Origin of the sequence: Haloarcula mannanilytica, from assembly GCF_005406125.1 — an archaeon.
In the GTDB taxonomy this organism is placed as follows: domain Archaea; phylum Halobacteriota; class Halobacteria; order Halobacteriales; family Haloarculaceae; genus Haloarcula; species Haloarcula mannanilytica.
This window is the reverse complement of sequence record NZ_BIXZ01000002.1, coordinates 333,026-441,515: the sequence shown is the minus strand read 5'-3', so window position 1 is coordinate 441,515 and position 108,490 is coordinate 333,026. Positions and strand designations below refer to the sequence as shown.

120 protein-coding genes and 3 tRNA genes (2 of these 123 cut by a window edge) are annotated in these 108,490 nt (G+C 65.1%); 61 read left to right on the top strand and 62 right to left on the bottom strand.

Annotated elements, in window-relative coordinates; translation table 11 throughout:
* The 4 genes from Harman_RS09405 to Harman_RS09390 all read left to right on the top strand — a co-directional run.
* Positions 1 to 1,912, top strand: partial view of a transglutaminase family protein gene (locus tag Harman_RS09405; protein WP_137683534.1) — the 3' portion only. 323 nt of this gene lie to the left of the window's left edge; the window shows 1,912 of its 2,235 coding nt (coding positions 324-2,235); the start codon falls outside the window, past its left edge; the stop codon is at positions 1,910 to 1,912.
* Between the two features lie 44 nt (positions 1,913 to 1,956).
* Positions 1,957 to 2,250 (top strand): stress response translation initiation inhibitor YciH, encoded by a 294-nt coding sequence (gene yciH / locus Harman_RS09400; RefSeq protein WP_004516073.1) that lies wholly within the window; start codon positions 1,957 to 1,959, stop codon positions 2,248 to 2,250.
* Between the two features lie 227 nt (positions 2,251 to 2,477).
* Positions 2,478 to 4,772, top strand: coding sequence for a peptidase (locus tag Harman_RS09395; protein WP_137683533.1), 2,295 nt, complete (start codon positions 2,478 to 2,480; stop codon positions 4,770 to 4,772).
* Positions 4,773 to 4,812: 40 nt separating this feature from the next.
* Positions 4,813 to 5,694: an EamA family transporter gene (locus tag Harman_RS09390; protein ID WP_137683532.1), complete on the top strand. Its 882-nt coding sequence runs from the start codon at positions 4,813 to 4,815 to the stop codon at positions 5,692 to 5,694.
* A 4-nt stretch (positions 5,695 to 5,698) separates the two neighbouring features.
* On the opposite strand, the gene Harman_RS21500 is transcribed toward Harman_RS09390, so the two are convergent.
* Positions 5,699 to 5,863, bottom strand: a complete 165-nt coding sequence (locus Harman_RS21500) for a DUF7331 family protein (protein WP_200830867.1) — start codon at positions 5,861 to 5,863, stop codon at positions 5,699 to 5,701.
* Between the two features lie 149 nt (positions 5,864 to 6,012).
* On the opposite strand from Harman_RS21500, the gene thiD reads away from it, so the two are divergent.
* Positions 6,013 to 7,374, top strand: coding sequence for a bifunctional hydroxymethylpyrimidine kinase/phosphomethylpyrimidine kinase (gene thiD / locus Harman_RS09385; protein WP_200830866.1), 1,362 nt, complete (start codon positions 6,013 to 6,015; stop codon positions 7,372 to 7,374).
* A 33-nt stretch (positions 7,375 to 7,407) separates the two neighbouring features.
* Here thiD and Harman_RS09380 read toward each other — a convergent pair whose 3' ends face one another.
* The 5 genes from Harman_RS09380 to Harman_RS09360 form a co-directional block, all read right to left on the bottom strand.
* Positions 7,408 to 8,088 carry a metal-dependent hydrolase gene (locus Harman_RS09380; protein ID WP_235007181.1) on the bottom strand — a complete coding sequence of 227 codons (681 nt, stop codon included), beginning with the start codon at positions 8,086 to 8,088 and terminating at the stop codon, positions 7,408 to 7,410.
* 128 nt (positions 8,089 to 8,216) lie between these two features.
* Positions 8,217 to 8,942, bottom strand: a complete 726-nt coding sequence (locus tag Harman_RS09375; protein WP_137683530.1) for a TVP38/TMEM64 family protein — start codon at positions 8,940 to 8,942, stop codon at positions 8,217 to 8,219.
* A 2-nt stretch (positions 8,943 to 8,944) separates the two neighbouring features.
* Positions 8,945 to 9,649 (bottom strand): CehA/McbA family metallohydrolase, encoded by a 705-nt coding sequence (locus Harman_RS09370; RefSeq protein ID WP_137683529.1) that lies wholly within the window; start codon positions 9,647 to 9,649, stop codon positions 8,945 to 8,947.
* Positions 9,646 to 10,344, bottom strand: coding sequence for a CDP-alcohol phosphatidyltransferase family protein (locus Harman_RS09365; protein WP_137683528.1), 699 nt, complete (start codon positions 10,342 to 10,344; stop codon positions 9,646 to 9,648). Before Harman_RS09365 ends, Harman_RS09370 begins: the two co-directional genes overlap by 4 nt.
* A 111-nt stretch (positions 10,345 to 10,455) precedes the next feature.
* On the bottom strand, positions 10,456 to 11,022 hold the full coding sequence (locus tag Harman_RS09360) for a GNAT family N-acetyltransferase (protein WP_137683527.1): 567 nt from the start codon (positions 11,020 to 11,022) through the stop codon (positions 10,456 to 10,458).
* Between the two features lie 253 nt (positions 11,023 to 11,275).
* Between Harman_RS09360 and Harman_RS09355 the strand changes: the two genes are divergently transcribed.
* A complete protein-coding gene (locus tag Harman_RS09355) occupies positions 11,276 to 11,911 on the top strand; it encodes a DsbA family oxidoreductase (RefSeq protein WP_137683526.1) in 636 nt (211 codons plus the stop codon).
* Positions 11,912 to 11,948: 37 nt separating this feature from the next.
* Here Harman_RS09355 and ddh read toward each other — a convergent pair whose 3' ends face one another.
* Together ddh and Harman_RS21230 are read right to left on the bottom strand one after the other, a co-directional pair.
* A complete protein-coding gene (ddh, locus tag Harman_RS09350; protein WP_137683525.1) occupies positions 11,949 to 12,875 on the bottom strand; it encodes a D-2-hydroxyacid dehydrogenase in 927 nt (308 codons plus the stop codon).
* A 63-nt stretch (positions 12,876 to 12,938) separates the two neighbouring features.
* On the bottom strand, positions 12,939 to 13,115 hold the full coding sequence (locus Harman_RS21230; RefSeq protein WP_160140680.1) for a hypothetical protein: 177 nt from the start codon (positions 13,113 to 13,115) through the stop codon (positions 12,939 to 12,941).
* Between the two features lie 166 nt (positions 13,116 to 13,281).
* On the opposite strand from Harman_RS21230, the gene Harman_RS09345 reads away from it, so the two are divergent.
* Together Harman_RS09345 and Harman_RS09340 are read left to right on the top strand one after the other, a co-directional pair.
* Complete coding sequence (locus Harman_RS09345; protein WP_137683524.1) at positions 13,282 to 14,376, top strand: sulfite exporter TauE/SafE family protein; 1,095 nt, start codon at positions 13,282 to 13,284, stop codon at positions 14,374 to 14,376.
* A 4-nt stretch (positions 14,377 to 14,380) separates the two neighbouring features.
* Positions 14,381 to 14,818 carry a universal stress protein gene (locus Harman_RS09340; RefSeq protein WP_137683523.1) on the top strand — a complete coding sequence of 146 codons (438 nt, stop codon included), beginning with the start codon at positions 14,381 to 14,383 and terminating at the stop codon, positions 14,816 to 14,818.
* A 16-nt stretch (positions 14,819 to 14,834) separates the two neighbouring features.
* Here the strand turns inward: Harman_RS09340 and Harman_RS09335 are convergent, their stop codons facing one another.
* From Harman_RS09335 to Harman_RS09320, 4 genes are all read right to left on the bottom strand, one after another.
* Entirely contained in the window at positions 14,835 to 15,353 is a 519-nt protein-coding gene (locus Harman_RS09335; protein ID WP_137683522.1) for an HPP family protein, read from the bottom strand.
* Positions 15,354 to 15,447: 94 nt separating this feature from the next.
* Positions 15,448 to 16,215 carry a hypothetical protein gene (locus Harman_RS09330; protein WP_137683521.1) on the bottom strand — a complete coding sequence of 256 codons (768 nt, stop codon included), beginning with the start codon at positions 16,213 to 16,215 and terminating at the stop codon, positions 15,448 to 15,450.
* A gap of 70 nt (positions 16,216 to 16,285) precedes the next feature.
* Positions 16,286 to 16,624: a thioredoxin family protein gene (locus Harman_RS09325; RefSeq protein WP_137683520.1), complete on the bottom strand. Its 339-nt coding sequence runs from the start codon at positions 16,622 to 16,624 to the stop codon at positions 16,286 to 16,288.
* Between the two features lie 75 nt (positions 16,625 to 16,699).
* The gene (locus tag Harman_RS09320; RefSeq protein ID WP_137683519.1) at positions 16,700 to 17,260 is read right to left on the bottom strand and encodes a sugar O-acetyltransferase; all 561 of its coding nucleotides are present in this window, start codon (positions 17,258 to 17,260) and stop codon (positions 16,700 to 16,702) included.
* Between the two features lie 334 nt (positions 17,261 to 17,594).
* Here Harman_RS09320 and Harman_RS09315 point away from each other — a divergent pair, with 334 nt between their 5' ends.
* Together Harman_RS09315 and Harman_RS09310 are read left to right on the top strand one after the other, a co-directional pair.
* Positions 17,595 to 19,571 (top strand): DUF460 domain-containing protein, encoded by a 1,977-nt coding sequence (locus Harman_RS09315; RefSeq protein WP_137683518.1) that lies wholly within the window; start codon positions 17,595 to 17,597, stop codon positions 19,569 to 19,571.
* Between the two features lie 82 nt (positions 19,572 to 19,653).
* The gene (locus tag Harman_RS09310) at positions 19,654 to 20,688 is read left to right on the top strand and encodes a sensor histidine kinase (RefSeq protein ID WP_137683517.1); all 1,035 of its coding nucleotides are present in this window, start codon (positions 19,654 to 19,656) and stop codon (positions 20,686 to 20,688) included.
* 3 nt (positions 20,689 to 20,691) lie between these two features.
* Here Harman_RS09310 and Harman_RS09305 read toward each other — a convergent pair whose 3' ends face one another.
* Positions 20,692 to 20,928, bottom strand: coding sequence for a DUF7470 family protein (locus Harman_RS09305; RefSeq protein ID WP_137683516.1), 237 nt, complete (start codon positions 20,926 to 20,928; stop codon positions 20,692 to 20,694).
* Positions 20,929 to 20,966: 38 nt separating this feature from the next.
* Positions 20,967 to 21,377 (bottom strand): SCP2 sterol-binding domain-containing protein, encoded by a 411-nt coding sequence (locus Harman_RS09300; protein WP_137683515.1) that lies wholly within the window; start codon positions 21,375 to 21,377, stop codon positions 20,967 to 20,969.
* Between the two features lie 283 nt (positions 21,378 to 21,660).
* Here Harman_RS09300 and Harman_RS09295 point away from each other — a divergent pair, with 283 nt between their 5' ends.
* The 6 genes from Harman_RS09295 (at position 21,661) to Harman_RS09270 (ending at position 26,831) form a co-directional block, all read left to right on the top strand.
* Positions 21,661 to 22,497, top strand: coding sequence for a proline dehydrogenase family protein (locus Harman_RS09295; RefSeq protein WP_137683514.1), 837 nt, complete (start codon positions 21,661 to 21,663; stop codon positions 22,495 to 22,497).
* A 63-nt stretch (positions 22,498 to 22,560) separates the two neighbouring features.
* Positions 22,561 to 24,132 carry an aldehyde dehydrogenase family protein gene (locus Harman_RS09290; RefSeq protein ID WP_137683513.1) on the top strand — a complete coding sequence of 524 codons (1,572 nt, stop codon included), beginning with the start codon at positions 22,561 to 22,563 and terminating at the stop codon, positions 24,130 to 24,132.
* A 239-nt stretch (positions 24,133 to 24,371) separates the two neighbouring features.
* Positions 24,372 to 24,659 carry a translation initiation factor eIF-1A gene (gene eif1A / locus Harman_RS09285; RefSeq protein WP_004516096.1) on the top strand — a complete coding sequence of 96 codons (288 nt, stop codon included), beginning with the start codon at positions 24,372 to 24,374 and terminating at the stop codon, positions 24,657 to 24,659.
* Positions 24,660 to 24,700: 41 nt separating this feature from the next.
* On the top strand, positions 24,701 to 25,636 hold the full coding sequence (gene rio1 / locus Harman_RS09280; RefSeq protein ID WP_137683512.1) for a serine/threonine-protein kinase Rio1: 936 nt from the start codon (positions 24,701 to 24,703) through the stop codon (positions 25,634 to 25,636).
* An 82-nt stretch (positions 25,637 to 25,718) separates the two neighbouring features.
* Complete coding sequence (locus Harman_RS09275; protein ID WP_004516100.1) at positions 25,719 to 26,267, top strand: KH domain-containing protein; 549 nt, start codon at positions 25,719 to 25,721, stop codon at positions 26,265 to 26,267.
* Positions 26,268 to 26,387: 120 nt separating this feature from the next.
* The gene (locus tag Harman_RS09270; RefSeq protein WP_137683511.1) at positions 26,388 to 26,831 is read left to right on the top strand and encodes an acyl-CoA thioesterase; all 444 of its coding nucleotides are present in this window, start codon (positions 26,388 to 26,390) and stop codon (positions 26,829 to 26,831) included.
* 214 nt (positions 26,832 to 27,045) lie between these two features.
* Here Harman_RS09270 and Harman_RS09265 read toward each other — a convergent pair whose 3' ends face one another.
* The 4 genes from Harman_RS09265 to Harman_RS09250 all read right to left on the bottom strand — a co-directional run bounded on the left by Harman_RS09265 (position 27,046) and on the right by Harman_RS09250 (position 28,935).
* Complete coding sequence (locus tag Harman_RS09265) at positions 27,046 to 27,405, bottom strand: HalOD1 output domain-containing protein (RefSeq protein ID WP_137683510.1); 360 nt, start codon at positions 27,403 to 27,405, stop codon at positions 27,046 to 27,048.
* Positions 27,398 to 27,838: a DUF7344 domain-containing protein gene (locus Harman_RS09260; protein WP_137683509.1), complete on the bottom strand. Its 441-nt coding sequence runs from the start codon at positions 27,836 to 27,838 to the stop codon at positions 27,398 to 27,400. The genes Harman_RS09265 and Harman_RS09260 overlap by 8 nt, the downstream gene beginning before the upstream one ends.
* A gap of 301 nt (positions 27,839 to 28,139) precedes the next feature.
* Positions 28,140 to 28,211 (bottom strand) — tRNA-Thr (locus tag Harman_RS09255).
* Positions 28,212 to 28,278: 67 nt separating this feature from the next.
* Positions 28,279 to 28,935, bottom strand: a complete 657-nt coding sequence (locus Harman_RS09250) for a DUF7114 family protein (RefSeq protein WP_137683508.1) — start codon at positions 28,933 to 28,935, stop codon at positions 28,279 to 28,281.
* A gap of 60 nt (positions 28,936 to 28,995) precedes the next feature.
* Here Harman_RS09250 and Harman_RS09245 point away from each other — a divergent pair, with 60 nt between their 5' ends.
* Positions 28,996 to 29,670 (top strand): enoyl-CoA hydratase/isomerase family protein, encoded by a 675-nt coding sequence (locus tag Harman_RS09245; RefSeq protein WP_137683507.1) that lies wholly within the window; start codon positions 28,996 to 28,998, stop codon positions 29,668 to 29,670.
* Positions 29,671 to 29,708: 38 nt separating this feature from the next.
* Complete coding sequence (locus tag Harman_RS09240; protein ID WP_137683506.1) at positions 29,709 to 30,434, top strand: DUF3105 domain-containing protein; 726 nt, start codon at positions 29,709 to 29,711, stop codon at positions 30,432 to 30,434.
* 25 nt (positions 30,435 to 30,459) lie between these two features.
* On the opposite strand, the gene Harman_RS09235 is transcribed toward Harman_RS09240, so the two are convergent.
* Entirely contained in the window at positions 30,460 to 31,293 is an 834-nt protein-coding gene (locus Harman_RS09235) for an NAD+ synthase (RefSeq protein WP_137683505.1), read from the bottom strand.
* A gap of 219 nt (positions 31,294 to 31,512) precedes the next feature.
* Here Harman_RS09235 and Harman_RS09230 point away from each other — a divergent pair.
* From Harman_RS09230 to Harman_RS09210, 5 genes are all read left to right on the top strand, one after another.
* Positions 31,513 to 31,583, top strand: a tRNA-Gly gene (locus Harman_RS09230).
* 626 nt (positions 31,584 to 32,209) lie between these two features.
* A complete protein-coding gene (locus tag Harman_RS09225; protein WP_137683504.1) occupies positions 32,210 to 33,217 on the top strand; it encodes an AAA family ATPase in 1,008 nt (335 codons plus the stop codon).
* Between the two features lie 194 nt (positions 33,218 to 33,411).
* Entirely contained in the window at positions 33,412 to 33,720 is a 309-nt protein-coding gene (locus Harman_RS09220; RefSeq protein WP_004516108.1) for a 30S ribosomal protein S24e, read from the top strand.
* Positions 33,721 to 33,855 carry a 30S ribosomal protein S27ae gene (locus Harman_RS09215; protein ID WP_004516109.1) on the top strand — a complete coding sequence of 45 codons (135 nt, stop codon included), beginning with the start codon at positions 33,721 to 33,723 and terminating at the stop codon, positions 33,853 to 33,855.
* A gap of 9 nt (positions 33,856 to 33,864) precedes the next feature.
* Positions 33,865 to 35,526, top strand: coding sequence for a bifunctional N(6)-L-threonylcarbamoyladenine synthase/serine/threonine protein kinase (locus Harman_RS09210; protein ID WP_137683503.1), 1,662 nt, complete (start codon positions 33,865 to 33,867; stop codon positions 35,524 to 35,526).
* A gap of 5 nt (positions 35,527 to 35,531) precedes the next feature.
* On the opposite strand, the gene Harman_RS09205 is transcribed toward Harman_RS09210, so the two are convergent.
* Positions 35,532 to 37,166: a potassium channel family protein gene (locus Harman_RS09205; RefSeq protein WP_137683502.1), complete on the bottom strand. Its 1,635-nt coding sequence runs from the start codon at positions 37,164 to 37,166 to the stop codon at positions 35,532 to 35,534.
* A gap of 286 nt (positions 37,167 to 37,452) precedes the next feature.
* Between Harman_RS09205 and ilvA the strand changes: the two genes are divergently transcribed.
* The 4 genes from ilvA (at position 37,453) to Harman_RS09185 (ending at position 39,568) form a co-directional block, all read left to right on the top strand.
* The gene (gene ilvA / locus Harman_RS09200) at positions 37,453 to 38,664 is read left to right on the top strand and encodes a threonine ammonia-lyase (RefSeq protein WP_137683501.1); all 1,212 of its coding nucleotides are present in this window, start codon (positions 37,453 to 37,455) and stop codon (positions 38,662 to 38,664) included.
* 280 nt (positions 38,665 to 38,944) lie between these two features.
* A complete protein-coding gene (locus Harman_RS09195) occupies positions 38,945 to 39,157 on the top strand; it encodes a DUF1328 family protein (protein WP_137683500.1) in 213 nt (70 codons plus the stop codon).
* Positions 39,158 to 39,253: 96 nt separating this feature from the next.
* Positions 39,254 to 39,457 (top strand): hypothetical protein, encoded by a 204-nt coding sequence (locus Harman_RS09190; RefSeq protein WP_137683499.1) that lies wholly within the window; start codon positions 39,254 to 39,256, stop codon positions 39,455 to 39,457.
* Between the two features lie 29 nt (positions 39,458 to 39,486).
* Positions 39,487 to 39,568 (top strand) — tRNA-Ser (locus Harman_RS09185).
* Positions 39,569 to 39,810: 242 nt separating this feature from the next.
* Here Harman_RS09185 and Harman_RS09180 read toward each other — a convergent pair.
* Positions 39,811 to 40,182 carry a VOC family protein gene (locus Harman_RS09180; protein WP_137683498.1) on the bottom strand — a complete coding sequence of 124 codons (372 nt, stop codon included), beginning with the start codon at positions 40,180 to 40,182 and terminating at the stop codon, positions 39,811 to 39,813.
* 59 nt (positions 40,183 to 40,241) lie between these two features.
* Positions 40,242 to 41,120, bottom strand: a complete 879-nt coding sequence (locus Harman_RS09175) for a PhzF family phenazine biosynthesis protein (protein WP_137683497.1) — start codon at positions 41,118 to 41,120, stop codon at positions 40,242 to 40,244.
* Positions 41,121 to 41,228: 108 nt separating this feature from the next.
* On the opposite strand from Harman_RS09175, the gene Harman_RS09170 reads away from it, so the two are divergent.
* The gene (locus Harman_RS09170; RefSeq protein WP_394347815.1) at positions 41,229 to 41,840 is read left to right on the top strand and encodes a DJ-1/PfpI family protein; all 612 of its coding nucleotides are present in this window, start codon (positions 41,229 to 41,231) and stop codon (positions 41,838 to 41,840) included.
* A 15-nt stretch (positions 41,841 to 41,855) separates the two neighbouring features.
* Here the strand turns inward: Harman_RS09170 and Harman_RS09165 are convergent, their stop codons facing one another.
* The gene (locus Harman_RS09165; RefSeq protein WP_137683496.1) at positions 41,856 to 42,929 is read right to left on the bottom strand and encodes a Gfo/Idh/MocA family protein; all 1,074 of its coding nucleotides are present in this window, start codon (positions 42,927 to 42,929) and stop codon (positions 41,856 to 41,858) included.
* 42 nt (positions 42,930 to 42,971) lie between these two features.
* Positions 42,972 to 43,901: a ribonuclease Z gene (gene rnz, locus Harman_RS09160; RefSeq protein WP_137683495.1), complete on the bottom strand. Its 930-nt coding sequence runs from the start codon at positions 43,899 to 43,901 to the stop codon at positions 42,972 to 42,974.
* A gap of 383 nt (positions 43,902 to 44,284) precedes the next feature.
* Here rnz and Harman_RS09155 point away from each other — a divergent pair, with 383 nt between their 5' ends.
* The 3 genes from Harman_RS09155 (at position 44,285) to Harman_RS09145 (ending at position 47,177) form a co-directional block, all read left to right on the top strand.
* Positions 44,285 to 45,604 (top strand): hypothetical protein, encoded by a 1,320-nt coding sequence (locus Harman_RS09155; RefSeq protein WP_137683494.1) that lies wholly within the window; start codon positions 44,285 to 44,287, stop codon positions 45,602 to 45,604.
* Positions 45,605 to 45,661: 57 nt separating this feature from the next.
* Positions 45,662 to 46,327, top strand: coding sequence for a potassium channel family protein (locus tag Harman_RS09150; RefSeq protein ID WP_137683493.1), 666 nt, complete (start codon positions 45,662 to 45,664; stop codon positions 46,325 to 46,327).
* 373 nt (positions 46,328 to 46,700) lie between these two features.
* On the top strand, positions 46,701 to 47,177 hold the full coding sequence (locus tag Harman_RS09145) for a PIN domain-containing protein (RefSeq protein WP_137683492.1): 477 nt from the start codon (positions 46,701 to 46,703) through the stop codon (positions 47,175 to 47,177).
* Positions 47,178 to 47,203: 26 nt separating this feature from the next.
* On the opposite strand, the gene Harman_RS09140 is transcribed toward Harman_RS09145, so the two are convergent.
* The 5 genes from Harman_RS09140 to citZ form a co-directional block, all read right to left on the bottom strand.
* Positions 47,204 to 48,907 carry a methyl-accepting chemotaxis protein gene (locus tag Harman_RS09140; RefSeq protein ID WP_137683491.1) on the bottom strand — a complete coding sequence of 568 codons (1,704 nt, stop codon included), beginning with the start codon at positions 48,905 to 48,907 and terminating at the stop codon, positions 47,204 to 47,206.
* A gap of 132 nt (positions 48,908 to 49,039) precedes the next feature.
* Positions 49,040 to 49,837: an SDR family NAD(P)-dependent oxidoreductase gene (locus tag Harman_RS09135; protein ID WP_137683490.1), complete on the bottom strand. Its 798-nt coding sequence runs from the start codon at positions 49,835 to 49,837 to the stop codon at positions 49,040 to 49,042.
* 99 nt (positions 49,838 to 49,936) lie between these two features.
* A complete protein-coding gene (locus Harman_RS09130) occupies positions 49,937 to 50,593 on the bottom strand; it encodes a non-canonical purine NTP pyrophosphatase (protein ID WP_137683489.1) in 657 nt (218 codons plus the stop codon).
* Between the two features lie 128 nt (positions 50,594 to 50,721).
* Positions 50,722 to 50,997 carry a DUF5808 domain-containing protein gene (locus Harman_RS09125; RefSeq protein WP_137683488.1) on the bottom strand — a complete coding sequence of 92 codons (276 nt, stop codon included), beginning with the start codon at positions 50,995 to 50,997 and terminating at the stop codon, positions 50,722 to 50,724.
* Between the two features lie 405 nt (positions 50,998 to 51,402).
* Entirely contained in the window at positions 51,403 to 52,548 is a 1,146-nt protein-coding gene (gene citZ, locus Harman_RS09120) for a citrate synthase (RefSeq protein ID WP_137683487.1), read from the bottom strand.
* 233 nt (positions 52,549 to 52,781) lie between these two features.
* On the opposite strand from citZ, the gene Harman_RS09115 reads away from it, so the two are divergent.
* A complete protein-coding gene (locus Harman_RS09115; RefSeq protein ID WP_137683486.1) occupies positions 52,782 to 54,002 on the top strand; it encodes a potassium channel family protein in 1,221 nt (406 codons plus the stop codon).
* A 13-nt stretch (positions 54,003 to 54,015) separates the two neighbouring features.
* On the opposite strand, the gene Harman_RS09110 is transcribed toward Harman_RS09115, so the two are convergent.
* Positions 54,016 to 54,267: a DUF7536 family protein gene (locus Harman_RS09110; protein WP_449271439.1), complete on the bottom strand. Its 252-nt coding sequence runs from the start codon at positions 54,265 to 54,267 to the stop codon at positions 54,016 to 54,018.
* Between the two features lie 99 nt (positions 54,268 to 54,366).
* Between Harman_RS09110 and Harman_RS09105 the strand changes: the two genes are divergently transcribed.
* Both Harman_RS09105 and Harman_RS09100 read left to right on the top strand, forming a co-directional pair.
* Complete coding sequence (locus tag Harman_RS09105; RefSeq protein WP_137683485.1) at positions 54,367 to 55,323, top strand: succinylglutamate desuccinylase/aspartoacylase family protein; 957 nt, start codon at positions 54,367 to 54,369, stop codon at positions 55,321 to 55,323.
* A gap of 198 nt (positions 55,324 to 55,521) precedes the next feature.
* Positions 55,522 to 56,580: a pyridoxal-phosphate dependent enzyme gene (locus tag Harman_RS09100; protein ID WP_137683484.1), complete on the top strand. Its 1,059-nt coding sequence runs from the start codon at positions 55,522 to 55,524 to the stop codon at positions 56,578 to 56,580.
* Position 56,581: 1 nt separating this feature from the next.
* Here Harman_RS09100 and Harman_RS09095 read toward each other — a convergent pair whose 3' ends face one another.
* The 3 genes from Harman_RS09095 to Harman_RS09085 form a co-directional block, all read right to left on the bottom strand.
* Positions 56,582 to 56,785, bottom strand: coding sequence for a hypothetical protein (locus Harman_RS09095; RefSeq protein WP_137683483.1), 204 nt, complete (start codon positions 56,783 to 56,785; stop codon positions 56,582 to 56,584).
* Between the two features lie 56 nt (positions 56,786 to 56,841).
* Positions 56,842 to 57,048, bottom strand: coding sequence for a hypothetical protein (locus Harman_RS09090; RefSeq protein ID WP_137683482.1), 207 nt, complete (start codon positions 57,046 to 57,048; stop codon positions 56,842 to 56,844).
* A 170-nt stretch (positions 57,049 to 57,218) separates the two neighbouring features.
* A complete protein-coding gene (locus Harman_RS09085; protein WP_137683481.1) occupies positions 57,219 to 58,484 on the bottom strand; it encodes a tRNA(Ile)(2)-agmatinylcytidine synthase in 1,266 nt (421 codons plus the stop codon).
* Positions 58,485 to 58,613: 129 nt separating this feature from the next.
* On the opposite strand from Harman_RS09085, the gene Harman_RS09080 reads away from it, so the two are divergent.
* Positions 58,614 to 59,582 (top strand): transcriptional regulator, encoded by a 969-nt coding sequence (locus tag Harman_RS09080; protein WP_137683480.1) that lies wholly within the window; start codon positions 58,614 to 58,616, stop codon positions 59,580 to 59,582.
* A 195-nt stretch (positions 59,583 to 59,777) separates the two neighbouring features.
* Here the strand turns inward: Harman_RS09080 and Harman_RS09075 are convergent, their stop codons facing one another.
* Positions 59,778 to 60,026 (bottom strand): glutathione S-transferase N-terminal domain-containing protein, encoded by a 249-nt coding sequence (locus Harman_RS09075; RefSeq protein WP_137683479.1) that lies wholly within the window; start codon positions 60,024 to 60,026, stop codon positions 59,778 to 59,780.
* 84 nt (positions 60,027 to 60,110) lie between these two features.
* A complete protein-coding gene (gene pyrE / locus Harman_RS09070; protein WP_137683478.1) occupies positions 60,111 to 60,662 on the bottom strand; it encodes an orotate phosphoribosyltransferase in 552 nt (183 codons plus the stop codon).
* Between the two features lie 86 nt (positions 60,663 to 60,748).
* On the opposite strand from pyrE, the gene glmM (Harman_RS09065) reads away from it, so the two are divergent.
* On the top strand, positions 60,749 to 62,128 hold the full coding sequence (gene glmM, locus Harman_RS09065) for a phosphoglucosamine mutase (protein WP_137683477.1): 1,380 nt from the start codon (positions 60,749 to 60,751) through the stop codon (positions 62,126 to 62,128).
* Here the strand turns inward: glmM (Harman_RS09065) and Harman_RS09060 are convergent.
* The 7 genes from Harman_RS09060 to Harman_RS09030 all read right to left on the bottom strand — a co-directional run bounded on the left by Harman_RS09060 (position 62,113) and on the right by Harman_RS09030 (position 69,072).
* Positions 62,113 to 63,264 (bottom strand): DUF7118 family protein, encoded by a 1,152-nt coding sequence (locus Harman_RS09060; protein WP_137683476.1) that lies wholly within the window; start codon positions 63,262 to 63,264, stop codon positions 62,113 to 62,115. The two genes, glmM (Harman_RS09065) and Harman_RS09060, sit on opposite strands and share 16 nt — an antisense overlap.
* Positions 63,264 to 63,626, bottom strand: a complete 363-nt coding sequence (gene hisI, locus Harman_RS09055; protein ID WP_008307361.1) for a phosphoribosyl-AMP cyclohydrolase — start codon at positions 63,624 to 63,626, stop codon at positions 63,264 to 63,266. Before hisI ends, Harman_RS09060 begins: the two co-directional genes overlap by 1 nt.
* A gap of 56 nt (positions 63,627 to 63,682) precedes the next feature.
* Entirely contained in the window at positions 63,683 to 65,086 is a 1,404-nt protein-coding gene (locus Harman_RS09050; RefSeq protein ID WP_137683475.1) for a hypothetical protein, read from the bottom strand.
* Between the two features lie 146 nt (positions 65,087 to 65,232).
* Positions 65,233 to 66,255 (bottom strand): A24 family peptidase, encoded by a 1,023-nt coding sequence (locus tag Harman_RS09045; protein WP_137683760.1) that lies wholly within the window; start codon positions 66,253 to 66,255, stop codon positions 65,233 to 65,235.
* Between the two features lie 102 nt (positions 66,256 to 66,357).
* A complete protein-coding gene (gene fer1 / locus Harman_RS09040) occupies positions 66,358 to 66,747 on the bottom strand; it encodes a ferredoxin Fer1 (RefSeq protein ID WP_137683474.1) in 390 nt (129 codons plus the stop codon).
* Positions 66,748 to 66,873: 126 nt separating this feature from the next.
* Positions 66,874 to 68,082, bottom strand: coding sequence for an inorganic phosphate transporter (locus tag Harman_RS09035; RefSeq protein WP_137683473.1), 1,209 nt, complete (start codon positions 68,080 to 68,082; stop codon positions 66,874 to 66,876).
* 69 nt (positions 68,083 to 68,151) lie between these two features.
* Positions 68,152 to 69,072: a hypothetical protein gene (locus tag Harman_RS09030; protein WP_137683472.1), complete on the bottom strand. Its 921-nt coding sequence runs from the start codon at positions 69,070 to 69,072 to the stop codon at positions 68,152 to 68,154.
* A gap of 110 nt (positions 69,073 to 69,182) precedes the next feature.
* Between Harman_RS09030 and hisA the strand changes: the two genes are divergently transcribed.
* Positions 69,183 to 69,917 (top strand): 1-(5-phosphoribosyl)-5-[(5-phosphoribosylamino)methylideneamino]imidazole-4-carboxamide isomerase, encoded by a 735-nt coding sequence (gene hisA, locus Harman_RS09025; RefSeq protein WP_137683471.1) that lies wholly within the window; start codon positions 69,183 to 69,185, stop codon positions 69,915 to 69,917.
* Here the strand turns inward: hisA and Harman_RS09020 are convergent.
* The 3 genes from Harman_RS09020 to hemB form a co-directional block, all read right to left on the bottom strand.
* Positions 69,914 to 73,633 carry a glycoside hydrolase family 97 catalytic domain-containing protein gene (locus tag Harman_RS09020; protein ID WP_137683470.1) on the bottom strand — a complete coding sequence of 1,240 codons (3,720 nt, stop codon included), beginning with the start codon at positions 73,631 to 73,633 and terminating at the stop codon, positions 69,914 to 69,916. The genes hisA and Harman_RS09020 overlap by 4 nt on opposite strands.
* 171 nt (positions 73,634 to 73,804) lie before the next feature.
* A complete protein-coding gene (locus Harman_RS09015) occupies positions 73,805 to 74,197 on the bottom strand; it encodes a nuclear transport factor 2 family protein (protein WP_137683469.1) in 393 nt (130 codons plus the stop codon).
* A gap of 103 nt (positions 74,198 to 74,300) precedes the next feature.
* Positions 74,301 to 75,281, bottom strand: coding sequence for a porphobilinogen synthase (gene hemB, locus Harman_RS09010; RefSeq protein ID WP_137683468.1), 981 nt, complete (start codon positions 75,279 to 75,281; stop codon positions 74,301 to 74,303).
* A 147-nt stretch (positions 75,282 to 75,428) separates the two neighbouring features.
* On the opposite strand from hemB, the gene Harman_RS21225 reads away from it, so the two are divergent.
* Positions 75,429 to 76,118, top strand: a complete 690-nt coding sequence (locus Harman_RS21225; protein ID WP_160140679.1) for a hypothetical protein — start codon at positions 75,429 to 75,431, stop codon at positions 76,116 to 76,118.
* Between the two features lie 6 nt (positions 76,119 to 76,124).
* Here Harman_RS21225 and Harman_RS09000 read toward each other — a convergent pair whose 3' ends face one another.
* From Harman_RS09000 to Harman_RS08990, 3 genes are all read right to left on the bottom strand, one after another.
* Positions 76,125 to 76,862 (bottom strand): competence/damage-inducible protein A, encoded by a 738-nt coding sequence (locus Harman_RS09000; RefSeq protein WP_137683467.1) that lies wholly within the window; start codon positions 76,860 to 76,862, stop codon positions 76,125 to 76,127.
* A gap of 369 nt (positions 76,863 to 77,231) precedes the next feature.
* Entirely contained in the window at positions 77,232 to 77,435 is a 204-nt protein-coding gene (locus tag Harman_RS08995; protein ID WP_137683466.1) for a hypothetical protein, read from the bottom strand.
* 46 nt (positions 77,436 to 77,481) lie between these two features.
* Entirely contained in the window at positions 77,482 to 79,617 is a 2,136-nt protein-coding gene (locus Harman_RS08990; protein ID WP_137683465.1) for a (Fe-S)-binding protein, read from the bottom strand.
* 143 nt (positions 79,618 to 79,760) lie between these two features.
* Between Harman_RS08990 and Harman_RS08985 the strand changes: the two genes are divergently transcribed.
* Both Harman_RS08985 and Harman_RS08980 read left to right on the top strand, forming a co-directional pair.
* On the top strand, positions 79,761 to 80,381 hold the full coding sequence (locus Harman_RS08985) for a conditioned medium-induced protein 4 (RefSeq protein ID WP_137683464.1): 621 nt from the start codon (positions 79,761 to 79,763) through the stop codon (positions 80,379 to 80,381).
* 140 nt (positions 80,382 to 80,521) lie between these two features.
* On the top strand, positions 80,522 to 81,721 hold the full coding sequence (locus tag Harman_RS08980) for an inorganic phosphate transporter (protein WP_137683463.1): 1,200 nt from the start codon (positions 80,522 to 80,524) through the stop codon (positions 81,719 to 81,721).
* Between the two features lie 5 nt (positions 81,722 to 81,726).
* Here the strand turns inward: Harman_RS08980 and Harman_RS08975 are convergent, their stop codons facing one another.
* Positions 81,727 to 81,942, bottom strand: a complete 216-nt coding sequence (locus Harman_RS08975) for a hypothetical protein (protein WP_137683462.1) — start codon at positions 81,940 to 81,942, stop codon at positions 81,727 to 81,729.
* Between the two features lie 176 nt (positions 81,943 to 82,118).
* On the opposite strand from Harman_RS08975, the gene Harman_RS08970 reads away from it, so the two are divergent.
* Positions 82,119 to 82,802, top strand: coding sequence for a hypothetical protein (locus tag Harman_RS08970; RefSeq protein WP_137683461.1), 684 nt, complete (start codon positions 82,119 to 82,121; stop codon positions 82,800 to 82,802).
* Positions 82,799 to 83,398, top strand: coding sequence for a DUF6517 family protein (locus Harman_RS08965; protein ID WP_137683460.1), 600 nt, complete (start codon positions 82,799 to 82,801; stop codon positions 83,396 to 83,398). Before Harman_RS08970 ends, Harman_RS08965 begins: the two co-directional genes overlap by 4 nt.
* 41 nt (positions 83,399 to 83,439) lie before the next feature.
* Here Harman_RS08965 and Harman_RS08960 read toward each other — a convergent pair whose 3' ends face one another.
* The 3 genes from Harman_RS08960 to Harman_RS08950 all read right to left on the bottom strand — a co-directional run bounded on the left by Harman_RS08960 (position 83,440) and on the right by Harman_RS08950 (position 86,780).
* On the bottom strand, positions 83,440 to 85,335 hold the full coding sequence (locus Harman_RS08960; protein ID WP_137683459.1) for a carbon starvation CstA family protein: 1,896 nt from the start codon (positions 85,333 to 85,335) through the stop codon (positions 83,440 to 83,442).
* 174 nt (positions 85,336 to 85,509) lie between these two features.
* Positions 85,510 to 86,484: an ArsA family ATPase gene (locus Harman_RS08955; RefSeq protein WP_137683458.1), complete on the bottom strand. Its 975-nt coding sequence runs from the start codon at positions 86,482 to 86,484 to the stop codon at positions 85,510 to 85,512.
* A complete protein-coding gene (locus tag Harman_RS08950; protein WP_004959670.1) occupies positions 86,484 to 86,780 on the bottom strand; it encodes a hypothetical protein in 297 nt (98 codons plus the stop codon). Before Harman_RS08950 ends, Harman_RS08955 begins: the two co-directional genes overlap by 1 nt.
* A gap of 170 nt (positions 86,781 to 86,950) precedes the next feature.
* On the opposite strand from Harman_RS08950, the gene Harman_RS08945 reads away from it, so the two are divergent.
* Complete coding sequence (locus Harman_RS08945) at positions 86,951 to 88,225, top strand: CobW family GTP-binding protein (protein ID WP_137683457.1); 1,275 nt, start codon at positions 86,951 to 86,953, stop codon at positions 88,223 to 88,225.
* On the opposite strand, the gene Harman_RS08940 is transcribed toward Harman_RS08945, so the two are convergent.
* The 3 genes from Harman_RS08940 to Harman_RS08930 form a co-directional block, all read right to left on the bottom strand.
* Entirely contained in the window at positions 88,222 to 88,428 is a 207-nt protein-coding gene (locus Harman_RS08940; protein ID WP_137683456.1) for a hypothetical protein, read from the bottom strand. The two genes, Harman_RS08945 and Harman_RS08940, sit on opposite strands and share 4 nt — an antisense overlap.
* Positions 88,429 to 88,527: 99 nt before the next feature.
* On the bottom strand, positions 88,528 to 88,941 hold the full coding sequence (locus Harman_RS08935; protein ID WP_137683455.1) for an SRPBCC family protein: 414 nt from the start codon (positions 88,939 to 88,941) through the stop codon (positions 88,528 to 88,530).
* Between the two features lie 29 nt (positions 88,942 to 88,970).
* Complete coding sequence (locus tag Harman_RS08930) at positions 88,971 to 89,285, bottom strand: hypothetical protein (RefSeq protein ID WP_137683454.1); 315 nt, start codon at positions 89,283 to 89,285, stop codon at positions 88,971 to 88,973.
* A gap of 59 nt (positions 89,286 to 89,344) precedes the next feature.
* Here Harman_RS08930 and Harman_RS08925 point away from each other — a divergent pair, with 59 nt between their 5' ends.
* Positions 89,345 to 89,557, top strand: coding sequence for a hypothetical protein (locus Harman_RS08925; RefSeq protein WP_004517684.1), 213 nt, complete (start codon positions 89,345 to 89,347; stop codon positions 89,555 to 89,557).
* Between the two features lie 30 nt (positions 89,558 to 89,587).
* Here Harman_RS08925 and Harman_RS08920 read toward each other — a convergent pair whose 3' ends face one another.
* Positions 89,588 to 89,959: a cupin domain-containing protein gene (locus Harman_RS08920; protein ID WP_137683453.1), complete on the bottom strand. Its 372-nt coding sequence runs from the start codon at positions 89,957 to 89,959 to the stop codon at positions 89,588 to 89,590.
* 48 nt (positions 89,960 to 90,007) lie between these two features.
* On the bottom strand, positions 90,008 to 91,393 hold the full coding sequence (locus Harman_RS08915) for a hemolysin family protein (RefSeq protein ID WP_137683452.1): 1,386 nt from the start codon (positions 91,391 to 91,393) through the stop codon (positions 90,008 to 90,010).
* Between the two features lie 98 nt (positions 91,394 to 91,491).
* On the opposite strand from Harman_RS08915, the gene Harman_RS08910 reads away from it, so the two are divergent.
* Genes Harman_RS08910 through Harman_RS08900 form a run of 3 tightly spaced genes read left to right on the top strand, consistent with a single transcriptional unit; the run spans position 91,492 to position 92,863 of the window.
* Positions 91,492 to 91,767, top strand: a complete 276-nt coding sequence (locus Harman_RS08910; RefSeq protein ID WP_137683451.1) for a glutathione S-transferase N-terminal domain-containing protein — start codon at positions 91,492 to 91,494, stop codon at positions 91,765 to 91,767.
* The gene (locus Harman_RS08905; RefSeq protein ID WP_137683450.1) at positions 91,767 to 92,276 is read left to right on the top strand and encodes a redoxin domain-containing protein; all 510 of its coding nucleotides are present in this window, start codon (positions 91,767 to 91,769) and stop codon (positions 92,274 to 92,276) included. The genes Harman_RS08910 and Harman_RS08905 overlap by 1 nt, the downstream gene beginning before the upstream one ends.
* Before the next feature lie 2 nt (positions 92,277 to 92,278).
* Positions 92,279 to 92,863 carry an L-threonylcarbamoyladenylate synthase gene (locus Harman_RS08900; RefSeq protein WP_137683449.1) on the top strand — a complete coding sequence of 195 codons (585 nt, stop codon included), beginning with the start codon at positions 92,279 to 92,281 and terminating at the stop codon, positions 92,861 to 92,863.
* Positions 92,864 to 92,893: 30 nt separating this feature from the next.
* On the opposite strand, the gene Harman_RS08895 is transcribed toward Harman_RS08900, so the two are convergent.
* Positions 92,894 to 93,556 carry a CRISPR-associated protein Cas4 gene (locus Harman_RS08895; protein WP_137683448.1) on the bottom strand — a complete coding sequence of 221 codons (663 nt, stop codon included), beginning with the start codon at positions 93,554 to 93,556 and terminating at the stop codon, positions 92,894 to 92,896.
* Positions 93,557 to 93,693: 137 nt separating this feature from the next.
* On the opposite strand from Harman_RS08895, the gene Harman_RS08890 reads away from it, so the two are divergent.
* Positions 93,694 to 93,975, top strand: a complete 282-nt coding sequence (locus Harman_RS08890; protein ID WP_137683447.1) for a hypothetical protein — start codon at positions 93,694 to 93,696, stop codon at positions 93,973 to 93,975.
* A gap of 137 nt (positions 93,976 to 94,112) precedes the next feature.
* Here the strand turns inward: Harman_RS08890 and Harman_RS08885 are convergent, their stop codons facing one another.
* Positions 94,113 to 94,811 (bottom strand): DUF5828 family protein, encoded by a 699-nt coding sequence (locus tag Harman_RS08885; protein WP_137683446.1) that lies wholly within the window; start codon positions 94,809 to 94,811, stop codon positions 94,113 to 94,115.
* 268 nt (positions 94,812 to 95,079) lie between these two features.
* Between Harman_RS08885 and Harman_RS08880 the strand changes: the two genes are divergently transcribed.
* The 8 genes from Harman_RS08880 to Harman_RS22250 all read left to right on the top strand — a co-directional run bounded on the left by Harman_RS08880 (position 95,080) and on the right by Harman_RS22250 (position 102,799).
* Positions 95,080 to 95,772 (top strand): type 1 glutamine amidotransferase domain-containing protein, encoded by a 693-nt coding sequence (locus tag Harman_RS08880; RefSeq protein ID WP_137683445.1) that lies wholly within the window; start codon positions 95,080 to 95,082, stop codon positions 95,770 to 95,772.
* Between the two features lie 200 nt (positions 95,773 to 95,972).
* The gene (locus tag Harman_RS08875; protein ID WP_137683444.1) at positions 95,973 to 97,037 is read left to right on the top strand and encodes a TAXI family TRAP transporter solute-binding subunit; all 1,065 of its coding nucleotides are present in this window, start codon (positions 95,973 to 95,975) and stop codon (positions 97,035 to 97,037) included.
* 59 nt (positions 97,038 to 97,096) lie between these two features.
* The gene (locus Harman_RS08870; protein ID WP_137683443.1) at positions 97,097 to 97,585 is read left to right on the top strand and encodes a DUF1850 domain-containing protein; all 489 of its coding nucleotides are present in this window, start codon (positions 97,097 to 97,099) and stop codon (positions 97,583 to 97,585) included.
* Positions 97,582 to 100,293, top strand: coding sequence for a TRAP transporter permease (locus tag Harman_RS08865; RefSeq protein ID WP_137683442.1), 2,712 nt, complete (start codon positions 97,582 to 97,584; stop codon positions 100,291 to 100,293). The genes Harman_RS08870 and Harman_RS08865 overlap by 4 nt, the downstream gene beginning before the upstream one ends.
* A gap of 40 nt (positions 100,294 to 100,333) precedes the next feature.
* Positions 100,334 to 101,011 carry a uracil phosphoribosyltransferase gene (gene upp / locus Harman_RS08860; protein WP_137683441.1) on the top strand — a complete coding sequence of 226 codons (678 nt, stop codon included), beginning with the start codon at positions 100,334 to 100,336 and terminating at the stop codon, positions 101,009 to 101,011.
* A gap of 297 nt (positions 101,012 to 101,308) precedes the next feature.
* Positions 101,309 to 101,746 (top strand): DUF2391 domain-containing protein, encoded by a 438-nt coding sequence (locus Harman_RS08855; protein WP_137683440.1) that lies wholly within the window; start codon positions 101,309 to 101,311, stop codon positions 101,744 to 101,746.
* 46 nt (positions 101,747 to 101,792) lie between these two features.
* Positions 101,793 to 102,377, top strand: a complete 585-nt coding sequence (locus tag Harman_RS08850) for a DUF7090 family protein (protein ID WP_137683439.1) — start codon at positions 101,793 to 101,795, stop codon at positions 102,375 to 102,377.
* 263 nt (positions 102,378 to 102,640) lie between these two features.
* Positions 102,641 to 102,799, top strand: coding sequence for a DUF7563 family protein (locus Harman_RS22250; RefSeq protein ID WP_044952319.1), 159 nt, complete (start codon positions 102,641 to 102,643; stop codon positions 102,797 to 102,799).
* Positions 102,800 to 102,901: 102 nt separating this feature from the next.
* On the opposite strand, the gene glmM (Harman_RS08845) is transcribed toward Harman_RS22250, so the two are convergent.
* Positions 102,902 to 104,218, bottom strand: coding sequence for a phosphoglucosamine mutase (gene glmM, locus Harman_RS08845; RefSeq protein ID WP_137683438.1), 1,317 nt, complete (start codon positions 104,216 to 104,218; stop codon positions 102,902 to 102,904).
* Positions 104,219 to 104,301: 83 nt separating this feature from the next.
* Complete coding sequence (locus tag Harman_RS08840) at positions 104,302 to 104,478, bottom strand: hypothetical protein (RefSeq protein ID WP_394347814.1); 177 nt, start codon at positions 104,476 to 104,478, stop codon at positions 104,302 to 104,304.
* Between the two features lie 58 nt (positions 104,479 to 104,536).
* Here Harman_RS08840 and rpiA point away from each other — a divergent pair, with 58 nt between their 5' ends.
* On the top strand, positions 104,537 to 105,223 hold the full coding sequence (gene rpiA, locus Harman_RS08835; RefSeq protein WP_137683436.1) for a ribose-5-phosphate isomerase RpiA: 687 nt from the start codon (positions 104,537 to 104,539) through the stop codon (positions 105,221 to 105,223).
* A 46-nt stretch (positions 105,224 to 105,269) separates the two neighbouring features.
* Here the strand turns inward: rpiA and Harman_RS08830 are convergent, their stop codons facing one another.
* A complete protein-coding gene (locus tag Harman_RS08830) occupies positions 105,270 to 105,437 on the bottom strand; it encodes a DUF1931 domain-containing protein (protein ID WP_137683435.1) in 168 nt (55 codons plus the stop codon).
* Positions 105,438 to 105,725: 288 nt separating this feature from the next.
* Here Harman_RS08830 and larB point away from each other — a divergent pair, with 288 nt between their 5' ends.
* From larB to Harman_RS08815, 4 genes are all read left to right on the top strand, one after another.
* Positions 105,726 to 106,487 (top strand): nickel pincer cofactor biosynthesis protein LarB, encoded by a 762-nt coding sequence (gene larB, locus Harman_RS08825; protein WP_137683434.1) that lies wholly within the window; start codon positions 105,726 to 105,728, stop codon positions 106,485 to 106,487.
* A gap of 105 nt (positions 106,488 to 106,592) precedes the next feature.
* Positions 106,593 to 106,742: a DUF7563 family protein gene (locus tag Harman_RS22245; protein ID WP_449271438.1), complete on the top strand. Its 150-nt coding sequence runs from the start codon at positions 106,593 to 106,595 to the stop codon at positions 106,740 to 106,742.
* A 27-nt stretch (positions 106,743 to 106,769) separates the two neighbouring features.
* Positions 106,770 to 107,054 carry a GIY-YIG nuclease family protein gene (locus Harman_RS08820; RefSeq protein WP_137683433.1) on the top strand — a complete coding sequence of 95 codons (285 nt, stop codon included), beginning with the start codon at positions 106,770 to 106,772 and terminating at the stop codon, positions 107,052 to 107,054.
* Between the two features lie 252 nt (positions 107,055 to 107,306).
* On the top strand, positions 107,307 to 108,490 hold the 5' portion of the coding sequence (locus Harman_RS08815) for a phosphoglucomutase/phosphomannomutase family protein (protein ID WP_137683432.1). It continues 214 nt past the right edge of the window; 1,184 of the gene's 1,398 nt are visible here — the first part of the coding sequence; the start codon lies at positions 107,307 to 107,309; the stop codon falls past the right edge of the window.

Here is a 108,490-nt window from a genome sequence, read left to right as displayed (position 1 = left end):
GACCGGGCGGTCGCTGCTTCAGATCGCCCAAGTCAGGCTGTGGGTGCTGTCGTTCGCGCCGGCCCCGGTGTTTCTGACCTGGTATTTCGCCCTGCGGCGCTGGTACGTGACGGCGACGGTGGCGGCCGGCACAGCGCTGTCGTTTTTCGCCCTGACGACCGATTCCGGCGTGGTGACGACGCTGCTCGGGGTGGTCGGCATCGCGGCGACCATCGGCTTCGGGACGCTCGATACGCTGTCGGCGAACGAGCCCGAGGACCTGACGAAACGGCCCGACGCGATGACCGGCAGCGGCGAGGCGGGACCAGCGGACGACGACAGCGAGGGCATCGACACCGGTCGGCGCGCCGTCCTCGAACAGCTGGCGGCGATAATCGTCGTCCCGGCGGCGCTGTCACAGGTGCCGCTCACCCGCGACAGCTCGCTGTCATACGACGACGGCTCGGACGGCCAGACCGTCGAGGGGAGCCTCTTCGACGCCGGAGAGACCATTTCAGTGCTCGGGAGCATCTCGTTGACCCCCGAGATACGCTACACGGTCGAAAGCGAGGAGCCGCGCTACTGGCGGGTCGCCTCCTACGACCGCTACACCGGCGACGGCTGGGTGCGGACGGGCAACCCCCGCCCGTACGAAAACCGGCGTCTCGACAGCCCGCCGGGAGAAACCCGGACGCTCCGACAGGCGTTCCAGGCCGAATCGACCATCGGCACCGTCCCGGCCGCCTGGAAACCCGTCCGCTACTCGGGGGACCCGTCGGTGTCGGTCGCCAGCGAGGGCGGATTCCAGCCGGACGGGACGCTATCGGCGGGTGATAGTTACGAGGTTAGGAGCGAACTGCTCGTGGCGACGCCGGACGGGGTGCGCGAGGCCGGCACCGACTACGACGACCTGGCCGTCGATCTGTACACCCAGCTCCCCGACAGCACGCCGAACCGCGTCGCGGAGCGAACGGCCATCCTCACCGCGAACGCGGAGAACCCCTACGAAACGGCACTGGTCGTCGAGCGGTGGCTCCAGGAGAACAAGGGCTACTCGCTTTCGGTCGACCGACCGGATTTCAACGTCGCTGACGCCTTCCTCTTCGAGATGGACGAGGGGTACTGCGTCTACTTCGCGACGACGATGGTGACGATGCTCCGGACGCAGAACATCCCGGCGCGGATGACCGTCGGCTACACGTCCGGCCAGCGCATCGAGGAGAACCGGTGGGTGGTTCGCGGGCTCAACTCCCACGCCTGGGTCGAGGTGTACTTCCCCGGCCATGGCTGGGTCCAGTTCGATCCGACGCCGTCCGGGCCACGCGAGGAGATCAGACAGCAGCGGATCGAGGACGCGAGTTCGGACGGGTCGGCCCCCACCGTCGGCGACGGCGTCCCGGTGGAGCAGTACACGCCGGCACCGACGCCGACGCCCGCGCCGCTGACCGAGAACGGCACCGAAACCGAATCAACGGCGACACCGACGCCGACCGAAACCGACACAGCAACCGGAACAACAGGGGGCCGGGGCACGGGCGAGGGTGGCGATATCGGCCCGGGACTGCCGGACCTCCCGTCGCGCGAGGAGCTGGCGCTCGGGGTCGTGGCGCTGCTCGGTATCGCGGCGGGCGCTCGCCGCTCGGGCGTCAGCGAGCGGGCCTACCGGGCGGTGTGGCTGCGCTATCAGCGCCGCGTGGACCCCGAAACCGATGTCGAGCGGGCGTTTCAGCGGGCCATGTACGTTCTTTCGGCGGAACACCGGAGCCGCGAAAGCGGCGAGACAGTGCGGGCATATCTCGACGATATCGGGGCCGACAACCGGGTCTGCCGTCTGGCAACGCTGCGGGAACGGCTCCGGTACGGGGGCGAAATCGACGAGGCGATGGCCGACGAGGCCGTCGAAATCGCCGACGGAATCGTTTCCGACCGGTAGGCCCCGACAGTGTTTAATAGGTCGTGTTCGTAGGCGCGATTGTAATGTCGGAAGTCTGCTCGACGTGCGGGCTGCCTGAGGAGCTCTGCGTCTGTGAGGACGTTGCTAAGGAGTCCCAGGAGATTAATATCCGCATCGACGAGCGCCGTTACGGGAAGGAGGTAACGATTATCGAGGGATTCGACCCGAAAGACGTCGACATGGACTCACTGTCCTCAGACCTCAAATCGAAGTTCGCCTGCGGTGGCACAGTCGAGGACGGGCAGATAGAGCTCCAGGGCAATCACACGGGCCGCGTCGAGGATTTCCTCCGCGACAAGGGTTTCAACGTCGCCTGAACTCCTGACTGCCAACGGTTCTCGTGAGAGCGGCGTGGCAAGCGGCTGCTGTGTCCGGCTCGCTGCGTGCCGCTTTCGAGAGAGCCCGCGTTGCCCGATCCCAAACCAGCGTTTTTGCCGTTGTGAGAAATTCCGAGTGTCTCCGGCCGAGATTCGTGTTGTTCCGTGGTAGCAACCATCACGATTGGCGGTCAACTATTTCAACCATGCGGCGGTAACTGTTCGCAATGCCCGTTTTACCCCGGTGGGTGGTGGCCGTGGGACTCGCGGCGCTTCTCCTCGGTGGGGGACTCACATTCCCGGTGGCGGCGGGAGCACCCCACGGAGGTGGCGGCGAGGCGGTAACGACCGGATCGGACGGCACGGACTGCGCGCGGGCGGACGTGATGACCCAGCGGGAGAGCCCACCGACAGTCGAAGCGAACCAAGTAGAGTCGGCGACTGCCACATCCGACGATCCGGCTATCCGGACAGGAAGCGCCGACACAGACCGACGCCGGCCACGGGAACGGGGCGGTGATACGTCCGGTGCGGGCACCGTACCAGCGGCTAGCATGGAGCGGAGGGCAGCCACGTCAGGTGCGACACAAGCCGCCGAGGGCGATGTCATTCGGCAGACACAGACCTACGAACGCGTGCCGGCGGAACCGGGCGAGGTGGCAGTGACACTGGCCTACGAGATCCCGGATCGGGTCGTCGATCTCGAAGCACACGTCCCGGCAGAGGCGACGGTAACCGGGACAGACGGGTTCGAGCGTGTCAACGCGTCCGTCTACGAGTGGGACGAGACAGCGGACCCGGCGACGATACGCTACCGTATCAACCCGAACCGGACGATCGACAAGAGCGGGCCGGAGGGCGCTGAGGGCCGGTACATCAGCGTCGATACGGGCGAGTGGGCACTGCTCACCCGGTCACAGACGCCGACACGCTGGAGCTACATTGGGCAGGACGCAGTCGGGTTCAACCGGACGGTCGAGACTGCGGGACCCGGAGCGGCAGGCGAGGAAGTCGTGTACCTCGGCGAGGTAGCGACCTTCGAGGAGACGGCACACAACCAGACGTTCACGCTGGTCGTCCCGGAGCGGGCGACGATGACGACCTCGCCGATTGCGGTCCTGGACTCCATGACGAACGCCTCGAACGCGCTCCGCGTGGGCGACCGTGACGAGCAGGTGTTCGTCGTCGCAGCTCCGTCCAGGGCCGTCGACTGGGGCGTTGAGGGGTACCAGATCGGCGACGCGGACATGTGGGTCCAGTCCCGGCAGACACTTGACAACGCCAACAACGTCTGGCTCCACGAGTACGTCCACAGCCGGCAGGGCTACAAGGCGACGCGGGAGACGCGGTGGACGATCGAAGGGTTGGCGACGTACTACGCCGCCGTCCTGACGCTGGAGCAGGACCGGATCGGATTCGAGGCGTTCCAGAACCAGCTCGCGGCGGGCGAACAGCCGATCTACAGCAGCGTGGCGCTGGCGGATCCATCGAGTTGGACGAACACCGCGAACTACAGGAAAGGGGCACTGGTCGCCGGCCGAACCGATATCCACATCCGCGCGGCCACCGACCGCAACCGGACGCTCCAGACCGTGTTCCAGTCGCTGAACGGCTATCGCGAGCCGGTCACGCAGGCGGAGTTCCTCACGGAAGTCGAGGCCGCCGGCGGGGCGACCGTTCGAAACACGGCCACAACGGAGACGGAAACGACCGCGACAGTGACGATGTGGAACGAAAGCAGACACCGGCGGCTGTTCGGCGCCATCCCCGCCAGAATCGGCTACAGCCTCCCGCCAATCGAGCGAAGCGACGCCTACCGCGTGGACAGCGTCTACCGGTCGAACGCATCGGTCGGTGGGAGCAGTCCGATTCGACTGGCGACCAACGAGACGCTCGCGATTGACACCGTCGTCGAGAACGCCGGCGGTGAAACGGGGGCGTACAACGTGACGCTCGCGGTCAACGGAACCGTCGTCGCGGCGAAACAGGGCCAGATCGAAGCGGGGGCACGGACCGATGTCGCGTTGGGGCACACGTTCGTCGACCCCGGCCGGTACGTGGTCGGCGTGGACGGCGACACCGTCACTGTGGTCGTATCGGAGCCGGCAGCGGCCAGGGTGACCGACATCGAAGCCAGCCCGCGCGAGCTCAGACAGGGAGGCAGGGTCGCCGTGACCGCCACCGTCGCCAACGACAACGACATCCCCGGAGCGACGACAGTGGAGTTCCGCCGCGACGATGTCGTGTTCGCCCAGGAGCAGGTGCGTCTCCCGCCACAGACGACAACGACGGTCACACGGACAGTCACCCTCGATGATCCCGGGCCGGTGTCGCTATCGGCGGGCGACGGAACGACAGCGACGACGGCCGACGTGACTGTCTCGACCGAGCCGACCCCGACGCCCACAGAGACGACAGCGGGGACACGGACCACGGGCGGAGAGGGCGACGGCTTCACCGCCCTCGCGGCCAGCCTCGCAGTACTGCTTGCGGCCCTAGTCGCCAGACGGCGGACACAGTGATGCGAAGACGAAAGGAACAGTTATTGGGGTCGGCCAGCGGTTGTCAACCGTGAACGTCGGAATCGCGTACGCCGTCCTGTCCGCGCTGGTGTTCGGGGTGTACCTGTTCGTCATGAAGCGGTGGTTCACCGAATACCCGTCGCCGGTGTTCCTGTTGCTCACATACAGCCTGGTTCCCGTCGTGTACTTCCCGATCGTCTTCCTCAGCAGCGAACCCTTCCTTCCGGCGGGGAATCGCATCAACGTCCTCGCAGCCGTTCTCGCCGTGACGGGGGTGACAGCGATAGGGCTGCTCACCCTCTTTCGGGCGATTCGGGTCGGCGAGGTCTCCTACGTCTCGCCCATCAGCAAAATCGTCCCCGTGTTCGTGTTGCCGCTGGAAGTCGGCCTGCTGGGCCAGCACCTCTCGCCGCTGCAGGTCGGGGGCGTCGTCGTCGCGACCGCGGCCGTCTACGTCGCCAATTGGCAGGGGACGGCGTTACTGGCCCCGCTTAAACGGGCATGGCAGTCCCGGCCCGCCCAGCTGGCGCTGCTGTCGGCCGCGGCGTTCGGGTTCGTCGACGTGGGCAAGCGAGTGCTGATGCAGGAGCTGTCCATCGAACCGACGACGTACATCCCGGTGATGGCCGTCGGTATCGCCGCGTTGATGGCTCCGCTCGCACTCCGGTACCAGGTCCCGCCGGGGTGGCGCGGGGACCTCCCGAAGTTCGTCGTCGCGGCGATGTTCGTCGCCTACGCGAACCACATCGTGCTGTTGTCCTTCCAGTTGCTCCCGGCGAGTATCGTCTCGCCCATCGTCAACGGGCAGGCTATCGTCGCTGTCATTCTGGGCGCTGTCATCCTCGATGAAGCACATTTTCGCGCTCGCCTGGCCGCTGCCGGGCTCGCTATCGTCGGAGTCGCGATGATATCGGTCGGATAAAAAATCAGGCCGAATTTCGCTCCGAGGAGCAGCCCACCTGTACCGCATAGCTCGACTGGAGCCACGCGGTCGGGTTCTCGGTGTCATAGACGACGACATCGCCGCCGCCGGTAGTGAAGCTGCCGTACTGCTCGTCGGAATCGGTAGTATCGCGCGACGCTGGTTCCATTGTGGTACGGGGTCACATCCGGCATAGCGATACATAAGCGTTTCTCAAATGTGATATAGTGTATTATTAGCATACTAGGATTCTGCCGGTCAATATAATCCAGCTGAGAGATCAGCACCGATTTGTGGCCGCCGGTAGAGCCATCGAGTATGACACGAGCGGACGCCCCAGTGACGCCGCCAGTCGTGCTGACCATCGCCGGCAGCGACTCCGGCGGCGGGGCCGGCATCCAGGCCGATCTCAAGACGATCGAGGCCTGTGGCGGCTTCGGGACCAGCGCGATCACGAGCGTCACGGCACAGAACACCACGGGCGTACAGGGTCAGCACCTGCTTCCGGTTGAGGAAATCGAAGCCCAGATCGAGGCGGTCATCGAGGACTTCGACGTGGCCGCGGTCAAGACGGGGATGCTCGCAACGAGCGAGGTCATCGAGTTGGTCGTCGACCACGCGGCCGACCTGCCGAACCTCGTCGTCGACCCGGTAATGGTAGCGGCATCGGGCGACCGCCTGCTGGCCCCCGAAGCGGAGGACGCCTACAAGTCCCTCATCGCCGAAGCGTCGGTCGTCACGCCCAACGCCGACGAGGCCGCCGTCCTGACCGGGCGCGATATCGACGACCCCGAGGCCGCGGAGCGAGCGGGACAGGACCTCGTCGAGATGGGGGCCGACAGCGCGCTCGTCAAGGGCGGCCACGTCCCGGGCGACGATGTCGTCGACACTCTCGTGACCGACGACGGCGTGACGACGTTCCGCCACGCCCGCATCGACACCGAGGCCACCCACGGCTCCGGCTGTACGCTCTCCTCGGCTATCGCGACACAGCTGGCCCACGGCGACGACCTGTCGACGGCGGTCGGAAGCGGTATCGACCTGCTTGCGAGCGCGGTCCGGTACAACGTCGATGTTGGCGAGGGACCCGGCGCGGTCCACCACCTCGTCCAGACGCGCAACGACGCCGCGCGAGGGTCGACAAGCGAGGCCGTCGAGCGGGTTGTGTCGGCGCTCGTCGATGCGGACGTATCGCCGCTAGTCCCCGACCGAGGGATGACCGTCGCCAGCGCGACGCCCTACGCGGAGACGCCGGACGCGGTCGCCGCCGTCGAGGGCCGTATCGACCGCACGATGGACGGCGTGCGGCCGAACCGCGGTGTCCGATTCGGCGTGTCGACGACGGTGGCGCGCGCCCTGTTGGCCGCCCGAGAACACGCCCCGGAACTCCGGTTCGCAGTCGACTGCCGGCTAACTAATGCCATCGAGGGCGCGCTGTCGTCGCTGGACGGCCCCGCCGCTGTGTACGACCCCAGCGAGCGGCCGGGTTCGGTGTCCGACGACGACACGGCACAGTGGGGCGTCACCCGAGCGTTGGAGACCAGCGATGAGACGCCCATCGCCGTCGTCGGCCGCGAAGGTGTGGGTATCGACGGGCGTGTGCTGCTGTTCGCAGCGGATGCTGCCGACCTCATCCAGCGCGTCGAGAGTGTCCAGGGAGCGGTCAAAAACGACGGGTAGCGGCTGAGACAGCCCGCTTGGAGCGGCATCGAACTATCGGAACCGGATAGTGAGTGTCGATCCGCCGTGTTCGGATTCCGTGACGGACACGGTCGGGACCCACACCGGGAGAAGCGACCGGGCAGTCGCTGCGATTGTCGTCAAGTGCTTGCGCGCAGCGGTGTACAGCCCGGTGACGGTAAGCAGAGCGACGAGGGCGCTATCGGCCCAGACGCCCGTCGCGGGCGAGAGCACAGCGACCGCGACACAGGCCGCCGCGAGCAGGAAGTCCTCCGGTGCCCCGGAGTAGCGGACGTACCGGCGGGGCCGGTGCCACCGACCGAGGGCGTGGTTGTACACCGCGATGTCCGTCGTCGGGTTCCAGGGCTCGGCCTCGGGGCTGCCGGCGAACACGTCCGAAAGCGAGTGGACCGCTGCCGCGGCGACAGCGACGCCGGCGAGGACCAGCGGTGTCGACCCCGCAGCGAACCCAGCGCTCAGCACTCCGGCCGCCAGGACCGGGAAGTACACCGGGAAATGGAGCGTCTTCCGGTGGCTGGCGAGCATGTCGAAATCGGGTGCGAGGCCGCCGACAAACGCGGCCGCGAGCACCAGCGGCGGAGCGGCGTACTCCGAAAGCGCGGGGACGGCCAGCGCGGCGATGGCGACCGTCATGAACGCGTGTGTCGTCGCCATCATAGTCGTACTGACGGCTACCTTCGTCTCAGTAGACATAAATACTGCGTCAGACAGCGCTGTTCGGACGACCACGCGCCGACACACCGATCGAGGTGCGGGAGAAGATAGTGGCAGTACAGGATGTGGCCGCTTGCGGTTGGTGAAACAGACCGAAAAACCGGGTCTCACTCGCTCGGTCCGAAGCTGCCAAGCGCGGACATCACTCGGTCCCGCAAGACGAAGATGGCGAGCGAGAACACCGCCAGCGCAGTCACGACGGCAAGAAACGTGCCGATGTGGCCGCCGGCCAGTCGTTCGCCGGCGTACGACGCCGCGAGGAACGACGGCGCTCGGCCGACAGCAACCAACGCGAGGAAGGTCCGCAGCCGCAGGTCCGAGATGCCGGCGACGAAACAGAGCAGGTCGTCGGGAAACGTCGGGAGCAAAAAGAGGACGAACAGCCCGACCAGGCCGTTCCGGGCGAGGAACTGGTCCCACCGCGCGAGCGTCTCCGGCCGCGTCACCCGTTCCACGTACGGCCGGCCGTAGCGGCGGGCGAGTGTGAACGCTGCTGCACTCCCCAGACAGACGCCGAGCAGGCTGTACGCCGTTCCGGCCCGGACCCCGAAGAGGTAGCCCCCGACACCGCCGAGAAGCTGGCCCGGAATCGGGGCGAGGAGTACCTGAAGCGTCTGCAGGGCGACGAACGTGTGGGGAGCGAACGCGCCGAAAGCCGCGAGCTGCCGCCGCAGCCACACCGGGTCGAACAGGCGTGGTGCGGCCGTATGAAGGCCAACAGCCAGGGCAGCGAACAGCCCGAGTAACGTCAGCGACCGCACTATGGCGTCACGCCGTGCTGCTTTCGACCTGAAGAACCGCGTCGGGTCGCCGTCGGGTGGGTTCGGCGTCACAGTCAGAACAGTGTCAGCGTCTTCCGGGTGGCGTTCTCGACGACCTTCGAGATGTAGCGCGACCGCGACGGTGACTGCCGGACGGCAGCCGTTCGCCCGGCCCGCATCGCCGCGAGTACTGTGTCGGTCGTCAGCGGCTCGCCGGGTCGGAGGTCGACTGCCGTCGCCGCGCGGCCGATGCCGCCTGGGCGGTGGGCGTCGCTTCCGCCAAAGGCCGGATAGCCCGCCGTTCGTGCGAACCGCGTCGCCTGCCTGTTCCGGATGTTGGTCAGTGCGTGTGCGTTGTACACCTCGATGCCGTCGACGCCGTCGATAGCCGTGCGGCTGGCCCCGTGGCGCGAGCGTTGGAACGGATGCGGAACGACGGCCACGCCGCCGCGGTCCTGAATAGTACGGGCGGTATCGACGAGCGGTCTGTCCGGTTCGGGAGCCGCGTCCACCCCGAGCGCGAGCAAGTGCCCGTCAGCAGTCGAGACCTCACAGCCGACGACGACCAGCAGGTCCTCGGCCAGGTCGGCGGCGATCTTTGCGCCCTCGACCGTGTCGTGATCGGTGACGACGACGGCGTCAAGCCCCTCGGCCTTCGCACGCGAAAGAAGGGTTTCGGGCATGGTACACCCGTCGTAGGAGGCAGCCGTGTGGAGGTGCGTATCGGTGTGGACCGTCCGGCCGGTCGGCTCACCCGGCGACTCCGACCGACCGGTCATACGTATCCGAGTTCCAGCGCCAGCGCCAGGCCACCCGCCACCAGCGCGACGACAGCAGCCAGCGCGTGGCTGAGGTCCGTCTTGTACGCCTTGTAGTCAGACACCATTAGCGGACAGGCCAGCCCCACAAGTACCCCGGCGACCCATCCGTTCCACAGCCCCACAAACGTCGCGAGGAAGTAGTTCGAGACAACAAGCAGGTTCGTGTGAACGACCGTCGTACCGTGATAGTAACTGTCGCCACCGTCGGAGCCGAATCCCTCGTTCGTGTGTCGAATCAGTCTGAGTCCCCCGAACGCGAAGAGGAGAAAGCCGACGACGAGACTCGCAAACGGCGACGGTGCAAGTGAGACGTGATACAGGAGCGCCGCGGGGAGCAGATACGCGAAGATATCGATAAACGAGTCGATCTGCCGGCCAAACGGGGACGAGGTACCCGTGTGCCGCGCGTACCAGCCATCTACTTTATCGAGGAAGAACGCGGCGAACATCACCAGAATACCCCAGTTGGGTTCACCCCGAGAAAACAGTAGCGCGCTCCCCCAGCCGACGAACAGGGCCGCGAGGCTGATGTAGTCGGCACCGGTGAGTCGGCCCACGATATCCGTCCGGTCGACCGTATCAGCGACCCGTCGGTCGGCGAGGTCCACGCGGTTCCAGACGCCCCGTATCGCTTCTCGCAGTGGCTCGGTCATCGACCCGTCTGGATCGTCGCCCGTTCAAAGTATAAATCTTGCCTGAGAATTATTTACTTAGTAGTATTCTATATAGCTATGTTCGGCTATCCAGCAGTCTGGAGACCGGAATCACAGGTCTCGGACTGACCGCCACGAGAGCGGGCCGACGGCAGCGTAGCGCCTCGCACGGGTCGCACGGAATCCGAGTCGCTCGAACAGCGCCCGCGACGGACGGTTGTCGAGTGCCACCAGCGCCGTCGCTTCGGCCGCCCCATCGTCGGCCACGTGTCGACACGCCGCGGCGACCATCGCCGTTGCGACCCCGCGGTTCCGGCAATCCGGGTCCACGAACACGCGCCTGATGTACGCGCCGTCGAACGACAACCGCCGGTCCAACGGCGCGATGTGATGGGTCGCCCCGACAGAACAGAACAGGTAGCCCACTGGTTCGCCGTCCACGACGGCGGCGAAAACGTCCTCGCCCGCAACGAGGTCGTCTGCCGGCGGGTCCAGCGACGCGACCCGGGCCGGGTCACAGCGTTCGATGGATACCGGGGAGTCAGTCGAAGCGGGTATCTGTTCCGCGAGCGACCGGGTGTACTCGTACATCCACGTCGCCGTGACGCCCGCCCGGGCGAGGGTGTCGTAGACGGTCCGACCGTATCGATTGCGCGTCAGCCGCCACAGTCGGGTCATAGCGTCCCTCCGGGCTGTGTGTTCGCCGTACAGGCTCCGCAGTAGTGTCTCTCGATAGCAGTTCCGGCCATCCGACCACCGTCGTCGTTCGAGGCGTCCACGTCGGTATCGATGGACCGCGCCGTGGCATAATTCGTTGCTATGATATCTATATAGATCTGGGACAGTCTCAGCAGTGATCCCTGGGCGGGTGTGCACGGACCCGGCACAGACGGTGGCTGCGTTTAACCGCGAGCAACGCATATCCGGGCGTATGAGTGAAACACAATCGAACGAGCAGATCACAGTCTTCTCGGACTACGTTTGCCCGTTCTGCTATCTCGGACGCGAATCGCTCACGCAGTACCAGTCGACACGCGAGGACGAACTGGAAATCGACTGGCAGCCCTTCGACCTCCGGAGCGGGAAGCGCAACCCCGACGGCTCCATCGACCACTCCGTCGACGACGGCAAGGACGAGGACTACTACGAGCAGGCCAAAGAGGGCGTGCGCCGGCTCCAGAAGAAGTACGGCGTCGAGATGGACCTTGACATCGCCACCGACATCGACTCGCTGCCCGCCCAGATCGCCTCCTACTACGTCAAAGAGCAGTACGACTACGAGACGTGGCTGGCCTTCGACGTGGCTATCTTCGACGCCCTGTGGCAGGACGGGGAGAACATCGGTGACGAGGATCTGCTGGTCGATCTGGCTACCGATGCGGGCGTCGACGGCGACGAAATCCGGTCGGCGCTTGCAGACGACACCCTCCGGTCAGAGGTCCGCGAGAAGTTCACGGCGGCCCAGCGCCAGGGCATCACTGGCGTCCCGACGTTCGCCTACGACGGGCACGCCGCCCGCGGCGCAGTTCCGCCAGAGCAACTCGAACGGCTGGTCGAAAGCACCTGAGCGGCGAACGAAGCTACACCGTCCGAGCGGACGGCCATCACGCGACGCGGTTCCGCAGTGATTCACCGCGGTCGATCCGTGCCAGATTCTCCTGAACGAGGGCCGCGATATCCTCGTGATACCGGTTCGTGAACGCGGCGACGTGTGGCGTCACGATGGCCGAGTCGTGGTCCCAGAGCGGATGGGTCTCGGGTAGCGGCTCCTCCCAGTGGGCATCGAGGGCCGCACCCGCAATTGTTCCGTCGTCGAGCGCAGCCAGCAGCGCCTCTTCGACGACGACAGGTCCCCGGGCGACGTTGACGAGATAGCTGTCAGTCCGCATCTCGTCGAGGAGCGCGGCGTCGACCATGCCGTCGGTCTCCTCAGTGAGCGGACAACACAGTACGACGAAACGGGCATCAGCCACGGCGGCGTCCAGTTCGTCGGGCGTGTACACGCGCTCGACGTTCTCGGCGGGGTCGCCGGAGCGGCGAACGCCGACGACCGCCATCCCCAGCGCGTCGGCCCGGTCGGCGACGCCCTGGCCGATGGTTCCCAGGCCGACCACACACATCTGCTCGCCGGTGAGCGTGAACGGCGCGTCGTAGGGTTCCTGCGTCCAGTCGCCGTCGCGCTGTCGGTCCCGGTAGACGTGGAGGCGGCGCGCAAACGCCGTCAGGAAGCCGACGACGGTTTCCGGGACGGTGTCACCGTGGATGCCAGTGCTGTTGGTCAGTGCCGTCCCGGTTGCCTCGTAGGCCTCAACGTCGAACTCGTCGTAGCCCGCCCGGATGCCGTGGACCCAGGCGGCGTCCAGAAACGCGTCCCGCGGGGAGAACGTGACGACGCAGTCGCCGGTGTCGAAGGACGCGTCGTCGCCGACGGCTTCGACGGGCACGCCGAATCCCTCCAGTGCGGCGACCATCGATTCCAGCGGACAGGCCTTCGCGACCGACTCGTGGACAGCGATTCTGGCGATATCCATACCTATCGCTGTCGGAGTGGCTGTATATTGTTTTCTCGGAACGTGACTGAGGTATCGAACCGATTAGTCCCGGCGGCTGTCGAGTGCGTCGACCCGCATCTCGACGTAGCGACGGGACCACCGCTTCGAGAACCGTCGCAAGGCTCCAAAGAGTCCAGTTGTGTCCGCAGTGTCGGCAGGAGCGTCTTCATCATAACTCGACCGGCCGCCAGACTCCATTGGTCCCTCTGGAAAACTCATAACGTTGTATGTTACCACGGGGTGTGAAATAAATATTAGGGATATTAGGACAGTCGACCAGTCTTGCGTTTTTGCGTTCTGTAGCGAAAGTTTGTAATTATTTTTAATATGGATGCAGACAACAAGGGATTTAAGCAATAGTTCACAATTCTGCGTTCACGCGTCAATGACCACGTCGTCACCGTCCAGTCGACTCCAGAAGGGGTTTCTCAAGTACCAGCACGTCTTCGTGTTTCTGGCACCGCTGCTGTTCGTCGTCGGTGTGTACACTATCGCACCGACACCAACGGACACGGGAGCTGGCTACTGGTTCGAGTACTGGTGGCTCTGTATCGCCTTCGTCATCGGAGCGACCATCGTCAACACGGTCGGTATCAGCGGGTCAGCGCTGTTCGTCCCGTTTCTCATCTTCATTTTCCCGCTGCTCGCTGGGGAGACGCTGACTCCGGAGACACTGGTGAAGGTCGGGCTTATCAGCGAATCGTTCGGCCTCTCCAGTTCGGCACTCGCGTTCATCCAGTACGGGCTCGTCGATCGACGGCTGGCGCTGAGTCTCGTCCTCGGAAGCGTGCCGTTTGTTATCGCCGGCGCGTTGCTTTCGTTCGTCATCCCGGAACCGCTGTTTCACGCGTTGCTCGGGATCGCCCTGCTGGCGGCATCGTATCTGCTTTTCAAGGCCGATCTCGGCCACGAGGACCCGGGCGAAGCAGACGACAGTGACCCCAATGTGTCAGCGGACGGTGGCGATGCGACGCTTCCTGACGACGCCAACAAGCTCGGACCGGCCGGCGTCGAAACGGCCGATAACGGCACCGTTACACGTGTCGACCGCGACGGCAACGACTACGACTACACGCGCGGCGGCTATCTCGAACGCTTCGCGAACTACGGCATCGGCGGCATCTTCCAGGGGCTGGCCGGCTTCGGCGTCGGCGAACTGGGCATCATCTCGATGCTCCGGACCGAGGTCCCCGTCCGGGTCGCCATCGGCACAAACCACATCGTCGTGGCGCTGACGGCTGTCCTCGCCTCGCTGGTCCACGTCTTCGGCGGCGGCCTCGTTCCAGGCGCACACTCCATCGACCTCGCGTCGACGCCGTGGAATATGGTCGTCTGGACCGTCCCCGCGACCGTCACCGGCGGCCAAATCGCGCCGTACGTCTCGACCGCACTGGACACCGGCACCATCAAGAAATTTGTCGGCGGGCTGTTCGCAGTCATCGCCGCCGCGCTGTTCCTGATGGCAACGGGTGGTTTCTAAGACGATGTACGACACTGTTCTCCTACCGACCGACGGCAGCGACGGTATCGAGGCGGCGGCGAGACACGCCGGAACGATTGCAGGCAGGTTCGACGCGACGGTCCACGTACTCTCGGTCGTCGACACCCGCAACCGGTTCGAGAGTCCGTCAAGCGGCCTTTCGGCTGACGCGTGGGTTGAGGCAGAGCGCGAGCGTGCTGGGGCAGCAATCGAAACGACTGTCGCCGAGTTGCCCGACGACGTTTCGGTCGAAACCACACGGCGAGAGGGCGTCCCGAAGACCGAAATCGTCGATGCGGTCACGGAGATTCCAGCGGACCTCGTCGTGATGGGGACCCACGGACGGACGGGACTGGACCACTATCTCATCGGGAGCGTCGCTGAGACTGTCGTTCGCGAATCACCGGTGCCGGTGCTGACCGTCCAACTACCGGACGAGTGAGCCACAGTAGATACCGTTAGCCATCGACGACTCCCGGTCGGGTCGAACCGATAGCTCGGTGATACGCAGACAGCACGAATGCGTGGAACGCGACGAGGATACCCACGCCGACCACGATGGTTGCGACCTGCAGTGGCGTCGAGAGCAGCCCCAGCGAGACGATGAGCGTCGTCGCACAGGCGGGCGCGTGCACTGTGTCGGTGGCGATCATCCCCCAACTCGTGGCGATGATCGAGAGCGTCGCGCTCGCGACGAGACGGAGGCCGTCCATCGAGAACGCGGCCGGGTCCGCGACCAGCGAGACGCCGCTTGCGAGCAGGGTGTACGCGACCAGCCCCGCAACGCCGCCGATGAGATGGCTCACGACGACGCTGCCCAGCACCGTCCGGTCACGGTCACGCTGGAACGCGAGGATGAACGCCGAGGGGCCGAGACTCGGGAAGATGAACGGCTGGCCGCTCGCCCACGCGAGTACCCCGAGGACGACAAACAGCACGCCGGCGTAGATGCTCGTCCCGACTCGATGCCGTCGCATTGCTCGCGGTAGGAGACTGGACGGACAAGACAGTCACGATACAGCAGAAGGACGTTGTGGTCCCGAACGGGGACGACGGAGTCGGGCGCTCCGCTCAGACCGTCGTCGTCGACGTGTCGGCCTCGCTCGGGGCCGACGGCGGCGTCCCGTCAGCCGACCGGAGTTGCTCGAACGCGACTGCAATGACTGCGGTGCTGTACAGCGACACCAGGGGTTGGATGACGACGGTCGGCAACTGCGCGGCCGACGGCGGAAGCGCCAGCGCCCCGACAAGTCCGATCACACCGCCGAGGAACCCCGCGGCAGCGACGACGATGAACAGCAGACCAAACAGTGCCAGCCGGTCGCCCTCGGTAAGCCGATAGCTCTCCTTGAGCGCCGCGATAAAGTTCCGGTCCTCGACGATGACGTACGGCATCATGAAGATGAACGCGACGTACGCGAAGATGCCGGGGATGAACAGCAGGAGCGACCCGATGAACACGAGCAGGCCGTAGACGATGCCACCGACGAGCACGTTCACCATCGCAAGCGGGACGTTCCGCGTGAACGCACCCGCGGGGAAGCTATCGCGCGCTCCGGCGACGAACGTCCGGAAGCTGACGATAGTGAGATACAGCGAGACCACGATGCCAACGGCGACACCGGCACCGGCGATGGACAGCGAGATATCGAGGGTGAGCGGCAGGGCCGCGGCGATTTCCCCGTACCCCAACCTGGTGTAGGTCGTCGCCAGAATCGTGTTTAACAGCGCCTGAAAGCTGATCATCAGGGCGAAAAACACCGCGAGTAGTATCGCACCGGTACGACTGAACAGCCGGTACCCCGCCTCTTCGAGGGCGGAGCCGATTTGGAGGGCCATCAACGGACCGTTTCGACAACCGGTGTGATAACACTTTCTCAGTATGACAATTCAACCCGGGAGGACGAGCTTATACCGACGGGTCCTCGACGAACTGTATCAACTCCTCGGCCGGCACGAAGCCATCAGCGCGGCGGTCGAGCAATTCCCCGTCGGCAAACAGCAGGAACGTCGGAACGCTCCGGACCTCGAACGCTTCGACGGCGTCGAGATCGGTCTTCGGATTAAACACGACCACTGCGGCGTCGGTGGCTTTCGCGGCGATGTCGAGTATCGGCTCCATCGACTTGCAGATGGTACAGCCGGTCGTCCGGACCATCACCAGCACGCGGTCGGCCCTCGCCAGCACGTCGTCGAGTTCCGCCCGCGTCTCGACCGTTCGAACGCTGTTTTCGGTTGTGGTGTTCATACAGTCAGTACGTGCCCCGGAGCGAAGAACCCCGCGACGGGCGCGATCCTTTGCCGTGACTGGGACGCCGGACCGTCAGTCCTCGATCTCCCGCACGACCGACGCGGGGTTCCCCTGGACGACGACGCCTGCGGGAACGTCGTCGGTGACGACCGCGCCGGAGCCGATAACGGCGTCGTCGCCGATGGTGACGCCCGGATTGATAACGGCTTGGCCCCCGATCCAGACGTTATCTCCGACGGTCACGGGTTTCCCGTACTCGACGCCGCTGCGTCGTTCGTCCGGGTCCAGCGGATGGGTCGCGGTGTAGACGTGGACGCCCGGCCCGAGCAGGCAGTCGTCGCCGATGGTGACCCGACAGACATCCAGCACGACGCAGTCGAAGTTCGCGTAGAAGCCATCGCCGACGTGAATGTTGTCGCCGTAGTCACACCGGAACGGCGGTTCGACGTGACAGTCCGCGCCGACAGTGCCGAACAGCTCCTCGGTGAGCGACCGTCTGGTGTCGGTCTCCCCTGGCTCGGTCTTGTTGTACTTTCGGGTGAGTTCGTTCGCCCGCTCGCGGGCGGCGACGAGTTCGGGGTCGCCCGGGTCGTAGGGCTCTCCTGCGACCATCTTCTCCCTTTCAGAGGGCATCCCGACCGCCCTCCGGAGTGGCGCTCGTGGCGCAGCGAGGTGTACTCATAGTGGGCTGTGGGAGCGCCCCGGTAAGAGATGTTGGGTCGGTAATCCCGAACCAGAAAGCCAGTTGAACAATCTATGTTGGGCGGGACCGAAAGGGGCCGCCCCATCAACGAACCCCGACGACGCAAGCACCGCAGGGAGTGCAACGACCGAGGAGCGAAGCGAGGCGCGGGAGTTGATGGGTCGGGGGCTTTCTGGCTGTTCGAAGTCGCCATAGCGTAACCAAGCCAGTCCCACCTTGCTAGCCCGGAACGGATTTATAATCGCGCGTCGCCTACCGTATTCCGTGAACCGCACGGCAGCGCTCGACGCGGTCGTCTTTGGAGTCGACATCCAGAGCGGCGACGTGCGCGGCGACGCGCCCTCGTACGCGCTGGTGGTCTTCGACGGGGAATCGGTCGAGCGGGATGTGGTCTCGCGGCGAAAGCTCCGCCGGCGCATCGAGGACGAAAAGCCGGCCATCGTCGCGACGGACAACATGTACGAACTCGCCGAGGACAAGGACGCCCTGATTCACGTGCTCGGCTCGCTTCCAGACGAGACGAAACTGGTGCAGGTGACCGGCGACGAGCAGCCGGAGCCGCTGTCGCGGGTCGCCAAGCGCCACGGCGTTCCCTACGGCAAGGACCCGATGGAAGAAGCCGAGGCCGCGGCCCGGTTGGCCGCCGCCAACGTCGGCCAGGAGGTGTCCGCGTTCACCGACACGACGGAGGTGAAGGTCTCACGGGGCCGGTCGACGGGCAAGGGCGGCTGGTCCGAGGACCGCTACACGCGGCGTATCCACGGCGCGGTCCGAAAGCGGGCACGCGAAATCGAGTCCGAACTCGACGCCGCCGGCTTAGAGTACGAGCGAGACGTGACCGAGAAGTACGGCGGCTTCTCCAACGCCGTGTTTCAGGTCTCGGCGCGACCGCAGGATATCCCCGTATCGCGGGCGCGCTCGGGCGACACGCGGGTCGAAATCGAGCGTGAGCGACGGGACGGCATCGAGTTCAAGCCGCTGGTGAAGCGCCGGGACCACGTCGTCGTCGGCGTCGACCCTGGGACGACGACGGCCGTCGCCATCGTCTCCCTCGACGGGACCGTGTTAGACGTGTACTCCTCACGCACCGACGACGCTGCCGCGACGACGGAGTGGATCATCGAGCGCGGGCGGCCGGTCGTCGTCGCCGCCGACGTGACGCCGATGCCCGAGACCGTCGAGAAGCTCCGGCGCTCCTTTAGCGCCGCGGGCTGGGAACCGGACACTGACCTCCCGGTCGACGAAAAGAAACACCGGACCCGGGAGGAAGCCTACGACAACGACCACGAACGGGACGCGATGGCTGCCGCCCTCTACGCCTTCGACCACCACGCCGACCAGTTCGAGCGTGTCGCAGGCAAGGTCCCGCCGCAGTACGACGTGGGACCGGTCATCGACCGCGTCGTCGCCGGCGAGGAGAGCGTCGAGACGGTGCTTCGGGACCTCGAAGACGACGACGGTGAGGACGAGGACGCCACGGCCCACGAGCCGAGGGAACTCACCGACGACGAGAAGGAAATCAAGCGGCTGAACGCCCGCATCGAGCGCCTTGAGTCACACGTCGACGACCTCAAAGAGACCATCCAGCGCAAGGACGACCAGCTTTCCGAGAAGGACAAACAGCTGGAGAAGGCCCGCAGCGAGGGCCGGCGTGAAGTCCGGAAGGACCGCGAGGTGACGCGGCTCCAGCGGCGCAACGAGGCCCTCGAACGGAAGGTCGAGGAGGAGGAGGAGAAACGTGAGGCGCTGGCCGACAAGCTCGACCGGCTGAAGGCGCTGTGGAAGCTCGACCACTCGAACTTCGCCGACGTGTCCGAGAAACAGGAGGGGCTGACGCCGGTCAAGGTAGTCGAGCAGTTCACCAGAGACGCCATCGCCGACGCGGATGAACGCTTTGGCCTCGTCGAGGACGACATCGTCATGTTCCGGGACGCATCGGGCGCGGGCCGGTCGACCGCCCAGCAGTTGGCCGACATCGATCCCAAAATCGTCCTCCGGAACGGCAACCTCTCGGATGTGGCCGACCAGGTCCTATTCGAGAACGACATCCCCGTCGCGCCGGCGGAGATGGTCACCGTCCAGGAAGTGGACGAACTGGCCGTCGCCCGCGAAGGCGAAATCGAGGCGGCAATCGAGGACTGGGAGGAGCGGGCCGCCGACCGCCGGAAGGAACAGAACGCCGAGATGGTCGACCAGATTATCAGTGAACACCGCGCCGACCGGCCGACGAGCGAACACTAGCGGCGGCCGGCGGACGGCGACCTGTCAGCGTCGGCGACGGTCCGAACTGAGTAGTTATATTCCTCGGCGGCGTTTCAGCAGCATGGAAGACCGGTGCCGTGTCCTGTCGGCCGCAATCGAGACGCTCGACGATGTCTTCTACGTCTACGACGCAAACGGCGAGCTCGCGTACTGGAACGCCCGATTGAACGAGCTGTTCGACCTGACCGACGACGAGCTCGCGGGGATGGCTCCGACCGAGTTCTTCGTTGAGGACGACCGCGCGGCCGTCGAGGCGGCCATCGCCGAGGTGTTCGACCAGGGCTGGACGACCGTCGAGGCGCGGGCCGAGACGACGGAGGGCGTGGTGCGGTTCGAACTCACCGGCCGGCTTCTCACGGCGGCGGACGGGACGATACAGGGGTTCAGCGGCGTCGGCCGTGACGTGACCGAGCGTCGGGAACAGGCGTGGCACCTCCAGCGCCAGAACGACCGGCTCACGGAGTTTGCCGACCTGCTGGCACACGACCTCCGGACGCCGCTTGCCGTCACGAGCGGACACCTCGAACTGGCCGCCCAGGAGACCGCATCGGAGCACATCGAAGCCGCCAGAGACGGACTAAAGCGGTTAGAATCGATTATCGACGACTTGCGGACCGCGACCAGAGAGGGGACACTGGCGACCGAGAAAACGACGGTCAATCTCGCCGACGTGGCGACAGTTGCATGGAGCCACGTCGAGACCGACAGGGCAGTGCTGGACCAGCCGCCGTCGATACTGGTCCAGGGCGACGAGAACCGGCTGCTGCGGCTGTTCGAGAACGTCTTCGCAAATGCCGTGACACACGGTCCCGCCGCCGACGAAGAGAGCGAAGACGGCGACCGACCACATCTGACGGTTCGCGTCGAAGCGACGCCCGAGGGGTTCGCAATCGAGGACGACGGTCGGGGCATCGATCCCGATATCCGGGAGTGGGTGTTCGATCCGGGCGCGTCCCAGACGGCTGACGGGACCGGCTTCGGGCTCTATATCACGCGCGCAATCGCCGAGGCGCACGGCTGGGCGGTGCGTATCACAGCGGCCAAAAGCGGCGGGGCGCGGTTCGAGTTCGATGTCGGCGCAGACACGGCCTGTTAGCGGTCAGGGCATTCCGCCGCCACCGCCACCCATTCCACCGCCGCCCATCCCGCCCATCCCGCCGCCGAGTCCGAACGCGCCGAGAAGCGTCGTGACGAGACCGTAGACGACCAGTCCGAGGCCGCCGACAACCAGGGCGATGCCGGCGGCGACGATAGGTGCCTGCCACGCGACCAGACCGATGCCGGCGAGCAACACGACGATGCCGGCGATACCAACCGCACCGAGTTTGTCGAGCATACCCGTGTAGGCCAAGCGGGCGGACAAAAGCCCGTCGGTCAGTGCTCGAACTCGGTGTCGACGTTCTGTGCCGCCGCGACCATCTCGGCGATGGTGTCCTGGCGGCGGAGCAGCCGCATCGTGTCGCCCTCGACATCGAAGGTGCCGTCCATCGCTGCGGCGGAGATGTCGAGGTCGCCCTGCAACATTGTGACCCACTGGCTGTAGGGGCCACGGAACGCGAAGTCGTATTCAGGGTCTGTGGCCGTCCCGGCGGCGGTACAGACGCCGTCTTCGATGACGACCGAGAACTGTATCGGCGCACCGGCGTAAGCGTCGTCGGCGCGGATCTCGAAACAGAACGCGGCGGTGAAGCCGTCGGCGGTGTCAGCGAACGCGTCCCGTTCGTTGATCCGGTCGCGCCACGCAGCGGCCCAGTCGTCGGCCTCGGTCGGGAGCATCACCGTCATTGGCAGGCGATATGCGAGGGGGGCTTTTCTGTGTTGTCCTCCGGCACTACGCCCGCGCTCGGCCGACGACCACAACGGCGGCGTTGACATCGTCCAGCGCAATCTCCGTCCCGCACTGGTTTCGCCGCCTGAACGCGGACAGCGAGCCCCGGAGGCAGTCCACCATCCCGATGGTGTAGGTTCAAAGCTGGCGTCCCCCGTGTCTCGCTTGGTTTCAAGTAAATCTTGAGTGACCTTTTAGGCAGAGATCCGTTTAGACTCATACAGCGGCGTCGATTCGATAATGATACCACCGATAGCGAACAATTTCGTCGCCGGAGAGACCGCGCCGGGAGCACTCGACCACGTCGCCTCGCTCAACGAGGACGGCATCAAGGGCATCCTGAATCTGTTAGGCGAACACTACGACGAGCGCCAGCCGGCCGACGAGGACGCCGACGAGTACATCGAACTGATCGAGGAGCTCGACAGAAGCGGCCTGGACTGCTGTATCTCGGTCAAACCCTCTCAGATCGGCCTCGATGTCGGCGACGACGTGTTCGTCGAGAATCTCGAACGCATCGTCGCGGCGGGCGACGAACGCGGCGTCTTCGTCTGGGTCGACATGGAGGACCATACGACGACTGACGTGACCCTCGACGCGTACGAGCGGGTCGTCACGGAACACGAGGGCGGCGTCGGCGTCTGTACGCAGGCCAACCTCACGCGCACGCCGAACGACCTGGAACGGCTCGCCCCGCTTCCCGGCAAGGTCCGACTGGTCAAGGGGGCTTACTCCGAACCCAGGGAGATCTCCTACAAGAAGAAAGAGCGCGTCAACGAGGCCTACCGGGGCTGTCTCGAACTGATGTTCTCGGAGTTCAAAGGCGGTATCGCCGTCGGCAGCCACGATCCGGCGATGATAGACTACGCGAAGAAGCTCCACGACGAGTACGGCACCGACTACGAGGTGCAGATGTTGATGGGTGTCCGCGACGACGCCCAGCGCGAGCTCGCCGCGGAAGGCGTCCCGATGTGGCAGTACATCCCCTACGGCGACAAGTGGTTCTCGTACTTCTACCGCCGCGTCCGCGAACGCAAGGAGAACGCGCTGTTTGCCGCTCGGGCGGTCCTGACATAATAGGTCCAGGGTGCGACCATGGGCGGGGGAATCTATTGGTATGGCTAGCGTACAGTACCGAATATGAGTGCAGACGACTCACGGCGACACTACATCGACGGCGACTGGACGACAGGCACCGGCGACGAAACGTTCACGAGCGAGAACCCCGCAACCGGCGAGGCACTCGCCTCGTTCCATCGCGGGACCGAGGACGACGTAGACCGCGCGCTGGCCGCGGCCGAAGACGCCTACGACGAGTGGCGCTCGCTGTCGTACATCGACCGCGCCGAGTACCTCTGGGACATCTACCACGAACTGCGCGACCGCCACGAGGAACTCGGCGAAATCGTCACCATGGAGTGTGGCAAGGAGATAAGCGAGGGGCTGGCCGACGTGACCGAGGCCTGGCACATGGTCGAGTGGGCCGCCGGCAACGCCCGCCATCCCCACGGCGATGTAGTTCCCTCGGAAATTGCCAGCAAGGACGCCTACATGCGACGCAAGCCCAAGGGTGTCGTCGGCTGTATCACGCCGTGGAACTTCCCGGTGGCCATCCCGTTCTGGCATCTCGCAGTCACGCTGGTCGAGGGCAACACCGTCGTCTGGAAGCCCGCCGAGCAGACCCCGTGGTGTGCCCATATCATCGCCGAGATGTTCGAGGACTCGGGCATCCCCGACGGCGTGTTCAACCTCGTGCAGGGCTACGGCGACGCCGGCAACGCCATCGTCGAGGACGACCGCGTCGAGACGGTCCTCTTTACCGGCAGCGCCGAAGTGGGCCACCAGATTGCCTCCAAGGTCGGCGGCGAGCCCGGCAAGATCGCCGCCTGCGAGATGGGCGGGAAAAACGCTGTCGTCATCACCGAAGAGGCAGACCTCGACATCGCGGTCCACTCGGCTGTGATGTCCAGCTTCAAGACGACCGGCCAGCGCTGTGTCTCCTCGGAGCGGCTCATCGTCCACGAGGACGTGTACGACGAGTTCAAGGAGCGGTTTGTCGACGTGGCCGAAGACATCGCCGTCGGCGACCCGCTGGCGGAAGACACCTTCATGGGGCCGCTCATCGAGAGCGATCAGGTCGAGAAATTCAACCGCTACAACGACCTCGCCCGCGAGGAGGGGGCGAACGTGCTCGTCGACCGCGCCGATCTCGGTGCCGAGGAGATTCCCGACGGCCACGAGGACAGCGCGGCTGAGGCCGCGGACAGTGAGCGAAGCGGGAGCTTCGAGAACGGTCACTGGGTCGGCCCGTTCGTCTACGAGATCGACTACGACGAGGACCTGCGCTGTATCAACGAGGAAGTGTTCGGCCCCCACGTCGCACTACTGGAGTACTCCGGTGACTTCGACCGGGCGCTGGAGATGCACAACAGCGTCGACTACGGCCTCGCCGGCGCGATCATCTCCGAGGACTACCGACAGATCAATCAGTTCCGCGACGAGGCCGAAATCGGCCTCGCCTACGGGAATCTCCCGTGTATCGGCGCAGAGGTCCATCTGCCCTTCGGCGGCGTCAAGAAGTCCGGCAACGGCCTCCCGAGCGGCCGCGAAGTCATCGAGGCCGTCACCGAACGCACCGCCTGGACGCTGAACAACTCCAAGGACATCGAGATGGCACAGGGCCTCTCGGCCGACATCATAACCGACGAGTAAAGCCGAAGCCACGCCCGTCGGCTCCGTCTGCCCGGGCTGTCGCGGCGAGACGACAACGGCGAACGGCATCGAGACCTGCACCGACTGCGCGTGGGTCGGCTGTCTCGGCGCTGACTGACGGCCACGACCTCGGTTTCGGTAGGTCCCAGCATCTGTCCCACCCCATGTCAGGGGCCACGGACCCCGTTCTCGGTCCAGCTTTTCCAAACCTTAAACCTCTCCCCGTCGAAGTATCGGATATGAGCGACAACGACAGCAGAAAGAACCTGCGGATGCCAGAAGAGGACGAGGTGTTCGCCGTCGTCATGGACATGCTTGGCGCGAACCGCGTCAAGGTACGCTGTATGGACGGCGTCGAACGCACAGCCCGGATTCCAGGCAAGATGCAAAAGCGAATCTGGATACGCGAGGACGACGTTGTGCTGGTCGAGCCCTGGGACTGGCAAGACGAGAAGGCCGACATCACGTGGCGCTATGAGAAACAGGACGCCGACCAACTACGCGAGGAGGGACACATCCAGGAGTAGCCTGATATGTACGTGGCCGCGGGCTCGACGGAGGCACAAGCGTGACCGAGGGGCAGTTCGGCCTGCTCGATACGGACGATGTCGACTCGCCGGGCGACGAGTGGGAAGAGGTCGACGTTTCCGACACGGAGGCCGACAAAATCGCCCGCAAGCGGGACCGCGAGTTCAGCGAGTTCCGCGAGCGCATCAAGGACGCAGACCAGTTCAAAGTCGAGGCCAGCGTCTTCGACGACGCCACCTACGGCGCGCTGTACAAGCTCGTCCAGGACGGCCACATCGACGCCTTTGGTGGCCCGATCTCGACCGGCAAGGAGGCAAACGTCTACACGGCGCTGTCGGGCGACAAAGAGGTCGCCGTCAAGGTGTACCGCATCAACGCCTCCGATTTCAAGGACATGCGCGGGTATCTCGACGGCGACCCCCGCTTCGAGGGCATCGGTTCGGACAAAAAGAAGGTCGTCACCGCGTGGGTCCGCAAGGAATCATCGAATCTCAAACGTGCCCGCCGGGCCGGCGTCCGGACGCCGGAACCCATCGCTGTCGAGCGGAACGTCCTCGTGATGGAGTATCTCGGAACGGAGGACGGCCGCAGCAAGCGCCTCAGCGAGGTCCACATCGAGAACCCCGAGACCGCCTACGAGGTCGTCAAGGAGTACACCCGCCGGCTGTACGACGCCGGCCTCGTCCACGGTGACCTCTCGGAGTACAACATCGTCTTCCACGAGGGGCAGTTATACATCATCGACCTCGGACAGGCAGTGACTATTCACCACCCCAACGCCGAGGAGTTCCTCGAACGGGACTGTCGCAACGTCGCGAACTTCTTCGCCAGACAGGGCGTTGACGCGACGCCCGAGGCCCTGCTCGCGTACGTCAAGGAGTACGCGACGCCCAAAGACAAAGACGACACCGCGCCGGGCAGCGACGACGACGCCGTGCCACAGGGAACGCCGGCCGACCGCCGCGACGACGAGTAACGACGGAGTCACCGCCACATTTGTCAGTTACGCGACTGCCGAAGTTTTAAACAGGCAGAACCTCCTACGAGGTAGTATACTTATGCAACACGTGAAGATTCCGCAGGACCGTATCGGTGTGTTGATCGGCGAAGGCGGTGAGACCATGCGCGAAATCGAGGAGCGCGCAGAGGTCCGGCTGGACATCGACTCCGAGGACGGCACGGTGAAAGTCGAGTCCGTCGGTGACCCCGTGACGGCGCTGAAAGGCCCCGACATCGTGAAGGCCATCGGCCGCGGGTTCGCGCCCGACGACGCGCTGGCGCTGCTGGACGACGACATGATGATGTTCGAACTCATCGACATCGAGGCCGCCTCCCGCAACAAGAACGACTTCCGCCGCCAGAAGGGCCGCCTCATCGGCGAGGGCGGCCGAACGCGGGAACTCATGCAGGAACTCTCCGGCGCGGCCGTCGTCATCTACGGCTCGACGCTTGGCATCATCGGCGGCCCCGAGCAGGTCGACGCCGTGCGAGAGGCCGCCGAGATGATTCTGGACGGTGCGCCGCATGGCTCCGTCTACTCGTTCCTCGAACGCAAGCACAACGAGATGAAGCACAAAGGCCTCGAATACCACCAGTTCACCGGGTAACATCGGTAGAGACGCCGTCGTCCGGCGAGGCTATCACGGCGACGGCGGGGTGCGTGACCGAGTGGGCCGCCGCCAGCGACCCACCACACCGTTTTCCCGGGACACGTTCTACGGAGAGCCATGCCGAGCATCGCCGACACGCACATCGTCAACCGCGAGCGCGTCCAGCCGACTCACGCGAACAACTACCAGAGCGCCCACGGCGGCATCGTCATGAAGTGGATGGACGAAATCGGCGCGATGTCGGCCATGCGGGCCGCCCGGGCGTCCTGCGTGACCGCCCAGATGTCCCGCGTCGACTTCGAGCGCCCAATCCCCATCGGCGACACCGCGCTCATCGAGTCCTACGCCTACGCTACGGGCCGGACCAGTGTCCGGGTTCGCATCGAAGTCGCCCGCGAGGACCCACACACCGGCGACACCGAGGAGACGACCAGCGCCTACGCGACCTTCGTCGCAATCGAGGACGGGGAGCCGACGCCGGTCCCCGAACTGACGGCCGACAGCGAGGAATCCCAGCGGCTGCGCGAGACCGCACTCGCCGAGGAACCGGACCGAGAGTAGTTGCCCCGAGCCGAGAGCACCGGCCACAGCGGCCACTCGGCGTCGGAAGGGCTCTCGCGTCGAAAAGCCCGAGGCCAGGGCAGAGGCCAGCCGAGAAACCACGGCGCACGGCGGACCGGCTGTCCGGACTCTCTTCGGCGTGCTATCGGTCGAGAAGGAGACTGAGGGCATGTGTGGCCGGCGTGTGAGAACGGCGTAGCGCCGGAGTATGCGTCTACGGTCGGTCCGGTTCGGTCGGTTCGTACACCTGCACCCAGCCGTCGCTCCGGACTTTCACGAGGTACTCGGTGTACCGGAACTCGACGGACCCGACGCCGTGGTGGGAGTCCCCGCGTCCGTCCGGTCGGAAGAACGCATCTTCTATCGCCGGAACGTCCACAGACTCGTACAGCGGACGCCCGCGCAACTCGTTTGGCGACACCTCCTGGGCGTCTGCGATTGCGTACACGATTGCGGTCGTCAGTTCCCCCGTTCCGCCGGGTTCGTAGTAACGTTGTGCTGCCTGCGACCAGTGCGTATCGGCACTGCTGAAGTCATCTCCGCCCACGCTTCCGTCGTCACTCCGTTTACTCATTCATATCACTCCGTGCGTGCACTTCTTGATTCACGTCGAGACTGGCACCCATCCCTTCGAGCGCGGTCAAGACCTGCTCGGCGTGTTCGGCGGTCTCAATCCGCTCGGTCGCTTCGTCGAACGTAATCACGCCTTCGTCGGCCAACTTCGGGATGTGGGCGTGGTACAGCGAGATGTATACCTCTTGGCGCTGGTCCCTGGTTACGGCGTGTTCCGGGACATCGTGTTCCCACGCGGCGATTTTCGTCGCCAGATCGGTCAGCGACCACTCCGCGTCTTCGAGCAAGGTGTAACACAGGTAGCGCCGTCGGGGGTGTCCCAGTGCCTCGTACACCGGGTCGAGTTCCAGAACCTCCGGCGGCGGCAGTTGTGCTTCAGGTGACGCGGACGCGTCGGACGATACGTCCTCGTCCGGGTCGGATTCGTCAGCCATAGTATAGAATGGCGACCGGAGGGGAAAACTATTTTCACGGCCGAATCGGCGAAAGCACGGTTCAGGTGCCGAACACAGTTGCGTCGCGTTCTCGCTTCCCGTGTCGTGAACGGTAGCGCTCCCGACCGTCACGGTTCTGAGAACGGGAACGAAGCGTGAAAAACGCCGAAAGTCTAGGCCGGAATTTGAACCAGAGGAAGACTCGCGTCGCTCGTCTTCCAGGGATTCAAATTCCGCTCCCGTGACACACGCTCACTAGATTGCGCGGAGATGAAACTCCGCGCGGTTTGTTCGCGTGAGAAGCCTAGGCCGGAATTTGAATCCGGGGTCTCGTCCTTACCAAGGACGCGCTTTACCGCTAAGCTACCCAGGCACGCAACAGTGTGTATCCGGCAATTGTCTAAAGTCGTTTCGATTCGGGACCGGTGTGCCGAGTAGTATCAGTGGTCGGCGGCGGCTTCGGTCCCGTCGCCGGTGGGCTGTTCGGCACCCACGCGGGCCCGGAGCGCATCGGCCACGTCCTCGCCGAGCAAGTCGGCGTTCGACGGCAGGCCGTCGACGGCCAAGTCAGTCGCGTACTCACGGAGCGTCGGTGTGGGTCGGATGCCGGCAGCAGTGACACCGGCGACCACGGCGAGTTCCATGATATCGGTTTCGAGCGCAGTGTCGAGGCTCTCGTCGTCGGTCGTCCGGCGGACCGTCTGATCGTGACCGAACGAACGGACGACGGAGACGGCGGCGTCGGCGGCTTCGGTCCTGGCGAGCAGGTAGAAGCCACGGGAGACGAGGATATCGGCGATGAGGATGTCCAGGTCGGCCGTGTCGCGGTCGCCGTTGACCCAGGGGTCATCGTGGGCTAACTGGCGAGTGAGCGAGAGTCCCTCGTAGATGAGTTGGACGCCGGCAGCCCGGTCAGCGACGCCGTCGGCCAGGTCGACCGGCGGATCGCTGGTTGCCCCTGCGCTGACGAGCGTCAGGACGCCGGGCGCCAGTGACGCGTCGTCGAGGTGGGCATCGATACGCCCGTGGAGCCGGTCGGGCTCGACATCGTCGACTGCCGCCAACGCTGCTCGGCGAACCGCCGCCACTTCCTCCATTATGAGGGTCTAGCGACGGGAAGGGCAAAGACCTTTGGAAACCGCAGAGTCACAGCAGACATGGTACAGACCACGAGCGGCGATGGTATCCGGACATTGACGCTCGACCGACCCGACCAGCGCAACGCGCTCACGAGCAACGCGCTGCGAGACCTCGAAGCGGCGGTCGAGTCGGCGACCGAGCCAGTGCTGTACCTCCACGGTGCCGGCCCGGCGTTCTGTGCCGGCGCGGACCTCGATGAAGTCAAGGCTCTCGATTCAGAGAGTGCCGAGTCGTTCGCGGCGCTGGGCCAGCGGGTGGCCCGGGCGCTGGAATCCTACGACGGGGCGGTCGTCGCTGGTATCGACGGGGCGGCGCGGGGCGGCGGCGTCGAACTGGCGCTGGCCTGCGATATCCGGGTGGCGACGCCCGACGCGACGCTGGCCGAAACAGGTGTCAAGCTGGGCCTGTTCGGTGCGTGGGGCGGGACGGCGCGGCTCCCAGACATCGTCGGGACCGGCGAGGCTCTGGATATCGCGCTGTCGGGTCGGACGCTGGACGCCGAGACGGCGCTTCGGATGGGGCTGGTCTCGCGGATTACCACGGAGCCGCGAGCCGTCACCGAAGAACTGGCGGCCGTCGATGCGGACGCGCTCCGGGTACTGAAAGAACGGATACGGGACGACGCCAACAGGGAAACACAGGAACACCGTGAACAGCAGGCCTTTGCCGGTCTCAACGCGGACGACGGGTAGGAAAGAGTACAAGACCACCCCTCGCTTACGGGCTGGCAATGGCTGACTGTGAGTACTGCGGGGAATCGTTCGACGGCGAGGGCGCGTATCTCGATCACCTCGCCGATGCCCACGACGGTGAACTGGGCGCTATCGACAGACGGCGGGTCAATGAACATACCGGGAGTGACGACGACGGCGACCTTCCAGTGGGACCGATCATCATCGGCGTCGTCATCGTACTCGCAATCGGACTGGCAGCGTATGCGACCCAACTGAGCGGGGGTGGGGGAGAGGGCGTCGAGGCCGACGGTATCGAGGCGTCTTCGCTTGCTAGCTCGGGGGACAGTGAGCTACTGGCGGATGTCCAACAGTTCCCGAACCGAGGGACAAGCCACGTCCAGCAGGGAACGGACATCGACTACGAGCGAGTCCCGCCGCTGTCGGGGACACACTACGCGTCGACGACTGACGCCGGGTTCTACGAGGAAACCCCCGCGCTCGGCTCGCTCGTCCACACGCTCGAACACGGTGCAGTCATCATCTACTACGATCCCGACACGATCTCGCCCGAGGCCAGAGAAAGCCTTCGGGAGTTCGCCAGCGTCCACACCGGGACTTGGCAGAGTGTCGTCGTCGCACCGAACCCCAACGACGACCCCAGAGCCCCCTACGTGGTGACGGCGTGGCAGCACGAGCTGACGATGGATAGCTACGACGCCGAAACCGTCCACGCGTTCCTCTCGGAGTATCTGGGGCGCGGTCCGGAGAACCCGGTCCGTTAAGCCGCACTGACGACTCAGCGTCGGCTCAGTACAGCGGCTCCGGACCCGGCGGCATCGCCCGCTTGTGGGCGCTCGACTCGTACATTTCACGGACAGTCTCGACGGCAGCCATCGGAACGCCGATCCGGTCGGCTGTCGCAGTCGCCGGAACGCCGCCGTCGATGTGCAGGGCGAGAATCGAGTCGAGCGTGTCGTAGTCCATCCCCATCTCGTCGGCGTCGGTCTGGCCCGACCACATCTCGGCGCTGGCGGTCTTCTCCGCGAGGTCGTCCGGGACACCGACGTGTTTCGCCAGCTGGCGGACTTGCTGTTTGTACAGCGCCGCGATGGGATGGCAGTCGACCGCGCCGTCGCCGTACTTCGTGTAGTAGCCCACCAGCGCCTCGCTGCGGTTGCCGGTGCCAAGCACCAGCGCCCCCTCGTGGTTCCCGACGAGGTAGTTCAGCACCGCTCGACAGCGAACGCGGAGATTGCCCACGGCCAGCTGGTCGCCCTCAGCGTCGGGGTAGGCGTCGAGGAACGAATCGACCAACGGATTGATTTCGATAACGTCGTACTCAATGCCCAGCAGGTCGTTAGCCACTCGCTCGGCATCGCTCATGTTGTCCGCGCGGTTGGCCTCGCTGGGCATCACGAGGCCGTGGACGGCATCGCGGCCCAGCGCCTCGACGGCCAGATGGGAGACCAGCGTGCTGTCGATCCCACCCGAGAGCCCCATCACGACGGAGTCAACACCGGCGGCGTCGACCTGCGCCTCGATGAACGACGTGATGTGGTCGCGATGGGCGTCCAGTTCAGCCTCGGAAAACGTCAGGTCGAACGGGTCGTCGGCCCGGACGACGGAGTCGGCTGTTGCCATATCTGTTGGTTGGCCGGACGGAACTAATAGCCATCCATCGGCGCGATATTTTCGGACAGCCGTCCAGTCGAAGCGCTACGTTCAAGTGCGGGCGCTGTTCACAGTTCGGTACGGGGTTCGCAGGTCCGACAGACCTGCAGTCTACCGAAGCGCTCCGGTGGTGAGCGATTCCGTAGGAATCGCGAGCCTCGGCGCGCGAGTGAACGTAGTGAACGATGCGCGCCGGTGGTCCAGTGGTAGGACATTGCCTTCCCAAGGCAATAGCCCGGGTTCAATTCCCGGCCGGCGCATTTTGCTGCGAGCAATTCGCGAGCAGCAAATGCAGTCCACAGGGAATTGAATCACGCGAGGCGAACGGAGTGAGTCTCGCCATCGGGTTCAATTCCCGGCCGGCGCACTCCCTGCGGTCGTTTGCCGCCCGATGTTCGCGAACACTCTGGTTCGCTCACTCCCGGCCGGCGGGTTTTGCTGCAAGCAATCCGAGAGCCCCAGTATAGCCGAGAAACCGACGTACACGGGCGGCATACAGTTTCAGTTCCGTCGGTCATTCTAGGTACGTAGAGTGAACGGTTATGTGAGATGAATGTGTAGGATGTTAACGTATGCCGCGACCATCCACTCGGCCCCACAACCCCCTCCGGGAATGTAAAGAATGCCATGAGCCGGTGATCAAAACAGCCGACGAGGAGTTCGAGTGCGTGGAGTGCGGCTGGCAGCCGGATGCAAAGCGCATAGACTCATAACCGGCTGTAATCGGGACACGACCGTCAATGCCGTCTCAGTAGTTGTTTGTAGTCCAATAGCTCGGCAGCACCGACCCATCCTATGGGGCGACTGTGACGAGCAACTGCTTCGAGTGCTGCGAACCCGTGACCGCGGGATACTTGTCGGGGCCGGGCATACCCAGTGCCAACAGATGGACGCGCCGCTGTGGACGGAGACACACGCCCCGGAGTTGTCGGAGATCCGCCAGCCGAAGGCCCGCGAGCACCTGCAGGGAGCTATCGAGGAGCCGATGAACCTTCTGGTTCACGGGCCGAAAGGGAGCGGGAAGACGGCCGCCGTCCGGGCCTTTGCCCGCGAGGTCCACGAGAACCCCGACGCGGACTTCACTGAACTCAACGTCGCCGACGTGTTCGACATGACGAAAAAAGAGGTCGCCAACGACCCGCGGTTTTCGTCGTTTATCGACAGCAAGCGCCGCCGCGAGTCATCGAAGGCCGACCTCATCAACCACGTCCTCAAGGAGTCCGCCAGCTACTCACCAGTGTCGGGCAGCTACAAGACCATCCTGCTGGACAACGCCGAGGGGATGCGCGAGGACTTCCAGCAGGCGCTGCGTCGGGTCATGGAGCAGTACTACGAGGCGACGCAGTTCGTCATCGCAACGCGCCAGCCCTCAGCAGTCATTCCGCCGATCCGCTCGCGGTGTTTCCCGGTCGTAATGCGCGAGCCGACCCACGAGGAAACGGCGTCGGTGCTTGCGGACATCGTCACCGCAGAGGGTGTCGACCACGACGACGAGGGCATCGAGTACGTCGCCGGCTACGCGGAGGGGGACCTCCGGACGGCGGTGCTTGCCGCCCAGACAACCGCCGAAGCCGAAGGCGAGGTGACGATGGACGCCGCCTTCGAGACGCTGAACGCCGTCGAAGCCGACGACCAGGTCGAGCAGATGCTCGACGCGGCCGAGGACGGGCGCTTTACCGACGCCCGGTCGACGCTCGACGACCTACTGGTCGACGAGGGGTACGGCGCGTCGGACATCCTCGACGACATGCTTGCAGTGGCTCGGTCGCGGTACTCCGGCGACCGACTGGCCGAGGTCCACAGGCTGGCCGGCGAGACGGACATGGCACTCGTCGACGCGGCGAACGAGCGGATCCACCTCTCGCACCTGCTTGCGCAACTGGGTGAACAGTAAGGACTCGGTGCTGACCCGCTACCGGTATCGTAGCCAAAACGAACGTCTCCGGCCGCTACACGGCATCAAACTAGCGTACCCGAAACTGACTCGCCGACGGCAATCCTGAATCGCGGACGCTCAGCCGTCGAAGCGGCGTCAACCGCTTCGAAATCCTTTTACGCGCTTCGGCGGGTAGATACGGACAACGAACCATGGATATCGACATCATCGAAGAAGACGAAAATCCCATGTTGCACCGAACGGACGTCCGGTTCGAGGTCGTCCACGACGAAGCTACCCCATCCCGTCTCTCTGTCCGCGACTCTCTTGCGGCCACGCTGAACAAGGACGCCGAGGAAGTCGTCATCCACAAGCTCGACACCAAGTTCGGCATGCGGAAGACGGTCGGCTACGCGAAGGTCTACGACAACCCCGAGTACGCCCGCGATGTCGAGCAGGACCACATGCTCGAACGCAACAAGATCGTCGCCGACGGCGAAGAGGAAGCGGAGGAAGCATAGATGCCACACAACGAGTACTACAACGACGACGGCGAACTCGACCGCGAAACCTGTCCCCGGTGTGGTGACACCGTCCTCGCCGAACACGAGGACCGCCAGCACTGCGGCAAGTGCGGCTACACCGAGTGGAAGTAAGGCCGCCCGATGCGTATTCTGGGTATCGAAGGTACCGCCTGGGCAGCCAGTGCTTCGGTGTTCGAGACGCCGGACCCAGCGCGGGTAACCGACGACGACCACGTTTTCATCGAAACTGACGCCTACGCACCCGACAGCGGCGGCATCCACCCGCGCGAGGCCGCCGAACACATGGGCGAGGCCATCCCGGATGTCGTCGAGACGGCCATCGAGCACGCACACGAGCGGGCGGCTGGTGCTGGGTCGAACGAGCACGGAGCCGACAGCTCTCCCATCGACGCCGTCGCCTTCGCTCGCGGCCCGGGACTGGGACCTTGTCTTCGCATCGTCGCCACAGCAGCCAGAGCAGTCGCACAACGCTTCGACGTGCCGCTGGTCGGCGTGAACCACATGGTCGCCCACCTCGAAGTCGGCCGACACCGCTCGGGCTTTGACTCGCCGGTGTGTCTGAACGCCTCCGGCGCGAACGCCCACATCCTCGGCTACCGGAACGGCCGGTACCGCGTACTCGGCGAGACGATGGACACCGGTGTCGGCAACGCCATCGACAAGTTCACCCGCCACATCGGCTGGTCGCATCCAGGCGGACCCAAGGTCGAACAGCACGCCCGCGACGGCGAGTATCACGAACTCCCATACGTCGTCAAGGGGATGGACTTCTCCTTCTCGGGCATCATGAGCGCCGCCAAGCAGGCCGTCGACGAGGGCGTTCCGGTCGACGATGTCTGTCGCGGGATGGAGGAGACGATTTTCGCGATGCTGACGGAGGTCTCCGAGCGGGCGCTGTCGCTGACCGGCGCTGACGAACTCGTGCTTGGCGGCGGCGTCGGCCAGAACGACCGCCTCCAGCGGATGCTCGGCGAGATGTGTCAGCAACGCGGCGCGAAGTTCTACGCCCCCGAAAATCGCTTCCTGCGGGACAACGCCGGTATGATAGCGATACTCGGTGCGAAGATGTACGCGGCCGGGGACACCATCGCCATCGAGGACTCGCGTATCGACTCGAACTTCCGGCCCGACGAGGTGGCCGTCACCTGGCGAGGAGCCGAGGAGTCGGTCGACAGCTATCGGGCGGCGGACGACGAAGTTCAGGGCGCGGAGGCGACTGTCCGCTTCGACGGCGACCGCGTTATCAAGGAGCGCGTCCCGCGGAGCTACCGCCACCCGACGCTTGATGAGCGCCTCCGGACAGAGCGGACCCGACAGGAGGCCCGGCTCACCAGCGAGGCCCGGCGGAACGGCGTCCCGACGCCGCTGGTCCGTGACGTGGACCCGCAGGAATCCCGCATCGTCTTTCAGCGCGTTGGAGAGACAGACCTCCGCGAGGGGCTGTCCGAACCGCGCGTCGAGGACGTGGGCCGCTGGCTCGCCCGCATCCACGACGCCGGCTTCGTCCACGGTGACCCGACGACGCGAAACGTCCGGGTCGGTAGCCGCGGCTGCCGGACGGACCGAACCTTCCTCATCGACTTCGGCCTCGGCTATTACACGCAAGAGGCCGAGGACCACGCGATGGACATCCACGTCCTCGCCCAGTCACTCGCCGGGACTGCCGACGACCCCGAACGGCTGCTGTCGGCCGCAGAAGACGCCTACCGGACCGAGAGCGACCACGCCGACGCGGTGTTTGCCAGCCTCGATGATATCGAGGGGCGCGGGCGGTACCAGTAGAGTAGTTAGCCAAACGCCGACTGGAACCGCGAGACGCCGTCGTCGGTGCCGGCGATGACGAGCTGGTCAGTCGGTTCGATAGTCGTTTCAGGACCGAGGTCAGTGAGTACAGCGCCGTTGCGCTCGATGGCGACGACCGTACAGCCTGTGCGTGCCCGGATGTCGGCCGCACCCAGCGTCGTGTTCCCGAGGCCGTCTGCAGCGACACGGATGATTTCGACCTGCTGGTCCATCGAGATCACGTCCTCGTCTTTGAGAATCGTGGAGGCGAGCATCCGGCCACTGACCGTCGAGAGCGCGAGGACGTAGTCAGCGCCCGCACGATACATCTTCTGGACGTTCCCGCTTTCCTCTGCTCGGGCGACGATTTCGACATCGGGGTTGAGATCGCGGATGACCAGCGTGGCGAACTCGGTATCAGTGTCCTCTGAGAGGGCCAAAATCACCGTCCTGGCGTCGTCGACGCCGGCAGCCCGCAAGTCCCCGGGCTCCGTGGCGTCGCCGACAACGTCGACGCCGGGTTCGTCGGTCTTGTCGAGTACCGTGTGTGACACGCTAGCTCTCGTTAGCGACGATACGATGGTCTGACCGACCTCGCCAGCGCCGATAACCACCGTTTCCCCACGGCGGAAGCCACGCACGCTGGAGAGGGTCATCTCCTTGAGCCGCTCTAATTGCCCTTCAGTGCCCGAGACCAGTAGGACCGTACTGCCGTCGAATTCGGCGTCGGGGTCGGGGGGGCTCACGAACTGCCCGCGAAACCATGCGCCGATGACGTTGACGCCGGTCCGCTCCCGGATGCCGCTCTCAGCGAGGGTCGCTCCGACGAGGTCGCTCCCGCGGTGGATCGGCAGTTCGGCGATGTCGAAGTCCTCGCCGATTTCGATAGAGTCACCGAGCGTCGTCGAGACGCCGGTCGTGACCTTGCTGGCGAGACTTTCGCCGAGGAGCCCGCGCGGCGACAGGACCGCGTCGGCACCGGCGAGGTCGTGGTACTTCGCGCGGTCGGGCTCTTTGACGACGCTGACGGTCTGGACCGACTCGTCGACCTCGCGTGCGGTGAGGATGATACTGGTGTTGATCTGGTCCGAGGCGTCGGCGACGAGCGCGCGGGCGGACGGCAGGCGGGCCTGTTCGAGCCCCTCGACGGATTGCGGGTCGGCGTGGATGACCTGATAGCCGTCTTCGTAAAGGTCGTTCGCCCGGCTTCGGTCCGGTTCGACGATGACGTAGTCCACATCCCAGGTCTCCAGCTCTGCCACGAGTGTCTCGCCGCGGGGGGTAAACTGACAGATGACGACGTGGTCGCTGAGGCCGTTCTCGACCGTGGTCGGGGCGGTCGTCTCCATGGCTTCCTCGAACAGCGGGAAGAGCAGGACAGGGAGCGCGAGGAAAATGAGCACGACGCCGGTGATGTCCATCACGATGACGAGCAGACGCATCCCCGTGCTCTCCCAGGGGGCGTCAGAGCCGAATCCGGTGGTCGTGAACGTCTCGACGACGACCTGCAGCGAATGCAGGAACTCCCGCGGCTCGTTCTCGAAGGCGGACATCCCGTAGTCGTAGGCCAGCGCGTACCCGAAGATGATGCCGACGAGAGCGAGAACGTACAACCCCGTCCGCCGCTGCCAGGTGTCCATCTACTACGTGCTTGCACAGCGGGAGTAAAACAGTTCTGTCCGACCGGTCGGCTGAGTCGTACCGTGCGTTCCCGTATTCCAATCGCACCGGACCGCTGTCATCTACTTTCACTTTCACCACGCTACGACTGGCTTTAAGTTCATCGCGCTCGTTCTCCCGTTTGCAGTCACACGCTCCCCCCTTTCCGTTCTGGTGCTCTGGCCCGTGAGTCCCAACGCTCTCCCGATACCACTGGCCGTTTCGGCGGGCCGACAGTATAACACGGTCCAGTGAATACCCTTTCGCATGCTCTCATTTGAGGCCGTTCTCGCGGCACAGGACACTGTCTCTGAAACAGCCAGACACACACCGCTCGACTACTCGCATACGTTCTCCGCGATGACTGGCGCGGATGTCCACCTCAAGCTCGAACTGTTCCAGCGGACCGGGTCGTTCAAGGTTCGGGGCGCGACAAACCGCATCGCGTCGCTCTCAGAGTCTGAACGGGAGGCCGGCGTCGTCACGGCCAGTGCCGGCAACCACGCCCAAGGGGTCGCACTGGCCGCCACGCGAATCGGCGTCGACTCGAAGATCGTGATGCCCGAACGGGCACCCGTCTCGAAAGTGAAAGCGACCCGGAGCTACGGCGGCGACGTGGTCCTCTATGGCCGGGATTACGATGCCGCCGCCGAACGCGCCCACGAGATCGAGCGCGAGGAAGACCGGACCTACGTCCACGCTTTCGACGACGAGAGAGTGATGGCGGGCCAGGGGACCATCGGCCTAGAGATATACGAGGACCTCCCCAGCGTGGACACCGTTGTCGTCCCCATCGGCGGTGGCGGCCTCATCAGCGGAATCGCCACGGCGCTCAAGGGCAAAGACGAAGACATCCGCGTCGTCGGCGTGCAGGCCGAAGGGGCCTCAAGCGTGGCCGAATCCCTGCAAAAAGGCCACCGCATCGAGCGCGACAGCGTCGAAACCATCGCCGACGGCATCGCCACCCGCACCGTCGGCGAGAAGACCTTCGAGGTCATCAGCGAACGCGTCGACGAGGTCGTGACGGTGTCTGACTCCGAGATCGCTGTCGCCCTGACGACCCTACTCGAACGGTCGAAGACGCTCGCTGAAGGCGCGGGGGCCGTCGCGCTGGCCGCTGTCATGGAGGAGAAATTCGATTTCGAGGACGACGAGACGATAGTCCCCGCGCTGTGTGGCGGGAACATCGACCTGAACACGCTGACCAACGTCATCATGCGCGGCCTTGTCGAGACCGGCCGCTATCTCAAGATTCAGACCGTCCTTCAGGACCGCCCCGGCGCGCTGGAGGAACTCGTCGAAGTCCTCACCCGTGAACAGGTCAACATCTATGCCATCGAGCACGACCGGACCAACCGCGACGTGGCGATGAGTTCCGCCGAGGTCGAACTGGACCTGGAGACCCGCGGCCCCGACCACGTCGACGCGCTCCTTGACGCGCTCACTGCCGAGGGGTACGAGGTCGACGTGCTGGTCTGACTGAGACACTTGACGTGCTCGTCTAACTGTGACGCTCGCTGCAGTCGATGGCCTGCGTGCGAAAGGTCTCTCCGAGTGGCTGGACCTTCCATATCAACGCCAGCACCGGAGCACTCTGACAGTTCCGTTCTCGGCCTGTTCGACCACACGACGCAGTCACCCCTGCAAGCACAACACTGGGGCCGGGCACGGGCCAACGGTCGACTATGTCATCGCTGACAGCAGCGCACGACCGAATCGTCTCTCACCCGCCCCGACAGCCCTGTCACGGGTGGTCTCAATGGTAGCGCCCCCGCTCGCTGTGCCGCCGGCTGTGACCGTTCCGCTGCAGTCCGGCGGCGGCGGACTGTTGTACTACGCTGTCGTCTTCGTGGTTCTGGCGTTCGTTGCCGGTATCGCCGGTTTCCGCGGCGTCGCCGGGCTGAGCTTCCGCGTTGCGAAGTTCCTCGTCGTCATCTTCCTCGCGCTGGCGCTCGTCACGTTCCTGCTCTGATTCCGGCGGGGTTTTAGCCGCGGCGACCGCCGTTTCGTGTATGCGACCGGCCGTTCGCGCAGTGACTGTTGAGCCGACATGGGGTGGAGGGAACTGATGGACCCGCGAACCAAAGCCAGCCTCCTATGGGGCGTCGTCGGCGGGCTAGCCTTTCTCGTTCTCGTCCAAGGCTATGAACTGCTGGCCGGGACGCCAGTGTCGCTGCCGGCCAAAGCTGGGGTCGCTCTGGCCGTCGGCGTCGGGGCGACGCTGGCCGCCTATCGCATGCAGCCGCGGCTGTTCGGAAACGAAAGCCCTTAATCGCCCGCCCTCGCACTCTCGAAACGCGAGCCAGGATGGCCGAACGGTAAGGCGCACGCCTGGAAAGCGTGTTCCCTTTCGGGATTCTGGGTTCAAATCCCAGTCCTGGCGTACCACCTTTTTCCACGGGGGGGTTGAGGGCGCGTAGCGCCCTCAACCCCCGTGCAAAAACGTGGGCGAAAAAGGCCGCGCTCGAACGGCGTTCGAGCGCGGTGAACCGCTCACTTCGTTCGCGGACAGAAACCGCATACCGAGCAGCCGACAGTGAGATGTCTACGAAGCGGTTGGTAGTCAACTGGTGAAGCTGGTTACTGTTCCACTGTTATCGCCAATTACCTCTTACCCTGATTACCTCACACCCAGCGGTAGAACTCCAGCGTGTACCCCTCGGGGTCCTCGACGAAGGCGGCGAAGGCGTCAGCAGCGTCGATTTCGGTCGGTTCGAGCACCGGCGCAGCGCCGGCGTCGATGGCCGTCTCGAACGTTTCCTCGACATCGTCGACGGTGAACGCGATGTGGTCCACGTCGGCGCGGTTCGGCGCGACCGGGGTCGTTCGGTCAGGGTCGTAGCGTAGTTGCAGATCGGCGTCGCCGTTCCGGCCGAGATAGACGTTCTCGACGCCGTCGAGTGTAAAGCGGTGGGTCTCCTCGAAACCTAGCGCGCCGTAGAAGTCCATGGCACGATCGAGGTCCGAGACGCAAATCGCCGTGTGTGCGAGTTCCATGCAGCGGCGTTGTGGCCGGGGTGAAATGAGTGTGCCGATAGCGTCGCTGTGGCGGCTACTTACAGCAGGTCGCCGCGGGCAACGGGAACGACGCTGCCGCCGACCCGGACACTGATCGGGTCGTCGCTGCCGTCGGCCAAGAGGTGCAACAGCGACGGGCGGCCCATCTCGTAGCCCTGTTCGACGCGAGCGTCGACGACGGGACCGTTCAGAACGTCGTGGCGAGCGAGATACGCGGCCAGACAGCCGTTCGAGGAACCGGTGGCGGGGTCTTCCGGCACGTCGTAGAACGGCGCGAAGACGCGGACGGCGAGGTCGTTGTCGTCGCTTCGCGGGTCCCGGCAGACGGCCAGGACGTTCTTGGCCTCGCGGTCGCCGGTCACGGCGTCGTAGGCGTCGCGGTCCAAGTCGATGGCTGCCAGCGTGTCGCGGTCGGCGACCGGGACGACAATTGTCGCCAGTCCTGTCGAGACGATTTCGACCGGCCAATCGTGGTCCAGTCGGTCAGTCGATAGCCCGAGGACGGCGGCGAGGTCCGCGTGGGCCAACTGCTCGCCGAACTCCGGCGACTGCTGTGTCATCCACAGCGTTTCGCGCCCGTCGCGCTCTCGCACGTCGACCGGCACGTCGCCGACAGGCAGGTCCAGCGTCACCGTCTCCGGTTGCCCCTCGGCCAGATGGTCCCGGATGACCTGTGCCGTCCCGAGTGTCGGATGGCCGGCGAAGGGGATCTCGGCGGCGGGGGTGAAGATGCGGACCGGCCACGCACCATCGGTCGCCTCGCCGGTGACGAACGTCGTCTCCGAGTAGTTCATCTCGGCGGCGATAGCCTGCATCTCCTCGTCGCCGATGTCGCCGGCGTCCGTCACGACGGCGAGTTGGTTCCCGGTGTAGCGTTCCCGCGCGAACACGTCGACGATATGCAACGGGTGGGACATACCTGTTCGCTCGGCGGCGGCGCCAAAGAACGCTCCGGGATACTGACGAGTGGTACCGAACCACGCGAAACCACCGGACTATTTGCCGCTGTCGGCCCTGCTGTGGGCATGGACACTGTCGCAATCGCCTGTTTTGACGGGTTCGACGAACTGGACGCCATCGGTCCCTACGAGGTGTTCGAGAACGCGGCCCGCTTCGGCGCGTCGTGGGACGTGACACTCCACTCAGTGCGCGAGTCGGAGATGGTCACCGCCAGCCACGGGCTTCGGGTCGAACCCGACGGCTCCCTCGCCGACGTGACGCCGGATCTGCTCGTCGTGGCCGGCGGCGGGTGGAACGACCGAAGCGAGGCCGGCGTCTGGACGGAGACTGAGCGTGGGGACCTGCCCGACGCCGTCGCGGCGGCCCACAAGCGCGGCGCGACTGTCGCTGGGGTCTGTACCGGCGGCATGGTCCTCTCGCGGGCCGGCCTGCTCGACGGCCGCCCCGCAGTGACTCACGGCGGTGCAATCGACGACCTGCGAGCGACCGACGCGACCGTGGTCGACGCCCGGGTCGTCGACGACGGCGACGTACTGACCTGCGGCGGCGTCACGTCCGGGCTGGACCTCGCGGTCCATCTTGTCGAGCGCGAGTGGGGCACGGACGTGGCTGCCGCTGTCTGTGAGGAGATGGAGTACGAGCCACGTGGCGATGTATTCAGCGGCGAATCAGTGTAAGCACGACTGCATGTCTCAGGCGTTCGCGCGGGCGTCCTCAAGCAGTGCCTGCACGTCGACGGCCTCACCGGTTTCGCTGCTCTCGATGGCAGCGAAGACGATAGCCATCGATTCGAGGACACTGTCGACGTTCGTCGGCATCGGCTCACCGCCGTCGACCCAGTCACAGAACTGCTCGATGAGCCAGGCGTTTTTCCAGTGGGGCCGCTTGGCCAGCGGCACCGTCTCGCCGTCACCCTTGCCGATGCTGTCGAAGTTCCCAACGTCGTAGGCGTCGGCGTGGAACCGCTCGACGTCGCGGCGGTCGAGGACGACAGTCTGATCGTCGCACTCGGCGCGGAACTGCTCGTGGCCCCAGCCGTTCAGCGTCGTCGCGTTGGCGTAACTACCCTCGTACTGGGCGCGGGTCCCGTCAGCGAAGTGCAGCGTCACGAAGCCGGTGCAGTCACCGTCGTAGTCGGCCCCGTCGGGCGTCCACGTTTCGGCGTACACCCGCTCGCAGGGTGAATCGGCCAGCGACGCGAGGATGTCGAGGTGGTGGATTGCGCCGTCGAGCAGGAGCATATCGGCCATCTCGTAGACGTAGTCGGCATAGAAGCCCCGTTCGCGGACGTTGCCCGTATACCGGGCCGTCAGATAGTCGATGTCGCCGGCCGCCTCGACGGCGCGCCGGAACGTCGTCTTGTCCCGGTCGAAGCGGTGACTCATCGTGACACCCATCTTCTTGCCGGCCGCGTCGACCTTCTCGGCGACCCGGACCGAGGCCTCCAGCGTGTCGGCAATCGGCTTCTCTGAGATGATGTGGAGGTCGTGGGCAAGTGCCGTCTCGACCACGGCCTCGTGGGTCGACGGCGGCGTCACGATAGAACAGCTGTCCGCCGGGTGCTCCGAGAGCGCGGTGTCGAGGTCGGTGTAGCACTCCTCGGGCGACAGCCCGAGTTCCCGTTCGGCCAGTTCGTGCCGTTCGGGGTCGGTGTCAACCGCGGCGACGACCTCGATACGGCCGTCGTCGACGTTCGGTGGAAGCGCGTCCGTCGCCCAGGTGGACCCCTGTCCGCCCAGACCGACGTGGACTAATCGGTGCGTCATGGCTGCGCTATCGCTTCGAGGAATAAATGCTGCACTATTTCATCAGTACTCGTCCGCATCCGGGAACTCGACGCGCCGTTCCATCCCGTCCTCCGCAAGCACGACCTCGCCGTCGAAGGCGTCGCGGGCCTCCTCGACTAACTGGTCGGCGCTCGCGGCGTAGCGCGTCGAGATGTGTGTCAGCGCGAGCGTCGATGCACCGGCCTGGCGCGCCACGTCAGCGGCTTCCCGGGCGGTGGAGTGGGCCGTCGCCTTCGCCCGCTCTTTCCGGTCCTCGGCGAAGGTGGCGTCGTGGACGAGCAGGTCCGCGCCCTCACTGGCATCGATGACGCTCTCTTTCGGGAGCGTGTCGCCGGTGTAGACGAACCGTCGGCCGGGACGGGGCGGACCGACGACGGCCTCCGGCTGGATGGTCTTGCCCTCGTGCTCGACGGCCTCCCCGCGGTGGAGTTTGGAGTATTTCGGTCCCGGGGGAATGCCGAACTCCTCTTCGGCTTTCTCCCGGTCGAACTTCCCCTTCCGGTCGTCCTCGTCGAGGACGTAGCCGACGCTGGCACAGCGGTGTGCCGTCTCGATGGCCCGGACCTCGTATTCCGGCCGGTCGAGGACGACATCGCCGGCCGACACCTCGTTGATGCGGACGGGAAACGAGGGTGTCGTCCCGTTGGCCTGGATGAGTTGCTTGATGTTGCCGCGCGTACCCGCCGGAGCGTGGATGGCGATTGGGCGGTCGCGCTCGTTGAAATCCCACGTCTGGAGCAGTCCCGGAATTCCGAGGACGTGGTCGCCGTGGAGGTGCGTGACGAACAGGTGGTCGATGGCGAAGCCGGTGCCGTAGCGCATCATCTGGCGCTGTGTCCCCTCGCCACAGTCGAAGAGCAGGTAGTCGCCGTCGCGGTTACAGAAGATGCTGCTCGTGTTGCGCTGGGTCGTCGGCACGGCCCCACTCGTCCCGAGAAACGTCACGCGCATATCATCGGACCATCTGCTGTCGACGGGTAAACCGGTGTCGAAAGGGCAGCGCCGAGAGCGGGTCGTCACTCCCGGTCTGGATCCATCGGGTGGCTACGACCATCGTTTGTGCGTTACTCGGTAACGTGCTTATTCGAAATGGCCGAGCATACCGGCTGCTCGCAGTATTCTTGCTACAAGAGTATGCTCCTCGACTGGGTCCTTAACTACCGACAAAACAATTTACCGTTGCGTAAGCGTTACTCAATCTCATTTTTTCCAGCCGGCGATACCAGAAGACAGCTTAGCAGGTTGTTATACTCAAGTGAACTGTCTCGCCGGTTTATGTGTCGTTCACCCGTTGCATCGTTCGCATTGCCTTCCGATCACTGCAGAACCAACTCATGATACAAACTCGTACACTCGCCGTTTTCGCTGCGCTACTCGTCGTCGGTGGCCTCACCGCACAGGTCGGGGCTGTACCGGGCGTGACAGCGCAACAGGAATCGCCGACAGAACAAGCCGGGAACACAGGGGTCACTGTTGCCTCCCTGACCGCTCCAGAGAGCGTCGCACCGAACTCGACCGCTGACGTGGCCGCGACGGTCACGAACAACGAGAACACCACGGTAACTGAGTCCGTGGCGTTCCGGTTCGACGGCGCTGTCGTCGACCGGACGCTCGTCACACTTGAGCCAAACGAAACCAGTGTCGTTCAGTTCTCCGCGGACACGACCGACATCGAACCCGGTGACTACCGCCACGGTGTCTTCACCAGCGACGACGGTCAGGTCGCCGCCGTGACCGTCTCTGACTCATTCACACTGGAGAGCCTCGATGCACCGACGAACGCCACCGCCGGTGACAACATCACCGTCGACGCGTCCGTCGCCAACCCGAACGACTTCAACACGACCCAGACAGTCGAGTTCCGACTCGGCGGCCAGCCGCTTGCCACCGAGTCCGTGACCCTCGACGCGAACGAATCCACTGACGTGACGTTCACCGTCGACACGACCGGTGTCGAACCGGACACATACGTCCACAGTGTCTTCACGCGTGACGACGGTGCGTTCGGCGAAATCACCATCGAATCGGCTGTCGACACGCCTGAAGAACCGCCCGCAAACGAGACAGAGGAGCCGACTGAAGACGAGACTGAAGAGCCACCCGCAAACGAGACCGAGGAACCGACTGAGGACGAGACCGAAGAGCCGCCCGCAAACGAGACAGAGGAGCCGACTGAGGACGAGACCGAAGAGCCGCCAGCGAACGATACTGAGGAGCCGACCGAAGACGAGACTGAAGAGCCGCCGGCAAACGACACTGAAGAACCGATTGAGGACGAAACCGAAGAGCCGCCCGCGAACGACACCGAAGAAACGACTGAAACGACTGACGAGGAAACCGAACAGTCGACTGAATCCGAGACCGAACAGTCGACTGAAGACGAAACCGAACAGTCGACTGACGAGGAAACCGAACAGTCGACTGAAGACGAAACCGAACAGTCGACCGAATCCGAAACCGAACAGTCGACCGAATCCGAAACCGAACAGTCGACCGAATCCGAAACCGAACAGTCGACCGAAGACGGTACTGAAGACTCGACCGAGAACAGTACCGACGAATCGACTGAAGACAGTATCGAGGACACCGAGGAAGACGACGAAACTGACGCGACAGGCAACGCGACCGAAGAAACTGCGACGGTAGAAAACTAACCCGCGTTACCCTGTCACCCGTTCACATTTTTAATGGTGGCCGTCGTACCGTAGTCCATGAAGTTCGTCATCGTTGGCTATGGCCGCGTCGGTATCCGGACCGCACGGATTCTGCAGAGCGAGGGCCACGAGGTTGTTATCGTCGACAACGACCCTGTGAAGGTCGAACGAGCCACCGAAACCGGGTTCGAGACAATCCAGGGAGACGGCAACGAGGAGAGTGTCCTCATGGAGGCCGGCATCGAAACCGCGGACGCTATCGGCGGCCTCACTGGAGACCTGAACACGAACTTCACGGCCTGTATGATCGGCAAGGAGTTCGGCTGCCGGACCGTCCTGCGGATTGACGCCGACTACCGCGAAGAAATCTACGAGAAGTATGCCGCCGATGTGGACGAGATCATCTACCCGGAACGGCTGGGCGCGGCCGGCGCGAAAACGGCGCTACTGGGCGGTGACTTCAACGTTCTCGCCGACCTGACTGAACAGCTTTCGGTCGCGAGCATCCGGATCCCCGACGGCTCACCGTTCGTCGGGAAGCGCGTCGTCGAGGTGGAACTCCCCGGCGACGCCCACATTTACGCACACGGGAAGGGCCACGAACCCATGACGATCCCGCTGCCACAGACTGAAATCGAAGCCGGTGACAGCGTCGCGATCATGGCCGACCCCGGCGGACTGGACGACATCCGAGCGACGCTCCGGGGCGACGCACCGGCCTGACCGCTCGCTACTTCGCTTTGCTGTGTCGACACTTAGCACAGTAGCTATCTCGACTGAAAGCCGGGGGAGTGGAATATGAAAGGGAGGATCGCGGTGTCCGGGCGCGCCTGGGGAGGATAGGATGGCACGCAGTGTCACCGACGCCCACTGCAGCCGTGGAAGCGCGCCCGTACCGGGTCGAATGCTACCGGTAAGCATAAATGCCCGTCAGACAGGCGGCCGACGGACGACAGACGGCGCGGCTTTTTGCCCGTTCGGGTACTGGGTCCCGTCATGACCTGGGCGACGTTGTTCGAACGCGCGACGAACCACCGGACCACGGTCGACGCTGTCCGTGCGGCCCTCGACGAACACCGGGCGGAGGACGACAGCGATGCGTGAGCCGTCGCCGGCGCGTATCGTCGCTGACGCCGACGTGCTCGCCGCCGACCTACTGTGTGGACCAGACAGCGATGCCCGCGCCGCCCTCGACCATGTCCGTCGGCACTCGTGGGTCACGCTCGTCACGAGTGACCACCTGTTGGACGATGCCACCGCCGTCATCGGGGACCTCGCCGACGACGACCTGGCGGCGGACTGGCGGGCGCGGATCGAACCGGACTGTGACATCGTCGATCACCCGGCCGGCGATCACCCCGCGTTGGCCTCGGCCTACCGCGGCGGCGCACAGCATCTGCTCTCCTACGATGACGAGCTGCGGAGCGCCCGGACCAGCGCGTCGCTCAACCGTCACATGTCCTTAAGCGTGCGACCGCCGGACGCCTTCGCCCGCCTGTTCGATCCGGAGTCACTGTACCCGGTCGTTGAAGACGGCGAGTATCCCGGTCCCGACAGAGACCCGCGAGCCTAACGGGTAGGCTTCCAGCCCAGTCCGTATCAGTCGTCGGCCGTCGTCACGGCGGTCGTGGAGGCGGTCCCCGATGACCCGGCCGCGTCCTCGGCAACGTCGAACTCCGCGAGAATCTCGCGGAGGTCGTCAGTCCGGGACGCCATCTCCTGTACCTCGGTGGTCACTTCGGTGATCGTCGCGGTCTGTTCTTCGGCCGCGGCGGCGACGGCCTCGGACTCCTCGTTGGTCTGTTCGCTCACCGCCGCGACCTCGTCGACCATGTCGACGACTTCCTGGGTCGTCTCTGCCTGCTCGGCGGTAGCACCCGATATTTCCTGAATCGAGGCGTTGACCTCGCCGAGCACGTCGACGATGTCCTCGAAGTCCCGGAGTGCCGACTCGATGGTCGCGGCGCTGTCAGTCACCTGCTGGTTCGTCGCCTCCACGTCGCTGACGGTCTCGCTGGCCTCGTGCTGGACCGCTTCGATGCGGTCCGACACGTCGGTCGCGGCGTCGCGGGTCTCCTCTGCGAGTGTCTTCACCTCGTCGGCGACGACGGCGAACCCGTCACCGCTGCCGTCCGCGCGGGCCGCCTCGATGGAGGCGTTCAGCGCGAGCATATTGGTCTGCTCGGCGATGTCCGTGATGACCTCGACGATGTCGTCGATTTCGCTGATCTGGTCGACCAGGCTTTCGACTGCAACGGCGATGTCGTCGATACGAGCCTCCATCTCGTCGAGTTCGTCGATGGCTTGCTCGGCGTCCGCACGTCCTTCTCGGCCTCGCTGTGTCGCCTTGTCGGCGGTCCCAGCGGCATCTTCGGCGGTCGCGGCGATCTCCTCGACGGTGGCAGACAACGTGTTCATTTCCGAGGCCACGTCTTCGTGACGGGTCGCCTGCTGACTGGCGCCGGCCGAGATCTCCTGAATCGACCGGGAAATCTCGTCACTCGCACCGTCGATCTCCTCGATGCTGCGGGTGACGTGGTCGCTCGTCTCGTCAACATCCTCCGCGAACGCCGCGACGGTCGCAATCGTTTCCCCCAGCGTCGTCACGAGGTCGTTGTAGTTCTCGACAACGGCCTCGAACTGCTCGTCGTCGGCCTCGAAATCCTCGTCGATAGTGGCGGTTAGGTCGCCGTCTTTCGCCCGTTCGGCGGCATCACCGAAGGCGACGACGAGGTCGTTGAGCGCCTTCGACCGGCGTTCGAGGTCGCTGGTCATCGTCTGGAGTTCGGTGGTGTACTCGTCCATGCTGGCGGCCATCTGCTCCAGTGACTGCCCGAAGGTCCCGGGTACGTCCTCATCGAGGATATCTGCGTCGAACTCCTGCCGGGAAAGCGCGTCAGCCTGCTGTGACACTGTCAGCAGGTAGGACTGCATCGATCGAAACGACGAGAGCAGTTCGGCCACCTCGTCGTCGCGCTCGCTCTCGGGCAGTTCCGCATCGAGTTCACCGGCGGCGATGTGATCCGCGCCCGCAGCCATCGCTGTGACGGGTTCGACGAAGTCCTCGCGGGTGATGAACACCGTGTTGGCGAACGCAACGATAGCGCCAGCGAGCAACACGCCCGTGACGACGTACCGGACGGTCCCGCTGGCGACAAGGGAGACAACTGCCAGCGCAACCGAAGCGGCAAACTGCAGCGCGACGGCTGCGAGGACCTTCCGTTCGACTGAGCCGGAGACGCCGAAAAGATCTAGTGATCCGCGTATTATCGATTTGTACTGTCCGACCGGGTCTGTGAGCATACCGAACCCTTTCGCTCCAGCTTTGATAAAGCAAACTCTCGGTTCTCAGTATATGAAAACAAAATAGAGGATGGATCCACCGTATAGGCGTTTTTCTCCTATGTCATGACTCAAATATCAGAACAGATTCTACTATCGCCCGCTGTTGACCCAGCCTGCGACGCGCCGGACAACGCTTCGCGGGGTTACCCGAACAAGCCTGTCGATGAACCGCATCGACCACCGCGGAATCACGACTGTCTCGCCAGCGGCCGCTCCCTTGTAGGCCGCCGCTGCGACCGCCTCGGGCGTGTTCGAGGAGACCGATCCAACGGTCGAGTCCGACATTCCCGCACGTGCTTGAAACTCCGTGTCGACCGGGCCGGGACAGACAACAGTTACATCGACCGGAGTCTCACGGAGTTCCTCGGCCAGTGCCTCGCTGAAGCTGTTGATGTATGCCTTACTCGCGTAGTAGCCCGCGAGGTTCGGCCCGGGCTGGAACCCGGCGACCGAACCCATGTTGATAACCGCGCCGCCGTCGTCGAACTCGTCGAGGAACAACCGCGTCAGTTCGACCGGCAGTAGCACGTTCAGCCGCAGCTGCGTTCGTTCCGCGTCGAGGTCGCTTTCGGCGAACGGGCCATAGGTTCCCACGCCGACGTTGTTGACGAGGATTTCGATGTCTAATCCACGAGACTGGACCGCCTCGTAGAGTTCTTCGGCGGCCGCCGAGCGGTCGAGGTCCATTACAATCGGCGTCGCCGTGATGCCTCTCGTTTCGAGGTCCTCGGCCAGCCGTTTCAGTTGCTCCTCGCTCCGGGCGACCAGCACTACGTCGTGCCCGCGTGCGGCGAACTCCCGTGCCAGCGCGTCGCCGATACCCGCTGACGCTCCCGTTATGAGGGCGGTGCCGCCGGTGCCGACGACCGATACGTCGCTATGGCTCACCGTACCACTCCGCGACCGTTGTCGCTTCGGGTTCCAGCGCCATCGGTCCCTCGTCGCTGGAACTTCCGAGGGATGGGGCATCCCTCGACGGACGGTTCGCTACCGCTCACCGTACCACTCCGCAAACTTCGCCAGCGCCCGCCCACGGTGGGAAATGGCGTTTTTCTCCTCGGTACTCATCTCCGCGAACGTCGTCCCGTCGTGCTCGAAGATGGGATCGAAGCCGAAGCCACCCTCGCCTCGCGGGGCGACGATTTCGCCGGGCACGCGCCCCTCGAACAGTTTCACCGGGACCGTCTCGCCGCCGTCGTGGACCTGCTCGTCCGTCGTCGCCGCGCCGCGGTCGTCGGCCGACAGGTCCTGCCCGCGCCGGTCCTCGCGGTCGATACCGCCCGGGTCCGGCGTCGCCTCGAACCCGTCGCCGTCGCAGTAGGCGATGACCGTCTTGAACGCCGCGGCGCGGTCGGCCTCCGGTTCAGTCATGCGCCAGACGCGCTCGACGCCGACAGTGTCCTCGACGTAGGAGGAGTACGGGCCGGGGAACCCGTCGAAGGCGTCGATGAACAGCCCCGCGTCGTCGACGATGACCGGGCCGTCCGCCGCTCGGTAGGCCGCCCGCGCTCCCTCGGCCGCGACCGTTCCCAGGTCGTCGGCCTGGACCTCCGGATAGTCGAAATCGAACTGCCTGATTTCGTCGTCGAGATACTCCGTCGCCTCCCGGACCTTCCCGGGGTTGGTCGTGACAAAATTGAGCATACCGGCACACGGCGGCCGGCGATAAAAGAGCCGTCGAAACTCCGCTCAGACGGACTGTCGTGGATTATTTCCGGACAGTGTTGCTCCAGAGGTCAGCACGAACCGGGAAATCGTGACACCAATCCGTCTCAGTCGACGACGACTTCGACCGGTTCGTCTTCGCTCTCGGATTCGAACTCCGCTTCGCTGCTGCCGTTTTCGAGATACAGCATCACGCCGGCGACCGCCAGCACGACCCACGAGCGCCAGTTCGCCAGGTTCAGCGTGTAGCCGATGCCGAAGGGTTTCTCGACCAGCATGTCATCGCCCGGCTTCCAATAGGCCGACACCAACCGCTTGAGGCTCGGTCGTTCGAAGTTGTACGGCACGCCGAACAACGTTCCCGACTGGGGTTTCTCTGCCATACTGCGTTCTATTCAGGCCGAGGTTAAACCATTTGTCCACCACCTTTTTCGTCGTCGGATTTCCTCGCGGCGCGAAGCGCCGTTGCGGGAAGACTCTCTGCTCACGGGCGCAAAGCGCCCGTTCGCATGGTCAGCGGGACCTTCGGTCCCGCTCGACTCGAAAAACGTGGTCCTCGTGAACGGAGCGAACGAGGGCTCGAAAGACGAGTACAGCGAGTCTTTCAGTGGCGAAAAAGGCCGAACGCTCGCTCCGCTCGCGTTCGGTGAACCGCTCACTTCGTTCGCGGACAGTCACAATGTTATTATTGGGAGCTAGCGACCCTGCCTTTCCCCGGGTTCGCGCGATGCAACGCGCTCACGGCCACACAGCAGGGACAGGCTTCGAAAAACTGCAGCCAGAGCGTCTTACCGCTCGTCCAGCGGCACGAACGTCGTGTCTTCCGGCTTCGCGCCGACGTAGCGAGCGCGGGGGCGGATCAGACGGTTGTCCTCGATGTACTCGAAGACGTGGGCGACCCAGCCACCGACGCGGGACATCGCGAAGATGGGGGTGTAGATGTCGATGGGGATGCCCATCTGGTAGTACGTCGACGCGGAGTAGAAGTCGACGTTCGGAGCCAGGCCTTTCTCCTCCATGAGGTAGTCCTCGATGGTGGTCGACATCTCGTACCACTTGAGCGTGCCGGCGGCCTCCCCGAGTTCCTTCGAGCGCTCGCCGAGAATCTTCGCCCGCGGGTCCTTGACGTTGTAGACGCGGTGGCCGAACCCGGAGACGCGGCGGCCCTCGTTCAGGGCGTTCTGGACCCACTCAAGCGGGTCGGATTCGGCGTCGTCTACTTCCTTTAGCATCTCCATAACGTCCTGATTGGCCCCGCCGTGGAGCGGTCCTTTCAGCGTCCCGATGGCGGAGGTGACCGCGCTGTGAACGTCCGACAGCGTCGACGCGGTGACGATGGCCGAGAACGTCGAGGCGTTGAGGCCGTGGTCTGCATGGAGGACAAGCGCCTGGTCAAACACGTCCGCCAGCACGTCGTCGGGCTCCTCGCCGTTGAGCATGTAGAGGAAATTCGCCGCGTGGTCGAGGTCGTCGCGGGGTTCGACGGGCTCCTGTCCGTCGCGGATGCGGGTGAACGCCGCGATGATGGTCGGGATCTTGGCCGTGATCCGCCGACCCGTTTCGAGATTGACCATCTCGTCGGTCGGCTCAGCGTCCTCGGGAGCGGGGTCAAAGGCCGAGAGCATCGACACCGCGGTCCGGAGCGCCGCCATCGGGTCCTCGTCGGCTTCGGCGAGTTGCCGCACGGTCGAGATGACATCGTCGTCCACGTCGCGAGCGTCCACCATCGCCTGCTTGAACTCGGCGAGTTCGTCCCGGTCCGGCAGATGGCCGTGCCAGAGCAGGTACAGCACCTCTTCGTAGCTGGCACCCTTGGCGAGGTCCTCGATGGTGTACCCCCGATACACGAGTTTGCCAGCGTCGCCGTCGATAACGCTGAGTTCGGACTCGGCGACAATGACACCCTCGAGTCCCTTCTTGAGGTCGTCGGACATACGCAATCTGTTCCCTACCTTCCGGGAAAAACATTTTCTTTCTGGGCCTGTGTGTCACACTGTCAGGAGCTGAGACTGCCCGTTCGTTTACTATTTTCCGCATGAATTCGTTTGTTTATTACATCGATACCGGAGAACTCGTCGTTCATTCGTCCGCGCTCGTTTCGGTAACAGAAGGTTACCGACCCGCATCGTGAGGAACGTTTTTGCTCGGGGCCGTCGAACCGGCCGCTATGGACCAGCCAGGGACGGTCGAGTACGAGCCGGTCAGCGTCAAGCAGGTGCTGGCCGAGATGAAAGACACCGCCGAGTTGCTCATCGACCTCTCGTACTCGGCCGTTCTGCTGGGGAGCGACGACGTGGCCGCGGAGGTGTTGGAGTTAGAGGAGAAGATGGACGTGCTCCAGTTACGGGCGCGCATGAGCCTCCTGATGGCCTGCCGGTCGACGGATGATGCGGAGTCGCTGGCCCCCGTCCTGGGGATGGTCGGAGCGGCGGAGAAAATCAGCGACGCCGCCGGCGACATCGCCAAGATAGTCCTTGAGGACATCGGCTTGCCAGACACGATGCGGGCGGCCCTCCCCGAGGCCGTCGAGACGCTCGTGCGGGCAACGATTAGTTCGGACTCACAGCTGGCCGACGAGACGCTGGGGGGCCTGAACCTCGAAACCGAGACGGGCGTCCGCGCGCTGGCGATCCGCCGGCAGGGGCACTGGCTGCTCAACCCCGACCGGGAAACGCGCCTCGAAGCGGGCGACGTGGTGCTGTTCCGCGGTCCCGAGGACGGCATCGCCGAGGTGTATCGGGACGCGACCGGTGACGTGTACGAACCGCCGGAACCGCCCGAGGGTGGCGTCCGAGACCTCGAACGCGCCGTCGACTCCATTGTCCTGATGAAAGACATGGGGGAACTGGCGGTCGATTTAGCCTACGGCGCGGTGCTGTTCGACAGCACGGAGGTTGCCGAGGAGGTCGTCGAACTCGAAGCCGAGGTCGACGCGCTGCAGTCCCGGTTCGAAGCCTGGACGCTCCGGGCTGCCGCCGACATCGACGACCCCGTGTCGCTGCGGGGCCTCGTCCATCTGGCCCGCTCAACGGAGGTCATCTCCGACGCTGCGCTGGAAATGAGCGAAGGTGTCCTGCGGGGACTGTCGACGCATCCAGTCGTTGCCGAGGCCGTTCAGGAATCCGACGAGGTCATCGTCCGGACCACGGTGTACCCCGACAGCGACCTCGCCGGGACGACCATCGGTGACGCGGAAGTCAAGACGGCGACGGGCATGCGAATCATCGCGATACGGCGCGGGGCCGGCGAGAGCGAGCGAACCGGACGGGAAGGCGGCGACTGGGTCGTCTCGCCGGGCCCCGAAACGCAGATTCAGACGGGCGACGTACTCATTGCGAAGGGGACTCGAACTGGTGGCGATCGGCTTACAGAGCTGGCTGAGGGGTAGGAAAGCGGGGGTATCAGCGTCTGGCGAGTCGGACAGCCGACACCGCTGTGAACAGCGCCGTCAGCAGGCCGCCCAGCGAGGTGGCGAGGACAAAGGCCAGCGCCACGTAGAACCCCATCGGCCGCTGGGTCCCCGGCAAGACGAACAGGGCGAACAGCCCCGCCGTGAACAGGCCGGCGACCGCGAAGCCGATTTTCGCGTTGCGGGGCACGTTCAGCGCCGCGACCATCGCCGCTTTGCCGCTCTGTGGCTCGGACTGGGACACGCTCTCCGATAGGGCCGACAGGCCCAAGACGCCGTCGGTCCGGCGCAACCGCCGCCGAAATCCGAACCAGTAAAGGCTCCCAAGGCAAACGTGAGAACAATGGTTACTTTCGGTACGGCGACCGCCGCTCCCGGTGAGAAAGACACGGGGCGGCTGGAGGTCGGTGAGACCCGGGACGGGTCGACGTTCGGGCTACCGGTCGCCGTCGTCAACGGTGTCGACGACGGACGGACGCTCTACATACAGGCGGCCAGCGACGGCGACGAACTGAACGGCGTCGGCGTCATCCAGCGGACGCTCCCGCAACTCGACCCGACGGAACTGTCCGGGACGGTGCTGGTCTGTGGCGTCGTGAACTACCACGCCTTCCAGGTCGCCGAACACCGCAACCCCATCGACGACACGAAGATGAACCGGGCGTATCCGGGCGACAAAACGGGAACTTCGAGCGAGCGCATCGCCGCCGCGACCTTCGACGCCGCCATCAGCGCCGACTACGTGCTCGACCTCCATCAGGGATCGACCTCGCAGATGATCGACGAAGTTCGGGTCCGGTGTGGCACCCGGCATCGCCTCCATGAGGAGTGTCTCGAACTGGCGAAGGTGTTCGGCTGTGGGTACATCCTCGACCAGAAAGGCCCCGACGGGCAGTTAGCCCGCGCCGCTCCCGACGAGGGCGTTCCGACAATCGACCCCGAACTCGGGGGCTGTGTCGGCTGGGACGAGGCCTCCATCCAGCGGGGCGTCGACGGTGTGTTCAACGTGTTGAAATACTACGGCTTCCTCGACGGCCACCACGACGCACGGCCACAGACCCGCGCCTCCGGGTTCGAGCAGTATGGCTCCCCCGTCGGCGGCCTCATCGACCTCAAACCCGACCTCGGCGACCGCGTTTCCCGCGGCGAGACGCTGTTCGAGGTGACCGATGTGTTCGGCGAGCCCAAGACCGAAATTACCGCCGACTCCAGCGGTGTGTTCTGGCGCGCTCGACGGCTCCCGCAGGTCGCGACCGGCGAGTACGTCTGCTCGGTCGGAACGAACGTGGATACGTACTAGCCACTGTTTACTGCGTCGGGTGTTTTCAGGGCGCAATGCGGCGCATCCGCCCGTTTGCTGGCCTGCCCTTCCCCGGGGCGGCCGACGGAGCGGCCGCCCGGCCACCGCTCTGTAGGCTTTGCCAATCTGGCCGCAGGCACCGACTACCGCCCCGGCAGACGCCGCCAGTTTTTGGGCGATGCGCCGTCCAATAGACCCATGCGCACCTGTAGCCTCTGCGACCGCGAGTATCCCCGCAAGGAGCCCTGGCGGTGTTCCTGCGGAGAGCCCCTCGACTACGCCACCCAGCCGCTGCCCGACAGCCGCCCGGCGCAGTTCGCACGGACCAGCGGTGTCTGGGACTTCACCGACTTCCTCCCAATGGACGAGCGGGTCAGTTTCGGCGAGGGCTGGACCCCGCTGGTCGAGGCACCCGGGTGGGACGCCACGTTCAAACTGGAGTATCTCCACCCGACGGGGAGTTTCAAGGACCGCGGCGCGGCGACGATCATCGCGGAGGCGCTCGAAGTCGGGGCCGACCGGGTCCTCGAAGATTCCTCGGGCAACGCCGGACTGGCGGTCGCGTCCTACGCGGCGCGGGCGGGGCTGGATGCAGAAATCTACGTCCCCGCGGACGCGAAGGAAGCGAAACGCCGCCGCATCGAACGAACCGGAGCCGACGTGATCCCGATCGAAGGAAGTAGAGAGTCCGTAACCGCGGCCTGTATCGACGCCGTCGAGAGCGGCGCAGGCTGGTACGCCAGCCACGCCTGGAACCCTGCCTTCTTCGCCGGGACAGCGACGACCGCCTACGAAATCGCCGCCCAGCGGGACTGGACCGTTCCGGACGCCGTCGTCACGCCGCTGGGCCACGGGACGCTGTTTCTCGGTCTCTATCGTGGGTTCCGGGCACTGCAGCGGGCCGGCTGGACCGATACTATCCCGCGCATACTGGGCACACAGGCGACCGGGTACAGCCCCATCGCCGACGAGCAGAACGGGCCGGACGGCGAGCGGAACGACCTCGCTGACGGCATCCACATCCGGGACCCGCCACGCGGCCACCAGATCCGGCAGGCCATCGAGGAAACGGACGGGGCTGCCGTCGCCGTCTCCGCGGCGGCGACGGAACGGGAACACGACCGCCTCAGTGCGGCGGGATTTCACGTCGAACCCACCTGTGCGACGGCGACAGCGGCGCTAACTCAGTTCAGAGAGCGGGGAGAACTCCAGGACGACGAGGACGTTGTGGTTGCGTTAACAGGGCGAAACAGTTGAGCTACCGCATCAACAGCGTCGAAACCGGAAAGTCGGCATCGACAGAAAGCCACTGGTCCTCTACGTCTGTCGTTTCCACGTCCGGGGCGTAGCAGATGAGTCGTTCACTGCCGTCAGGACGGGAGCGCACTACGGCAGGCAGCGCCGGTTCGTCAGTGTCGGTCGCTGCCGTCACCTCGCTCGTCGACCGGGTATCGGAGTCCATGTCTGGGTTCACGATAGGTGTTATTATTGTTACCAGTCGGTTATCGCGCGTAAGGGCTACTGAACGTCGTCAAGGGAAACGAGAAGGTCTGACGAAACGGCCAGCCAGTTCGCCTCCAGTTCTGAACTCGAAAGTCCCGGCGGATACAGAATCGAACGCTCGCCACCGCCCGCAGCCGGCTCGTGTTCGACGGTCAGTAGTTTCTCCGTGAACCCGTCGTCTGTCGGATTTCGGCTCTGGGCGTCCGTCCCCTCACTACTCATGCCCGTCAAATAGCGGGATATGAATATTGTTACCCGTTGTCTAAATCGCCGTATATTCCCAAATTACCGGAATGTTCGTGGCGCTTACTGCCCGGTAGTCGATTCGAACCAGGTGTCAGACGAGAACGTAGCTACGACAGATCGCTACTTTTCACGACGGAACGCCCTCCTCAGCGAGAAGGGTGAGTGGGTGCGTCGAACCCACCGCGGACCAGGGGCTTCGCGATGTGGCGGCGCGCGACCGGCGGCACCTCGTACCAGCCACGTTCCAGGTCCCGCTCGACGGACTGCTCGACCTTGCCGTCGGCACTGGTCCCGCAGTCCCGACACCGGTAGCCCTGGTTCCGACCCGCGGATTTCATCGACCGGCCACAGTCCGGGCAGTCCGGGGTGACGGTCTTTATCCTCACCAGGTCCCGGACGGCGAACTTCTCCAGTTTGAGCGTGCCGTCGCTCACCTCGCCACAGACGGTGACCCGGTCACCCGCTCTGAGCGACCGGATCCGGTCGCGGAACCCCTTTGTCGGTTCGAAGGCAGCACAGTCGAGGGTCGTCCCGTCGCCGTTAAGCGTAACGAACACGTGCCCACCCTCTCGCGTTTCGGGAGCGGCGACCACGTCGCCGGTGACGCGGTAGGCGCTGTCGTCCCTGACCGCGTCGAGTGTTGCGTCCTGTAGATGCACGTCCGTTCCCTGGTTCGTCACGAACGTCGCCCGCCGAGCGATGGGTTCGCTGTCGATGGCGTCGGCGACGGCACGGCAGGCGTCGGGGTCGTCACCGCGAATCCCGTAGAGAATCGGACACGGCGTCCGCGGGACACAGACCGGATAGCCCGATTCGCGGTCGATGGTGTCCCACACATCGGGGTAGTACTCCTCGGCCGCGGCGCGGACGCTCTCGGCGTCGACCGACCGCTCCGTGCCCCACCGGTCCCGTTCCCGGTAGGCGATGTGTTCGTAGGTCCAGTCAGACAGGGCGGCCCACGCCCCGACTGCTGCGAGTGCGCCGACTAACCCGCGACCGTTGCCCCGCTGGCAACGAGCGAACCCGACCACGTCGGCGAGTGTCGTCGCGGTCATCGGGTCCTGTATCGACTGGATGGTCTCGCGGGCGAACGTTGCGACCTGCGGTGGGACATCCTCCGGATCGCAGTCCGCGACGACGGCACCGGGATTGGTCCGGGGGTCGTCGGTCTCGGCCATGTCGAGCGTGTCTTCGACCAGGCCAAGGGCCGTGTCGGGAGCGAGGTCCGTATGCACTGCCAGCGCCGCGTTCCCGCGGGTCTTGTGTTCGACGGCGGGGTTCAGGCGGACGAGGAGCAGGCGCTCAATGGCACCACCAGCGTCCCGGATCGACTCGGCGAGAGTGGCGGCGGCGTAGGTGGTACACATCCCCCGCTCGCGCGAGTCCGTATCGTCAAGGCCGACGACAGTCACGCCACTCTGTAACCCCGAAGCGGTCAAACCCCTTTCGCCACGTCCCGGTTTTCCGGCCTGAAAGTTCAATGAACGGCGCAATGCATATAATGGGTGAACGGCCTAGACTCAGTAGAGGTACTGAGTACTATGTCACGGTCGGCGCTGGTGGAAAACGTCATGGCGATGCTCGAAGACGCTGGCTTCCTCGTCAGCGACCGGTGTGCGATTCGCCCGAAGAGTTTCGACATCGCTGCCCGTCGCGGTGAGGACGTGTTGCTCCTGAAGATACTGGGCAACATCGACGCCTTCGACGCACAGACCGGCGGCGAGATGCGACGGCTGGGCACCTACCTGAACGCCACGCCGATTGTGATCGGACTCCGGACACGCGACGAGGAGCTGAAACCCGGCGTCGTCTACTTCCGCCACGGCGTCCCTGTGCTGTCACCGGACACCGCGATGGACCTGTTCGTCGAAGAGGTCCCGCCGCTCATCTACGCCGCCCCGGGCGGGCTCTACGTCAACATCGACTCCGAAATTCTCGCCGACGTGCGCGAGGACCGCGACTGGTCGCTGGGCCGACTGGCGAAGGAACTGGGCGTCTCCCGCCGGACGGTCTCGAAGTACGAGGACGGGATGGACGCCTCCGTCGAAGTGGCCGCCGAACTCGAAGACCTGTTCGACGCGCCGCTGACCTCCCCGGTCAGCGTCCTCGACGGTGCCGAGGAGGTTCGAGACGACGAACCGACGCCGGAGGACCCCGATGTCGCACCGGAGGACGAGCCGATTGTGACGGTGTTCACCCGCATCGGCTTCGAGGTCCACCCGACGGACCGCGCCCCGTTCAAGAGCGTCAACGAGAGCGAGGACCAGCACGAGCAGGTGCTTGCCGGCCACTCGGCCTTTACCGAGACGGCCGAGAAGCGAGCGCGCATCATGTCCTCAGTCGGCGAAGTGACCCGCACGCGGTCGGTGTACGTCGTCGACGAACTCCGGCGCGAATCCGTCGACGGGACGGCGCTCATCGAGAAAGACGAGATGGACGATATTCAGGACGCAGTTGACCTTCGGGACCTGATTATGGAGCGCGGCGAAGACCCCGAAGAAGTGGCCTGAGCGGGCGCTATCAGTTATCCCTGTCAATTAAAATCGAACCGTCACAAGTGACTGGGTTACTGCCCGTACGTCTCTTCGAGATATTCGACAATCCACCTTTTTCAGTGTCGGGTTCGCGCTAACCGCGCGAACCACTCCTCGAAAAACGTGGGCGAAAAACGGTCGCGCATGGCGCGACCGCGATACAGAATATCGCTACTGCCCGTACGTCTCTTCGAGATATTCGACGATGTCGTCGGATTCGGGCATCCCGTCGACGCCGTTGTCCTTGTCGACGAGGACCGGAACGCCGGTCTGGCCCGAAACCTCCTTCACTTCGGTCCGCTCGTCGTGGGACCGCGGGACCATGTGGGATTCGTAGTCGAGGCCCAGTTCGTCGAGTTTCTCGATTACCTTCGCGCAGTACGGACAGCCTTCGAGTTCATAGAGTTCCAGATTAGCCATTGCGCCCCATTCTAGACGGGCCATCGTCAAGAACACATCGATGGTGTGTCCGGGCCGTGCAGGGGCGAGGGCAATTTGCCGGCGTTACACGTCGATGTCGTCGGGCGCGTCGGCGAGCAGGTCCGAGGCGGTCACGAGCGAGGATAGTTCGAGGTCGTGGTCGGCGAGATTCTCCTTGGCACCTTCCTCGCGGTCGACGACGACGAGGACGCGGTTGACGACGGCCCCAGCCTCGCGGAGCGCCTCAGCGGCGTCGACGGCGCTCTGACCGGTCGTCGCGATGTCCTCCAGAATAATGACCTCCTCGCCGTCGGGCAGGTCGCCCTCGATGCGGTTGCCCGTGCCGTACTCCTTGGCCTGCTTGCGGGCGATAACGTAGGGGATGCCGGTCTCGACGCTCGTGACGGCGACCAGCGGGACCGCGCCGAGGGCGACGCCGGCGAGGGTGGCGTCCGTGTCCCATTCGGCGATTCGTTCGGCGAACGACTCGGCGATGAGGTCCAGACAGTCGGGGTTGGTCTCGAAGATGTACTTGTCGACGTAGTAGTTCGACGTACCGCCGTGGGAGAGCTCGAACTCCCCGAACTTGACGGCGTCGGCGTCCCGCAGGGCCGCGATGAGGTCGTCGTTTGCCATACGCTCACTGGACAGTCACAGGGCTAATGACTGTTGGATTCGGACAGCGACATTCCTAAGCCGCTCGCCCTCAGACACTCGCTCGAATGCAAGTGTTCGGGTCGAGCGGCGTCCGGGGTGTCGCGGGCGAGGAGTTGACACCGCGGTACGTCCTGCGGGTTGCACAGGCCGCCGGGGATGTCTGGCGTGAGCATCACGACCGCGTGGCCATCGCCCGGGACACGCGGACGACTGGGCGGACGTTCACGAACGCCGCGACCAGCGGCCTGACAACCGTCGGGTTCGACGTGGACCGGCTCGGCGTCGTCCCGACGCCGGGCCTGCAGGCCTACTGCGAGCGCGAGGGGGTCCCGGGTGTGATGATCACGGCGAGTCACAACCCGGCCGCGTACAACGGCGTGAAGCTCATCGGCGCGGACGGCGTGGAACTGACGCGGGACACGCTCGACCGCGTCGAACACTCGATCCGGGACGACACGCCGACCTACGCGAATTGGGAAACCGTCGGGTCCGACAACGATATCGCCAGCGCTCGCCGCCGCTACCGCGAGCAAGTGCTTTCCGCCGTCGATCGCGACCGCATCGCCGACGCCGACCTCACCGTCGTCGTCGACCCCGGCCACGGTGCCGGGTCGCTCACGAGCCCCGACCTGTTCCGCGAACTCGGCTGTGAGGTCCATACCGTCAACACCCAGCCCGACGGCCACTTCCCCGGCCGCGACCCCGAACCCGTCGCCGAGAACCTCGAAGACCTGCGGGCGTACGTCCGCGCGACCGACGCCGACCTCGGGTTCGCTCACGACGGCGACGCCGACCGCGGGATGTTCGTCGACGAGACCGGAACACACATCGAGGGCGACGCGGCGCTGGCCGCGCTCGCAGCGGCGAAAATCGAGGCCGGCGACGGCGTCGTTTCGGCGGTCAACGCCTCTCAGCGGCTGGTCGACGTGGTTGAGGACGCCGGTGCGACCCTCTCGCTGACACCTATCGGATCGACGTACATCGTCAGCCGCATCCGCAGACTGCAGGACGAGGGCACCCACGTCGCCATCGCCGGCGAGGGCAACGGCGGCATCCTCTTTCCGGACTACCGCATCGCTCGGGACGGCGCGTTCACCGCCGCGAAATTCCTCGAACTCGTCGCCGACCGGCCGGCAAGCGAGGTCGCGGCGGACTACGACGACTACTACAACGTCCGGCGGAACCTCGAATACGAGACCGAAGACGAGCGCGAGGCAATGCTCGAAGGCATCGAATCCCACGCGAACGACGCGACGGCCGACCTCGATACGACGGACGGCTACCGGCTGGACTACGGCGACGGCTGGGTGCTGGCCCGACCGTCCGGGACGGAGCCAGTCGTCCGCGTCTACGCCGAGGCGCGCACGCTCGACCGGGCCGAGGAACTCGCCGAGACGATGGTCAGCCGGGCGACACAGCGAACGGATACCTACAGCGACGAATAAGTGTCCAGCGCGTCCCCGATAGCTGCGCGGGCCTCGCGGGCGGCCGACAGTTCGTCTTCGACAGCGCCGCTCGCCAGTCGCTCGCGTTCTGATTCTGTGAGCTCTGACCGAGCGACAGCGCTCTCGCGGAGGCGCTCGTAGTCCTCCCGCTCTGTGAGTCTCCGCACCTCCCGCAGTGCCGCGACCACGGACTCGTCGGCGAATCGGGCGATGACCGAACGGTACTCCCGACAGAGCCACGGCAGGGCGTCGGCCGACGGCGGCGGCCAGTCGATGCGGACCGGTTCGGCATCGAGCCGCCGGAGATACGTCCGCCGGGTGGCGACGGCGCTCCGCAGCGCCGCCGCGTCGTCGACGTAGTGGTCCAATTTCGAGGCGGAGTAGTCGGCGTACTCCAAGAGTTTCGGAATCGGCTCCCGGCCCGCGTCGTGCTCGCGGACGTACGTCAGGAGTTCCTCGGGTGGTGACTGGAACTCGACCAGCGGGTACGCGTCCGCCCGCTCGATGACCGCCAGCGCGTCCCTGGCCGGCGTATCGTTCCGAAAGTCATCGAACGCCGCTGTGACGGCGTCGTTGTAGCACTCGATTGGCTCACGGAGCCGCTCAACCGGAGCGTCGAGGTCGGCGTCGCCGAGACGCTGGAGCCGTTCCAGTTCGTCGATCCGGTCGCTCAGTTCCTCACGTCGACGACCGGCGTCGGTCCGGGCCTTCTTGTACCGCTCGCGCGCCTCGTCGAGTTCATCGAGCCGCCCGACGAGGTCGCCGACGGGCGACAGCATCTCGCGGGCCTGCTCGAAATCGCTCTCAGTGAGCCGCCGCTGCTGGAGGAAGTCGTCGACTTCTTCGAAGGTATCGCGCTCGGGCAGGTCCTCGGGGAGGTCGTCGGTCAGCGTCCCGACCCGGCCCTGGAACTCCATGAACGCCTCGAAGTCGCCGCCGCCGGTCGCCCGGCCGTCGTAACGCTCCAGCAGTGTCTGCAGTTCGCTGTAGATGTCACGGCAGTCACGCAGGGCGTCGGCACCGACTTCTTCGACGCGTTCCTGTGCCCTGTCGTACGCCTCGGCGGCCCGTTCGAGACGCGCCACGGCGTCGGGAGTGCCGTCGCTGCGTTCGATATCAGTATTGGATCGCGCCATCAGTACACGTCGTCAGGGTCGAACACCTGCTCGCCGACCGTCTCGCCGTCGACGGTGCGGTGGAAACAGGACTCGTAGCCGGTGTGGCAGGCCCCGCCGGTCTGGTCGACGACGTACAGCAGCGCGTCCCCGTCGCAATCGACCCGCACCTCTTCGACGGCCTGCGTGTGGCCGCTCGTCCCCCCTTTGTGCCAGAGCTCGTCGCGGCTGCGGGAGTAGTAGTGAGCCTCCCCCGTCTCGCGGGTCTTCCGGAGGGCTTCTTCGGTGACGTAGGCGAGCATGAGCACCTCACCGGTGTCGGCGTCCTGGGCGACCGCCGGGATGTACTCCTGCTCGTCGAACGCGAGGTCGACCTCGGTCATACTCGGGCTGAAGCGTGTCCGAAAAATAGGTCTTCTGCTCAGGCGACCGCGGTTCGCTATCGCAGGGTATCGGCGAGAGCGTCGGCAAACGCCTCGGGACTCGCGTACCGGCGCTTCGGGTCCGTCGCCATCGCGCGCCGGAAGACTGCATCGACACCAGACGGGAGACCGGTCCCGTCACTCGCAGGGCGGACGGTGCCGTTACGGATCGCATTCGGGAGGGTGGGCTCGCCGCGGAACGGCTCGCGCCCGCAGAGCAGCCGGTACGCGACGGTGCCGAGCTGGTACACCGGCGTCGTCGTCGCGATGGCTCCCGCCAACTGTTCCGGCGCAGTGTAAGGCGTTACCCGGCGGTCGTCGAACGCTGTCCGGACGGCACGTTCGATACCCCATCCGGCGAGCGCTGCGCGTGCCGGCTCATTATGCGAGCGGATTCGGACCGTGCCGGGCGTGATCTCAGTGGCGTACACATCTTGTTGCGCCGCCACGGTTGCCGCCGCCGCGATGTCCTCGATGACGCGGAGCCGCGAGTCAAGCGAGAGAGCGTCAGCGAGCCGTTCAGCCGACCTCTCGCCGGCGTGGTACGCCACCCACGGGCTCGGGCTGACGCCAACGTCGTAGACAGTCGCAACGGTCGGCTCGTCGGAGAGCGCCTGCCAGTCATCGACGCTCGTCACGAACCGTTTGGCTGCGGTGCGGTCGTCACTGCGGTCCGGGTCCAGCAACGCGATGAGGGCCTCCTCCCCGTCGGTCCACTTTCCACGGTAGCGGTGGACGTATCCGGCTGTATCGAGTTCCTCGAGTTGCGTGAGGTCCGGAATCGCGGCCATCAGCGTGCTGGACGGCGTCGCTGGCCCAATGTCAGGTGGGTCTGGGTCTGTTTCGCCATTCTCGTCTGTCGGCGTCTCCTCCGCGGATTTCGCCGGAAGCCGTTCGCGGTCGAACCGGACGCCCGACTCCGCGATGCCGTGGCGGAGGAAGCGATGTTCGACCGTCGTTTCGGTCGTTCCGTCCCCATCGCGGACTACCAGCCGCTTGAAATCGTACTCTCGCAGGACGGTCTTGCCGGTCTCGTAGGCCGATTCGAGGTCGGACGCGGCGTGGAAGACGACTGGCTCGCCGTCGGGGACGACCACCCACGCGTCGAGCATCCGGCTCCATTCGACCACGAGGCGCTCGAACAGTTCGTTCCAATAGATATCCCCGACGATGTCGGGGGCGTCCCACCGCAGGAGACAGGGGTGGCGGTCGGCGTTCATCCGTCCCTGTCCTGCTCGCATCGCGTCGATTCGGCGGTCATACGCGGCGAAGGTCGTCACGTCGGCCTGGTCGCGGCGATACTCCCTGACCAGCCATTCCCCGTCGGCTTCGATGAGTTCGAGCGGCGGCCGACAGGGCGGGCGCGGAACGGCCTCGGAGCCGACACCGGTGGACGTGCGACGAGTCCCGTTGTCGCTCATCCGATGGCGACACCCCGCAAGCGTCGCTGCGGTTCTCCCCCGATACGACTGTCTACCCCCAGAACCCCGTCCATGTTAGCTACGAGATACTACAGTTTATTTTCATATAAAAACTCTCTGCTGAGAGAATGTTCGTCCTGACTGTGTCAGGCCAGTCCGACCATCTGCAACAGCGAGAACAGCACGTCGCCGTAGGTGAGCGAGACGACCAGCCCGGCGAACATCGGAACGAGGAACGGAATTCCGGGGGAGATCCACACCTCGTCTTCTTCGACGAGCACCTCCAGTCCGTCCCGGAGTTGGTCCGGTGACGTGCCGTAGGCCGAGTGGTCGATGTCGTTCAGGAACCGCTCGGCACCCCAGGGGTCGTCGATGGTGTCAGTGTTGTCAGCCACAGCCTGCGCCGAAGCGTCGTCACCGCCCGACTTGTCCACGTCGTTGGCCACGGGATCACCGCCGTCGGTCGCCAGCGAGCCGTCGCCGGGGTCGTTCGGAACCCGCGGCAGCGAGGTCGGCAGCCGATGTTGGTCGGGGTCGGCGCGGATGTCAGCGAGCGAGCAGTCGCGCCACTGGAGATACATCCGGAGCGCGTCGAGGTCGAGACCGCTGCGGTCGAACCCATCGGGCGATTCGAGCAGGCGACCGTACTCCGCAGTCACCTGCTTGACGGGGACGGGGCGGCCGATGAACATCGCCAGCGAAAAGCGTCCCCTGGCGAGGTTGCCGGCGGCGACGGCCAGCGGATAGATGATCCCGGCGAGGACGGTGTTCGAAAGCACCGTCAGCGAGAAGACACCGACAGCGGTCTGCTGGAGCGGGAGTGCGACGGTCGGCAGGTAGTACACTGGATAGGCGGGAAAGAGAACGGCGATAAGCATGAACGCCTTCGCGTCGGCCCCGCCGAAGCCACCAATGAGCCAGAAGCCATACGACAGCGGGATAACGAAGCCGAGGCTGATCGCGACCCTGATGAAAAACAGCCGCTGGCCGACCGCCGTCGGGCCGGTCCAGACGGTGTAGGCGTCCCACAGCAGGAGGACGACCGCCAATACCGCCAGCGGAGTCCAGGTCCGGTTGGGCACCCGGCGAGTTTTCACGTCGCGGTAGGCTGCCCACCCGAACACCGGGACGGCGACCAGCCGAAGCAGGTCCGGTATCGACCCGAGCACGGCTATATGCAACATAGCACAGCCCCTAATGGTTCCGATACGACGGTTGTGAAAAGCGGGTGCTACCCGAGAAAGGAAATGTAGTGCGCTGCAGACCCCGCGTTAGATGACGCGGTTCTGCAGGTAATCGAGGTGCTTGGCGTTGTAGACGATCTTGACCTCGTCGGCGTCCGGACTGCCGATACAGGTCAGGCGAACGTTCTTGTCTTCGACTTCCTCGTCGCTGAGGATCTGCTGCATGTCCATGTCGATGTCGCCTTCGAGGACGATGGCGGCACAGTTCGCACAGGCCCCGGCGCGACACGAGAAGGGCCAGTCATAGCCCTGGGCCTCGGCGGCCTCAAGGATGTACTCGCCTTCGTTCACTTCAAGGGACCCGTAGTCCTCGTCAGAGAGGTCCATGTCGGACGCCTCTGCGAAGACGTCGTCGTCGTACATGTCCCAGCCGTTATCGTCCACTACTTCGTAGTTAAGGTACTCTACCGTGGGCATCACCTGACGGGTTCGAACCCCGCCCTGTTAGACTTTGCCCTTCGGGTTTAGGCCGTGCAAAATAATGAGGGACAACGCGGGGATTCGTCGGAGAATCGGTGCCGTCGGTTGGAGAATGGTCACCGCTCAGGCGATTGGCAGGAACCGGAACACCAGATACGCCGCGAGCGTCGCAATCGAGGGGACGATGTTCTGGAGGAAAATCACTCTGGCAGTGGTCCCGGGCTCGAACAGGTCTGACGCCGACGGGATGTCCTCTCGGGACTCCTCGCCGATGGGTTCGGTCTCGGCCGGTTTCGGCGTCCCCTTCTTGCCGCCGACGGTCGGCGCGTCCGCGGCTTCCGCATCGGTGGTCAGCGCACCGACAGAGGCAACGGGCGTCTCGCCCTGCACAGTGTCGGAGAGGCTCGTCGTTCGCGTCGCCCGGCCCCAGCCGAGGCCGACGATGCTCATCGTGGCGATAATGACGAAACTCGCCGGGATACCCAGCGCGGAGAGGAAGGTGACGATAGTGGAGGCGACCGCCGCGACGACGATGGCGGCCACCAGCGGGAGGTCGGTCAGATCGTTGCCGACCGTGTCCATCGTCCGACGGGCGATGGTAAAGGCACCGAGGCCGATGGCCCCGCCGCCGAGCAGGATAGCCGGGTACATCTCCAGCGAGCCGTTACCCACGAGGGGGGCGACGGCGTTGGCGACGTTCGACGCGCCCGCTGAGAAGGCCATATAACAGCCGATACCGATGACGACGACGGTGCCAACGAACTCACGCGGCGTCGTGTTCTCGCCGAGGCTGGGCCGTGGAACAGCCCCCGACCGGTCGAAATCGAGCAGCGCGCCTTCGCTCTGGGAGACGGCGAACCACTCGACGAGTCTGGGGTAGAAGTACCGCCCGATGACGCCGCTGACCCAGAAGGCGATGATCGGCGAGACGAGCCACCAGGAGACGATTTCGAGCATCAGCGCGGCGTTCAGCGTCCCGCGAGCGAGGCCGAGGCCCGCGATGGCGCCGACGGCCGTCATCGAGGTCGACGCCGGGACGCCGACCACGTTCGAGAGAAACAGCGCAACGCCGATGAAAAACAGGACGACGATGCTAATCAGCGGCGAGAACTGCGTCGCAACGAGGTCGCTCCCGAGGCTTTCGACGACTTCCGGGCCGACGATGAGTCCCCCAGCTAGGGCGAAGATAGTCATCAGGGCCGCCGCCGAGAGCTTCGAGAGCGTGTTCGACCCGACGGCAGGCCCGAACGCGACACCCGTCGAAGACCCCCCAATATTGAACCCGACGAAGATAGCCACCAGAACGCCGAGGGCAAAGAGAAGTTCGACCATACAGGTGCCAGTCCCTCACCCCGTTAAAACGTACCGAACGGATAATGCGTCTAGCGCCGGCGACAGCCGCTAGCGGGACCGCTCGTCCGAGCCGCTGTCGGTGGTGCTGGACTCGCCACCCTCGTCAGCGAGGTGTTCGTCGTCGGCCGGCATGGTCTCCTCGACTTCGCTCGCTGTCTCTTCGACTTCACTCGCCGTCCGCTTGGCCGCTTCGGCTTCCTCCGTGACCGACTCAGCGGTCTGTTTCGCATCGCTGGTCTTGTCTTTCACTTCAGTCGTCTTGTCCTTGACCTCGGTCGTCTTGTCTTTCGTCTCCGTGGCTTTGTTCTTGACTTCGGCTGTCTTGTCTTTCACTTCAGTCGTCTTGTCCTTGACCTCGGTCGTCTTGTCCTTGACTTCGGTCACCTTCTCGGCGGCGTCCTCGTCGCCGGTCTTGGTCGCGGTCTGTTCAACTTCGTCAGCCGTCTGTTCGACCTCATCGGCCGTCTGCTCGACCTCGTCGACGGTCTGTTCAACTTCGTCAGCCGTCTGTTCGACCTCGTCCGCGGTTTTCTCGACATCGTCCGCCGTCTGCTCGACATCTTCGGCGGCCTCGTCGACCGTTTCCGCAGCGTCCTCGACCTCGTCGGCGGTGGTCTCTAGCTCCTCGGCTGTCGTTTCCAGTTGTTCGGCGGCCGCTTCGAGTTCAGCGGCCTTCGTGGCGACATCCTCGTTCGTCCGTTCGAGGACGTTCGCGAGGACGAGAAACTGCAGCAAGCCGACGACGACAAAAGCCGAAATGGCGACGCTGGCGGCGGTCGCAAGCATCGACACCGCCCCGGCACCGAGCGGCAGGACGCCGAACTCGGCCAACCCCCAGGCCAGCGCCAGGCCGACGGCGACGACCAGGACAGCCTGTTCGAACAGCCGATATTCGCGCTCGTAGGGCCCGAACATGATTGCTTCGAGCCGACGGGCCAGCGGTGTGAGAACGAGTGTAGCAGTAACCATGGCGGACCTTTCCCATCACGCCGTAAAAGGATGGGGGTACGCCGGGTCAGACAGCCGTCTCCACGTATCGGACCGACACGCTTTCGACGGCCGCCGCCGGACCACCGGCCATGTTCCCCGAGTTCGAGGTCGTCCCCGCGGTCGACATGCAGGACGGACAGGTGGTCCAACTGGTCGGCGGCGAACGCGGCACGGAGAAGACCTACGGCGACCCGGTCGAGGCCGCACAGCGGTGGGTCGACGCCGGCGCGCGGACGCTCCATCTGGTCGACCTCGACGGTGCGTTCGAGGGCGAGCGACAGAACGCTGCGGCCATCGACGCCGTCCTAGATGCGGTGGGGACCGACGTGGACGTGCAACTGGGCGGTGGCATCCGGACCGCCGAGGACGCCATCTCGCTACTGGACCGCGGGCTGGACCGCGTCATCCTCGGTACGGCGGCCGTCGAGACGCCGGAAATCGTCCGCGAGATCAGCGACGAACACCCCGGCAGTGTACTCGTGAGCCTCGACGCGAAGGACGGCGAAGTCGTGGTGTCGGGGTGGACCGAGGGCACTGGCCTGGACCCCGCCGAGGCCGCGGCCCGCTACGCCGACCTCGGAGCCGGCGGCATCCTCTTTACCGACGTGGACGTGGAGGGGCAACTGGAAGGAGTCCGAACCGACCCAGTCCGCCGGCTGGTCGACAGCGTCGACATCCCGGTCATCGCAAGCGGCGGCGTAGCGACTATCGATGACGTGCTGGCGCTGCGGTCTGCGGGGGCCGCCGCCGTCGTCGTCGGCAGCGCTCTCTACGAGGGGCAGTTTACGCTTGAAGCGGCGATAGACGCGCTGGCCGACACTTAGTCAAGCGAGACGAACGGTAGCGTGGCCCGAGAGTCGGTGCTGTAGGCCAGCGCGTCGGCCTGGCTGACGCCCTCAGGCGTCGTCAGGTCCATGATGAGCGGGGCGTTCTCGACCGCCCCGGGTTTCGCACCGCCGAAGACGTAGCCCTGTGCCGTCTCCGCGACTGAACGGAGCGACCCGCGGTCCTCGGACTGCACCATCGCGACGACCTCCAAGTCAGCAGCGTCCGCGCCGCCGACGGCCTCGCGGTCGAGGCTGATCGTGACAGTGCCAGCATCAGCGTCGACGGCCTCGCCGAGCGAAACGACATCTCCATCGGCGTCGGTCAGCGCCGCGCCGCTGGCGTCGACCGCACTTTTCGAGAAGCCGCTGATTTCGATGCGGTACTGCCACGGCGCTTCGAAGTCGACGTTCGCGCCGATGTCGTCAAGACTACTCGTCGTCCCGGTGTCCGCGCTCGGGTCGCGGAGCCAGAGGACGAACCACTGCGGCGAGAAGTTTCGGCTGCTGCCGAAAGCGTCGTAGAGATTCGCCACCTCGAAGGTAAACCGGTGAAGGCTCGGCGTTTGTTCGATTGTCAGCGACTCCAGGTCGAATGCGCCCGACCGGAACGCGTCGGCGGTCGGGTAGGTGTATCCGCCGGGGCCGTAGTCGTCGCCGGACGGGTCGGTGAGTTCGGCCACCGTTGCCGGGGGCTTGACCGTCACCGTCGCGCTAGCAAGCACTGTCCCGTCCGGGAGCGCCACCGTCACGTCGTACTCGCCAGCCGTGTCGATACTGTAGCCGAACTCGTAGGTGGCGTCGCCAGCGTTGGGCGGGAAGCGGACGTTCTCCGTCCGGACGAACTCGCCGTCGACGTGGAGTTCCGTCGTCGTCCCGCCGATGAACGCCCCGTTGTTGCTCCCAGTGGCCTGGATAAACGACTCCTGAATGAACACCTCGTCACCGATGTGAACATCGAAGTCCTGTTCGGGCCGCTCGTACTCGGGCAGGTCGTTGATCTCCTGGCCCTGCGCCCGGCGGAAGCGGACAGCCGTGCCGCCGCTGCCGACCATCGACGCCAGCAAGGTCGTCCCCGGCGTGACGATAGCTTCATCGACGCGAACGTCGCTCAGATTCTCGTCGTAGGCTGCGTCGATGCCATCGGCGTAGATCTCGGCGACGTATTTGGGACCGTTGGGAGCCCCACCGTTGCCGTTTCCGTTGTTTCCATTGCCGTTTCCGTCGCTATTCCCCGGTCCCTGCCCGTTGCTGTCCGAAGCGGGAGAGAGGAAATCGAGCGGCACGTCGAGTGCACGGCCACCCTCGTCGGTCATCGTGCCGAGATACCACTCGCCGTCTTTCTGCCGGGCCGTGACCATGTAATCGCCGATTTCGGCGTCGACGACGCGCGTGTTGTCCCAACCGGCGGCCGGCACGTCTTCGATGAACTGGAACGCGTCGACGGTTTCACCGCGGATGGGAGCCGTCTCGGGCGCGGGCATCGACACGCCGGACTCCGTGACGGCCATCGAGTCGAGGTTGAAGCCACCGATGTCTTGGTTTGTCAGCGAAAGCGCGATTTCGTCTTCGTCGCCGGACAGCGAGACGGTCGTCGAGACGCTCTCCCAGACATTCCAGTATTCAGTGGGCGGGAACGTGACCTGACCGGCCTCGCTGCCGTTGACCAGCACCGTCGCAGTGCGGTCGGTATCCGGCGCGACGGCGTTCTCCTCAGCGTCGCTGGCGTAGCGGAAGTGAACGTCGTACTCGCCCGCACTGGCGTCTTCGACTGTCCACGAGACGGTTGCACCGGGCGAAGCGCTGTTGGGGTCGATGGCGACATACTGCTCGCCCTGGGCGTTGGCCCAGCGGGCGGCCGTCGAGAAGCCCTCGATGTCGCCCCACTCGGCCTGTGCGACCTCGCCGACGGCGGCCATCGATGGCTGGTCAGCCAGGTAGGAACTGGGGAGGTCAGCAGCCATCTGGAGGCCGCTGAAGTATGTCGGGTACATCGCTAGCTGCTTGGCGCGGGTAGATTCGATGCCGCCCGACCCCGAGTCCATATCGAAGATGCCCGGCGTGTACTCGACCGGACCGCCCAGCATTCGTGTGAAGGGGAACGTGACGTGGTGCTCGGGGCTCACGTCGCCGAAGGAATCGTACTCCTGACCTTTGACCCCCTCGCGGGTCAGCAGGTTCGGGTACGTCCGCCGGCGGCCGGTCGGGTGAATCGGCTCGTGCATGTCAAGCATCTGCCGGTTGGCCGCCGCGGTCTCTGCGACCAGCGTGTGGTGGTTGACCAGCACCTGATTGTGATGATTGAACCCCTCGCCTGCGAGGTCGCCGCTGTCGGAGACGTAGCCGTTCTTGATGGTCCGGATACCGAGGTCGTCGTACAGCGAGAACGCCTCGTCGAGCTGTGACTCGTAGTTCTTGAAATCGCCGGCTGTCTCGTTGTGCATCGTCATCTGGGTCGGCGAGTCGAGGCTCGGCCCGTAGTCGGTGACTTCCTCCAGGTCGAAGTCGGGATACGGTTCGGTGAAGTCGAAGTCGCTGCCGTCGCCGGGATAGCTCGACCAGCCCTCGTTCCACCCTTCAACGAGGACGCCGGGGATATCGTGCTCGCTGGCGAAATCCATGTACTGCTTGGCGCGGCCGGTCTGTGCGCCGTGGTTCCCGGTGACGGTGCCGTCGTCGTTCGTCGTGTACTCCCACTGCGCGCGGCCGGTGATCATCAGCCACCAAACGCCGATGAACTTCTGGGGTTCGATCCAGTCCACGCCCTGAATGAACACGTCCTCGTCGTAGTCCTGGTTGAGGTTCACCACCAGATTCGACTCGATGAGGTCGCCGGCGCTAGTCCCGACCTGAATCGTCCGCCACGGGGAGACGTGCGGCGCCGATGCGGAGACTTTCGTCCCGTCCGGTAGCGGCGCGAGCGTCGATTCGAATGTCGTGTCGCCGGCATCCGATGGCGTGAGCGCGAGCGACGCGTAATCCGTGAGGTCGGCCTCGTGAACGGCGAGATAGCGCCCGTCGTCGGTCCGCATCGTCATGGGCGTGTGGACGCCGTCGAAGTCAGTGCCGTCAAGTTTGCCAGCGACCTCGCTCAGCGGCGTCTCCTCGTACTCCACCTCGAAGTTGTTGTAGTCGTTGGGAATCCACCACGAGGTGTAGTCCCCGCCGAAGTTGTACTCGGTCCGCTCGGACGTGATTACGAACTGGTCGCCGAAGGGCTCCCCGAAGATGAATCGGAAGCCGACGCCGTCGTCGAACACCCGGAAGACGAGTGTCCCGAACCGCTCCGGCCCGGACGACTCCGCGACCCCCAGCCGGAGTTCCATGTACCGCTCCTCGATCTCGTCGTAGCGGTCCCAGACCGGCGTCCAGGTGGTATCGACCTCGGTTCGCTCGCTCCCAGTGACTGCAAGGTCGGAGCCGAACGCGTCCTGATTCTGGAACTCGAAGCCCAGTTCGGAGTCAGCGATGAGCGTTGTCCCGTCGTGTGCAACCTCGTATGTCACGACGCCGTCGGTAACATCCACGGTGAGAGTTACCGCCCCGTCAGGCGATGAGACGGTCTGTGTGGCCGAGTCGTCGCCATCTGTCACCTGCGCGGCAGCGTCCTCGGACACGGAAACCGAGAACGCCGACGCGGCGAGGAGCGAACCGACGCCCCCGAGGAACTGTCTTCGACTCTGTTGAGATTTGGGAGGTGATTGTTCGTCAAACATCACCAATCCTCTCAAACGGATAATAAATAAAAGTTAACCCAGATTACAGTTAGTCTTTTGCGGTTCGTCAAATCGAGCATGATATAGAAGGCCATTTCATCCGTTGAGCAGCTGTCGCGACGGAACGAAACAGGACAAAAACTGCGTCGTTTTACCGCAAGCGACTACCGGTCAGCCGTCAATCGAGTCACCTGTGCTGACGTGCATCCCGACGAACTGCCACTCGCGTGCCCCGCCGGTGGCTTCGAGGGCCCCGCTCCAGCGGGTGTCGTACTCGTGGCGGACCTTCCCCTCGGCGTCGGTCCAGCACAGTGTCACGTCGTCGCTAAACCACGCGTAGCCGTCGCGTTCCGTGACCCGGAGCGCGCTGCTGTCGACAGTCCAGTCTCTCGTCGTCTCTGTCTGCGCTCGCAGTCCCTCCCTGATAGCGTCGGTCCCGACCAACTGTTCGGAGATGCCGAATTTGACGACTGAGCGGTCCGTATCCGGGGCGAAGAACGGACCGAGCGGCTCGCCGGCCCGAAGCGCCGCGTAGTAGGCCTCGATAGTCTCCCTGGCGTTCATGCGCTTCCGTACAGTGTCAAACCACTTCACTGATCCACCTAGTGGCTGGCAGTGACATCCTCCGCAGGCTGGCTGGGCAGCGGACTAGCCGAAAGTAGCCGAGTTAGAGGGCGTCTGCGAGGTCCTCGGCGAAGTAGGTGAGAATCAGGTCCGCGCCGGCGCGCTTGATGGACAGCAGCGACTCGGAGGCGACCGATTCGAGGTCGAGCCAGCCCTTCTCGGCGGCGGCGTGGAGCATCGCGTACTCGCCGGAGACGTTGTAGGCGGCGACGGGGTGGTCATAGGACTCTCGAATTTCCTTCACGATGTCCAGGTACGGCAGCGCAGGCTTGACCATCAGCACGTCCGCACCCTGCTCGACATCCAGGTCGACCTCGCGGCGGGCCTCGCGTGCGTTCGCAGGGTCCATCTGGTAGTGCCGGCGGTCACCGAAGGCCGGCGCGCCGTCCGCGGCGTCCCGGAACGGGCCGTAGAAGGCCGACTCGTACTTCGCGGCGTAGCTCATGATCGGTACGTCGGTGTTGCCCTGCGCGTCTAAGGCCTCCCGGATCGCGCCGACCATCCCGTCTATCATCCCCGACGGCGCGACCATGTCGGCCCCGGCCGCGGCGTGGCTCGCGGCAATTTTCCCCAGCAGGTCTAACGTCTCGTCGTTGCGCACCGTCAGCCGCGGGTCCTCGGCGGCGTCGTCTTCGAGAACGCCACAGTGGCCGTGATCGGTGTACTCACAGAGGCAGACATCCGTGATGACGTAGGCGTCGGTTTCGCTGGTGATCCGGCGGGTCGCCTCTTGCACGACGCCGTCCTCGGCCCAGGCGCGGCTCCCGCGCTCGTCTTTCGACTCGGGGACACCGAACAGCATCACCGCTTCGACGCCGGTTTCGCGGATTTCCTCGACGCGGTCGACCGCTTCATCGACGGGGACCCGTTCGTGGCCCGGCATCGTCTCGATGGGAACGCGCTCGTCGGTCGTCGCGTCGACGAACACCGGCGCGATGAGGTCCGACGCCGAGAGGTCCGTCTCGCGCACCAGCGGTCGCACGCCGTCGGTCCGCAGGCGGCGCGGGCGCTGTGTCAGGTTCATACCGATGTCTCCGGCCGTCCGCGGCATGAACCCACCGCTTGCGGCGGCCGTCGTACTGCGGGCGGCGAGACGCGCCGTTCGCTGGCCGTGATACAAAGTGTCACGCAACCACGAGAACTATAACGGTCCCGTCACCACATTCGGCCGATGCCCTCCGACGACAGCGACTCCGTGACTGAGCAGCTGCACGACTTCCTCGACGGCCTCGGCTTCGCGGACCTGACACCCGACTACCGCGACGAGCGCGACGCCGCCAACGACGCCATCGACGCGGCCTTCGACCCGCTACCCGCGGAACTTGCCGAGGACCCGGACCTCGCGGAGGTCAACAAGGTCAACGTCCACGACGACGGCGACGACATCCTCGTCCCCGTGGTGACGTTCCTGTTCGAAGACGCCGGCGAGCCCGACCGCGATACCGTCTGGTCGTTCCTCGGGCGCGCGCTGGAGTCGGTGCACGAGCCCTTCGCCGACTCACACATCCGCCACTACGACTTCCAGTTCGCGTACGCCCACGAAGAGGAGGACGCGGTCATCTACTGCCGAATCGCCGTCAATCCACCGCTCGTAGAGCGATACCTGACCGAGCCGGAGTTCGACCTCGATTCGCTCCGAGCGGCCGTCGCCGAACGCGACAACGGCGACGACGAGATTCCGCCGGTCGACTGGATGCCGTTCGACGCCGAGTCGATGGGCACGGGCGCGTACAGCGGCGGGCAGGCGGCCATCGCGGCTCACTGCGCCGGAGCCAGCGCGGGCGCGGCCGCCGCGTGCGCAGGGACCGCAGCGGGAGCCGGCGGGGCCGCGGGCTGTGGCGGCGCGGGCGGTGGCATGTAGGCCCGCTCACTCGCCGTCTACCGTCTCTATCCGCTCGTAGAGCCAGGCCGCCGCGTCGGCGACGACCGCCGGGTCGTCGCCGGAAATCTTCACCCGCCCCGGCGTGTCGTCCTTGCGGGGGTAGCTCCCGACGGCCACGTCGAACTGCTCGCGGGCCGCCGTGATGTGGCTGACGAGCGCACCCTCGGGCGCAGGCGTGTGCATCGTCTCGGTCGTCCGGTCGCCGTCGAACTCGTCGGCGACGGTCTCGTACATCGCCTTCAGTTCCTCGGGGATGCCCGGGAACACGTACACGCGGTCGATGACACAGCCGGCGGCGAAGCTCTCGTCGGTCAGCAGCGCCTGGCCGCCCTCGGGGACTGCCGCCCACGCGTCGAGGTCGAGGTCCATGTCGTAGCGGTCGACCATCTCGGGGTTGTCCTCGGCGAACTGCTCGGCCTTCGCTTCGAGGTGTGCCCGCACGTCGTCGGGGACGACGAGGTCGCGGCCAAAGGCCCGCGCGACCCCGGCCTTCGTCACATCGTCGGGCGTCCCGCCGATGCCGCCGGTGACAATGACCGCGTCGAAGGCGTCGTGATACCGCGCGACAGCGTCGGCGATGACTCCCTCGTCGTCGGGCACAGTCAGGACGCGGGTGACGCTCGCCCCGGCAGCCGTGAGTTGGCGGCCCAGCCACGACGCGTTCGTGTTCTCCGTATCTCCGGCCAGCAGTTCGTCTCCGACAGTGAGCAGTGCGACATCCATTATCCCGCCGTGAGGGCCTGTCGGTGGTAAGCGTTTGGCCGACTGGGAAACCAATCTCCCGAGTTCACTGCGCTGTACCGATACGAACTCGTACTAATGGCATATAATGACATTATATCCAGTCTAGCCATATGCCGGTAACATACATATACTGTGCCGTGCTAACTGAGATCATGGTACTTGTCAGCAATTGCGTCGACTGCCTCAAACCCGTCGACCCGGACCGGCACCGCCCGTCGAACACAGATAGCGAGGAACCCGAGACACGCCCCTGGGAAGTGACAGACTGACTCGTCGCGCCGACGGTGATCAGCGCGACGTACACAGCCATGTCAGTGTCCCGTCAAACGTAACATACCGGGTCAGTCGTTACTCCTCGGATAGCTCGGCTTCGAGTGCCTCGACCTTGCGTTCGAGTTCGGAGATGCGCCGCTCGTAGCCGCGCTTGCCGTCGAGGAAGTTGTAGACGAGCACCATGCCGGCGGCCGGCAGTCCGACGTACACCGCCAGTACGACGACCATGACGACCAGTTCCGTTGCGCCGGGTAACCCCGGAATCAGGAGGAGGGCCATAGCGGCCCTTCCCCGCTCACCTACTTGGGGATTTACATCCGAGCGGTCAGGCTCCAGTGTCCTCGACCGCCTCGGCTAGCAGTTCCGTCACGCCGACGATTTCGAGGTCATCCTCGTAGCCCCCGGTCTTGCGGCCGTCCTCGTACATCGTCATGCACATCGGGCAGGCGACGACGAACTTCTCGACGGCCGCGCCCGCCTCGGTGTCTTCCAGGGCCTCGCGCAGGCGCTCCTCGCTGGGTTTGGTCTCCTCCTCGAAGTCCATCCAGAGGCCGCCTCCGCCGCCGCCACAGCAGAAGGAGTCGTCGCGGTTGCGCGGCATCTCGTGGAGGTCGGCCCCGGTCGCCCGGATGAGCTCCCGCGGGGCCTCGAACTCGCCGTTGTACCGCCCGAGGTGACAGGGGTCGTGGTAGGTGACGGTGTAGTCCAGTTCCGACCCGGAGAGTCCGAGTGCGCCCGAACCGGCGAGGTCGGCGACGACCTGCGTGTAGTGGAACACGTCGTCCTCGCCCCATTCGCAGGCATCGAACTCGGGGTATTCGTTCATGAACGTGTTGTAGGCGTGGGGGTCCGTCGTGACGATGGACTCGAACTCGCAGTCGGTGATGGCGGCGGCGTTGTCCTCGACGAGCATCTCGTAGAGGCCTTCTTCGCCCACGCGGCGCACGTCGTTGCCGTCGGTCTGCTCGGCCTCGTAGAGGATGCCGTAGTCCACGCCGGCGGCCTCGAAGACGCGAGCGAGGGCGCGGGCGATCTTCTGGTTGCGCTCGTCGTAGCTCGGATAATCGCCGACGTACCAGAGGTACTCGACGGCTTGGTCGCGGGCGTCTGGCACCTCGAAGTCGAGTTCCTCGGTCCAGTCCGGCCGGGCGCGCTCGGGGTCGCCGAAGGTGTTGCCGTGCTGGAACACGTTCATCATCGCGTCTTGGACGTGTTCGTCCATCTCGCCGGCTTCCGTGAGCCGGCGGTTCATCTCGGTGAACTGCGTGACGTGTTCGATGTCGACCGGGCAAGCATCCATGCAGGCCATACAGGCCATGCAGGATTCCATCGTGTGGGCGTCGATGACCGAGGTCCTTCCGTCGGACTCGTCCGACGACGCGCCCCTCGCTGCGCTCGCGGCACCCCCGTCGGCGATGATGGGCACGTCCTCACCGCCGGCGTCGCGTTCCTCACGGTAGCGTTTCAGGTCCAGAATGACGTTGCGCGGGTCCAGCGGCCGCCCGGCGGCCTTTGCCGGACAGACCGAGGAACAGCGGCCGCACTTGGTACAGGCGTCGTGGTCGAGCAACTGCTTCCAGGAGAAGTCGTCGATGTCACTGGGACCGATCTCCTCGGGACTGGCGTCGCTTGGCACGCCCGGCAGTCGCACCCCGGCCTTCTCGTCGCGGGCGATGAGGTTGGCGAACGACGAGAGCATGTGGAACGGCTTCGCGTAGGGAATCCAGGCGACGAACCACAGCGCGACCAGCGAGTGGCTCCACCAGACGAAGGGATAGGCGGTGGCGGCCATCTCGGGTGTCATCCCGGCCATCACGAGTATTTCTTTGAGCGACCAGCCGACGAAACTCACCGTCTCGAAGGAGACATCTCGAACGGTCGAGGTGCCGAGAATCCGCACCGCTTCGGTGAGGTAGCCGCCGACACCGAGCACGAACAGCGCGCCCAGAAACAGGTCGTCCTCACGGGAGGTGTGCCGGTCGTGCAGACGCTCCATCCGGCGGCCGTAGCGCCGCCACAGCGCCACGCCGACGCCGACGACGAACAGCAGCCCCATCGCGTCCATCACGAACGAATAGGAGAGGTAGAACCGACCGACAAAGAAAGACTCCCCGGTCAGCGGACGATACAGGTCCATATCGATGCCGAGAATCGTCGTCCCGATAAGCAGCGTCAGAAACCCCCAGACGACGAAGGCGTGCATCACACCCGCAACGGTGTCCCGGTCCAGTTGCTTGCGGTTTGACAGGGCTAGCTGCGCCGCCGCAACCGTCCGCTGTGGCAGGTCATCCAGCCGCTCGAAGGGGTCTTCGCTGCCACGGGCGTAACGGGTGACGCGGTCGTACACGCCGTAGCAAAAGACGACGATGGCGAGCGCTGCGAGATAGTAAAACAGCGCCTTCCCCACGTCGCCGATGCGCCAGAACGTGGGACGAGTGGCTGTCTGGAGCGTCAGTGACATACGCTAACACGCACATTGTGGCCGCTTAAACTTTGTCACGCCCCCGCGCCGTCCCGCATGAATTTCAGCTGTGTTGAAAGTTTCTCGCGTTTACCTTACCCGTCCGACAGATATATCCCTCCGGAGACGGAGTCTAAAGTTCGATGGACGAGAAGACCGAAGAGCTCCGTGACATCTTCATGGATGTCTCCGACGAGGAGGCTGTGACGGAGTCACAGGAGGCTTCGAGAGGCACCCTGGCCGATACTGACGAGGCCGGTGTCGCGGACCGGCTCGGTGATGTTATCGCGCGGATGCGCGAGCGGTACGAGTTCCAGACCGATCTCGGTGACGACGCGCTGGTGACAGTTGTCCGACTGTTCTACGAGGGCAGCGACGACGGGGCTATCGCGGCCGAGATCGGGGCGGACGAGCCCGACGTGGTCGCGGCGCGGCTGGACCTCCATCTCCTCCGCGACGAGGACACAGAGGCACCGTTTGACCTGGCCGAGTTCCGCCGCCGCGTCGCCGCCGACGACCCGTCAGTCGCCGACCTCGCCGACGAGTTCGACATCGACGAGTCCTGGGCCGCCCACTACCGCCGCGTCGTCGCCGCACAGGACGCCGCCCGCCGGGTCTCCCACCGCTTCCAGAGCGAGTTCGAGGACGTGCTCACTGACGCCGGACTGTCGACACAGCACGCCGCCGCCCTCCGCGAGGACGGCCTCGACGAAGCCACCGAGGACATCGACTCGCTGGACTCCGACGCCGACGTGTCGATGTGACTCGGAGACCACTTCTGCAGTCGGTGTCGCTGCTTCCCGATAACGAGCGCGGCAAGGCCCGGCTGTCATCGGACGCAAACGCCCAGAATCGGCCGCGCGAACGGTAGGCTCATTGTAGGGCAGGGCAAACGCCGTGACAGATGGTCGCGACGAGTACGATTGTGACACTTGTTGTCGCGTCAGCGGCGAGTCTGTTCATGGCCTGGGCCATCGGTGCCGGGTCGTCCGGGTCCACTCCGTTCGCGCCGGCCGTCGGTGCGAACGCGATCTCGGTGATGCGGGCCGGGTTCTTCGTTGGTATCCTCGGACTGGCCGGCGCGGTCCTGCAGGGGGCCAACGTCACGGAGGCCGTCGGGAGCGAACTCGTCTTGTTCCCGAGCGGCGGCGGTCTCTCGGCAATCGCCGCTATCGTCGCCCTCATCACCGCGGCGGCGCTGGTCGCGGTCGGCATCTTCACCGGCTACCCCATCGCGACGGCGTTTACCGTCACCGGCGCGGTCGTCGGCGTCGGGCTGGCGATGGGCGGCCAGCCGGCCACTGCGAAATACATCGAAATCGTCTCGCTGTGGGTGCTCACGCCCTTCGTCGGCGGCGGCATCGCCTTCGGAACGGCGTGGTCGCTCCGCCACGAAGCTACCACGGAAGAACGGCTCGTACCGCTGCTAGGTGGCCTCGTCGGCGCAATCCTGGCGAACATCGAGTTCGTCCTGCTGGCCCCGGGCAGCGAGCAGGTGTCGGTCGCCCGGGCCGTCGCACGGGCGGCCGGGACCCCGATACTCCCGTCGATGGTCGCGGTCACGCTCCTTGCCGCGGCGCTCGCAACCGGACTGTTGTACCTGGACATCAGAGCGGATTCGGCGGCCGGGCAACGCCACTTCCTGCTGGTGATGGGCGGGCTCGTGGCCTTCTCCGCCGGCGGGAGCCAGGTCGGGCTGGCGCTGGGGCCGCTGGTGCCCCTGCTCGGCGAGGGGCCGACGGCGGCCATCCCCATCACCGGGGTCCTGCTGTTCGGTGGGCTCGGCCTCCTCATCGGCTCGTGGACGGGCGCGCCCCGGATGATCAAGGCGCTAGCACAGGACTACTCCTCGCTGGGACCGCGGCGCTCTATCGGCGCGTTGATTCCGAGTTTCATCATCGCGCAGGCGGCCGTTTTCTTCGGTATCCCGGTGTCGTTCAACGAGATCATCGTCTCCGCTATCGTCGGTTCCGGCGCGGCCGCTGGCGGCGGCGAAGTCAGTCGAGAGAAGATGGGCAAGACGGTGCTGGCCTGGGTCGGATCGCTCGCGCTGGCGTTCGGGCTGAGCTACGGGCTGTTCTGGGCTATTGACACGGTGCTCTGACGCAGTTAGCGACCCCAGACGTAGCGGCTCACGGCCTCGTTGACGCGCGTCGAAAGCCGTCCTATCCAGGCTTCGGGCGAGGCGCGTTCGATGTCGCGCTGGTCGACTTCGATACGGTCCTCGCCGAACGGGTCGCGAATCTGCTCGCCCGCTGTCTCATCGACAGCGTCGACGACGACTGTCATCGAACAGCGCCCGCAGGCTTCGGTGTCTTTCGCCATGATTGTTAGTGATTAATTATGGAGCCAGCGTAAAAAACTTGCCGAGGCGGTCGTGTACGGCCCGTGAACGACCGCACACTGACCGACGCCCTTAAGAGTCCGACACGGTATCGGCATGGTATGAAGTACCGCGGCAAGGCACCGGTGGGAACTGACCGTCCACGCGATGCAGCGCCATGAGCGGGGAGTCCGAATCCGGGTCGGCCGAGGAGTCCCCGGACTACAGCGCGGACAGTTGGGAGGACCCCGTAACTGGTGCGGTCCCGAAGTCGGAGCTTCCCGAGGAGATCGTCGAGGAGGTCCCACACTGGACCGACGACCCCTACCTCGACCGGGTGAGCGACCGGCTGATGTACAACTACACGCTGGAGCGGGACCACCGGCTCCGGGGCGAGCGCTGGGACCTCTACGGCGAGATGCGGGTCCTGAACCAGAAGCAGTTCTTCCACCCGGCGCTGTCCTACGGCGACCACGAGTCCGAGGAGTACCTCTACGCCCGCCGCGTCGACCGGCCGACGGTCGGCGAACTGAAGCGGCTGGTCGAACTGGGCCACGACCTGGCCGATAAGCGGGTCACGCCGAACGAGGAACACTACCGGACGGATTTCACGTTCGTCCTTGTCGCCGACGAACTGCCCGACGAGGTGCGGGCGTTCGTCGACGGCCAGCGCGAGCGAACGCTGTTGAAGTTCGGCTACTACGGCCACTACGAGGTCAATCTGGGCGTCGTCGTGCCCGACGAACAGGAGGCAGTCGCCGGCGAGGCCGCCGACGTGGTCGAGGCCTTTGTCCTCTGGGAGGACGTGACGACGCCGAGCGAGGGATTCCTCTCGCGGCTCGCCAAGCGGTTTTGGCAATGAGGCCACCGACGCGCCGCGGCTTCGTCGTCGCCTGTTCGGCAGCGCTGGCCGGCTGTCGCGCCCTGCCGGAGGAGAGCGAGCCGATCGAGGCCAGCGCGACCGCGCCAGCGGTACTTCCCGAGTCAAGCGAGTACTCGCTCGTTGCCGAGGATAACCCCACCATCGAGACGACAGTCACAGTTGATTTCTCCGGTGACGTGGAACTAACGTCCCGGCAGGATGTGATCGCAACGGTGTTCCAGCGCGTGTACGAGTCGCCAAGCGGGGAGCGGTTCGGGCTCCTGACCGCCCCGGCCGTACAAGTCGTCGACCAGCCCGAAATCGTCCGTGACCCGCTGACCGCGGTCGACGACGCCCGCGTCGTCGCGCTTGCGACTGGCGGCGATGTCGGCTCCGTCTCGGCGTGGGCCGAAAGCGGGTCGGCGACGTTGCTCGGGACCGAAACGACACAGATGGCAGCAACGGCGACGCTCGACGGCAGCGAGCGTGACCTCGCACGGATTCGCGTCCGTGCCGGCGCGGACTCGGTGACGGCGATAGCGACCGCGCCGGACGACGCTGCGCCGCCGTTCGACGCGGTCACGCGGGACGCGTAGCTGGCGCTGATGGCGAAAAATAAACGAAAAACGGCTGTGTGTCAGTCGTCGCTCGGTTCGACTGCAGCGCCACCAGCCCGTCCGCGGACGGTACTGATGTTGTCGTAGCCCTTTTTGACCAACGCCAGCGCGAGGCCGATGAGGACCAGCGCTAGCACCATCTGGACGCCCGACGAGATGAGGGCTGCGGTGTCAGCAGCACCGCCCTGGATGATGTTCTGGTAGAGGTTGCTGTAGAACGCCAGCCAGGCCAGTCCCAGGATCGTGATGGTCGTCATAATCGCCATCGGCACGCCCGTGGAGTACAGCTGCTTGCTGTCGTCCCAGTTGGCGAGCCAGATAGTCGCAGTCAGCAGCGCCAGCGCCGCGAGCAGCTGGTTCGCACCGCCGAACAGGGCCCACAGCGTGAGCCATTCGCCGGAAATGACCATCAGATAGGCCGGGATGGCCTGCACGAGCGGATTCGTGTAACGGCCACGCCCGATTTCACCGAGCGTCGAACGGATGCCGCCGCCGACGTTAAAGCCGGATGCGGTCTGGCCCGCTTCGAGGCCGACGATTTCCTCCATCATGTACCGGCCGAGTCGAACGGCCGTGTCCGTCGAGGTCAGCAGGAAACTCACCAGGACGAGCGCCATGAACGGTGCCCCGAACGACTCGGGGATAAAGAGACTGGTGAAGATGATTCCGCCGCCCGTTGCGAAGTTCGGTAGCGCAGCACCGATACCACCGGCTGGGTCGGCGAAGCCGGCCACGGCGAGCGTCGACAGTGCGACGGCGGCCAGCAGCCCCTCGCCGAGCATCCCACCGTATCCGATGAGGCGAGCGTCGGTCTCCTTGTTCAACTGCTTGGCCGTCGTCCCGGAGGACACCAGCGAGTGGAAGCCACTGATTGTCCCACAGGCGATAGTGATGAACAGGAGCGGGAACAGCGGTGCGAGACCCGCACCCTCGACACCCCAGAAGCCGTTGAACGCACCCATCGAGTCCGCGATGACCAGGGAGCCGCTTTCGGTTGCGGCCGTGCCGAATATCGTGCCGACAATGACGGCCAGCAGCGCGCCGCCGACGCCGGCGTACAGCAGGAATGACGACAGGTAGTCACGCGGCTGGAGCAGCACCCACACCGGGAGCGCGCTCGCAATACCCGCGTAGACCATGATTATCGGCACCCACGCCGCACGGTTGGGGTTCATCGCCGTCGCAGAGGAGCCGGGAATCCACTGGCCGCTGCCCAGGTTCAGGACGTCTGCGAGAACGAGCGTGCCTGCGGGGTAGCTCGCGTCGCCGACGGCCGGGAACAGCGCGAACGGGTACTGAATCCCCGCGTACACACCGGCGAACACCAGAGTAACGAACACAACGGTCCCGGGAATGAACGGCCCGTTCAGCTGGTAGAGGTACACCCCTAACAGCAGGGCCAGTGCGATGTAGACGAAACTCGCGGTCGTCACTTGCGGGAACGCGTCGAAGACGATGGCGACCACCAGCGCGAACACCGCGACGACGAGGATGATAGTGAGGAAGGCGAACCACAGCAGCATGTTCTTCCCCCCCTCCCCGATGTACTCACCGATGATGTAGCCGATGGACTTCCCTTCGTGTCTGAGTGAGCCAGACAGCGAGACGAAGTCGTGGACGCTGCCCATCAGCGGGTTACCGATGGCAATCCACAGCAGGGCGGGGACCCAGCCCCACACTGCACCGGCCGTTATCGGTCCGACAATCGGTGCCCCACCCGCAATACTGGAGTAGTGGTGGCCGAGCAACACCGGTTTCTTCGAGGGCACGTACTCCTGCCCGTCTTCGTACTTGTGTGCCGGTGTCTCGTTGTCGTTGTCGAGTTCGAGGAACCGCGCGAGGTATTTCGAGTACCCCAGATACCCCACGCTGAACGTCACCAGTACAGCCAGTACGATCCAGATTACTTGAGTCATGGTTCTGCATGAATATTAACCAAGATAGGGCTATTAATAGTTATTATATATTTCCTACAATTCTCAGGCCCGTCAAAACCTGCACTGACGCCCCCGTATCGACTATCAACGAAAATCCAATATCTGATTACTTATCGGTCGTGCACGGACCACACATGAGCGGATCCTGTCATCTCAGACGAACGTCGGCGCTTCGGCATCGGTCTCGACAGCGAGTTCGGCGGCGACATCATCGAGCAGGTCGCCTTTTACCTCCGCCGTGCGGGTCGTGATTTCCGCGACCAGCGGGGGATCGAGCGTCTCGCGGACCTCCTTGAGCCGCTCGGTCTCCGTGGCGACCCGGTCCCGGAGATACCGAGCCCCGCGGCCGTCTTCGCCGGGGTCCGGTTCGGGCGTGAGCTTGTTCGCAACGAGTCCCCGCACTGAGAGGTCACGCTCCCGCATCTCGTCGATAGCGCGGCGGGTTTCGTTGACCGAGAGCTGGTCGGGGTTGAGCACGAGGAAGAAGGCGGCGTCGGCCTGGAGCGCCCCGCCGGCGAACTCGAAGAACTCCTTGCGGTCCTGCAGGCGGGCCAGCACCGGGTCGCCGTCCATCACGCGCCGGGGCTCGTTGTTGCCGATTGCGGCCTTCTCGAAGAGGTCGATGCTCTTCTCGCGTTTGTGCATCAGCCGGTCGATCCATCCTTCGAGGAACTCCGGCAGGCCGAGCAGGCGGAGCGTGCTGCCGGTCGGCGAGGTGTCGAAGACGACCCGGTCATACGGGTCGGCGTTACGCATCACGTCGACGAAGCGGTCGAACAGGGCCGACTCGTAGGCCCCCGGCGTCTGGTGGGCCATCTCTAGCTGCTGGTTTATCTCGTTGACCATCGCCGCCGATACCTGCTCGGAGAGGTCGTTGCGGATGCCGTCGAGGTGGCGCTGGGTCTCGGTCTCGGGGTCGATCTCCATCGCGTCGAGCCCGTCGATGCCCTTGACGGATTCGGGGTCGTCGCTGAATGGCTGGTCGAACACGTCGGTCACCGAATGGGCCGGGTCCGTCGAGACGACGAGTGTCTCCAGACCCGCCCGCGCGGACTTGACGCCGTAGGCACAGGAGACGGTGGTCTTGCCGACCCCGCCCTTGCCGCCGAAGAAGACGAACGGTTCCATCAGAAGTGGTACTGCTGGCCCTTGCGTTCGATGTACGACCCACGGTCCCACAGCCGCCGCTCCCAGGCCTCGAACGTGTCTTCGAGATAGGGCAACAGTTCGGCGGTGTAGTACGACACCGGCGACGGGATGCCGAAGGCGTCGGGGAAGCAGGCGAGCATGAACGCGTCCTCGATGTCCTCGGCTTCCTTCTCGATTTTCTCGTAGGCCGGATGCGTTATCATGCCGTGGTACAGTCCGCGGGCCCACTCCCGCAGCGTCCGGCGAAAGCGCTCGATTCGGTCGGCCAGTTCCATCGTGGGTCATGTGTGCGGGAGGTACGGAGTAAAAGCTGTCGGGGGTGTCCGCCGATGGCGTCCGTTCGCTGGCCCGTCGCCTCGGGTCCGTTCACCGGGAGCCGCTACGGTCGTGTCCGCTCGCCGGAAAGGAGGCACGATTTGAAGGGTGCCGACCCATAACGGGCGGTATGCGCGACACGATTCCCGTCACGATTCTCTCCGGAAGCCTCGGGGCCGGGAAGACGACGCTGCTGAACCACCTACTGACCGAGGCCGGCGACCGCGACATCGCCGTTCTGGTCAACGACATGGGGACGGTCAACGTCGACGCGGAACTCATCGCCGAGGGGTCCGAACTCGACGTGGACGACGGCGTCGCGGAGCTGTCGAACGGCTGTATCTGCTGTGAACTGCAGGACGACCTCGAAACCGCAGTCGTCCGGCTTGCGAACGACCGTAATTTCGACGCGCTGGTCGTCGAATCCTCGGGCATCTCCGAGCCGGCTCCTGTGGCGCGGCTGTTTACCACCGAGTCGCGTGTGGCCGCGCTGTATCGGGTCGACACGCTCGTGACGGTACTGGATACCAGGCTGTTTCTCGATTCTTTTGCGGGCGAGACGCCGAAGCGCCGCGAAATCGGCGAAACAAGCGCCGATGGAGACAGCGGCGACGCCACGACCGAGGACGCCGACCGCCCGCTCTCGGACCTCATGGTTGAGCAGGTCGAACTCTCGAACATCGTCCTCCTGAACAAGGCAGACCTCTGTTCCGATGCGGAACTCGACGAGGCCGAGGAACTGGTGGGAGCGCTACAGCCCGACGCAGAGACCATCCGAACGACGTTCTCACAGGTCGCCCCGGACCGGCTGTTCGACAGAGACCTGTTCGACCAGAACGAAATTAACGACCTGCCGGGCTGGAAGCGAGCCCTGGCCGAAGCGGGACACAGCCACGACGACGGCCACGACCACGATGCTGAGGGCGATAGCAGCCACGGACACGCCAGCCACAGTCATCCAGAGGACGTGTACGGTATCACCTCCTTCACCTACCGCCGCCGCCGGCCGTTCCACCCCGTCCGGCTGGCAGATGTGCTGCGGGACCTCCCGGCGAGCGTCGTCCGGTCGAAGGGAACTGTCTGGCTGGCGGGCAACGACTTCCGCGTCGTCCTCGGCCAGGCCGGCCCCTCGATACGGGCCGAAGCCCAGGGTCCCTGGATTGCGAGTCTCCCCGAAGTCGAGCGGGACATGTACCGCGCGAACCGGCCGGACCTCGACTGGCACGACGAGCACGGCGACCGCCGGACTGAACTGGTGTTCATCGGGACAGACTACGACGAAGACGCCCTTCGGACGGCGCTGGACGACGCGCTCGTCACGGACGAAGAATGGGATGACGCCGGCTCGCTCACGGGGCCGTTCCCGACAGAACAGGGCGAGGAGACGGTCGTTCGGAGCCCCTAGCAGGCACAATCCCGGCCGGCCGCGCGCTCGAAGCGCATCTCCTCGCCGCAGTCGGGACAGACTGGTTCGCCGTCCAGTTCGACATCCCGGATACGAACGCCGCAGTCGTCACACCAGTACGCGCCCTTCGACCCGTCGTCGGGGCGGGACTTCGCATCCGACTGTGACGTGAGTGCCTCCTTGACGCTGTCGAGAATGCTCATAATTGTATATTTATGTTACAGCCACTAAACACATCGTGGTCGTGCGCAGTCGTCTCACGACCAGCGGCGGTCGCATCGTTTAGCGTCGCCTATCGCCGGTCAGACCCCGGGCACGTCGGCGGCCAGGGCCTCGATGGCCCGCTCTAGCTCGTTGCCGCGCTTCCAGGCGGCGATGCGGTCAGCGAAGGGCAGGGGCAGGTTCAGCGAGACGGTCGATCGCATCGTGAGCCGGGAGCCGTTTTCCTCCGGCGTGACAGTGATTCGCGTCTCCAGATGGTCGAAGGGGCCGACCTCGCCCTCGGCGGTGTACCGGAGCCCGTCATCCAGCGATTCGAAGCGAAGCGGCACCGACATTCCCGGGCCGGCGGCGGTAACGAGCGTCCCGGCGTCCGTCTCCTCGACGGCCGTTACGGTGAACGTTCCCTCCGCCGCGACGACTGCCTCTGGTGAGAGTGTGCGGTGGACAGCCGGTGGCTGCGCCATCACGAACCGAGAGCGTTCGACCTCGCGCATACCAGTCCACGTGCGCCCGGGGTAGTAAATCACAGGGCCAGCGGGGCCGAAACGGCTACGAGAAGGACAGCGAAGGCGACGCCGATGTAGATGAGGCGCTGGAAGCGGAGCTGCGGGGATATCTGTACCCAGGGCGGTGGCGCTGTCCACACGAGGCGGTGATAGGCGACGGCGGAGACGGCGACGGTCCCGACCGTCGAAACGGCCAGGCCGGCCCACACCGGGAGTCCGTAGGCGAGGCCGTACAGCGGGCCGAGCGAGAACAGCAGCAGCACCGCCATCGCGGTGCAGACGAGAAACGGGACCGGATCGATCGAGTCCCCGTCGCGGTTCCGAACGTCCATACGTCACGTTGGGGCTGCCTGCCAAAGAGCTAAGGGGCATCCCGTCCGTGGTCGTGGGCATGAGCGACGCGAACGGGTTCGAGGAGGGGGCAAGCGGCTCGCAAGGTGACCCGCGGGTACTCATCGCCATGAACGTCGTGCTCTCGACGGCGTTTGCGGCCACCATCGTCTGGGGGCTAAGCGTCATCGGCGCGGCGGAACTGACGGCGATAAACGTCGCGACTGGCGCGATACTGCTGTTTGCGCTGACCTACGCCATCACGCTCCAGTAGCGGTCCTGCAGAGCGGCCGCGGGGCTTTGTTCACTCGGGGTCGTACGGATGCACGTCGTCCACTGCGGGCGCGCCGATGACGATGGTTTTCACCGATTCGGTCGCCGACTCGGGGTTGTGCGCCCGCTGGGGGCTGTCCGGTTCGACGACGAACACCTCGTTTTCGTCGACTTCGTAGGTCCCCTCGGGCGTCTCGACGGCGAGCGTCCCCGAGAGGACGTAAAACAGCTCTTCCTGATCGTCGTGGTAGTGATACGCCAGCGGGATGTCATCGCCGGGAGCGACCTCGTAGACGTTGACAGCGGCGTTGTCCAGTCCGGCCGCGTCGCTGATAGAGCGCTGGACGCTGGGCCGGTCCGGTGTCGGTTCGATGTCGTCGACCGCGAAGTGGTGATAGCCCATACCGTCGCTGTCGACCCCGACCGTCCTAAAACGACCGCTACTGTGTCCTCAGTCAGTGGCCTCTTCGGCATCGACCGGCTCCGCCTCGTCGTCTTCGAGGCGAATGACCCGAGCTTTCATGATACGCGTGTTCTCCACCTGTTCGACGCGGATCTCGACGCCGTCGTAGGTAATGGTCTCGCCTTCCTCGACCAGCCGCCCGGCGCGATTGAACACGAATCCGGCGATGGTCTCGAACTCCTCGCCTTCCGGCAGGTCCAAGTCCAGCGCCTCGTTGACCTCCTCGATGTTGACCTCACCTTTGACTGTGACCGTGTCGTCGTCGATGTACTCGATTGGCTCTTCCTCCTCGCCTTCGAGTATCTCGCCGACGATCTCCTCGGTCAGGTCCTCCATCGTCACCAGTCCCTCAGTGGTCCCGAACTCGTCGATGACAATGACCATGTGCAGGCGCTCGGCCCGCATCTCGGTCAGCAGGTCGTCGACGTTCTTTGACTCAGGGACGTGGAGGGTCGGCTCGATGAGGTCCTCAAGGTCCATGTCCTTGGCCAGCGCCTCGCCGTAGTTGAGGTCCCGAACGAGGTCGCGGATGTGGATGACGCCGATGACGTTGTCCAGGCTTCCTTCGTAAACGGGGATGCGAGCGTGGCCGCTCTGGATACACGTCTCCAGGGCCTCCTCGACGGAGGCTTCCTTGGCGACGGCGGTCATATCGAGTCGGGGCGTCATCACTTCCTTGGCGATGGTGTCGTTGAACCGCAGCGTGCGCTGGAGCATCTCCCGTTCGTCCTCGTCGAGGACGCCCTCGCGCTCGCCCGTCTCGATGATATCCTGTATCTCCTCGCGGGTGACATAGGAGGTCTCGATGGCGGAGCGACCGCCCGTGATCTTGTTGACGACGCGGGTAAGGTAGTCGAACAAGAGAATGAGCGGGAGCAGCACCCTCTCGGCAAGCTTGAGCGGCTTGGAGATTCGGAGCGCCCACGACTCGGTGTTCTCGACTGCGTAGCTCTTTGGCGCGCTCTCGCCGAACAGCAGGACGATAGCGGTGATGCCAAACGTTGCGACGGCGACAGCCTCGCCCTGGGAGAGGTACATCGCCAGGAGTCCGGTGGCGATGGAGGACATCGCGATGTTGACGAGGTTGTTCCCGACGAGAATCGTCACGAGCAGGCGATGTGGGTCCGCCTTGAGTCGCTTGAGTGTCTTCGCACCCGGAACGCCGTCCTCGACGAGCGCCTCCGTCCGGTGTGCGGGCAGCGAGAACATCGCGATTTCCGAGGACGAGAAGAACGCCGAGAGGACGATAAGGAGGACAATCGTGGCGATACCGCCGAGGAGTACCACGTTCTGGGGTATCGGGACGCCGACGACTTCGACGCCCTGCAGGAACGCTGTCGGCAGTTCAAACAGCACAGGTGGGTCGAGGGACATCAACGGTCGAAGTTGTAATGCCCGCGAATTAAGACTTGTCATGGAGGGGCCGCCAGCGAAGCCCTTACCCGGCTTTCGCGCGTATCCCCGCCCAGAGTATGAGCGAGTCCGACATCACGCTGTATCGGCTGCAGGCGTGTCCGTTCTGTGAACGCGTCGTCCGCAAACTGGACGAATACGACCTCGACTATCACTCGCGGTTCGTCGAGCCGATGCATTCGGACCGCGACGTGGTCAAGCGACTGTCCGGGAAGCGGACCGTCCCGGCCATCGTTGACGAGAACACCGGCGTGACGATGTCCGAGAGCGCGAACATCGTCGCGTATCTGGAGCGGACCTACGGCGACGAAGGGACAGCAGGAGGTGTGGCCTGATGGAACTCGATTTCGAGGTCGTCGACCTCGACCCGGTCGACCACCCCGAAGAAGGCGATACTGCGCCGGATTTCACGCGCCCGCTCGTCAACGACGAGTTCTGGGCGGACGAGTCGCTCTCGTCGCTGTGTGCCGACAGCGAGCAGGTCGTGCTCGTGTTCCACCCGATGGACGGGGCATTCCCGGCGACGTACATCTGGAACGAGATCCGCGACCGCGCGTGGCACGAGCAGGCCACCGTCGTCGGCGTCTCGATCTCGACGCCTTACGAACACAAGCAACTGCTTGAAGAGCGGGAGATCGAGGGGAACCACCGGCTGTTCTCGGACCCGGCAAACGGCGTCGCACAGCAGTACAACATCGACATGGACCTCGACGGGATGGCCGGCATCGAGGAGCCGCGCCCATCGGTGTTCGTCCTCGATAGCGACCGGACCGTCGAGTACGCGTGGGTCGCCGAGGAATGGCCCGACTTCCCCGACTACGACGCGGTCGAAGCCCAACTCTGACGATGGCGACAGTCGACGAGGCCGCGGCGGCGATCCGTAACGGAGAGCTGGTCGTCTACCCGACGGAGACGGTGTACGGGCTCGGCGTGGACGCGCTCGATGCCGACGCCGTCGAACGCGTGTTCGACGCGAAAGGCCGCGAGCGCGACAAGCCGGTGTCGATGGCCGTCCCCAACGTTGACTCCGCACGCGAGTACACGCGTCTGAGCGACCGCGAACTGGCGTTCATGCGGGAGTTCCTCCCCGGTCCGGTCACCGTCGTCGTCAAGCGCCGCAACGCGGTTCCAGACGTGCTTGTCGATGGCCGGGACCGCGTCGGGATTCGCATTCCCGACCACGACCTCGCGCTCGAACTGCTTGCCGAGACCGGACCGCTCACTGCAACGAGCGCCAACATTTCCGGGAACCCGAGCGCACAATCCATCGACGACCTCGACGCTATCCGCGAACGGGCCGCGGTGGTCCTCGACGCCGGCCAGACCGACGGCGGGACCGGCTCGACGGTCGTGAACGTCGACAGCGGGACGATACACCGCCGCGGCGCACACGCCGACGCCGTCGAGTCGTGGCTGGCAGACCGGGACTGACTCCCACTGCCGTCCGGACGGCTGCCCGTCTCAGCGGAGCATCGAGCGCAGCGACCGCGTTTTGACGCCGCAGTCGTCGCTGAACGCACAGGGCTTGCATTTCGCGTCGTTGCGCACCCGTCCCGGCGGGCCGTCGATGCTGTCGGCGGTCCGAACTGCCCTGCGGTAGACGCCGGCTCGTCGCGCGTTCACGTCGATACGGCGAATCACGCCGTCGGCCGGATACTCCGCGTAGGCGTGCCCGACCTCCCGCTCGCGCTCCCAGGACAGCGCCTTCGCTGCGGCGACCAGCCGCACGGTCTGTGGTTCCCAGACACCCTCCTCCGGGGGCCGACCGGCGAACACGAGCGACGGGGCCGGACCGTCCCGCCCGGCGACGATTTTGTGTGCGATACCGCGTGCGTCCTTCCCCTCAAGATACGCGTCGGTCGCCGCTGGCGCGACCAGCGCATCCCAGTCGGCGAGTCGGTCCCGCAGCCCTCTGAGTCGGTCGCGGTACTCGTCGGGACCGACTTCGATGGGCGCGGCCAGCAGGGCGGCGTCGTCGGTCAGCAGTCGCTCGTAGTCGCGGGCCAGCCGGCGGACCGATTCGACCTCGTCGGGAATCTCGCTTGCGCCGTCGCGGCGACGGTAATAGAGCTTTCGCGGACAGTAGGCGGCCGTCTCCAGTTCCCTGAACGTGTGGGTCGACATGGACCCGGATGGTCACGTTCCCCTACAAGAAGGTTCGGCGCGGTGGACAGTCGCTTGGGACTGAATAGATCGCTGCCGCATATCTGCCTCGCGCTGTCAGCCAAACGTTCACGTGTCAGCGCGTCGTTCGGTTCTGTATGCCCGCCGCCGAAGAAACCGTCCGCGTCTGGCTGGTCGAGCGGACGTACTCCGACGACGAACAGAACCTCATCATCCTCACGTACGCGACACCGGACGGCGAGCAGTACTTCCGCAAGGAGCGCGCCCTCACCTCGTTTTCGGACGTTCGGGAGACGACAGCGGCCGTCGACGCCGACCCGGACAACCTCGGTGCCGTCGACGACGAGGATCTACAGGCCCAGTACGCGGCCGAAGCAACGCGGATGGCCGAGGCCCACGACCCCGACGACGCTATCTAACGGTCTTCGCGGCCACGGTCTCCCTCAGTTCGTCTTCGCCTCTCGGACACAAAACCGATGCCGGCGCACGGAGGCCGCCTTAGTTCGTTTTTGCGTCGACGATGCTGGAAGACGATGCCGCTCGCATGGCGGCGAGCTTAGTTCGTCTTCGCATCGGTCTCCTCGCCCGTCTCGACCGCATCCACACCTTCAGCGGCCTCGACAGCCTCAGTCACCTTCTCGGTGTCGACGTGCCAGCGGTCGACAGCCTGCTCGAAGTCGGCGAGTTTGTTCGAGACGCGCATCTTCAGGTCGTCGTCGTTGACGTTGACCTCGAAGACGTACTCGGGGCGGTCGCCGTCGCCGACACGACGCAGGTTCGCGCTGATGAGGTCGTTATCGAAGTAATAGGGCGCGATCTGTGTCATCACGTTGCGGTAGACGGTGTCCTCGACCTTGCGCAGGGCCTTCCGGCTGGCGGAGTCAGCCGCGCGGGCGACGTAGTCGACGGACTCGCTCCAGCGCTCCATCGCCTCGTCGGGCTCGTCGAGGTTCTCGTAGGACTCGCTGAGCTTCTCGCCGGCGGTCTGGAGATCCTCGTCCGGCCCCTTGCCGGCCTGTTCCCCCTTGCCCTCGGCGACGCTCGCCTGGTCGGCGGTTTTCTCGTTGACATCCTCGTCCAGTCGCTCGTGGCTCTTGGGTCGCCACTTGTCGAACTCACTGAGGGCGTCCTCGTCGACATCTTCGCCCGAAGCGATGTCTTTCAGCGCCTGCGTGATGCGCTCGCCGTGCTCGACGATGTCGACCCAGCCACCCTGCGTCTTGAAGCCTGAAACGCTCTCTTCGATGTCTGCCATGGTATAATAGATCGGTCTATGACAGCCGCGAAACCTGCTGCAGTGGGCTGTCCATCTGTACTCAGCGGCTTGCTGCTCAGTGGGGTTAAACGTTTCCGCTATGACAACAGAGTTGCGACACTCCCGGCAGCGCCCTCGCCTGACCTTCGATATCGATGCATAGGCGGCGTGGCATGGCTGCAAGACGACCGGACCGTTCGCTTGACCGATCTCGCTTCGCCGACCACCGAACGGCCGCTTATAAGGATCGCACACGAACGTTCGTGTGATGACATCCGCACTATTCGTCGTAAGCGAGCACGGCTATTGGGGCGAGGAATGTATCGAGCCGCTGACGACGCTCACCGACGCCGGCCTGGAAATCACGGTGGCGACACCGACCGGCGAGCCGCCAGTGCTCGACGAGCGCTCCGTCGACCCTGAGGAGGTCGGCGAAGAACTCTCGGAACACGTCCGGGAGGTCCACGAAACCGACGAGCGCCTGAACAACCCGATTCCGCTGGCGGAGGCCGACGCCGACGACTACGACACCGTCGTGTTCCCCGGCGGCCACGGCGCGGAGTGGGACATCACGCAGGACACCCACGCCCGCGAACTGCTGCGTGAAAGCGTCGCTGGTGACGACGGCAAGGCCCTCGTCGTCTGTCACACGGTCGGGATTCTGGCCTTTACCCGTGACAGCGACGGTGCGTTCCTCGTCGACGGGCGCTCGGTCACCGGCTTCCCGAACGCCTGGGAGGAGGGCCTCGTCGACGAGAACGACCTGCTCCCCGACGGCCGGAAGCTTCCGTACTGGGTCGAAGACGAGGTGAAGGCCGCCGGCGCGGACTGGGACGCCGAACTCGACGCCGACACGAGCGTCACTGTCGACGGCGACCTCATCACGGCCCGTGGCCCGTCGTCCTCGGCGGAAGCCGCCCGCACGCTGCTCGACGAACTTGGCATCGAGACGCCGGCGTAACGTCCGGCCACCATGCCCGTTCTTGACACACATCAAACCAGCTGAATTTCCAAGAAGCGTGGATATATCACCCGGGCACGTTTTCCCGCCCGGTTGCCGTCCCGGAAAATACGGTGTCATACGCTATCGCACGATATAGTCAAATAACGACTGTGTACTAGCTAACCTTCTTGAAGGCCCCGGTCTACGTAGACATACGTATGACTAACAACTCCACACGTAGGCGGTTCCTCAAGACGGCAGGCGTTGCAGGTGTCGCGGCCCTCGCCGGCTGTGGCGGCGACGGTGGCGACGGTGGCAGTGACGGCGGCGACGGCGAGATGACAGAGGGTGACGGCGGCGACGGCGAGATGACGGAAGGCGACGGCGGCGACGGTGAAATGACCGAGACCGAGACGGAAGCCGAGGTCGACACTCGTCTCTCGTGGCACGCCGGCGGCACCGGCGGGACCTACTTCCCGCTCTCGAACGAGTTCAAGACGGTCGTCGAGGAGAACACGGACTTCACGCTGAACGTCCAGTCCACGGGTGCGAGCGTCGAAAACGTCGGCAGCCTCGCCAGCGGCGACGCCGACTTCGCGCTCATCCAGAACGATATCGCGTACTTCGCGAAGAACGGGACCGGTATCGACGCCTTCCAGGACAACGCTATCGAGAACCTGCGCGGCGTCGCGACGCTGTACCCAGAGACGATCACCGTCGTCACGCTCGCAGACACAGGTATCACGCAGCTCTCGGACCTCTCGGGTGCGACAATCAACACCGGTGACCTCGGGAGCGGGACCCAGGTCAACGCGAACCAGATTCTGGAATCGGTCGGCATCTCCGACTTCACCGAGCAGAACGCCTCGTTCTCTCAGGCCGCCGACCAGCTCCGGAACGGCGACATCGACGCCGCGTTCGTCGTCGGCGGCTGGCCGGTCGGTGCTATCGAGGACCTCGCGAACACCAACGACCTCGTTATCGTTCCGATTCAGGGCGACAACCGCGAGGCCGTTAAGGACGCCGCCTCATGGTTCGCTGACGACACCATTCCGGCCGGCACGTACACGGGCGTCGACGAGGCCATAGAGACCGTCGCCGTTCAGGCGATGATCGCGACGAACGCCGAACAGCCCGAGGAGACGGTCGAGTCGGTCACTGCGGCCATCTTCGACAACGTTGATGACCTGTCCATCAAGACGGACTTCATCAGCGCGGACTCCGCACAGGACGGGATGTCCATCGAGCTCCATCCCGGCGCAGCGTCGTACTTCGACGCATAAGCCGTCGCTGACGCGGACTGTATCGCCCGCTAACTGTCTTCTGTCACACAGCAACCGAGATGAGACGACGATACGTCGCTATCGCAACGCTCCTCGTACTCTTACTCGTCGGGTCTGTAGCGGCGCTCCCCGGTGGGCGCGTGCTCGTCGTCGAGGACGCCGAGACTGGCGAACAGTACATGACAGTCCCGGTCGAAGACGGGACGACTGTCGCGCTCGAATACATGCATAGCGTCGAGAAAACGCGCGTTTACGACGAGTACACGGTCCGTGGTGACCATCTTGAGATGACTCGCATGGAGTTCGAATCGTTCGGCTGGGGGCTGCCAAGCGGGGCGAACGTCACCCGCAAAGATGGCGTGTACGTCTTCGACCCGCCGGGGAACTACACACGCGTGACAGTCTCTCCCGGAGACGTTGCGGGACACAAGCTTCACGTCGGAGCCGAGAGCTATGACTTGGTAGCACGCACCAATGGACGTTCAGTGCATATTCACGTAACCCAGCGCTCGGCGTTCGGTGCTGCGAAAGACCAGTTCAACACATGACTGACGACACACGACCGGACGACAGTGGGGAGGCCGTATCGGACGAGGAAGTCGACGAAGTACTCCAGGAAATCGAGCGAAAGCGGTCGCTCACAGGCTGGGCAGTCGTCGCTGTCGCGCTCATCGGCATCTCGTTTTCGGTATTTCAGATGTGGCTCGCGGCGAAGGGATTCGTCCTCTCGATTTCGCTTCCCGGGGTCGGTGATGTCGTGTTCGCGTCGCTGCAACTGCTCCAGATTAACGCCGTCCACGTCTCCTTCGGCCTCATCCTGACTTTCCTGCTGTACCCCGGAAGCACAGGCGACGGCCCGCTGTCCCGGCGCTGTATCGCCCTTGGGTCGCTGGTCGACGAGAAACTCGGCGCGGACCATCCGGTGTCTCGCATCGTTCACGCTATCGGGGGCGCTCTCGCCTGGGCGTTCCTGGACTCGGAGATGGACCGTGTGACGCCATCGGATCTCGTCTTCAGCGCTCTCTCAGTACTGTCAGCCGCGTACTTCATCACCGACTTCCAGGAGATACAGCGGATGCGCGCGCTGGGGCTCGAACGCGGCCGGCCGATACAGGAAGTGTTCACCTTCCTGGAGCCGATTGCGGGGCTGCTCGGGCCGCTTGCCGACACCTCCTACGCGTTCGTACTGGGCGTACTCGGCGTCCTGCTCGTTCTCGAAGCGACCCGCCGGGCAATCAGCCTCTGGCTGATGGTCATCGTGGCGGCGTTCGTCGTCTACGCCCGCTTCGGTGTCCTCATTCCACAGGACGCCGCCTACGTCGGTGTCCTCTCCATCCCGGAACTGTCCTGGCCCTCTATCATCCAAAACCTCTGGTACAACACGGAAAACGGGGTGTTCGGGATTCCGGTCACCGTCTCCGTGCAGTTCATCTACATCTTCATCCTCTTCGGCGCGTTCCTGGAGATGTCCGGCGCGGGGCAGTGGTTCATCGACCTCGCGTACGGTGCCACGGGCACCCGGAAGGGCGGCCCGGCGAAGGCCTCTATCCTCGCTAGCGGTTTCATGGGGACCATCTCCGGTTCGTCCATCGCTAACACGGTCACGACCGGCGCGTTCACGATTCCGCTGATGAAGCGGTCGGGCTACTCGCCGGAGTTCTCCGGTGGCGTGGAGGCCTCTGCCTCCTCGGGCGGGCAGATTCTCCCCCCAGTAATGGGGGCCGCCGCGTTCCTCATCGTCCAGTACACGGCGACGCCGTTTGCCGATGTCATCGTCGTCGCCACCATCCCCGCCATCGTCTTCTTCTTCGGCGTCTGGGTGATGGTCCACTTCGAGGCGGTCAAGGAGAACATCGGCGGCCTCGACCCCTCCGAACTGGTCGACATCCGCAGTCACCTCCGCAGCGGGTGGTTCTACCTCGTCCCGATTCTCCTCCTGCTGTACTACCTCATCATCGAGCGGCTGTCCGTCTCCCGCTCGGCGTGGTTCACGCTCATCGCCATCGGGGCGCTCATCACGCTCGTCGCGGCCTACGGCGACGAGACCCGCACCCGACTCGGGGCGATTCTCGGCGTGCTGTTCGGGGCCTCGTTCCTCTCACAGTTCCTGTTCGGGGCTGGCGTCCTGGGTGCGCTGGCCGGGGGCGGAACCGGGAGCCAATCGGTCACGGCCGCGTTCTCGGCCACCGTCGGCGAACTCGGGACGATAGTGATACTCGCCGGCGTCCTCACGCTCGCCACCAAGCCCCGCCTCGATTCGCCGCTGCTGTCGTTCGACAACGCTGTCGACGACGCGGCCGAGACGACCGCCGACGCCGTCGGCCGCCCGGACCTGGCGTCCAACGGGCTGTACAAGCTCGGCGTTTTCCTCGGGAAGTCGATGGAAAGCGGGGCCAGAACCGCGGTGCCGGTCGTCATCGCTGTCGCCGCCGCCGGCATCATTCCGGGCGTCATCAGTGTCTCCGGCCTCGGGCCGAACCTCGTCTCGCTCATCACGGCCGTCGCCGGTGGCTCACTGGTCTTGCTGTTGGTCGTCACAGCGTTCTCCTCGATTATCCTCGGGATGGGAATGCCGACGACGGTGACCTACATCATCCTCGTCTCCCTGCTCGCGCCGGCGCTGACCGAGTTCGGCGTCCCGCTGCTGGCTGCGCACCTGTTCATCCTCTATTTCGGCGTCATCGCCGACATCACGCCGCCGGTCGCGGTGGCCGCCTACGCCGCCTCCGGCGTCGCCAAGTCCGACGCCTTCGAGACCGGCATCGAGGCGTTCTCGCTGTCGCTCAACAAGGCTATCGTCCCCTTCGCGTTCATCGTCACGCCGGGAATCATCCTGCTGCGGCGCAATCCCGACGCCGCCGACCTCGACGTCGGTGACAAGTACCGGGTCGTCGAAGCCGCCGACCTGCTCGACGTGGGCTATGCCGTCCCGGAGATACTGATACCCGTGATCGGCGTCTTCCTCGGTGTCATCGCGCTGGCCGCGACGGTCATCGGGTTCGCGTACGCACCGGTCTCCCGAGGCGAGCGAGCAGCGTTCGCGTTCAGTTCACTCCTCCTGATGGCTCCCGGCCTCGCGGTGTCGGGCACGTACGATATTCTCGGGCTGGTCGGCATCGCCAGCGGCGAGATGACGGTCTTGCTCGATGTCTTGCTGCGCGGCGTCGGCCTCGTCCTGTTCCTCTTCCTGATGGCGAAGAACCGCCAGCGCGGCGGCGAGCCAGTCGAACAGCCGGGGACGCCGGAGCCGGCCTGAGTGAGAACCGTTTAACCTATCGGGAGTCAACGGGCCGGGTATGCCAATTGAACAGCGCGGCGACGCATCCGTCGTCACGCACGCGCTGGCGCAAGACGAACTGACGAAGATCCGGGATGTCGAGACCGAGCAGGTCGCCTTTCGGAAGGGACTGGTCCGCCTCGGCCGCATCTGCGGGTACGAGATCATCGACGGCCGGATGGAAACCGAGTACACCGAGGTCCAGACGCCGCTGACCACGACAATGGGCGAGCGGGTCAAGGGACTCGACGACGTGGTCATCGTCAACGTGCTCCGCGCCGCGACGCCGTTCGTCGAGGGGCTTCTGAAGGCGTTCCCGCGCGCCAGACAGGGCGTCATCTCCGCCAGCCGCGACGAGGCGGCCGGGATGAACGACGACGGCGAGTTCCCGATCTCCGTCGAGTACGTCAAACTACCCGAGATAACCGAGGACGACACCGTCATCATCGCGGACCCGATGCTCGCCACTGGGTCGACGATGACCACGGTACTCGATTACATCACCTCGGAGAAGACTGAACCGGAGAACTTGCTCGTCCTGGCTGCGGTTTCCGCGCCCGAGGGCATCGTTCGCGTCTCGGACGAACAGCCCGACGCTGACATCATCAGCGTCGCCATCGACGACGAACTCGACGAGGACGGCTTCATCGTGCCCGGACTCGGGGACGCTGGTGACCGAGCCTTCCGGACGACGTAGCCCGGTTCGGGCCGCAGATAGCGGGAGACGAAACCCTTTTGTTTCCCGGCCGAATCAGGCGATGATGTCGTGATTTTCCGATAGTCCCCAGCCGCTGTACCCCCTCGTTTCCCCTGGAAACCGACAGCCAGCAGCACGATTTCTGTGCAGTCGAAACGCCGAACACAGCTGTGGCCCGGCCTACGCCGGTCGGTGTCTACAGTCGTGGCCCGGCTTGCGGCAGCCGGAGTCTGGCTTCGAGTGGCCACACGTATCCCAGACCGGGAGCCTTTCGTACCGACGGAACAGCAACCCGGTATGGGCCGACGCAGATATCGAGTCGCAGACACCGCACAGCAACTCGTCGGTGGGTTTCTGCTCGCGGGGCCGTTCGTCGTGACCGAAGAAGTGTGGGTGTTGGCCGAGAACATGTCCTGGTATCACGCGGTGCTGGTCGTCGGTATCGTGTTCGCTATCGGCTACGGGGCGCTGTACAAGGCCGACGCCGGCCGGGACGTGGACACCGAGGCGGAGGTGGCCGGCATCCCGGTCCGGTTCGTCTCGCTGATGGGAGTCGCGTTCGGTTCGGTCGCCATCCTCGCGGTAGCGCTGACAGCGCCGGACACGTTCCTCGTCAACGGCGGGATTCTGCCGGACCCAACACCAACGGCCGTCTTTCTGACAACGCTGAAAGCGATCACCGTCGGTGCCATCTTCAGCGTCGTCGGCGCTGCAACGGCGGACAGCGTGTTCTGACCGGGACCCGCACACTTAATTGGGTTCCACTCTCGTTGATGTGCATATGGAGTATACGCTGGCGATCGACAACGCGCCGGAGACCGTTCCGGGTGGCACGGGAATACTGCTCCTGCATCCGAGTACCGGCGAGACGGACCGACTGGACACGGACTTCCTCGCGACCGATACGGACTCGATGCTCGTCATCTCGACCCGGACCACCGCTCGGGAGGTCAAGCAGAAACTGGAGTACTACGAGGTCGACGAGTCGAAGGCGACGATCCTCGATACGCTGTCGGTCGAACGCGGCTACACCCGCCGCCGCTCCGAGGGCGTCCGGTATGTCTCCGCTCCCGATGACCTGTCCGGAATCGTCTCGGAGACGGAGACGTTCCTGCAGGACCACGACGGCAAGCTCCGCGTAACGTTCGACTCGCTGACGGAACTCATCTACTACGCCGACGAGGACGGCGCGCTCTCGGCCGTCGAGGACATCCTCGACCTGCTTGCGGAGTACGACGCCGTCGGGATGTTCCACCTCGCCGACGAAGTCCACGACGAGGAGACGGTCGCGGCGTTCCAGGCCCTCTTCGACGGCGTCATCGAACTGTCCGAGGACGGGACGGTGACCAGTTCCTTCGACGAGTAGGTCGACTTGGTCAGTCACCGCCGTCGCGAATCATCCGCCTCCCGCCGCGTCTGTGGCGACCGCCCGGTACTGTCACGTCCGTCGAATTCGCCGGTGGTCTACCGAACGGACGACGAGTGTTCGGCCGTACCGAACACCGGACTACTGTTTCCCCAGTCCGAACGAACCGGTGTTTTCCCCCGGCAGCAACGCCGACGGCCGTGTATGTGAGCTCCTACCAAACCAATAACAATTAAGAGGGTATAACCCACATACAGGGGTGTATGCCGGAATGCCAGAACTGCGGTAATTTTGTAACGGCTGACTACGCGCGTGTGTTCACGCCGAACGGGGTCGAAAAGCCCAGGGTCTGTCCGCAGTGCGAAGACAAGATTCGTGACGGGGCAGATGTCCGTGAGGCTCGGTCCACGCGTCGCGGCTAATCGAACCGGGGCAGGAACCGCCGCCCTGTGACCGAATGGTTGCGGGGACTCTCCTTTCCGGTCGCGTTCACAAGTGACCGCTCTTCTCTCGCGTGCCGTTCGTCAGAGCAACGCATCGGTCAGGAGCGCCCGTGACTCCTCGAACACCGTGTCGACACGGTCGGGGTCGCGGGCTTCGGCGGTGATCCGAACCAGTGGCTGGGTGCCGCTGGCCCGCAGGAGGAACCACGCGTCGCCCAGATCGACGCGGACGCCGTCGAGCGTCGTCACGTCGTCGTAGGCGTCGACTACCGTCTCCCGAACGCGGTCCATTACCGCCGCCTTCGCGTCGGTTTCGACGCTGTCCCGGCGGATGGGGTAGTCCGGCACGTCGGCGGCACGGTCGCCCAGCGGCCGCTCGCTGTCCAGCGCTGCGACGGTACAGGCCGCTAGCGGGCCGTCCGGACACAGCGTCCGGTCGGGCCAGATCCACGCGCCGCTTGGCTCCCCGCCGAAGGCCACGCCCTCGGCGCTCGCGGCCTCGGCGACGTACACGTCCCCGACCGGGGTGTACTCGACGGTCACGTCGATGTCGTCGAGGTGGTCCGCGACCGCGAGGCTCGTATCGACCGGCACGGCGACCCGTTCGCCCGGTGACGCCGCAGCGCGGGCGAACACGGCCAGCAGCACGTCGCCGGAGAGGAAAGTTCCGTCGGCCGCGACCGCCCGCATCCGGTCGGCGTCGCCGTCGTGTGCGACCCCGAGGTCGGCGTCGGACTCGGCCACCAGCGTCGCCAGCGACTCGCAGTTCTCGGCTTTCGGCTCCGAGGGTCGGCCCGGGAACGCGCCGTCGGGCTGGCCGTTGAGCGTCTCGACGGCACAGCCAAGCGCTGAGAGGGCGTCGACGCTGACCCGGCCCGCGCCGTTGCCGAGGTCAACGATAACGTGGCTATTGAGGTCTGTCTCGCCCACTTCTGCGACTAATGCCTCGACGTGGCGCTGGCTGGCGTCCCAGGACTCGCTGTCGCCGCTTTCGTCCCACGCCGCCGGCTCGAACGCCCCGTCGGCCAGCCGCTGCTCGATGGTCGCCCGGAGGTCAGCGTCGAAGGCCTGCCCGCTGGGTTGCCAGAGCTTGATGCCGTTGTCTTCCGGCGGGTTGTGGCTGGCCGTTATCGCAACACCGGCGTCAGCGTCCTGCCACGCCACCGCCCGTCCGATGGTGGGCGTCGCCGCGCCGCCGAGGTCGATCACGTTGACGCCGCTCTCCCGGAGGCCGGCTACCAGCGCCGCCTGCAGGTACTCGCCGCTCGCTCGCGGGTCCCGGCCGACGACCACCCGCTCGCAGTCGATGCCCAGTGCCCGCCCCACCGAGAGCGCCACCTCGGCCGTGACCGTCTCGCCGACGGGACCGCGGATGCCGCTCGTTCCGAACTGTATCATTACTGGCCCCTGCGTCGGGCCGCCCCTAAAATCCATCCGGCATCGAACAGATCCTCAAGCCGACGGTGTCCACTACCGTACCCTCATTGCCCCGGCGACCACTCACAGGCCGTCCCGGTAGCCAGACCTGCCTCGTCGATGTGGGCCGCCAGACAGCCGTAGTTGCAGAACTGTGCCGTCGGGTCTTCGTCGGGCGAATCGCTGACGAACACGGGGTCGTGCGCCTCGACCGGACAGCCACAAAACGTGCAGTCGGGCATACGAACAGTTGCGGCCGGGAAAACAAACGTTTTGTCCGCGTCTGTCGACCCACCGCACATGAAACAGGGCGGCTCCGACGCGGCGAAACAGGCAGCGGGGGAATCGGCGGCCGAGGCGGTCGAAGACGGCATGGTCGTCGGCCTCGGGACGGGGTCGACCGCGGCCCACGCTATCCGCGCAATCGGGCGGGCGGTCGATGCCGGCCTCGACATCGTCGGTGTCCCCACGTCGTTCCAGTCCCGCGAACTGGCCCGTGACTGCGGGATTCCGCTGGCCGACCTCGACGACGTGTCGGTCGACCTCGCTATCGACGGGGCCGACGAGGTGGCCGGCGGCGACCTGATAAAGGGCGGCGGTGCGGCCCACGCCCGCGAGAAGGTGGTCGATGCGAGCGCCGACCGCTTCCTCGTCGTCGCTGACCCGACCAAGGAGGCCGACCACCTCTCAGTCCCAGTCCCGGTCGAAGTGCTCCCGATGGCCCGCTCGACGGTCGCCGTGGCCGTCGCCGAGCTGGGCGGCGACCCGGAACTGCGCCGCGCGGAGCGCAAGGACGGGCCGGTCGTCACCGACAACGGGAACCTCGTCCTCGACTGTGATTTCGGCGACATCGAGGACCCCGCAGGGCTCGCCAGTGACCTCTCGACACTCCCCGGCGTCGTCGAGCACGGGCTGTTCGTCGATATGGCCGACGAGGTCCACGTCGGTACCGCCGACGGCGTCACCGTCCGGGAACTGTCGACGTAGCTGTCGCTGGTCGGGTTGCGTCAAAAAAACGTCGCTCAAAACGACCTTACAGGTCGCGCGGCTGGACTGTCTTGCGGTCGTTCTCGTCAGCGCGGCGGGCTGCGTCCTGAAGCAGCTCTTCGACTTCCTCGTCGAGTGCGTCGTAGAAGTCGGACGCTACGTTCATGTCGCTGAGCTCTTCCTTAACGGCGGCTTTGACGATTAGGTCTGCCATACAGACGAGGTATCGACGGGGGTTACTTATATACTTTCTCCAATCCGTTCGCTCTCGCCGCTATTCCCGGCAGTCTGAGGCGTTATACGGCACGTAACCCCTTATAAATCTGGTATTCTGACCGTCCCCACACGTCAGAATACACGGTTCGAGCGGTAGCAGACGGCTATTATTCTGTAAATCCGGTCGAGCGAGGTTCACGCGCGCTCATACAGGTTCGACCATGATAGATACGGACGCCGACTCCGGACCGACGGATAGGAGTGGTCGGGTCGCCGAGTTGGCTCTATGCGTGACATACTCGAATCGGTTGCGGCGGGTGACCTCTCTCCAGCGGAGGCCGAGGCGGCGCTTGCGGGCTATGCGACCAGCGGGGCCGGTCGGTTCGACGCCGCCCGGGAGGACCGCGCGGGCGTCCCCGAAGCCGTCCTCGCAGAGGGGAAGACCCCGGGCGAGGTCGCAGACCTGGCGGCGACAGCCATCGAAACCACGGACCGGGCTATCGTGACGCGGCTCGATACGGACACCGCGAACACTGTTCGGGAGCGGCTGGCCGAGGTTGTCCCCGACGCGACGGTCCGATGGGACGACCGCTCGAACTGGCTGGTGGCGACAACGCCGTCGTTCGAGCGCCCCTCTCTAGATGCTTCTGTGGGCATCATCACAGCTGGCACGTCGGATGCCGTCCCGGCCGGGGAAGCCGCGCTCATCGCCGAGGAGATGGGTGCGACCGTGACCCGCATCGACGATGTCGGCGTCGCGAGTCTCGCCCGGACGATAGATGCGGTCGATGCGTTCCGGGACCAGGACGTACTTATCATCGCCGCGGGCCGCGAAGGCGCGCTCCCAACGGTCATCGCCGGGCTCGTGGATGTCCCGATCATCGGCCTGCCCGTCTCGACGGGCTACGGGCACGGCGGCGAGGGGGAGGCGGCGCTTTCGGGGCTGCTCCAGTCCTGCACCGCCCTCTCCGTGGTGAATATCGACGCTGGGTTCACCGCCGGCACGCAGGCCGGCCTCATCGCCAGACAGCTCGACGATGCGCGGTAACGGTCCCGCCGGATTTGGGAGAGAATACCCAACCATTTGGGTAAACGACTATGTGTCCCACACGCATAGGAATATGCGTCGGCGGTGGTGTCGCCGACGAACACGATGCCTGAATGTGATCATTGCGGCGCGCACGTCTCTGACAAGTTTGCCCGTGTGTTCGCGGACCAACGTGGACACATCCGGGCCTGCCCGAACTGCTCGGCGAACGCTGGCATTGCCGAGGTATCGAGAGAGCGCGCCCAAGAAGTGTGAGGCCCACTGGGCTGGGAGCATCGTGCGATGACCACCACGCGGAGCCCTTACTACGTGTACGTCCTCCACTGTAGCGACGACACGTTTTACACTGGCTACACGACCGACGTGGAGCGCCGCGTCCGCGAACACGACGCCGGTGACGGCGCGAAGTACACGCGCGGCCGGACGCCAGTCGAACTGGTCCACGTCGAGACGTTCGACTCACAGTCCGCGGCGATGAGCCGCGAGTACGAGATCAAGCAGTTTAGCCGGGCGGAGAAGGAACGCCTCGTCGAGAGCAGTGACGCCGAAGCGGCCTTCGAAACCTGATACGGATTAGTGTAGATTATTTTCGGATTTCGCCGACCCCGTGGTCGGTAGACACCGGTAAATTGCTACACTAATCCGTATGAGTCGGCACCGGCCGGACATGAGTCGCCCCCACAATCGGCTGGTCGTGGGTATCATGTGATAGCGTCGCCGTCCCGGGTAGCTATCCCTGGTTCCACCTGTGGGACGACTGGAAATGAAAGAGAGGTGATGGGGCGTGATTTTTTGTCGGGGGGCTGAGAACCGCGGGACATGGACAACGACGCGGATGTCGACGCAGGCGCAATCGCCTTCGGGACGGACGGCTGGCGGGCGACGCTGGACGTGTTCACGGAGCCGCGAGTCCGGATGGTGGGGCAGGCCGTCGCCACAACACTCGCCGAGCGTGGGGCGACGGGTACCGTCGCCATCGGGTACGACGCCCGCGAGACCTCGCCCGGGTTCGCCGATGAGCTCGCACACGTCTTGCGCGCGAACGGCTTCGACGTACTCCTACCGGACCGGGACACGCCGACGCCAATCGTCGCCTGGACGGTGAAAGACCGCGACCTCGCGGGGGCGCTCCAGATTACGGCCAGCCACAACCCGCCCGAATACAACGGCGTGAAGTTCATCCCGGGCGACGGCGCGCCGGCCCTGCCCGACTGGACGGCCGCCTTCGAGGAGAACCTCGCCGTCCTCGACCCGCTGCCCGAGGACGAATGGGGCGAGCGAACGGAAGAGGACCTCATCGGCCCGTACCAGCAGCATGCGCTCGACTACGTCGACACCGACCTCGAAGGTCTGCCGGTCGCCTACGACGCGCTGTATGGCAGCGGCCGCGGCGTTACCGACGAACTCCTCGAAGCGGCCGGCGCTGACGTGACTCGACTCAACTGCGAGCAGGACCCCGACTTTGGCGGCGGGTCGCCCGAGCCGTCGGCGGAGAACGCCGAGGGGCTGGTGGCCGAAGTCAGCGACGGCGACGCTGCGCTGGGGATCATCAACGACGGCGATGCTGACCGTATCGGCGTCGTCACGCCCGACCGCGGCTATCTGGACCCGAACCTGTTTTTCGCCGCGATGTACGACTTCCTGCTGGAGGACGGGACAGGGGACGTGGTCCGGACGGTCTCGACCTCCAGTATCGTCGACCGGGTGGCGGAGGCCCACGGCCAGAACGTCCACGAGGTCGCCGTCGGATTCAAGTGGGTCGCTGAGGCAATGGCCGACCACGACGCGCTGTTCGGCGGCGAAGAGTCCGGCGGCTTCGGCCTGCCGGACCACCTCCGGAACAAGGACGGCGTGCTGGTGGCGCTGGTCGCCGCCGCCGCCGAGTACGAGGAACCGCTCGACGCCCGCGTCGACCGCCTGCTCGACGAACACGGCGAAATCCACCAGAGCCGGATCAGCGTCGACTGTCCGGAAGAGCGAAAAAACCCAGTCCTCGAAGACCT

Bases quoted from the DNA above. Each gene is read 5' to 3' on its own strand.
- Harman_RS09240 (WP_137683506.1), top strand. From the start codon at position 29,709: ATGGCTGACTGTGAGTACTGCGGGGAATCGTTCGACGGCGAGGGCGCG.
- Harman_RS08850 (WP_137683439.1), top strand. From the start codon at position 101,793: ATGGAGTATACGCTGGCGATCGACAACGCGCCGGAGACCGTTCCGGGT.
- Harman_RS09220 (WP_004516108.1), top strand. From the start codon at position 33,412: ATGGATATCGACATCATCGAAGAAGACGAAAATCCCATGTTGCACCGA.
- Harman_RS08870 (WP_137683443.1), top strand. From the start codon at position 97,097: ATGAGACGACGATACGTCGCTATCGCAACGCTCCTCGTACTCTTACTC.
- Harman_RS08925 (WP_004517684.1), top strand. From the start codon at position 89,345: ATGAGCGACGCGAACGGGTTCGAGGAGGGGGCAAGCGGCTCGCAAGGT.
- Harman_RS09275 (WP_004516100.1), top strand. From the start codon at position 25,719: ATGCAACACGTGAAGATTCCGCAGGACCGTATCGGTGTGTTGATCGGC.
- Harman_RS09035 (WP_137683473.1), bottom strand. From the start codon at position 68,082: ATGGTCGAACTTCTCTTTGCCCTCGGCGTTCTGGTGGCTATCTTCGTC.
- Harman_RS09205 (WP_137683502.1), bottom strand. From the start codon at position 37,166: ATGGACACCTGGCAGCGGCGGACGGGGTTGTACGTTCTCGCTCTCGTC.
- Harman_RS09190 (WP_137683499.1), top strand. From the start codon at position 39,254: ATGGACCCGCGAACCAAAGCCAGCCTCCTATGGGGCGTCGTCGGCGGG.
- yciH (WP_004516073.1), top strand. From the start codon at position 1,957: ATGTCGGAAGTCTGCTCGACGTGCGGGCTGCCTGAGGAGCTCTGCGTC.
- Harman_RS08940 (WP_137683456.1), bottom strand. From the start codon at position 88,428: ATGAGCATTCTCGACAGCGTCAAGGAGGCACTCACGTCACAGTCGGAT.
- Harman_RS08820 (WP_137683433.1), top strand. From the start codon at position 106,770: ATGACCACCACGCGGAGCCCTTACTACGTGTACGTCCTCCACTGTAGC.
- Harman_RS08935 (WP_137683455.1), bottom strand. From the start codon at position 88,941: ATGCGCGAGGTCGAACGCTCTCGGTTCGTGATGGCGCAGCCACCGGCT.
- Harman_RS09225 (WP_137683504.1), top strand. From the start codon at position 32,210: ATGGACGCGCCGCTGTGGACGGAGACACACGCCCCGGAGTTGTCGGAG.
- Harman_RS22245 (WP_449271438.1), top strand. From the start codon at position 106,593: ATGCCTGAATGTGATCATTGCGGCGCGCACGTCTCTGACAAGTTTGCC.
- Harman_RS09305 (WP_137683516.1), bottom strand. From the start codon at position 20,928: ATGCTCGACAAACTCGGTGCGGTTGGTATCGCCGGCATCGTCGTGTTG.
- pyrE (WP_137683478.1), bottom strand. From the start codon at position 60,662: ATGGCAAACGACGACCTCATCGCGGCCCTGCGGGACGCCGACGCCGTC.
- glmM (WP_137683477.1), top strand. From the start codon at position 60,749: ATGCAAGTGTTCGGGTCGAGCGGCGTCCGGGGTGTCGCGGGCGAGGAG.
- Harman_RS08865 (WP_137683442.1), top strand. From the start codon at position 97,582: ATGACTGACGACACACGACCGGACGACAGTGGGGAGGCCGTATCGGAC.
- Harman_RS08960 (WP_137683459.1), bottom strand. From the start codon at position 85,335: ATGACTCAAGTAATCTGGATCGTACTGGCTGTACTGGTGACGTTCAGC.
- Harman_RS08990 (WP_137683465.1), bottom strand. From the start codon at position 79,617: ATGTCACTGACGCTCCAGACAGCCACTCGTCCCACGTTCTGGCGCATC.
- Harman_RS09170 (WP_394347815.1), top strand. From the start codon at position 41,229: ATGGACACTGTCGCAATCGCCTGTTTTGACGGGTTCGACGAACTGGAC.
- Harman_RS09215 (WP_004516109.1), top strand. From the start codon at position 33,721: ATGCCACACAACGAGTACTACAACGACGACGGCGAACTCGACCGCGAA.
- Harman_RS08830 (WP_137683435.1), bottom strand. From the start codon at position 105,437: ATGGCAGACCTAATCGTCAAAGCCGCCGTTAAGGAAGAGCTCAGCGAC.
- Harman_RS09265 (WP_137683510.1), bottom strand. From the start codon at position 27,405: ATGAGTAAACGGAGTGACGACGGAAGCGTGGGCGGAGATGACTTCAGC.
- Harman_RS09340 (WP_137683523.1), top strand. From the start codon at position 14,381: ATGTACGACACTGTTCTCCTACCGACCGACGGCAGCGACGGTATCGAG.
- Harman_RS08910 (WP_137683451.1), top strand. From the start codon at position 91,492: ATGAGCGAGTCCGACATCACGCTGTATCGGCTGCAGGCGTGTCCGTTC.
- Harman_RS08985 (WP_137683464.1), top strand. From the start codon at position 79,761: ATGGACGAGAAGACCGAAGAGCTCCGTGACATCTTCATGGATGTCTCC.
- Harman_RS09145 (WP_137683492.1), top strand. From the start codon at position 46,701: ATGCGTGAGCCGTCGCCGGCGCGTATCGTCGCTGACGCCGACGTGCTC.
- ddh (WP_137683525.1), bottom strand. From the start codon at position 12,875: ATGGATATCGCCAGAATCGCTGTCCACGAGTCGGTCGCGAAGGCCTGT.
- Harman_RS08840 (WP_394347814.1), bottom strand. From the start codon at position 104,478: ATGCCCGACTGCACGTTTTGTGGCTGTCCGGTCGAGGCGCACGACCCC.
- Harman_RS08955 (WP_137683458.1), bottom strand. From the start codon at position 86,484: ATGGAACCGTTCGTCTTCTTCGGCGGCAAGGGCGGGGTCGGCAAGACC.
- Harman_RS09260 (WP_137683509.1), bottom strand. From the start codon at position 27,838: ATGGCTGACGAATCCGACCCGGACGAGGACGTATCGTCCGACGCGTCC.
- Harman_RS09130 (WP_137683489.1), bottom strand. From the start codon at position 50,593: ATGCTCAATTTTGTCACGACCAACCCCGGGAAGGTCCGGGAGGCGACG.
- Harman_RS09100 (WP_137683484.1), top strand. From the start codon at position 55,522: ATGCGCACCTGTAGCCTCTGCGACCGCGAGTATCCCCGCAAGGAGCCC.
- Harman_RS08900 (WP_137683449.1), top strand. From the start codon at position 92,279: ATGGCGACAGTCGACGAGGCCGCGGCGGCGATCCGTAACGGAGAGCTG.
- upp (WP_137683441.1), top strand. From the start codon at position 100,334: ATGCCAATTGAACAGCGCGGCGACGCATCCGTCGTCACGCACGCGCTG.
- hisI (WP_008307361.1), bottom strand. From the start codon at position 63,626: ATGACCGAGGTCGACCTCGCGTTCGACGAGCAGGAGTACATCCCGGCG.
- Harman_RS08885 (WP_137683446.1), bottom strand. From the start codon at position 94,811: ATGGCAGACATCGAAGAGAGCGTTTCAGGCTTCAAGACGCAGGGTGGC.
- Harman_RS09395 (WP_137683533.1), top strand. From the start codon at position 2,478: ATGCCCGTTTTACCCCGGTGGGTGGTGGCCGTGGGACTCGCGGCGCTT.
- Harman_RS09335 (WP_137683522.1), bottom strand. From the start codon at position 15,353: ATGCGACGGCATCGAGTCGGGACGAGCATCTACGCCGGCGTGCTGTTT.
- Harman_RS08975 (WP_137683462.1), bottom strand. From the start codon at position 81,942: ATGGCGAAAGACACCGAAGCCTGCGGGCGCTGTTCGATGACAGTCGTC.
- Harman_RS09175 (WP_137683497.1), bottom strand. From the start codon at position 41,120: ATGTCCCACCCGTTGCATATCGTCGACGTGTTCGCGCGGGAACGCTAC.
- Harman_RS09195 (WP_137683500.1), top strand. From the start codon at position 38,945: ATGGTAGCGCCCCCGCTCGCTGTGCCGCCGGCTGTGACCGTTCCGCTG.
- Harman_RS09310 (WP_137683517.1), top strand. From the start codon at position 19,654: ATGGAAGACCGGTGCCGTGTCCTGTCGGCCGCAATCGAGACGCTCGAC.
- Harman_RS09000 (WP_137683467.1), bottom strand. From the start codon at position 76,862: ATGGATGTCGCACTGCTCACTGTCGGAGACGAACTGCTGGCCGGAGAT.
- Harman_RS09235 (WP_137683505.1), bottom strand. From the start codon at position 31,293: ATGGCAACAGCCGACTCCGTCGTCCGGGCCGACGACCCGTTCGACCTG.
- Harman_RS08965 (WP_137683460.1), top strand. From the start codon at position 82,799: ATGAGGCCACCGACGCGCCGCGGCTTCGTCGTCGCCTGTTCGGCAGCG.
- fer1 (WP_137683474.1), bottom strand. From the start codon at position 66,747: ATGCCCACGGTAGAGTACCTTAACTACGAAGTAGTGGACGATAACGGC.
- hisA (WP_137683471.1), top strand. From the start codon at position 69,183: ATGTTCCCCGAGTTCGAGGTCGTCCCCGCGGTCGACATGCAGGACGGA.
- larB (WP_137683434.1), top strand. From the start codon at position 105,726: ATGCGTGACATACTCGAATCGGTTGCGGCGGGTGACCTCTCTCCAGCG.
- Harman_RS09060 (WP_137683476.1), bottom strand. From the start codon at position 63,264: ATGGCGCGATCCAATACTGATATCGAACGCAGCGACGGCACTCCCGAC.
- Harman_RS08875 (WP_137683444.1), top strand. From the start codon at position 95,973: ATGACTAACAACTCCACACGTAGGCGGTTCCTCAAGACGGCAGGCGTT.
- Harman_RS21230 (WP_160140680.1), bottom strand. From the start codon at position 13,115: ATGAGTTTTCCAGAGGGACCAATGGAGTCTGGCGGCCGGTCGAGTTAT.
- Harman_RS09330 (WP_137683521.1), bottom strand. From the start codon at position 16,215: ATGGCCCTCCAAATCGGCTCCGCCCTCGAAGAGGCGGGGTACCGGCTG.
- Harman_RS09245 (WP_137683507.1), top strand. From the start codon at position 28,996: ATGGTACAGACCACGAGCGGCGATGGTATCCGGACATTGACGCTCGAC.
- Harman_RS21500 (WP_200830867.1), bottom strand. From the start codon at position 5,863: ATGGAACCAGCGTCGCGCGATACTACCGATTCCGACGAGCAGTACGGC.
- rpiA (WP_137683436.1), top strand. From the start codon at position 104,537: ATGAAACAGGGCGGCTCCGACGCGGCGAAACAGGCAGCGGGGGAATCG.
- Harman_RS09355 (WP_137683526.1), top strand. From the start codon at position 11,276: ATGAGTGAAACACAATCGAACGAGCAGATCACAGTCTTCTCGGACTAC.
- Harman_RS09020 (WP_137683470.1), bottom strand. From the start codon at position 73,633: ATGTTTGACGAACAATCACCTCCCAAATCTCAACAGAGTCGAAGACAG.
- Harman_RS09090 (WP_137683482.1), bottom strand. From the start codon at position 57,048: ATGAGTAGTGAGGGGACGGACGCCCAGAGCCGAAATCCGACAGACGAC.
- hemB (WP_137683468.1), bottom strand. From the start codon at position 75,281: ATGAACCTGACACAGCGCCCGCGCCGCCTGCGGACCGACGGCGTGCGA.
- Harman_RS09295 (WP_137683514.1), top strand. From the start codon at position 21,661: ATGATACCACCGATAGCGAACAATTTCGTCGCCGGAGAGACCGCGCCG.
- glmM (WP_137683438.1), bottom strand. From the start codon at position 104,218: ATGATACAGTTCGGAACGAGCGGCATCCGCGGTCCCGTCGGCGAGACG.
- Harman_RS08880 (WP_137683445.1), top strand. From the start codon at position 95,080: ATGACATCCGCACTATTCGTCGTAAGCGAGCACGGCTATTGGGGCGAG.
- Harman_RS09075 (WP_137683479.1), bottom strand. From the start codon at position 60,026: ATGGCTAATCTGGAACTCTATGAACTCGAAGGCTGTCCGTACTGCGCG.
- Harman_RS09320 (WP_137683519.1), bottom strand. From the start codon at position 17,260: ATGCCCTCTGAAAGGGAGAAGATGGTCGCAGGAGAGCCCTACGACCCG.
- Harman_RS09030 (WP_137683472.1), bottom strand. From the start codon at position 69,072: ATGGTTACTGCTACACTCGTTCTCACACCGCTGGCCCGTCGGCTCGAA.
- Harman_RS08920 (WP_137683453.1), bottom strand. From the start codon at position 89,959: ATGGGCTATCACCACTTCGCGGTCGACGACATCGAACCGACACCGGAC.
- Harman_RS09290 (WP_137683513.1), top strand. From the start codon at position 22,561: ATGAGTGCAGACGACTCACGGCGACACTACATCGACGGCGACTGGACG.
- Harman_RS09105 (WP_137683485.1), top strand. From the start codon at position 54,367: ATGGTTACTTTCGGTACGGCGACCGCCGCTCCCGGTGAGAAAGACACG.
- Harman_RS08915 (WP_137683452.1), bottom strand. From the start codon at position 91,393: ATGTCCCTCGACCCACCTGTGCTGTTTGAACTGCCGACAGCGTTCCTG.
- Harman_RS22250 (WP_044952319.1), top strand. From the start codon at position 102,641: ATGCCGGAATGCCAGAACTGCGGTAATTTTGTAACGGCTGACTACGCG.
- Harman_RS08895 (WP_137683448.1), bottom strand. From the start codon at position 93,556: ATGTCGACCCACACGTTCAGGGAACTGGAGACGGCCGCCTACTGTCCG.
- Harman_RS09080 (WP_137683480.1), top strand. From the start codon at position 58,614: ATGTCACGGTCGGCGCTGGTGGAAAACGTCATGGCGATGCTCGAAGAC.
- Harman_RS08905 (WP_137683450.1), top strand. From the start codon at position 91,767: ATGGAACTCGATTTCGAGGTCGTCGACCTCGACCCGGTCGACCACCCC.
- Harman_RS09300 (WP_137683515.1), bottom strand. From the start codon at position 21,377: ATGACGGTGATGCTCCCGACCGAGGCCGACGACTGGGCCGCTGCGTGG.
- Harman_RS09380 (WP_235007181.1), bottom strand. From the start codon at position 8,088: ATGTCTACTGAGACGAAGGTAGCCGTCAGTACGACTATGATGGCGACG.
- Harman_RS08890 (WP_137683447.1), top strand. From the start codon at position 93,694: ATGCCCGCCGCCGAAGAAACCGTCCGCGTCTGGCTGGTCGAGCGGACG.
- thiD (WP_200830866.1), top strand. From the start codon at position 6,013: ATGACACGAGCGGACGCCCCAGTGACGCCGCCAGTCGTGCTGACCATC.
- Harman_RS09155 (WP_137683494.1), top strand. From the start codon at position 44,285: ATGATACAAACTCGTACACTCGCCGTTTTCGCTGCGCTACTCGTCGTC.
- Harman_RS09345 (WP_137683524.1), top strand. From the start codon at position 13,282: ATGACCACGTCGTCACCGTCCAGTCGACTCCAGAAGGGGTTTCTCAAG.
- Harman_RS09360 (WP_137683527.1), bottom strand. From the start codon at position 11,022: ATGACCCGACTGTGGCGGCTGACGCGCAATCGATACGGTCGGACCGTC.
- Harman_RS08945 (WP_137683457.1), top strand. From the start codon at position 86,951: ATGCGCGACACGATTCCCGTCACGATTCTCTCCGGAAGCCTCGGGGCC.
- Harman_RS08970 (WP_137683461.1), top strand. From the start codon at position 82,119: ATGAGCGGGGAGTCCGAATCCGGGTCGGCCGAGGAGTCCCCGGACTAC.
- Harman_RS09150 (WP_137683493.1), top strand. From the start codon at position 45,662: ATGAAGTTCGTCATCGTTGGCTATGGCCGCGTCGGTATCCGGACCGCA.
- Harman_RS09325 (WP_137683520.1), bottom strand. From the start codon at position 16,624: ATGAACACCACAACCGAAAACAGCGTTCGAACGGTCGAGACGCGGGCG.
- Harman_RS09165 (WP_137683496.1), bottom strand. From the start codon at position 42,929: ATGACGCACCGATTAGTCCACGTCGGTCTGGGCGGACAGGGGTCCACC.
- ilvA (WP_137683501.1), top strand. From the start codon at position 37,453: ATGCTCTCATTTGAGGCCGTTCTCGCGGCACAGGACACTGTCTCTGAA.
- Harman_RS09370 (WP_137683529.1), bottom strand. From the start codon at position 9,649: ATGACCGGTCGGTCGGAGTCGCCGGGTGAGCCGACCGGCCGGACGGTC.
- eif1A (WP_004516096.1), top strand. From the start codon at position 24,372: ATGAGCGACAACGACAGCAGAAAGAACCTGCGGATGCCAGAAGAGGAC.
- citZ (WP_137683487.1), bottom strand. From the start codon at position 52,548: ATGTCCGACGACCTCAAGAAGGGACTCGAGGGTGTCATTGTCGCCGAG.
- Harman_RS09140 (WP_137683491.1), bottom strand. From the start codon at position 48,907: ATGCTCACAGACCCGGTCGGACAGTACAAATCGATAATACGCGGATCA.
- Harman_RS09365 (WP_137683528.1), bottom strand. From the start codon at position 10,344: ATGACCGAGCCACTGCGAGAAGCGATACGGGGCGTCTGGAACCGCGTG.
- Harman_RS08950 (WP_004959670.1), bottom strand. From the start codon at position 86,780: ATGGAACTGGCCGACCGAATCGAGCGCTTTCGCCGGACGCTGCGGGAG.
- Harman_RS08855 (WP_137683440.1), top strand. From the start codon at position 101,309: ATGGGCCGACGCAGATATCGAGTCGCAGACACCGCACAGCAACTCGTC.
- Harman_RS09015 (WP_137683469.1), bottom strand. From the start codon at position 74,197: ATGAACGCCAGGGAGACTATCGAGGCCTACTACGCGGCGCTTCGGGCC.
- Harman_RS09050 (WP_137683475.1), bottom strand. From the start codon at position 65,086: ATGAGCGACAACGGGACTCGTCGCACGTCCACCGGTGTCGGCTCCGAG.
- Harman_RS08995 (WP_137683466.1), bottom strand. From the start codon at position 77,435: ATGGCCCTCCTCCTGATTCCGGGGTTACCCGGCGCAACGGAACTGGTC.
- Harman_RS08980 (WP_137683463.1), top strand. From the start codon at position 80,522: ATGGTCGCGACGAGTACGATTGTGACACTTGTTGTCGCGTCAGCGGCG.
- Harman_RS21225 (WP_160140679.1), top strand. From the start codon at position 75,429: ATGCCCTCCGACGACAGCGACTCCGTGACTGAGCAGCTGCACGACTTC.
- Harman_RS09115 (WP_137683486.1), top strand. From the start codon at position 52,782: ATGGACCAGCCAGGGACGGTCGAGTACGAGCCGGTCAGCGTCAAGCAG.
- Harman_RS09250 (WP_137683508.1), bottom strand. From the start codon at position 28,935: ATGGAGGAAGTGGCGGCGGTTCGCCGAGCAGCGTTGGCGGCAGTCGAC.
- Harman_RS08930 (WP_137683454.1), bottom strand. From the start codon at position 89,285: ATGGACGTTCGGAACCGCGACGGGGACTCGATCGATCCGGTCCCGTTT.
- Harman_RS09125 (WP_137683488.1), bottom strand. From the start codon at position 50,997: ATGGCAGAGAAACCCCAGTCGGGAACGTTGTTCGGCGTGCCGTACAAC.
- Harman_RS09210 (WP_137683503.1), top strand. From the start codon at position 33,865: ATGCGTATTCTGGGTATCGAAGGTACCGCCTGGGCAGCCAGTGCTTCG.
- Harman_RS09095 (WP_137683483.1), bottom strand. From the start codon at position 56,785: ATGGACTCCGATACCCGGTCGACGAGCGAGGTGACGGCAGCGACCGAC.
- rnz (WP_137683495.1), bottom strand. From the start codon at position 43,901: ATGCGCGTGACGTTTCTCGGGACGAGTGGGGCCGTGCCGACGACCCAG.
- Harman_RS09270 (WP_137683511.1), top strand. From the start codon at position 26,388: ATGCCGAGCATCGCCGACACGCACATCGTCAACCGCGAGCGCGTCCAG.
- Harman_RS09180 (WP_137683498.1), bottom strand. From the start codon at position 40,182: ATGGAACTCGCACACACGGCGATTTGCGTCTCGGACCTCGATCGTGCC.